Raw genomic sequence first — 112212 nt, 5'->3', positions numbered from 1 at the left:
GGCGGCGCTGATGGCGGCTACCAGGCTGTCACCCTTGACCACGGCGCGGGCCTCCATCGGCAAGCTTGGGCAGCGGTTGCCGTCGATGAAGACCAGCTCGGGCGCGATGGAGAGCCCCGCCACGGCGCGCTGCATCGCCAGCATGGTGGCGTGCAGGATGTTGAGCTCGTCGATCTCCGCCGGGCTGGCACGGCCGACGGACCAGGCCAGCGCCTTCTCCTTGATCTCGTCAAACAGGGCGAGTCGCTTCTTCTCGGAGAGCTTCTTGGAGTCGTTCAGCCCGATGATGGGATTGGCCGGGTCAAGAATCACCGCGGCGGTGACCACGTCACCCACCAGCGGGCCACGGCCCACTTCGTCCACACCGGCAACCAGCCTGTCGTCAGGAATATCGATCATCATCTTGTAGCCTTGAATCAAAACAGGCCCCGCAGGGCCTGGCGTCACGTTGGCGCAGCCCCTGCGGCCGCCCGGAAGTTATCTGCCGAGCAGCTCGGCCACCGCTTCGGCCGCCTGCTGATCCGCGTTGCAGCGGATGAGCTGATGGAGCTCGGTGAAGGTGTTCACCAGCGCGCTGTTGTCGTGCTCGAAGAACTTGCTCACCTCGACCACCAGATTCTCCGGGGTGCACTCGTGCTGGATGAGCTCGGGTACCAGCATGCGACCAGCCAGCAGGTTGGGCAGGGAGACGAATTCGGTCTTCACCAGCCGCTGGGCCAGCCAGTAGCTGAACGGCTTGAGCTTGTAGCCCACCACCATCGGCTTTTTCACCAGCATGGCTTCAAGCGCCGCGGTACCGGAGGCCAGCATCACCACGTCGGCGGCGATCATCGCCTCACGGCCCTGCCCTTCCAGCAGCACCATGTCGAGATCCGGTGCCAGCTCGGCCTTGATGGCCAGGAACTGCTCGCGCCGCTTCTGGTTGACCAGTGGCACGATGAAACCGAGATCCGGATAGCGCACCGTCAGGTGCTTGCAGGCCTCGAGAAACAGGGGGGACATGAAGCCCACCTCGGCACTGCGGCTGCCCGGCAGCACCGCCAGCCAGCGCCGGTTGGCGTCGATGCCGAGGGTTCTGCGTACCGCGGCCTGATCCGGCACCAGCGGAATGTCGTCCGCCATGGTGTGGCCGACGAAACGGCAAGGGGCATCGAAGCGGTCGTAGAAGGCTTTCTCGAACGGCAGGAAGGCAAGCACCATGTCGGTGGCGGCCTTGATCTTGTGAATGCGGTTCTGGCGCCAGGCCCACACCGAGGGGCTGACGTAGTGAACCGTCTTGATACCGGCGCGGCGCAGTTTGAGCTCCACCCCGATATTGAAATCCGGTGCATCCACCCCGATGAAGATGTCGGGCGGATTGGCGATGAAGTGACGCAGCAGTTCGCGGCGGACCTTGAGAATGCGCGGCAGACGGCCCAGCACTTCGGTGATCCCCATGACGGAAAGCTCTTCCATCTCGAACAGCGCCTTCACGCCGAGGGCCTGCATGCGCGGCCCGGCGATCCCTTCGAACTGAGCGTCCGGGTAGCGGGCCTGCAGCTCGCGCACCAGGCCGGCAGCCAGAATGTCGCCGGAAACTTCTCCGGCGACGATACCGATGCGAACGGGATCAGGCACGGATGATCCCGCGCTCGTTGTCTTTGAGGAAATCCACGTAGAGCTGGATGGCCGGCTCGGCTTGCGCCATCTCAGTCAGCACCGGCAACACCTCTTCGATGGTCTTGCCGGAGCGGAAGATCTCCTTGTAGGCGCGCTTGACGGCGGAGATGGCCTCAGGCGTATAACCACGGCGACGCAGCCCCTCGGAGTTGACCCCGAACGGTTTGGCGTAGTTGCCAGCGGCCATCACGTAGGGCGGCACATCCTTGTTGAGGGCGGCGCAGCCACCGACGAAGGCGTGGGAGCCAACGCGGCCGAACTGGTGGATCGCGGAGAGACCGCCGAAGATCACGAAATCGCCGATCACCACGTGGCCCGCCAGGGTCGCGTTGTTGGCGAAGATGCAGTTGTCACCGATGATGCAGTCGTGGGCCACGTGGACGTTGACCATGAACAGGTTGCCGCTGCCAATCTTGGTCAGGGACTGATCCTGGATGGTGCCACGGTGCACGGTGCAGTTCTCGCGAAAGACGTTGTTGTCGCCGATCTCGAGGAAGGTGCGCTCGCCGGCGTACTTCTTGTCCTGGCAATCCTCACCGATGGAGGTGTGCTGGAAGATCTTGTTGCCGCGACCAATCTTGGTCGGGCCCTTGATCACCACATGGGAGCTGACCCAGGTGTTGTCGCCGATTTCCACCTCGGCACCGATGACAGAAAAGGGGCCGATTTCAACCCCTTTACCGATGACGGCAGACTCATGGACGACGGCAGTATCGTGAATGATGGCAGTCTGGTCGATCACGTGTGTTAAACCTCGCGTTTGGCGCACATCAGCTCGGCGGTACAGACAACTTCACCGTTGACCGTGGCCACACCGGTGAACTTGGCGATACCGCGACGCTCTTTCAGGAATTCCACGTCAAGCACCAGCTGATCGCCGGGGCCCACCGGACGCTTGAAACGAGCGTTGTCGATTGAGGCAAAGTAATAGAGTTCGTTGGGAGACGGCTTGCCCACCATGGTAAACGCCAGGATACCGGTGGCCTGTGCCATGGCTTCCAGGATCAGCACGCCGGGGAACACCGGCTTGGCCGGGAAGTGGCCCTGAAAGATCGGCTCGTTGAACGAGACGTTCTTGATGGCACGCAAAGTCTTGCGCTCATCGCTGATCTCGTAGTTTTCCACCTTGTCCACCATCAGGAACGGATAACGGTGGGGCAGCAGATCCATTATTTCCTGGATACCCAGGCTCTTCTTTTCAGTAGTCAAAACAGTACCCTATACCAATCGTGATTATTCTTGGTCCAGCTTCTTCTCAAGCTTGCTCAACCGCTTGTGCATCTCTTCGATACGCATCACCCGGGCGGCGGTCTTGCGCCACTCTTTATTGGTTTGCAGGGGGATGCCGGAAGAGTAGACACCGGGCTCGGTAATGGGTCGCATCACCATGGCCATGCCGGTAACGGTGGCCTGGTCGCAGATCTCCATATGCCCGTTAAAGACGGAGGCGCCGCCAATGATACAGTATTTGCCGACCTTGAGACTACCTGCCATCACGGTGGAGCCCGCCACGGCGGTGCCGTAGCCGATCTCGACGTTGTGGGCGATCTGGCACTGGTTGTCGATGATGACGTTGTCAGCGATGCGGGTATCTTCCAGCGCGCCGCGGTCGATGGTGGTGCAGGCACCGATCTCGACCCGGTTGCCGATGGTCACGCCGCCGAGCTGGGGGATCTTGATCCACTCGCCGCGCTCGTTGGCATAACCGAACCCATCGGCGCCGATCACTGTGCCGGATTGAACCAGACAGTCGGTGCCCATGGTGATGTTGTGATACAGGGTGACGTTGGCCCACAACCGGGAGCGAGCTCCCAGTCGGGTATTCTTGCCAACGAAACAGCCCGGACCGATGCGCACATCATCCCCCAGCACCACGCCGGATTCGATCACCGCATTGGCCCCGATGGCCACTCTCTCGCCCAGTTGCACGTCCGCCGCGATGACGGCACTCGGATGGATATCCGTGGCCGGCTGCGGGGTGGTGTCCAGCAGTTGGGCAACCCGGGCAAAGCCCACATAGGGGTCTTTGAGCACCAGGGCATTGGTGGGACAAAATGGCAGATCCGCTTCTGTGATGAGCACGGCGGTCGCCTTGCTCTGCTCCAGATAATGCCGGTACTTTTTATTGGACAGGAAGGTGATATCCCCCTCCCCGGCCTTTTCCAGTGTCGCTACCTTGCGGATTTCCAGGGTTCCGTCGCCATGGACCTGGGCCCCCAGTTGCTGGGCCAGCTGTGCGAGAGTGAATGCCATCAATTAGTTGCTCTTGCTTACCTGAGAAATAACCTGGGCAGAGATGTCCAGCTTGCTGGCGGCGTACGGGGCGGCGTTGCGCTCCAGCACCAGATCGTAACCATTGCTCTTGGCGATGGAATCGATGGCAGCCTGCACCTTGGTCAGGATCTTGTTGCGCTCTTCGGACTGACGGCGACCGTTGTCCTGTTCAAACGCCTGACGCTTCTGGTTGAACTCCATCTGCAGCTTGGCCAGCTTCTCCTGGTTCTGCTTCTTCTGCTCGGCGCTCATGAAGGCTTCGTCCTTCTTGAACTTCTCGACCAGTTTCTGACCGTCGGATTCCAGCTTCTGCAGCTCACGCATGCGCGGCTCGAATTCGCCTTTCAGCTTCTTGGAGACTGCTTCACGCTGGGGCAGCTTTTGGAATACTTCGCCCATGTCGACCACGGCGATCTTGGTCTCGGCCAAGGCGGAGCCCATGCCGGCAGCCATCAGTGCAAAACTCAAACCAGCTACTTTCAACGCTTTATTCACACTTACTCCTTGTTCCCTCATGTGAGGGCTACCTGATTTACCTGATTATGCAAGTGGTACCCGGACCGACTTGTTACCTGGTGAGGCACGCAAGCTGCGCGTCCCATCATTGAATACCCCCACCGCTGGGTGGGGGCAGGGTCCGTCCTTAGAAGGTACGGCCGATGTTGAATGAGAAGAACTCGGTCCGGTCGCCCTCGTACTGCTTGAGCGGACGGGCAATCGCGAACACCAGCGGGCCCATCGGGGAGAGCCACTGCAGCGACAGACCGGCCGAGGCGCGGTAGTTGGTCGGATCCGAATAGTCGGCCAGATAGTTGCAGCCGCTGAAGCAACGGTTGCGGTACTGGTCATAGTCGAAGGTGGTATCCCAAACGGAGCCGGCATCGATGAAGAAGCTGGTCCGCAGTTGCGGCTGATAGGTCTCGGACGCAAACGGCGTCGGCACTATCATCTCGAGGGAGGCGACCGCCAGGGCGTTGCCGCCCACCGAGCTGTCGGTGCCCTGGATGACGTCGTTGCCGCTCAGGTTGTAGTAGTAGAGCGCCTTCGGACCCACGGTATTGCTCTTGAAGCCACGCAGGGTGTCGAAACCACCGGCGAAGTAGTTCTCGAAGAACGGCAATACGTGGTCATAGCTGCCGTTGCTGCCGTAGCCGTTGCCGTAGGAGGCACGCGCCTTGGCCATCAGCACCCACTTGTGATCCGCATCGAACGGGAAGTAGTGCGCGTCTTCGGCGTTGAGCTTGAAGTACTGCAGATCCATGCCCGGCACGGTCACCTTGGCGTTGACCCGCTGACGGTCACCGGCAGTGGGGAACTGGCCCTTGTTGAGGGTGGAACGGGTCCAGCCGGCGGTGACGTCGACGGTGTTGAACACCATGCGGTTGTCGCCATCCTTGTTCTCGCTGTACACCTTCCAGAACTCATCCACCTGCAGATAGGGGTTGGGCTGGGACAGTTTGTTGTTTTCGACCCCGAGGCTGAAGTCGAGACGGTTGTTCTCGTTGACCGGGAAACCACTGGAGAGGCGGAAGCCGATGGTGGTGTTCTCGTAGTCCACGATGTTGGCGTCGGCCGCACTGAACTGGTTGTAGTAGAGACGACCACCCAGGCTGACCCCGTCCACGGTGAAGTAGGGATCGTTGTAGCTGAGGTCGACGCTCTTGGAGTACTTGTTGGTACTGGCGGAGATGCCGATCTTCTTGCCGGTCCCCATGAAGTTGTCCTGCTGCAGGCCCGCCTGCAGACTCAGGCCAGATTCGGTACCGTAGCCCACACCGGCGTTGATGGAACCGGCCGGCTGCTCCTTGACCTTGAAGTCCAGATCGACCTGATCATCGCTGCCTGGCACCCGCTTGGTGTCCACTTCGGCGGTTTCGAAGAAGCCGAGGCGGTTGAGACGGGTCTTGGACTGCTCGACGCTGTCGGAAGAGAGCCAGGTGCCCTCCATCTGACGCATCTCGCGGCGCAGCACTTCGTCCTTGGTGGTGACGTTGCCGGTGAAGTTGATGTTGCGCACATAGACGCGGGGGCCCGGCTCGATGTTGACGATGAGCTCCACTTCCTTGGTCTGGTCGTTGACCTGCGGGAAGGTGACCACTTTCGGGTAGGCGTAGCCGTAGCGACCGAGGAACTTGGAGAGCACCTCTTCGGTGTGGGTCACCTGGCTGGCGGAGTAGATGCTGCCGGTCTCGATGGGGATGAGCCCCTTCATCTCGCCGCCGCGATCGATCAGATCGCCCTTGAGCTGGATACCGGACACCTTGTACTGATCCCCTTCCTTGACGTTGAGGGTGACATAGACCCCCTTCTTGTCCGGGGTCATGGAGACCTGGGTCGACTCCTGGGTAAAGCGGATGTAGCCGCGGTCCATGTAGTAGGAGCGCAGGGTTTCGATGTCGCCGGCCAGCTTCTGCTTCTGATAGCGCTGGTCACCGGTGAAGTTCCACCAGGGCACGTCATCCTTGAGGGAGAGCTGGGCTAGCAGCTTCTCTTCCGGGAACACGTTGTTGCCGACGATGTTGATCTGCTGGATCTTGGCTGCTTCCCCTTCCACGAAGGTGAACTTGAGGTCGACCCGGTTGCGCGGCAGCGGGGTGACGATGGCCTTGACCTTGGCGGAGTATTTGCCCACGCCGTAGTAGAAATCTTCCAGCCCCTTCTCGAGGGAGCTCAGCACGGTGCGATCCAGCGGATCACCCACCCGGATGCCGGAGGACTCCAGGCTCTGGGTCAGCTGCTCTTCCTTGATATCCTTGTTGCCGGAGAACTCGATGCTGGAGATGGTCGGCCGCTCTTTGACCGCCACTTGCAGCACCTGGCCGTCGCGGTAGACCTTGACGTCCTCGAAGTTGCCGGAGGCATAGAGCTTCTTGATGGCGTTGGCCAGCGTCACGGAATCGACGGAATCGCCCACCCGGATCGGCAGGTTCAGCAGGGCAGCCCCCAGGGTCACCCGCTGCAGACCTTCAACCTGAATATCTTGCACCACAAAAGAGGCAGGGGCCGCCTGGGCCAGGAAACTGGCACCCAGCAGGCAACTCAACACCAATGCTTTTTTAACAGCCATTTTGTTCTTATGTGTCCTTGTTGATGCTCTGGCCTCAGAGGCGAGCGAAATCATTAAACAGCGCAATACCCATCAGTAACATCAGAATGGCGGCGCCAATCCGGAAACCCACTTCCTGAATTTTTTCTGATACCGGCTTGCCGGTGACCGCCTCGATGAGGAAGTAGACCAGATGGCCACCGTCCAGCACCGGCAGGGGGAACAGGTTGATGATCCCCAGGTTGACGCTGATCAGCGCCAGAAAGCCGAGAAAGTAGACCAGACCGTAGTCGGCACTGCTGCCCGCGCCCTTGGCAATGGAGATGGGGCCGCTCAGGTTGTCCAGCGAGACGATGCCACCGATCAGCTTGCCAATCATGTCGAAGGTCAGGGTGGTCAGGCTCCAGGTCTTCTGGGCGCCCTGCCACAGGGCTTGCAAAGGCCCATACTGTAACAGAATCCGATACTCATCCGGTAATGGAACCAGTTGCGGCGACAGGCCGACGAAACCGACCAGCTGGCCCCGCACCTTCTTGGCATCCGGCGTCAGGGTCAGGGTCAGCTCGCTGCCCGCCCGCTCGACGGTCACCTCAAGCGGCTGCTGGGGCGACTGCTGCACCTGGTGGACAAACTGGGCCCACTCGGTGATCTCCTGCTCCCCTACCCGCTTGATGCGATCGCCCGCCTGAACGCCGGCCTTCTCGCTGGCGCTCGCGGCCACCACCGCATCGACCACCGGCAGCACCTTGCCACCGAGCGGCACTATGCCCAGGCTGCCGATGGGAGACTCCTTGTCGGGGTCAAACTTCCAGCCGGCCAGCTGCAGGGTCTTGTCCACCGCGTAGCTGGTGTTGGCCGCCTTGAGCTTGAGCTGGACCGAGTCATCGCCAAGGTGGCTGATGAGGGCATAGGTCACGCTCTCCCAGTCACCGGTCTCCTCGCCGCCGACGCCGACGATCTCCATGCCGGGTTCCACCCCGGCCGCCGCCACGATGGAGGCGGGACGCACCTCGCCCACCACGGGTTTGACGGCGGGCACGCCGATCATGAACATCAGCCAGAGGGCGAACAGGGCAAACACGAAGTTGGCCATGGGGCCGGCAGCGACGATGGCCATCCGCGCCCAGACGCTCTTGTGATTGAAAGCGTACTGCTCGTCACCGGGTTTGAGCTCGTCCACCCGGCCGTCCAGCATCTTGACGTAACCACCGAGGGGGATCAGGGCCAGCACATACTCGGTGCCATCCTTGCCCAGCCGACGCCAGATGGCCTTGCCGAAACCGATGGAGAAACGTTCGACCTTGACACCGCAGCGACGGGCCACCCAGAAGTGGCCGAATTCATGTACCGCAACCAGCAGCCCGAGGGCGACGATAAAGGCACCGATGTTCCACAACACACCGCCCATCAGCCCATCACCTCGCTTTCATGCATGGTCCTGTCTCCGACAATCAGGGTGAAGGCAGCACAATGCCACGAAACAGCTCTCATCAGCTAAGCTCCTCAATCAAATTGTGAGCACGGGCACGGGCCGCCCCATCCAGCGCAATCAAATCGTCCAGCGAACCGGCCGTCGTACCGCCCAGGGCGAGCATGGTGGCCTCATTGACTCTGGCAATATCCATAAAACCGATCCGCTCTGCAAGGAAAGCCGCCACGGCCTCCTCGTTGGCGGCATTGAGGGCCGTGGTCGCGGCCTGCCCCTGCTGACAGGCATGCATGGCAAGCTGCAGGCAGGGATAGCGCTCATAGTCGGGACGGATAAAGCTGAACTCTCCGACACTGAAGAAATCCAAAGGTTCCACACCGGACTCGATTCGAGCCGGATAGGCCAGCGCGTGGGCGATGGGGGTGCACATGTCCGGATTGCCGAGCTGGGCCAGCACGGAGCCGTCCTTGTACTGCACCATGGAGTGAATCACCGACTGGGGATGGATCACCACCTGGATCTGCTCGGGCGCCGCGTTGAACAGCCAGCGCGCCTCGATGTACTCCAGCCCCTTGTTGATCATGGTGGAGGAGTCGACCGAGATCTTGGCCCCCATGGACCAGTTGGGATGGGCGATGGCCTGAGCCGGGGTGACGCGGGCCAGCTCAGCGATGTCGGTATAACGGAACGGGCCACCGGAGCCGGTCAGCAGGATCTTGCTGATGCCCGCTCCCGCCAGGTCACAAAAGCCCGGCTGGCGCTGAATGGCCTCGGGCAGGCACTGGAAAATGGCGTTGTGTTCGCTGTCGATGGGCAGCAGCTCGGCCCCGTGCTCGCGCACCGCCTCCATGAAGAAGGCGCCGGACATCACCAGGGCTTCCTTGTTGGCCAGCAGGATGCGCTTGCCGGCACGCACCGCCGCCATGGTGGGCGCAAGCCCGGCGGCGCCGACGATGGCGGCCATCACGCTGTGGGCATCGGGGTGAGCGGCTACTTCGCACAGGGCGGCCGGGCCAGCCATGACGCGAGTCGCGCTGCCGTGGGTCTTGAGTTGAGCGGCCAGTTCGCTGGCGGCGGCCTCGTCCACCATGACGGCGAAGCGGGGAGAGAATTCGAGGCAATCGCGCAGCATGGCCTCCACGCTGCGGGCCGCGGTCAGCGCCAGCACCTGCCAGCGCCCCGGATTGTGCCGCAGTACCTTGAGCGTACTCTGACCGATGGAGCCGGAGGCCCCCAGAATCACCAGGTTATGCATCAAAACTCCCGCTGTATGACGAATGGATGGCGCCCGCCGCAGGCAGACTCATCAGACTGAGCATCAAAACTCCTGGCTGAGCAGCAGATAGCTGAGCAGGAATACCGGCAGCGCGGCGGTCAGGCTGTCGATCCGGTCGAGGATGCCACCGTGGCCGGGCAACAGGGTGCCTGAATCCTTGATGCCGGCTTCGCGCTTGAACATGCTCTCGGTGAGATCGCCCAGCACCGATGCCAGCACCGCCAGCAAGGAGCAGAACAGCACGATGGCCATCTTGGCGGGCACGAAGCCCATGAACCAGGTTACCCCGACCGCCAGCAGGCTGGCGGTAAACAGGCCACCACACATGCCTTCGATGGTTTTGCCGGGGCTCACGGCCGGCGCCAGCTTGTGTTTGCCGAACGCCTTGCCGAAAAAATACGCGCCAGAATCTGCCGCCCAGACCAGTCCCATCACGAACAGCAGGATCCAGGCCCCCATCATGGGGTCGTGATAGAAGTTGTAACCACGGATGGCCACCAGGGACCAGAAGAAGGGGACCAGGGTCACCAGGCCGAACAGGGACTTGAGCCAGATGGACTCCTTCCACAGCTTGGCGCTCTGGGGGTAGCGCAACACCAGCAGCAACCCCAGCAGCCACCAGCTGACGGCGGTCCAGAGCACGCCCATCACCAGCGGATGCAGATGAGGAGTCCACAGCTGCTCCACCGGCAGCCAGAACAGGCTGGCCCCGAGCAGCAGGCAGTACACCAGCGGCAGCCACTGCTGCGGCTTGGCAGAGACGAAGCCGCTCCACTCGCGGCTGGCCAACAGAAATACCAGGGATGCCAACAGGGCAAAGAATTTCAACGGCAGAAAAAACAGCGCCCCCAACACCAGGGGAACCAGTAGCAATGCGGTAATAATTCGTTGTTTTAGCAAAAGAAGCCTCTCTCTTGGGAGGGGGGTTAGCCGGTCTGTTGCTCGGCAATCAATTCCCGAATCTGTTCACCCGTGCAGCCGAAACGACGCTCACGGGCCACGAAGGAGGCAACGGCCTCGCTGAACTCGGCCTCGTTGAAATCAGGCCACAGCACCGGGGTAAAATAGAGCTCGGCATAGGCGAGCTGCCATAACACAAAATTGCTGATGCGATGATCGCCCCCGGTGCGGATCAGCAGATCCACCGGCGGCAGGTCGGCCATGCATACCTCGCGGCCAAGCATGGCTTCATCTATCTGGTCGGCAGCCAGTTCCCCGCTCGCCACGGCACGGGCCAGCTTGCGGGCCGCCTGGGCGATGTCCCACTGACCACCATAATTGGCGGCGATATTGAGGGTCAGCCCCTGATTGTTGGCGGTCAGCGCCTCCGCCTTGGCAATCTTGGCCTGCAGACGCTCGCTGAAACGGGCGGTATCGCCGATCACCTTGAGCCGGATGCCGTTGCTGTGCAGCTTCTGCACCTCACGGCCCAGCACCGTCATGAACAGCTCCATCAAGGCGCTGACCTCCCCTTCCGGGCGACGCCAGTTCTCGCTGGAAAACGCAAACAGGGTCAGCGCGTCTATCTTGGCCCGCGCAGCAAAGGTTACCGCCTCGCGAACAGACTTCACGCCTGCCTTGTGGCCATAGACCCGCATCTTGCCACGGTTCTGGGCCCAACGTCCGTTGCCGTCCATGATGATGGCGACGTGACGAGGCAAGGACGAATTGGCGCAATCACCTACGGCTGCCAAAAGCGACATTCATTTCTCCCACAAAGACAAAAGCGCCGTGCAGGGGCACTACACGGCGCTCGTAATATACCTGTCAGAGGCTTAGATTTCCATTAGCTCCTTTTCCTTCAGGGCCAGTGCTTCGTCTACCAGCTTGATGAAGGAATCGGTCAGCTTCTGGATCTCTTCCTGAGCACGACGGTCGTCGTCTTCGGAGATCTCTTTGTCTTTGAGCAGCGCTTTCAGGTCGGCGTTGGCATCGCGACGGATGTTGCGCACGGCAACCCGGGCACCTTCCGCTTCGGCACGCACGATCTTGGTCAGGTCGCGGCGACGCTCTTCGGTCAGCGGCGGCAGCGGCACGCGCAGGGTCTGCCCGTTGCTGGACGGGTTGAGGCCCAGATCGGAGGTCAGGATGGCCTTTTCCACCGCCTGGATCATGGAGCGGTCAAAGATGGAGATGGAGAGGGTGCGGGCATCTTCAGCCACCACGTTGGCCAACTGTTTCAGAGGAGTGGCCGCACCGTAATACTCCACCTGGATACCGTCGAGCAGGCTCGGGTGAGCACGGCCGGTACGGATCTTGGACATCTGGGTCTTGAGCGACTCTACGCTCTTGGCCATGCGGTCCTTGGCGTCGTTTTTAATCTCGTTGATCACAGTGGTTTTCCTTTTGGCGAACGAGCCGTCAACCGGCCCGTATCTATCTTATTGGCTGGCGTCATGGACAAACGAGCCGAAGCTCACGCTTGTCTCACTTGCTGACGTGATGGATCAGGGTACCTTCCGGCTCGCCCATGATCACCCGACGCAGCGCACCCGGCTTGTTCATGTTGAACACCCGGATCGGCAGATCGTGGTCGCGGGCCAGAGTAAAAGCAGCAAGATCCATTACTTTGAGTTCTTTTTCAAGAACTTCATCATAACTCAGTTCATGGCACAGCACGGCATCCGGGTTCTTGACCGGATCGTCGGTGAACACGCCATCGACCTTGGTGGCCTTGAGCACGACGTCAGCTTCGATCTCGATCCCGCGCAGACAGGCCGCAGAATCGGTAGTGAAGAAGGGGTTGCCGGTACCGGCGGAGAAGATCACCACCTTGCCGGCGCGCAGCTGGCTGATGGCTTCGGCCCAGACATAGGAGTCACAGATGCCTTGCAGGGAGATGGCAGACATCAGACGGGCATTCACATAAGCACGATGCAGGGCATCACGCATGGCCAGACCGTTCATCACGGTAGCCAGCATACCCATGTGGTCGCCCACCACGCGGTTCATGCCCGCCTTGGCAAGACCGGCACCACGGAACAGGTTGCCGCCACCGATGACCAGACCGACCTGAACACCCAGCTCAACCAGTTCTTTGATCTCTTGGGCCATCCGATCCAGCACCGCCGGATCAATGCCAAAACCCTCGGATCCTTGCAGGGCTTCACCACTCAACTTCAGAAGAACACGTCTGTATGCAGGCTTGGGATTGGTACTCATGTCACTGATTCCTGGTCATATAAAGACCGCGACATAAGTCGCGGTCTGGGGAAACGGAAAAACCGGTTCGATTAGGCCTTTTGAGCGGCCGCGATTTGGGCTGCAACTTCCGCAGCGAAATCGGTCTCTTGCTTCTCGATGCCTTCGCCCACTTCGAAACGGGTGAAGGAAACAACGTCAGCGCCTTCTTTCTTCAGCAGCTCGGCAACGGTCATGGAAGGATCTTTCACGAACGGTTGACCAGTCAGGGAAACCTCACCGGTGAACTTCTTCATGCGGCCTTCAACCATTTTCTCGGCGATCTCTTTCGGCTTGCCAGAGTTGATGGCGATGTCGATCTGGATTTCGCGCTCTTTGGCAACGACTTCGGCAGATACATCTTCCGGCTTGACGAATTGCGGGCTGTTGGCAGCAACGTGCATGGCCAGATCTTTGGCCAGCTCGTCGGAACCACCGGCCAGCTTGGTGATAACACCGATGCGGGAGCCGTGAACGTAGGTGCCCAGGTTGTCACCTTCAACCAGCATCACGCGACGCAGGTTCATGTTCTCACCGATCTTGGCGATCAGGTTGGTGATGGTCAGCTCAACGGACTCGCCGTTACCGAAGTCGGCGGCTTTCAGCGCGTCAACGTCAGCGATCTTCTGGGTAGCGGCGATTTCAACGATTTTCTGACCCATGGCCAGGAAGCCGGCATCCTTGGAAACGAAGTCAGTCTCGCAGTTCAGCTCGATCATGACGGCAACGTTGCCTTCGGTACGGGCGAAGATCACACCTTCAGCGGCGATACGGCCAGCTTTCTTGGCGGCTTTGGCCTGACCGGATTTGCGCATGTTTTCGATAGCCAGTTCGATATCACCGTTGGCTTCTTCCAGTGCTTTTTTGCAATCCATCATGCCAGCGGCGGTGCGCTCGCGCAGTTCTTTTACCAGGGCGGCAGAAATGTTTGCCATGTCCAGTATCCTCGGTCTTGAATTGACAAGAAACAGGGGCCACAAGGGCCCCTGCTAACCAATTACATCAGCTTGGTTAATAAGGGCTTTGCAGTCCTTATCAATTACTCAGCTTCAACGAAGCCATCTTGTTCGGCTTGAACAACGATGTCCTGAGCGCGAGCTTCCAGTACGGTGTCAGCAGCAGCATTCAGGTACAGCTGAACGGCACGGATAGCGTCGTCGTTACCCGGGATGACATAGTCAACGCCGTCCGGGTTGGAGTTGGTATCAACGATGGAAACTACCGGGATACCCAGGTTGTTGGCTTCTTTGATAGCGATGTGCTCGTGGTCGGCATCGACAACGAACAGAACGTCAGGCAGGCCGCCCATGTTCTTGATACCACCCAGGCTCTTCTCCAGCTTTTCCATTTCGCGAGTACGCATCAGCGCCTCTTTCTTGGTCAGCTTGTCGAAGGTACCGTCTTGGCTCTGGGTTTCCAGATCTTTCAGGCGCTTGATGGACTGACGAACGGTTTTCCAGTTGGTCAGCATGCCGCCCAGCCAGCGGTGGTTAACATAGAACTGGTCGCAACGCTCAGCGGCTTCTTTTACGGCTTCAGACGCGGCACGCTTGGTACCTACGAACAGTACCTTGCCCTTCTTGGCAGCTACGGAGCTGATGAAGTTCATGGCATCGTCAAACATCGGAACGGTTTTTTCCAGGTTGATGATGTGAACCTTGCTGCGGGCACCGAAGATGTAGGATTTCATTTTCGGGTTCCAGTAACGAGTCTGGTGACCGAAGTGAACGCCGGCTTGCAGCATGTCGCGCATAGAAACTTTAGCCATTTTATACCTCTATTGGGGTTAGGCCTCCACACATCCCATATAACCGACCCGTTAAGGCACCCCGGCATATGTGTCGATGTGTGTGTGTTGTTTAAGTAAGGGTGATGGCATGAGGACACAAGTTCCCCATTCCGGCGCGCTTTATACCATAACTTTGGTCAGGACACCACCAGCCGAACCGCTAAAAATGGATCCCTGGGTAGCATGCTGCAGTGCTGATTTGACGCTGTGATGACAATCACACTGGAAGTAAACGGGGGTTGGGGATAAAATTTTGGCCTGATTGCAAACGCATCTATTTTTCATTACCTGATTGCCGGACATCGATAGATGCGCGATCAGGTCCCAAGAGAGATCCCATGTCCATTAAAATCAAGACACCGGAAGAGATTGAAAAGATGCGCGTTGCCGGCCAACTGGCCGCCGATGTGCTGGTCATGATCGCCCCCCACGTCAAGGCGGGCGTCACCACCGACGAACTGAACACCCTCTGCCACGACTACATCGTCGACGTGCAGCAGGCCATCCCTGCGCCGCTCAACTACCATGGCTTCCCCAAGTCCATCTGCACCTCGGTGAACGATGTGATCTGCCACGGCATCCCGAACCACAAGAAACTGCGGGAAGGGGACATCATCAACCTGGACATCACCGTCATCAAGGATGGCTACCACGGCGATACCTCGGCCATGTTCATCGTGGGTGAGACCACTCCGCTGCGCCGTCAGCTGTGCAAGGTCGCCCAGGAGAGCCTCTACGCCGCCATCAAGCAGGTGCGTCCGGGCATGTGCATCACCGAGATCGGCGCCGTGATCCAGCCCATCGTCGAGAAGGCCGGTTTCTCCGTGGTGCGCGACTATTGTGGCCACGGCATCGGGGCCGAGTTCCATGAAGAGCCGCAGATCCTGCACTATCGCAACGGCGGCAAGCAGGAGCTCAAGCCGGGCATGTGCTTCACCATCGAGCCCATGGTCAACAGCAAGAAGTACCACTGCAAGGTCAATCCGAAGGATGGCTGGACCGTGACCACCAAGGATGGCGGCGACTCCGCCCAGTGGGAACACACCCTGCTGGTGACCGAGGATGGCTGCGAGGTGCTGACCCTGCGCCCGGATGACACTATCGACCGTCTCATCAAACACGGTTAACATCAAACCCCGGCCTCCCGCCGGGGTTTTGTTTTTATCAGCCGCGACCCCGTGCGAAAACAGCGCACATGCGTGCGACAGTAGAGTATGAGACGCCATGGATGCCAGCCTGCTTTCCCCCCACCTGTTACCCGACGCTCAGCTCACCCGCGAGAACTGCAAGGAGTACCTGAGCCGTTTTCTCGGCTGGCTGCACGCCCGCTTCGATGCCGGTGACAACATCATCGAACTGGTGGCCACCCGCTCCGAATACATGGACGAGTTGCTGACCCGGTTGTGGCAAAAGTTCGGCTTCGACAAGACGGAGCTCACCCTGATCGCGGTGGGCGGCTATGGCCGCGGCGAACTGCACCCCCACTCCGACATCGACCTGCTGATCCTCTACGAAGGGGACGAGCTGGACGAGGTGCTGGGGCTGCGCATCGGCGAATTCATCACCCTGCTGTGGGATCTCAAGCTGGAGGTGGGCCAGGCGGTGCGCAACGTGGCCGAGTGCCTCGAGCAGGGACGCGGCGATATCACGGTCGCCACCAACCTCATCGAGGCGCGCTACATCACCGGCCGCGAGGCGGGCTTCCAGCAGCTCAAGGAAGCCACCGGCCCCCAGCACTTCTGGCCGAGCGAGCAGTTCTTCAAGGCCAAGCGCGAAGAGCAGGCCCTGCGCCACCAGCAGTTTCTCGGCACCGCCTACAAGCTGGAGCCGGATCTCAAGAGCAATCCCGGCGGCCTGCGCGACATCCAGACCCTCGCCTGGGTGGCTCGCCGCCACTTCGGCGCCACCACCCTGTTCGAGATGACCAGCCACGGCTTCCTCAACCGGGCCGAGTATCGCGAGCTGCTCGATTGCCAGAATTTTCTGTGGAAGGTGCGTTTCGCCCTGCACATGGCCATCAACAAGGGCGACAACCGGCTGCTGTTCGACCGCCAGCGTACCGTGGCCCAGATGCTGGGCTTCGAGGGGGAAGGCAACGCCCCGGTCGAGCAGATGATGAAGCGCTTCTACCAGACGGTGCGGCGGGTCTCCGAGCTCAATGAGATGCTGCTGCAGCTGTTTGACGAGGCGATCCTTGGCAACACCGCCATGGACGTGCGCCGCCTCTCCGACGAGTTCCAGCTGCGCGGTCGCCTCATCGATGCGGTGGATTCCGAGCTGTTCGGCCGCGAGCCCACCGCCATCCTGCGCCTCTTCTACCAGATAGCCCAGCATCCGGAGATTGCCGGCATCCACTCCGCCACCCTGCGCCAGCTGCGCGAGGCGCGCCGCAAGCTCAACTGCTGGCTGCAGGATCTACCGGAATGCCGCCGCCTGTTCATGGCGCTGCTGCGCCACCCCAACGGCATCGGCCAGCCGCTCACCCTGATGCACAAGTACGGCATCCTGGCCGCCTACCTGCCCCAGTGGAACCTCATCGTCGGCCAGATGCAGTTCGACATGTTCCACGCCTACACGGTGGATGAACACACCCACCGGCTGCTCAAGAACATTCACCAGTTTCCCAACCCGGCCAGCCGCCAGACTCACCCGCTCTGCCACGAGGTGTTCACCCGGCTGCGCAAGCCGGAGCTGCTCAGCATCGCCGCCCTGTTCCACGACATCGCCAAGGGGCGGCGTGGCGATCACTCAGAGCTCGGCGCCGTCGATGCGCTGGAGTTCTGCCAGCTGCACGGTCTGGATCGCTACGAGAGCCGGCTGGTCGCCTGGCTGGTACGTCATCACCTGCTGATGTCAGTCACCGCCCAGCGCCGCGACATCTATGACCCCGAGGTGGTCACCGACTTTGCCCAGAAGGTGCGCGACGAGCAGCACCTCGACCTGCTTTATTGCCTGACCGTGGCCGATATCTGCGCCACCAACGACACCCTCTGGAACGACTGGAAAGGCACCCTGCTGCGCGAGCTCTACTTCGCCACCCAGAAGGCGCTGCGCCAGGGGCTGGAAAATCCGCCCGACATGCGTCTCAAGATCCGCGAAAACCAGCGCCAGGCCAAGCAGATCCTGGCCCAGCGCGACGTGCCGGAGGAGGCCATCAACCAGCTCTGGAGCGACTTCAAGGCCGACTACTTCCTGCGCCATACGCCGGAGCAGATCGCCTGGCACTGCCGCAAGATCATCGAACACGGCGACAACCCGGCGCCGCTGGTGATCATCGGCAAGCACCCGACCCGCGGCGGCAGCGAGGTGTTCATCTATTGTCGCGACACCCCGAATCTGTTCGCCACCGTGGCCTCGGCGCTGGATCAGAAAAACCTCAACATCCACGACGCCCAGATCATGAATTCGCGCAGCGACTACGTGCTCGATACCTTCGTGGTGCTCGAGCCCAACGGCGAGCCCATCAGCCCCAACCGCACCGCCACCATCAAGAAGGCGCTGGAGAAGGCGCTGCAGGAGCCGGGCAAGCTGGTGCTGCGCAGCAAGCCCCTGTCACGGCGCCACCGCCAGTTCAGCGTGCCGACCCGGGTGGTCTTTCTGCCCCACAAGGGGGAGACCCGCCACACCCTGCTGGAGCTGACCGCGCTCGATACCCCGGGGCTGCTGGCCCGCATCGGCGCCGTGTTCCAGCAGTGCGGCCTGTCGCTCCATGCCGCCAAGATCACCACCATCGGCGAGCGGGTGGAGGACTTTTTCAGCCTCACCACCCTGGCCGGCGAGCCGTTGACCCAGGCCGAGCAGCAGGCGCTGGAGGAGCGGCTGGTCAACCAGCTCAACCCGCAAGAGTCGGCCGATGATGAGGGCAGGCCGGGCCTGTGAAGGCCTCACAAGACGCCGAGTCTGCCCCTGATTTATCAAACAGAACAAAAGGTTGGACCACGCCAGCACAATAAATCAGCGTTCCCCTGAAGAAATCGGCCCGAGCCCTTAAAAACAATTGGAAAAGTGTGATACAACAAATGGAATTTTTTAAAGGAAACCTGTCATGACCGAGTTGCAACAGATCATCGAAGCGGCCTTCGAGCGCCGTGATTCCATCACTCCCGGCTCCGTCGATGCCGCCACCAAGGCCGCCATCCTGCAAGCCATCGACCTGCTGGACTCCGGCAAGGCTCGCGTCGCCGAGAAGATTGCCGGCGAGTGGGTGGTACACCAGTGGTTGAAGAAGGCGGTACTGCTCTACTTCCGCATCAATGACAACGGCATCATCAAGGGTGACGACGCCCAGTACTACGACAAGGTTCCCCTCAAGTTCTCCGATTACAGCGCCGAGCAGTTCAAGGCAGCCGGTGTGCGCGTGGTGCCGCCGGCCACCGCCCGCAAAGGCTCCTTCATCGCCCCCAATACCGTGCTGATGCCCTCCTACGTCAACATCGGCGCCTTCGTCGATGAAGGCACCATGGTCGACACCTGGGCCACCGTCGGCTCCTGCGCCCAGATCGGCAAGAACGTGCACCTCTCCGGCGGCGTCGGCATCGGCGGCGTACTGGAGCCGCTGCAGGCCAACCCGACCATCATCGAAGACAACTGCTTCATCGGTGCCCGTTCCGAAGTGGTGGAAGGGGTGATCGTGGAAGAGGGCTCCGTCATCTCCATGGGCGTCTTCATCGGCCAGTCCACCCGGATCTATGACCGTGAAACCGGCGAAATCCACTACGGCCGCGTCCCGGCCGGCTCGGTGGTCGTCTCCGGCTCCCTGCCCTCCAAGTGCGGCAAGTACAGCCTGTACGCCGCCGTCATCGTCAAGAAGGTAGATGCCAAGACCCGTGCCAAGGTCGGCATCAACGCCCTGTTGCGCTCCATCGACGAGTAAGCGGTTTACGGTGATTTAAAAGGGCGCCTGATGGCGCCCTTTTGATTTTGGCGCCCCTGTCACAGGCAAGCCACACCGACTCGGTTAAGATAGATTGGTCAGGATCGTTTCAAACCGAGGAAGCCCGATGTACGAGAATCTGAAGAGCCTGGGGATCCAGGAACCCACCTCAGTGGACAGCTATACCCTGCGCCAGGAAGCCAATCACGACATCCTCAAGATCTACTTCAAGAAACAGAAGGGCGAGTTTTTCGCCAAGAGCGTCAAGTTCAAATATCCGCGCCAGCGCAAGACCATGCTGGTCGATTCGGGCACCCACGAGTACAAGGATGTCACCGAGATCAACGCCAATCTCAAGTACGTGGTGGATGAGCTCGACAACCTGACCCAGGGCGTGCACGTGCAGGCCGACCCGGACATCAAGCAGAAGATCTTGCGCGATCTGCGCCACCTGGAAAAAGTGGTGCAGAACAAGATCAGCGAAATCGAGCGGGATCTGGAAAAGCTCTAAACCGGTCTGATACTACAAAGGCGCCCATGGGCGCCTTTTCTTTGAGCTGAAGACCGATGGCAACATTGATACCGCGCCGGTCGAAACATGCACCACCGCATCCGGCTGCCCTATGACGCCCAGCAAAAAGGGAGGCTTGCGCCTCCCTTTTCAACAACTCTGGTATTCAGGCAACAGGATTAGTTGCTCTTCATCCAGATGTCCATGTCGGTTTTCAGGTTGTCGGACTTGGTACCGAAGATGGCTTGTACGCCGGAACCTGCCACAACCACACCGGCAGCGCCCAGTTTCTTCAGACCAGCCTGGTCAACCTTGGCCACGTCTTTCACACCGACCCGCAGACGGGTGATGCAGGCGTCCAGCGAAGCGATGTTATCTTTGCCACCGAAGGCAGAGACCAGTGCGGCAGACATCTCGTCCTTGCTCTGACCAACGCTCTCTTCGGCTGCTTCGTCTTCACGACCCGGGGTTTTCAGATTCATGGCACGGATGACCACGGTGAAGACCACGTAGTAGATGACGGCATAGACCAGACCCAGACCCACTAGCAGCAGCATGTGATCGGCACGCGGGGATTGCACCACGAAGTCGATGAAGCCGTTGGAGAAGGTGTGACCGTGTACCACGCCCAGAGAGTTGGTCAGCACGTAGGCCAGACCAGCCAGCACGGCGTGGATGGCGTACAGTACCGGGGCGATGAACAGGAAGGAGAATTCGATCGGCTCGGTGATACCGGTCAGGAAAGAGGTCAGGGCGGCAGAGGCCATGATACCTACGATCTTGGCGCGGTTTTCCGGCTTGGCGGAGTGCGCGATGGCAAACGCGGCGGCAGGCAGACCGAACATCTTGAACAGGTAGCCACCGGCCAGCTGACCGAAGCCGTTGCCGGCAGCGCGGGAAGCATCGTCAGCAGTCAGGAAGCAGGTCATGATGCCGTGTACGGTTTCACCGGCAGCGTTGACACAGGTACCAGCCTGATAGAAGAAAGGTACGTTCCAGATGTGGTGCAGACCGAACGGGATCAGGGAGCGCTCAACCACGCCGTAGATACCGAAGGCCAGTACCGGGTTCTGGTTGGCAGCCCAGTCGGAGAAGGCACCGATGGCAGCGCCCACCGGCGGCCAAATGACGGACAGGATCACGCCCAGGCCGATGGAGACGAAACCGGTGATGATGGGCACGGCACGTTTGCCGGCGAAGAAGCCCAGATACTCGGGCAACTGGATCTTGTAGAAGCGGTTGAACGCCCATGCGGCCACGCCACCGGCGAGGATACCGCCCAGGACGCCGGTTTCGATGGTCTCAACGCCCATCACGGGCGCCATGACCTTCAGGGTAGCGACCATGATGCCGTAGCCGACGATGGCTGACAGACCGGATACGCCGTCGTTATTGGTAAAGCCGAGGGCCACACCCACTGCGAACAGCAGGGCCATCTGACCAAATACGGAACCACCGGCCTGCTCCATCAATTGGGAGACAATTTCCGGCAACCAGCTGAAGTGGGCAGCCCCCACCCCCAGCAGAATACCTGCAACGGGCAAGACCGATACTGGCAGCATCAGCGCCTTACCGACCTTTTGCAGATTAGAGAAAGCATTTTTTAACATGTGTGCGCTCCTGAATGGAATGTCTTACCGTAGACGCTTCAGTCCAATTTATAGACGATCATCAACATCATCTCTCATCGGCATGAATTCGACGCGGGTTTGTTTATTTTGACCAGCTGAATATAACCCAGCAGATCGCAAATATCTTCCATCAGGGGTAAGCGAATAAAAAATTTGGAGGGGAGATCACAAGATAATTTCGGCGGGAATTTTCGGCTAATTACAGATATATTTCGGCATCTTCATGCTAAGCCATAAATATGAAAAGTGCTGTTTCGCATTGTATTTTAGCCAATCAAATTAATACCCAACGAAACGCATTGTAACTTAATGTAACCATTTGCTGTTTTTTCTATTTTAGTCTACCGATTAAAAAGGCCTCCAACAAGGGAGGCCTCAAATAAATATTATATTTTAAAGACCGGGCAATATTCAGCCCTTTTGGGAGCGCTTCACCGCATCAATAAAGATCGATTTAGCCTTGGTCGAACCGGCCCGCTCCGCCTCGCTGACCAGTTGCATCGCCTTGTCGATATCACCGGCTTTCACCGCTTTTTCGATCTGGGATTGATAGAAGGCCTCGGTTTCGCTCAGCATGGCGGGCGCAGGCTTGGCAGGCGCGGCTACCGCAGCGGTCGCCACAGTGCCTGCCGCAACGGCCGTCGCCGCCGGTGCAGCCTTGCTCATTGCTACCTTGTCGGCATATTCCGGCTTGAAGACCGCTTCCAGTCCCTGCCCTTTTGCCATGTCGGCCACCTTGATCTGTACCAGACCCCATGGGGAGTGCGGGATCACGGGGTCTTTGATATCCGGTTCAACCGTCCCGTTGGCTCTGGCAAACGCCTTGGAGGGGTGCAGTATGGTGGTGCTGCCTGCCAGCTTGTCGGCCGGGGCATAGACAATCATATAGGTCTCGGCCGCCGGATTGCCCGGCATGCTGCGGTCGACGAACAACTTGCCCTCAATCCTGTCGTTATCGAGCAGATGGGCCGGCTGATAGCTGAATACCGATTCACCCAGCACGCGCGTCACCTTGAACTGGGCATCCAGCATGATGACCTGTGGGATCAGCACCGTCTTGCTCACCTGGGATGCGATGCTGATGGCCAGATTGCCGGTATTGGCCGGCAGGCGATAAGCGGCGAAATAGCTCATCCCCTCGTCAAACTGAAAACTGGGTTGCTTGCTGTCGAGGGCCAGCAGAGTGTCGCCCTCCGGCAACGCCACATAATTGAAATCACTGAAAGCGGTGCAGCAGCTGGTCGCCTGCGAGAGCGCCTGCTTGGCCTGATCGGCATTACTCAGGATGGATGCATGATCCTGCACGGGGACCAACATGCTACCGGAGCAACCGGCCAACAGCGCAGTAACCACGGCTGCGATAGACATCTTTACCAGTTTCATTCTTCTTATCTCCATAACCCGGTTGCCGTTACCCGGCGAAACAAAACTGCCCCCATACGGGGGCAGTGACTAACTTAACTTAAACAGCTGCTTACCACCAAGCTTCCGCTTGAACACCAACTTGGTAGGTGTCTTTGGAGGTACCGCTTTCGAAGACTTTCTTGTCTTCGTCGTTGGCCAGGTAGGAGGCGAACACACGGATTTCAGGACGGGCCCAGAAACTGGAGCCGGCAGACCAGGCTTGAGCCAGGGTCAGCTTGTAACCGGAATCATCTTCGGTAGTACCGTTGGTGGACTTGTTCTTGTCCTTGAAGTAACCGCCTTCGAAGATGGTCTTGTTAAAGTCATCCCACTTGTACATCGGGCGAACAACGGCAGACATGGTTTCAAACTTGTCGTTGCCATCCCACATCTCGTTGCCTACACCGTAGACCAGTTGGTGACCCATCTCGAAGTTGTTGCCCATCGGGACAACACCCCAGTTGATGATACGGAAACCGTCAGCACCGTCTTTGGCTTCGGCACCGTACCAGGAACCGTCACCGTAGAAGGCCATGGTCTTGGAGTAACCTTCAGTACCGTACTGCAGAACGGTCTTGTTGAAGCCACCCAGGATGCCTTGGGTCAGTTCGGCAGTCAGCATGACGCCGTCTTTCATGTTGTTGTTTTTCAGCGGTTTCTGCGCTTCGGTCTCATTGACCAGAGCATACATGGCGCCGACTTCCAGAGAGGCTTCGCTCCACAGCGGGATACCGGCATAACGCAGGTCCAGCGTGTTGACGTTCAGATCTTCGTTCTTCACATAGTTCGGAGCTGCGCTGGTACCGGTGTTGGTGTACTCACCGAATACGTCTTTTGCGCTGCGGTCATTGCGAATCCAGGCGAAGGAGATCTTGCCAGGACCGGCCTGGATCCCTTCGATACCGGCACCGGCACCGGAGATGTTCCAGTAGTAGAAGTCAGAGATGTGGATGTCGTGACGTTGGTAGTAACGCTTACCAGCCCACAGGGTAGCTTCCGGCGCGAAGCCCAGCAGGCCCTTGGCTTGCACGTTGAACTGGCGCAGCGCGAAATCGGAGTCGCCGCTGCACTGTTTGGCATCAAAGTTACAAACGGTACCGGTACCTTCCCAGTCGTTTGAACCGTTGGAAGCCATGGCAAACATGGAGTCAACGTAGAAAGTCTTGCCGTCCTTGTTGAATACTTCCTGACCCAGCTGAACTTCGCCGTAGGTATCATTTTCGTTACCCAGACGACCAACCTTGTTCACGTTGTATTTCACCATGTCGCCGTCACCGGAAACGCCGACACCTGAACGGAAGTAGCCGTGGAAATCAACGGCGAAGGCGGCTTGGGAAGCCAGGGCTGCGGTTACTGCTGCAGCGATCGGGAGCCACTTTGCTTTCATTTTCATTTTCCTTATTCCCGCTGAGAGGAGTGTGATCCTGAATATCCAAGTTCTTATCACCATAAAAACGTTTAGGTGATAACCGAGGCCGATTATAGGTAGCCAATTTCGGGACAAACATGAGCTGATTCACAAAATGGCGACAAATCGCCCAGCATTGGCCGTGGAGGGTTTTGTACGATGATAATCAACCGAACCATGCAATAACTCACCATCAACATGGGAGTAAAAGCGAAAAGATCCATCGTGAAACCGCTACCAACCATTAATTCGCTTCGATGAATAAGTTATAAATATTCAAATTGATGACAAAAACATGACTGAAATCGCTTTCAATGGGGAACTTTTAAATTTGAGGCATGTCGGCTGCCCCCGAAATAAATCGCTGAGCAAAGCGGGGATGACGTGGAAAATAACCGGATAAATATCGGGCAAATATGGTCAGTTGAGACTGCTGATTATCGCAAAATAAACATCCCCGCCAGACGGGCTGAGCGGGGATGAATAAAGGATAAAAACGGACGATCGCTACAGTTTATTTAGCCAGCCATTGAGCCAGGCCAGCGCTGCCTTTTCCGGCTCATCGTCGACGGTGGCATCTATCTCCAGCCGGGGCAGCAGAGGACTGGCACCGAGCTCCTGCAACAGCGCATCGAGATGACGGCCGGCACCGCAGAAATGCTCGTAGCTGCTGTCCCCCATGGCGATCAGTGCATAACGCCACCCTTTCATGTAGGGGGCCCGGTCAGCCAGGGCGGTGGCCAGTGGCTGCAGATTGGGCGGAATATCACCCTGCCCCGTGGTAGCAGTGATGACCAGCAAGAATCGACTCGCATCCAGATCTGCCAGCTCGGCTTCCTCGAACACCTGGCAGCCGTGCCCCGCCTGCTCCAGCTGTGCCGCCAGCGTCTCGGCCACCAGCATGGCCGCGCCATATACGGTACCCACCACTATGTCTATCTGCGCCATCACGGACCCCTTTGACCAACATGGATGCCCAGCATGCCACAGCAACAGCTTGGGCAACACCCCGCGCTCGTCAGGCTCAGTAGTCGCTCTCGCTAGCAGGCCAGCCCAGCTCGGCAAACAGCTGCAGTACTTCCTGTCCCAGCGGCGCCTGGATCCGCATCGGCACCTTCAACACCGGGTGCTCAAAGCTGAGGGTGCGAGCCACCAGCAGCAGGCGATCGCAACCATAATGCTCGCGAAAGAAGCGGTTATGGCGGCCATCGCCGTGGGTAGTGTCACCGACGATGGGGTGAAACAAATGATCCATATGGCGGCGCAGCTGATGCTTGCGACCGGTTTTGGGGAACAGCCGAACCAGGCTGTAGCGGCTGGTGGGGTGTTTCTTGGAGACCGCATGGGGCAGCTCGACCTGATGCAGGCGACGAAACGCGGTCACCGCCTCCTGGGCCGGACGATCCGGGTCGCTCATGGCATCGGCGATCTTGTCCAATTGCTCTTTGAGCGGATAGTCGATGAGCCCCTGCTCGGGGGCCCAGCCACGCACTAGCGCCAGATACTCCTTGTGCACCTGACGGGCGGCAAAGGCTTCGGTCAGGGTGCGGGCCACGGCGGGATCGAGGGCAAACAGCAGCACCCCCGAGGTAGGCCGGTCGAGCCGGTGTACCGGGTAGACATGGCGACCGCCGATAAGATCCCGGGTCATCTGCATGGCGAAACGGGTCTCGGCCTTGTCGAGCCAGCTGCGGTGCACCAGCAGGCCGGAGGGCTTGTTGACCGCCACCAGCCAGTCATCCTGATAAAGCAGGGTCAGCTGCAAGGCGTTCTCTTCCTGTGCCTGCTCACGCATCATTGCTCAACCACTTTGCCGGAGAGCAGCAGATCGAAGCGGGCGATCAGGCGCAGCAGGGCTTCGACCTCGGCCAGCTCTTCCTTGTAGACTTCGCTGGCCATGGGATAGAGGGAGACGCTGCTGGGCAGCGGCGCCTGCAGCAGCACCAGCTGCTCCATGCGCGGGATCAGCACGAACTGCAGCCACTGATCGAAGCTCAGGGTATCGACGCAAAATGGCAGCTCGCTGGCCAGGGCCTCTTCACCCGGATGGGCCGCTTGCCAGCGTTCCAGACGTTGCAGCTCGGCGGTCAGTTCACCCAACAGGCCGGCTACCAGCAGATATTGATTCATTGCGTTCTCTTCCTCATCACCACACACCGTCCGCCGCCAATTCTGTGTCGCTGGCGGCAGGCCGAACTTTGCAAAAAAGGGCGTTACTATACACCCTCCCCCTATCCTCTGCCATGCCCCTTGCGGCCGGCAACACGGGCGAAGAACCATGGCGGCATCTGCCCCTGCGTACCGGGCCAGATGCCGGGCGGTGCGCCCCCACTGGCTATCTTGTGCAACCTCCTTATAATCGGCCCGCATCACCCTTAGCCGGATCACCTCATGTCCACCATCAATACGCTGACCGAATTCTTGACCCAGGCCGACACCCAGTTTCAACTGTTCGACATGGGCCGCCAGGTGCGACCACTGGCGAGCGACACCTTCGAGCGCATCGAGCAGCAGCAGGAGCCCTACCCCTGGCCTCTGCAGCAGCACGCCTGGCTCGGCGTCCACTTCTTCCAGCCGGCCGAATCCCGTCACTACCTGTGGTTTCTCAAGTTTGCCCTCGACGAGCGCGGTCTGCTCATCGCCAGCGGCCCCAAACACTTCATGGATCAGGTGGTGGAAACCCTGGGCTACAAGCTGACCGGCGAGCTCGACGAAGAGAAGGCCCAGCGTCTGGCGGAGAACCCCTACACCTTCCGCCCGGCCGAGGCCAAGATGGCCAGCCTGCACGCCAAACTGGCCCGTCAGCTGGAGCAGGCCCCCTCGACCTACTTCGAGGGGCTCTGCCACTATCTGGCTGCCCCAACGCCAGAGGGATGGCAGACCCTTGGCGTACAGGGCTTTGCCGATCTCGCTGAGCGGCTGCAAGATGAACGCAATCTGGCGCTGGTGTGCAAGGCGCTGCCAAAACTGCCGCAAGAGCCGCTCTACGCGCTTTGCCAGAGCCTGGAAAACGCCCCGTTGTCGCCGGCCGTACAGGGCGCCCTGTTCGAGCGCATCGGCAAGGAGCAGGAGTGTGCCGAACCGAATGCCGAGACCCTGGCCTACCTGTGTCGGGCACTGGCCTCCTGCAACGGCAGCAGCATGCGCACCAACAAACTGCTGACCCTGCTGCAAACCCAGCCGAGCCCGGCCCTGCTGCTGGCCATCGCCGGCCGGCTCTGGCCCGATCTGAAGAATGCCGACCTGCTCAGCCTGTTCCTGGAACAGCTGGCCCTGCAGCCGACCCAGTTCTTCAATCAGGTATTTGCCGAGCTGGTGACCCTGCCGGCCCTGCGCAATGATATGCTGGCCAGGCTGCGCGACCCCGAGCGCAGCGACGCCCTGGGCCAGGCCATCGGTCGTCTGTTCGCCTCGGCCTGATGATGTCGGCGACCCGCCACCATGGCGGGTCGCCTGTCGCCACGGATCACACCCCGGAAGGAGCCCGCGATGGGTGAAATGTTCGCAATCTTGCTGCTTATCCTCGGTGCCGGTGCCTTCTGGCATCAGCGGCGTCAGGCCGAGCTCGCCTGGCAATACATGCGCCGCTACTGCCAGCATCACGACCTGCAACTGCTGTCGCTGGCCCGCAGCCACCGTGCGCTGGCCCACCAGCCGCTGCGGCTGCTCACCTATTACGAGTTTGAATTCTCCAGCGATGGCGAGAGCCACTATCTGGGGCAACTGCGCATGCAGGGGCTGCAGGTGGTCGGTGTCGAGCTGCCACCCCACCGGGTGCCCACCCTGTAAATCTGCCGCCACGGGGCGGGCCTATAATGTTCAGGAATGCCTCTTGGGAGAGATGAGATGGAATTCCTGACCCACGATCTGGCCGCCCTGTTTGCCCAGCTGGGGCTGGCCAACGACGAGCTGAGCCTGCACCGCTTCATTCACGAGCACCGCTTGGACAACCAGACCCTGCTGCCGGAAGCCCCCTTCTGGAACCGCGCCCAGGCCGACTTTCTGCGCGATGCCCTGTGGAACGATGCGGACTGGTCGGAAGCCATCGACGAACTGGACGTGCTGCTGCGCCGGCCCGGCTGACCCTTGCCCCGCTGTTCAGCGCCCCGCGCTTTGGTTAAGCTCTCTGCCCGTCCAGCCCGAACCACTTTTCATCCTGCGCAGGAGTCCCATGTCAGCCCAAGAGATCATCCGCATCGCCAATGAACTGGCCGCCAAGGGGATCACCCCCTCCACCGCCATGGTCAAGGCCCGCCTCAGCCAGCCCGTCCCCATGGCCGAGCTGCTCAAAGTGCTGAGCCAGTGGAAGCAGCAACCCGCCAGTGCCCCGGAAGCCGGAAGCACAGCGCAGATGGCCCCCTCGCCCGCCGCAGAGCCCACCCTGCTGCAGCTTGCCGAACGGCTCGAGCGGCTCGAACAGAAGGTGGATCGGCTGACCGAGCTGCTGCTCCAGCAGGGGAAGCAGTAAGCCATGTACATCCTCGAACTCTGCTTTGAGTGCTACCGTGACACCTCGCTGGGCGAGGCCGAGCGGGCCATCGTCAACTACCTCGACATGCTGCGCTATCAGGGCCAGATCCTCGGCCGGGAGTTTCCCACCAGCATGCACGAGGGCTATTTCGTCAGCCGGGTGGTCTGCCCGGAGCAGGACAGCCTGCACCCCGACAACCAGAGCGAGCAGGTCAAGCTGGCGGAGCAGCAGCTCAATCAGGCCGGGCTGCTCGCCCCCAAACTCCAGTTGCAGGGGGCGGATCTGCTCTCCGACAGCACCGACCCTTGCGGCCATGATGGCGAGCGCCCCAGCTGGATGCTGCTCTACACCAGCTTCCTGCACACCTGCTCGCCGCTGCGCTGCGGTGACCACTTCGCCCCCATCCCGCTCTATCGGCTGCCGGCCGTCGCCAACGGCGACCACAAGCAGATCATCAAGTGGCAGGAGGATTGGGAGGCGTGCGATCAGCTGCAGATGAACGGCTCCATCGCCGAGCATGCGGCGCTGCATGAAATCGGTGAAGTGGGCAGCCGGCTCCAGCGCCGTGGCAGCGATCTTGGCAAGCGGCTGGAAGCCCTGACCGGCATCCCCACCTACTACTACCTCTACCGGGTGGGCGGCCGGAGTGCGGCCGAGGAGAAAGCCCGTCCCTGTCCGAGCTGCGGCGGCGAGTGGGCGCTGGCCGAACCCTTGCACGAGATCTTCGACTTCAAGTGCGATCCCTGCCGGCTGGTCGCCAACCTCTCCTGGGATTTCAAGGACTGAGCCCGACGGTGAACCAATGAAAAACGCCTTGCCGGTCGGCAAGGCGTTTTTCATTGCAACTGACGCCCTTTATTGCGGCAGGGTCTCCAACCGCTCGAGGAACGCCGGCAGTGAGGGTGCCAGCACCAACCGGCGACCCGAATCGAGCCACTCCAGCCACACCTGCCCGCTCTCGTTGTCGAGCGACACCAGCGTCATCTCGTTGCGGGTGGTGGCGATGAACAAAGAGGGTGAGCGCTTCAACTTGCGCAGCATCAGCAGATGGCCGATGAGGTTCTCCTTGAGCAAGTCGAGATCCGCCTCGTTCCAGGGCAGCACAAACTCAAGACGCAACCCCTTGTAGAGGCAAGGCACAGGGCGGCTGAACCAGCCACCAAACAGGGCCTGCGCGGCCGGATGCAGGGTCAGCTCAAGCGCCTCGTTCATAGCCGTGAAATCGGCAGGCTCGGCGCGCCGATGCGGGCGCCAGGCCACCCGCCCCTCCTTGGGCTCATCCAGCTCGCAGGGGGAGCGCCAGTCTGCCTCCCACTCGCACAGGGGCAGCCCTCGCCTCGCCTCGCCATCGCGCTGCCAGCGCAAAAAAAAGTGTTCCAGGGCAGACAAGACTTGATCCGACATCGAAATTCCCCACAATTGCTGCCAAAGTTCGCTATTGCACCATCAAAGCCATGAGCAGACAAGGTGCAGCGCGGATCGCCAGCCGGCGCTCCCCGCCTTGCCGTCCCCATCGGGCGCATGTTCTGCCATCGCCCATTCAACGTTCGAGTCAGCACACATGAGCAAACAAGAGAGATACGCCGGAGCCAGCGCCCTGCAGGGGCTGAGCCTGGGTCAACAGTCGGCCTACATCAGCCAGTACACCCCGGCCCTGCTGCAGCCAGTGCCCCGCAGCCTGAACCGCGACGACCTCGGCCTTGGCGGCGAGCTGCCGTTTCAGGGTTGCGATGTCTGGACCCTGTACGAGCTCTCCTGGCTCAATGCCAAGGGCAAGCCCATGGTCGCCGTCGGCGAGGTCTCGGTCCCCGCCACCAGCGCGAACCTCATCGAATCCAAGTCGTTCAAGCTCTACCTCAACTCCTTCAACCAGACCCGCTGTGACTCGCTGGAAGCGGTGCAGGCCATGCTGGTCAAGGACTTGAGCGCCTGTGCCGGTAGCGACGTGAGCGTCACCCTGTTCCCGCTGGCCCAGGCTCCGCACCACATTGCCGCCCTGCCGGGCGAGTGCATCGACGAGCAGGACATCGCCGTGGACTGTTACGAGTTCGATGCCGATCTGCTGCAAGGCGCGGCCGGCAGCCAGGAGGTGGAGGAGACCCTGCACAGCCACCTGCTCAAGTCCAACTGCCTGGTGACCAGCCAGCCGGACTGGGGATCCGTGGTGATCCACTATCGCGGCCCGCAGCTGGACCGGGAAAAACTGCTGCGCTACCTCATCTCGTTTCGCCAGCACAACGAGTTCCACGAGCAGTGCATCGAGCGGATCTTCACCGATCTCAAGCACTTCTGCCGCCCGAGCCAGCTGACGGTCTACGCCCGCTACACCCGCCGCGGCGGCCTGGACATCAACCCGTTTCGCAGCGACTGGGAAGTGGTGCCGGCCAACCTGCGCCTGATCCGGCAATAATCCGTCACCCCGCCGGGCCTGCAACGCTGCCACGGTCCGGATCGCGGGGTCGGCGCGCAATCTGTCAGTAAACTCTGGACGCACGGGGGCGGGCTTGGATAACATGCCCTCACTCCCGTGCTGCCCTTAATCCAATGAATCAACTGTTTTTTCTGGCAATGATGATGTCCTCCCTGTCGGCTCCTGATCTGGATCTGGCCAAGGAGCAGTTGTCCATCGATCTGCAACAGGCCCAGACCCTGGTGCTGACCGATCCCGCCAGATGCGTGCAGATCACCTCAGCCTTCCTCACCCGCACGGCCAATAATCCCAAGCAAATCATCAGCAATCGCCAGGAGTACGGCTATCGGGAGCCGCTGCTGAGCTATGGTACCGCCGCCCAGGCCACCGGTGCCCACCTGCTCAAGGGGGAGTGCCTGCTGCAGCTCGACCAGTTCCAGGCGGCACAGAAGTCCCTCGATCAGGGCATCGCCATGGCGGCCAAGGAGCAGCAACTGGAGCTGCAGGCCCACGGCCTCTATCTGAAGATCCGCAGCCAGAACCTGCAGGAGCGCTCCCACGGCGCCAGCGGCGGCCTGCTCGGCCAACTGGAGACCCTGCTCAGCACCCCCAGCCTGAAAGAGAGCCAGCTGCAGGTGTACAGCCGGCTGCTGCGCACCAATGCCAGCATAGAGGCGCACCAGTTCGACGAGGCCAAGCGCCAGCTGGCCGAAGCCCGCCGCTGGGCGGATCAGACCAAGAATCCGCTGGCCAGCGCCTGGGTCAGCGCGGTGAGCGGCGACCTCTACCACGCCCTCAAGCAGCCCCAGCTCTCGCTGGGCGACTACATCGACGCCCAGCAGCAGGCCAGAGGGTTGCAGGATCCGCTGTTCCTCGGCCTGCTGTCGAACCAGATAGTGAACCTCTATCAGGAGGAGCAGGAGCCGCAGAAGGCGCTGCAATACGCCAACGAGGCAGCCAACTACTTCCATGCCCTCGGCAATCCCTCCCTGCTGAGCGACGCCCTCATCGTGCTGGCCCGCCTCAACCGGGAACAGGGCGAGATGAACATGGCGCTGGTCTACTTCTTCAATGCCCTGGATCTGCTGGACGAGGGCAACAACCGCACCCGCATCGCCCATCTCAAGTACGAGATAGGCAAAACCTATCTGGAAACCGGCAACCTGACCCTGGCCCGCAACTACCTCACCGCGGCCCGCCAGTCCCACGAGCTGGGGGACGACAAGGAGCCGCTGATCGACACCCTGCTGCTGCTGGGTGAGCTGCACCTCAAGCAGAAGGAGGCGGGCATCGCCATCCTGCAACTGGAAAACGCGCTGGCACTGGCCAACCAGATCGGCGACGCTCAGCGCCAGTTCGAGATCTTCCGCCTGCTCTCGGCGGCCTACGAGCAGAAGGGCTATCTGCAGCAGGCGCTGGACAGCTACAAGAATTTCCACCAGCGCAGCGAGCAGGTCCGCCAGCAGCAGGTCGATCTGGAGCAGGAGGCGATCCGCGACAACTACGCCCAGGTGGAGCGGGAGCAGCAGATCAAGGAGCTGCAGCAGCAGCTGAGCACCAGCAAGCATCAGCAGGATCGCTACCTCTGGTCGAGCGTGGTGACCGGTCTGTTGCTGACCCTGTTCATCTATCTGTTCTTCACCCTCTGGCTCAAGCTGCGGGTCGCCCGTCTGCAGGGCAAACAGCTGGGCGAGGCGCTGCTGCTCGAGCCACGCACCGGGCTGGCCAACTGGCAGCGACTGATGAGCCGCTGGCCGCGGGAGATGGCCAAGCGCCAGCAAAAATCCGAGCGCTGGTATTTAAGCGAGCTGCCCACCAGCGAGTTCGACGACAAGTTGCATTACCTGCTGTTTCGGGTGCCCTTCCTGGTCAACAGCCTGGAACAACACGGTTATCAGGTGAGCCGCGAGATAGAGCAGGCCTTCGGCGCCTACGTCAACGGCCTCACCCCGCAGGATGGCCGCATCTACGACCTGCGTGAAGGCCACCTGCTCTATGTGGTGCCCCAGCGCCATGTGGAAGACCTGCACCGACTGGCCCGCGAACTGCTTGCGGCACTGGCCGAATTCCCCTGCCAGCACCCGCTCGATCGCCACATCAGCCTCGGCATCGTCAGCCACCCCTTCCTGCCCAAGGCGGCCACCGCCCTCGATCATCACGGCCTGTTTGACCTCTGTTATCTGGCGCTGGCAGGAGCCATTCAGCTCAGCGAAAAACACCAGCAAAGCGTCTGGCTGGAGCTGGCCGCCATCGATTGCCAGCAGGCCGCATTTTTTAATGGGGATGTGTGGCAATGCTGCTTGATGGCAATTGACAAGGGACTGGTAAAAGTAAATTCTTCTCATGAAAAGCAATGGGTTAATTGGCTTCGACTTTCACGGACGAAAGCGCCGGTTGATCAATGACAAATAGATAATCAACTGGGTCTGGAACTGGGTTCGACCGCTGTTGCTATCCAACACAACAACGATAATGACAACAGGGCGACCTGAATAATGAATGATATCGCTGCCGTAGCCGGACAATTGGCCAGACTCAGGGAATCCCTTCAGCAAAAGCAGCTGGAGCTGGACGGCGTCGTCTCTTTCTCCGACACCGAACGCGCCCGCAGCATCCAGTTCATCGCCAAGCTGATGCAGGCCTGTCGCGGCCACGATCGCGAGCTGGACAACAAGCTCGCCAAGCTCAAGCAGAAACTCGATGGCAACCCGCCGCTCTCATCCCTCGATGCCGACCTCGCCGTCATCGAGAAGCTGCTGCAGCAGCACGGCAACGCGCTGGAAGAGTCCATCTCCCTGACCAAGTCCGCCATCGAGCTCGGCAGCAAACAGCTCAAGGCCCTCAAGGGCTTTCCGGAAGATACCCGCAAATCCCTCAAGGAGTTTCTGGCAAGCCCGGATGGCTATGGCATCGGCGATCACCAGAAGAAGGTGATCCGGCTGCTGGAGTTCTACCAGCAGGCCATCAAGATCCAGCTGCTGCCCACCCAGCCCCTGCTGGCCCAGAGCACGCCCGCCGGCAACCAGGCCGAAACGGTCACCGACCTTGCCGCGCCGGAGCCGGGTGCCCCCTTTGACGTCAAGGTGCACGCCCACATCGCCGACGAGCTGCAGCGGCTCATCACCGAACTCGACTTTGCCGGCGCCGTCGGCGAGAGCCTGGCGGACATTCGCCGCCAACTGCTCAATGGCATCACCCCTCCCCTGCTGGCGGAGATCTGCCTGCAGGTGATCGAGCTCATCATCGAGGGTACCCGCGAGGAGCGCAAAGCCTCCCAGGCGTTCCTCAGCACCCTCAACGAGAGCCTCTCGGCGGTCCACTTCAGCTTTACCGAATCCCTCGACGAGGGGCGCGCCCTGCAAAGCGCCACCCTGGATACCCGCAAGGCCATCGACAGGGAGCTCAAGGCCATCGACCATACCCTGGCCAGCCATGACACCATTGATGACCTCAAGGGGGCCATCTCCGGCCACATGGGGGCCATCAACCTGCTGCTGCAGGACAGAGAGGCCATGGCCGCCCGCGAGCGCCACCTGCTGACCCGCCTCTCCACCATGGAGGCCAAGCTGCGGCTGATGAAGGAGGAGACCGCCGAATACAAGAAGCGGCTCACCATCCAGAAACACAAGCTGTTCCTCGACAGCCTGACCCAGGTGCACAACCGGGCGGCCCTCGACGAGCGGCTCGAGCTCGAATACAAACGCTGGCTGCGTTACAACACGCCGCTGTGCCTGGCCATCATCGACATAGACCACTTCAAGCACATCAACGACAACTACGGCCACATGGCCGGCGACAAGGCGTTGAAGGTGGTTGCCAAGGCGCTGCAGGGGGCCCTGCGCGACACCGACTTCATCGCCCGCTTCGGCGGCGAGGAGTTCGTGGTGCTGCTGCCGAACATCAACCCTGACAAGTTCCAGAAGCCGCTGGAGACCTTGCGCCAGACCATCAAGAGCATTCCGTTCCGTTTTCGCGATGCCAGGGTCGAGATCACCATCTCCATCGGTGCCACCCTGTTTAGGGAAGGAGATCACACCACGGATGCGTTCGAGCGGGCCGACAAGGCACTCTACAGCTCCAAGAACTCGGGTCGGGATCAGGTCAATCTGGCCTGATAGGCGACTAAAAAAGCAGCAAACGCACTTTCCCCCTATTCCCCTGCCCCACCGCTTACATCTACTATCAAATTCAAGGGATGCCACAGGGCATCCCGTTTTCTCCCCAGGGAAAAGCACAACGATAACAAGCGAGTGAAAGGGGAACCTATGATTACGCACATCAATCCAGTCGGCAGCATGGACTTGCTGTCCCAGCTCGAGGTGGACCGCCTCAAGCAAACCGCTTCCAGCGATATCTATCAACTGTTTCGCAACTGCTCGCTGGCGGTACTCAACTCCGGCAGCCATACCGACAGCTCCAAAGAGATACTGGAGCGCTTCAAATCCTTCGATATTCATGTGATCCGGCGCGAGCGCGGGGTCAAGCTCGAGCTGTTCAACGCCCCCGAGCACGCCTTCGTCGATGGCGAGATCATCCGCGGCATTCAGGAGCACCTGTTCTCCGTCCTGCGCGACATCCTCTATGTGTCGACCCAGCTGGAGTCCAACCGGCTGGTCAACCTGACCAGCTCCACCCACATCTCCAACGTGGTGTTCGCCATCCTGCGCAACGCCAAGGCGATCCTGCCGGGCGCCGACCCCAATCTGGTGGTCTGCTGGGGCGGTCACTCCATCAACGAGATCGAGTACCAGTACACCCGCGCGGTAGGCAGCGAGCTGGGCCTGCGTGAGCTCAACATCTGCACCGGCTGTGGTCCGGGTGCCATGGAGGGTCCGATGAAGGGGGCCGCCGTCGGCCACGCCAAGCAGCGGGTGCGCAACGGCCGCTACATCGGCCTCACCGAGCCTTCCATCATCGCCGCCGAGCCGCCCAACCCCATCGTCAACGAGCTGGTGATCCTGCCGGACATCGAGAAGCGGCTGGAAGCCTTCGTGCGCCTCGGCCACGGCATCATCATCTTCCCGGGCGGGGTTGGTACCGCCGAAGAGCTGCTCTACCTGCTCGGCATCATGATGCACCCGGCCAACGAGCGGCAGCCCATGCCGATCATCCTGACCGGCCCGAAGGAGAGCGCCGACTACTTCCGCGCCATCGACGACTTCGTCAAGGCGACCCTGGGCGAACCAGCCACCAGCCTCTACCGGATCATCGTCGGCGATGCCCCGGAAGTGGCCCGGGTCATGAAAGAGGCGATGCCGAAGATCCGCGAATACCGCAAATCGGTCGGCGATGCCTACTCCTTCAACTGGTCGCTCAAGATCGAGCCGGAGTTCCAGCTGCCGTTCGAGCCGGATCACGCCAACATGGCCAGCCTGGATCTGCACCGCAACCAGCCGCCCCAGTTGCTGGCCGCCAACCTGCGCCGAGCCTTCTCCGGCATCGTCGCCGGCAACGTCAAGGAAGGGGGCATCCGCGCCATCGAGAAGAAGGGCCCCTTCAAGCTGCACGGCGACAAGGAGCTGATGCACCTGATGGACAAGCTGCTGGAGAGCTTCGTCAAGCAGCAACGCATGAAGCTGCCGGGCAGCCAGTATGTGCCCTGCTACGAAATCGTGCGCTGACGGGCAGCACAGCTGAATCGAGGGGCGCATGGCGCCCCTTTTTTGTCGCAGGGGATGCCCGCCGCCATCAATCCCCCATCGAGCCCGCTGGTTTGTTACAATGGGGCGTCCCGACTGCCAAGAGTGCCCCATGTCAAACCCAAGACCACACCTGCTCATCATCGATGCCCTCAATCTCATTCGCCGGCTGCACGCGGTACAGGCCCAGCAGGCGCTGACCCCGGCCCAGGCGTTGATCGCCACCCGTGCCAACCTCATCAACACCTGCCGCAAGCTGCTGGCCGCCAGCGAGCCGACCCACGTCATCGCGGTGTTCGACGGCGAGGTGCACAGCTGGCGCAAGGAAGTCTACTCGGCCTACAAGGAGGGGCGAACCCCCATGCCGACCGAGCTGCGTGAGGGCTTGAACGAGCTGCAGGATGCCTTCTGGGAGTGCGGCGTGGACGCCCTGCTCTCCCAGACCGACGAGGCGGATGATCTCATCGCCACCCTGGCCAGCGGTATTGCCCAGCACGGTGCCAGAGCCACCATCATCTCCACCGATAAGGGGTTCTGCCAGCTCATCTGCCCGCAGATCCAGATCCGCGACTACTTCAACAAGCGCTGGCTGGATGCCGCCTTCGTCGAGCAGCAGTACGGGGTGGCGCCAGCACAACTGGTGGATTTCTGGGCCCTCACCGGCATCGGCGGCTCCAACATCAAGGGGGTGCCCGGCATCGGCCCCAAGACCGCCACCCAGCTGCTGCAGCAATACGGCGATCTGGCTAGCCTGCTGGCGGCCTGCCAGCAGGAAGACGCCGCCAAGGCGCTGCTCAAGCTGCGCCAGCACCAGAATGAGGCCCTACTGGCCCAACGGCTGGTGCGGCTGCAGCGGGACATTCCGCTCGGCTTCAACCTGCGGGAGATCCGCTATCCACCGGCTCCCGAAGCCTGACAAAGCGAAACCGCCAAGCATGACCGGACTCACTCTCGCTGTTGACAAAAACAGATAGAATGTAAAGAAACATGGAGGGTTAGGTGTAGAAATGGTATAAAACCGCCGAATCCTCCCCCTCTGTTCCCTAGAAGTGGATACGTCTCATGTCAAAAAGAAAAATTACCGTCATCCCGGGCGACGGCATCGGCCCCAGCATCATCGAATCCGCCATCCAGATCCTGACCCACACCGGTTGTGACTTCGAATACGAATACGCAGACGCCGGCCTGGTGGCGCTGGAGAAGCACGGCGAGCTGCTGCCCCAGGCGACGCTGGATCTCATCGAGAAGAACAAGGTCAGCCTGAAGGGCCCGCTCACCACTCCGGTCGGCGGTGGCTTCACCTCCATCAACGTCTCCCTGCGCAAGAAATTCAACCTCTACGCCAACGTCCGCCCGGTGCTCTCCTTCAAGGGGACCCGCAGCCGTTACGACAACATCGACATCATCACGGTACGCGAGAACACCGAAGGCATGTACTCGGGTGCCGGTCAGAAGCGCAGCGACGACAACAAGAGCGCCGAGGCGATGAGCATCATCACCCGCGAAGGGGCGGAACGCATCGTCAAGTTCGCCTTCGAGCTGGCGCGCCAGGAAGGGCGCAAGAAAGTCACCATCATCCACAAGGCCAACATCCTCAAGTCCACCTCCGGCCTGTTCCTGGAAGTGGCCCGTGAAGTGGCCAGCCGCTACCCGGACATCCAGAACGAAGAGATGATCGTCGATGCCGCCTGCATGAACCTGGTGATGTACCCGGAGCGCTTCGATGTCATGGTCACCACCAACCTGTTCGGCGACATTCTGTCAGATCTGTGCGCCGGTCTGGTGGGGGGCTTAGGGATGGCGCCTGGCGCCAACATCGGCGATGGCGCCGCCATCTTTGAAGCGGTGCACGGCTCGGCGCCGGATATCGCCGGCAAGAACATCGCCAACCCGACTTCGGTGATCCTCGCCTCCATCCAGATGCTGGAGTATCTGGGCATGCAGGACAAGGCCGAACGGATCCGCGAAGCGGTACGCGCCACCATCGAATCCGGCGACCGGGTGACCCGGGATCTGGGGGGCACCGCCTCCACCAGCGAGTTCACCCAATCCATCATCGACCGTTTGTAATTACACTCAAGATATTGATTTTTAAAGGGAGCTTCGGCTCCCTTTGTTTTATCTCGCGGTGCTCTCCCCCCTTTGTCGATTGGCTACTATGTTCAATAGATAAGGGATAAGGAGATCCATTATGCGCGCTATCGTTACCCTGCTGCTCATCAGCAGCAACGCCATGGCAGTAGACAGACCGGTCGAGAATGCCTGGCCGCAATTGCCCCCCTCTTCCCAGCAGGCCAGCCAGGTCTGGCGCTCCAACGTGGACACCAACGACCTGCTCAAGGCACCCAAACCGCTCTCCTTCGGGATGGATGTCGTGACCGACAGCGATGGCAACAGTCAGGTCACTCCCTACCAGAAACTGAACCTGACCGCCGAGAAGAGCGTGAGCCTCTCCTTCGAGCAGCACAAACCCAGGATCAAGTTCAAGACCGCCGGTATGAACACCTCCATCAAGCTGCGCGGCAACGGGGTGAAGCTGGAGTTCAGCCCGACCGATCGCACCATCCCGCTCGACATCGAACTCAAGCTCACCGACGGCGAATCCTCGCTGCGCTTCGATTACCGTTTCTGATGACGCAGAAATGACAAGGCCGACAACCCGTGGGTTGTCGGCCTTGTGGTCAGTGGCTCATCGCCAGCAATTACTCCTTGGCGGAGAGCTTGGACACCCAGTACTTGTTGTAGACGTGCACCGTGATCTCTTCGCGATCGTGATAGAGTTGCTTGGCCTGGATCACGAAGGCGTTGTCGATCTCCTTGAGCAGCTCGCGCAGCACCTCGATGTTGTGCACCGCCTCGGCGTAGCGCTTCTTCATCGGCAGCTTGAGGTTGAACATCGCCTCCTGGCAATCGCTCTCCCGGAACCAGTCGGCGATCATGTGGGTGACCCGCGCCGGCTTGTCCACCATGTCGCACACCAGCCAATAGGTGTTCTTCTTGCTCGGCCGCCACACGAAACCATCATCGCGGATGTGCTTGACCTGACCGGTATCCATCAGGGACTGGGCCATCATGCCGTTGTCCACCGCCGTCACCATCATGCCGCGTCGTACCAGCTGATAGGTCCAGCCACCCGGGCAGGCGCCCAGATCGACGGCCTTCATGCCGGAGGTGAGGCGCAGGTCCCACTCTTCCCGCGGCACGAACACGTAGAAGGCCTCTTCCAGCTTGAGGCTAGAGCGGCTCGGGGCATCGGCCGGGCAGCGCAGACGCGGGATGCCCATGTGGAATTCGGAGTTGTTGAAGGAGTAGGAGTAACCCAGCAACACGTGGTCATTGGCCAGGAAGAAGGCGTGGAACACCGGCCGGTGCGGGGTCTCCTTCTTGGTCAGCAACTCGTTGCCGCGCAGCGCCTGGCGCAGCGGCACGGTGAACTTGCGGCAGAAGGCCGACAGCTCTTTTGCCTCGTTGGTATCGGCGGTTTCCACCCGCAGATCGCCGCAGATGGCGTAACCCTGGGTCGCCTCCAGGATGGGGGTGATGCGATCCGACAGATCCAGATCCTTCAGCTCATGGGTCACTACCAGCATCTGGCGAATGAAGATCAGCTCTCTGAACGGCAACTTGCGCGCCAGCAGATCGGCCTGCTCCTCGTCATACAGCTCGAATATCACGTAACCGCTGTCGTCCTTGACCCGGGCGAAACCGTAGCACTGCATGTTACTGGCACGCTCGGTGATCTCTGCCGCCGCCTCTTTCTCAAAACCGGGGCGGCAATAAAGCAGCAGATTATTCATTTTTTCCTCCAAGACGACAGCCAGCCCATATCAGAGCCGCCCATCCCAACATAAAACAGAGGCCACCGGCCGGGGTAATCAGCCCCAGCCCCTTGCTGCCGAGCAGCACCATGGCATAAATACTGCCGGAGAATCCCAGGATCCCCAGCACGAAGGCGGTGCCGGCAAAGGTGATGACCTTGCTGCGCACACCGCACCACCCCAGCACCAGCAGGGCCAGGGCGTGGAAAAACTGATACTGCACGGCGGTATTGAACGCCGCCAGACGCGAAGGCTCGATCCCGCTGGCCGCCAGACCATGGGCACCGTAGGCCCCCAGCAGGGTTGCCGTCAGACCGAACACACCCGCCAGCACCAGCCAATGTCGATGGAATTGCATCCCTTGCCTCCTCGTCGTTTCGCTTTCCATCCTCACGTCTGCGTCGGGATGGTCGCGATGAAGTTCTTGATCTGCCCGGCCGCCTGCCGCAGGTTCTCCTGCTCGCTCACCCCGCTGCTCTTGCGCGGTTTGAAGCCATGATCACCATCGGTCAGCCAATGGACCGATACGGCGGGTGAGAAGGGAAAATCAGCCAGTTCGGCACGGGTGCCGAAAGTATCGCGCTCCCCCTGCAACAGCAGGGTCGGCGTCTTGATCTGCTTGAGCACGTCACCCCGCCAGCGGTCGGGGTTGGCCGGGGGGTGGAAAGGATACCCGAGAATGAGCAATCCTGCAGCATTCATCTCGTCCTCGCCATCCTGATAGAGTTCGGCCGCCATCCGCCCGCCCATCGACTTGCCGGCCAGAAACAGCCGGGGATGAGCAAACTCCTTCGCCATCTGGCGCCAGTGCGCCAGCAGCACGGGTTGCCTGTCCGGTGGTCTGCGTTTGCCATCCAGCGCGCGCTTGCTCATGTAGGGGAAGTTGAAGCGCACCACCTCGATGTCCGGCCCGGCCAGCAGGCGTGACAGCTCGGCCAGAAAGGCGTGCTCCATGCCCGCGCCGGCGCCGTGGGCCAGCAAAATGCGGACGGGGGCATCGACAGCCCCCTCCCGGATCACCTCATGCATCGGCCAGCCGTGCCCGGCGACGGGCCTCCTCCTGCTCCACCAGCTCCAGCATCCAGTCGCGGAAAGCGACTATTTTGCCCTGATCGGACTGCTGCTCCTGGCACACCAGATAGAAGGCGTTCTTGCTCACCAGCACCTGCTCGAACGGGCAGATGAGGCGGCCGGCCTCTATTTCGGGCTGGGCCAGCACGCTGTGGCCAAGGGCCACCCCCTGGCCGTGAATGGCCGCCTGGATCACCATGGTGGAGTGGCTGAAGATGGGTCCCTGATTGACGTTGGGCGCATCGATGTCGAGCTGGCGAAACCACGCCTTCCAGTCGCGGCGCGAGGTGTCGTGCAGCAGGGTGTGGCGGGTCAGATCGTCCGGGGTACGCAGCGGCTTGGGGCCGGTCAGCAGCAACGGTGAACAGACCGGGATCAGATACTCGGTGTGCAGCTTGTCGGCGCGCAGCCCAGGCCAGTTGCCACGACCGTAATAGATGGCTACGTCCACATCGTCGGTGAGCGAACCCTCGTCCATGTCCACCGCCTTGATCCGCACATCGATGTCGGGGTGGCGCTCGCTGAACTTCACCAGCCGCGGCACCAACCACTGGATGGCGAAACTCGGCTGCAAAGAGACGGTGAGCGCCCCCTTGGCGCTGCGCGCCAGCAGCTTGTCGGTCGCCTCCGAGATGGAGGTGAAGATGTCCTTGATGTCGAGGAAGTAGCCCTGCCCCTCCTCGGTCAACAGCAGGGAGCGGTTCTTGCGGCGAAACAGCTTGATGCCGAGGTACTCTTCCAGCGCCTTGATCTGGTGACTGATGGCAGCCTGGGTCACGAAAAGCTCTTCCGCAGCCCGGGTGAAGCTTAAATGACGAGCCGCGGCTTCGAATGCTTTCAGTGCATTGAGCGGGGGTAAACGACGAGACATGAGACCAGCCGACGATGAGTTTTTCTAATGGGCCGCATTATAATTTGTCGGTTGCGGGTCGACCAGTGAATAAACATAATTCGCTTCGCAATCCGTTGTCATATGGCTCGCTTTTTCTCTTCCATGTTGGTTTACATGTGATTTTTGTGAGTCACTGGACTGCGATTGTGGTGTTGTGTTTCTTCCTCTGCGGGAAGAGGGGTTTAAATCGGACCGATTTAACCCAGTCTGTCATCTGAATGTGTTTGGCGCCTCCGGTTGGATGGCGCCTTTTTTCTTATCCCTATACCTTGAACTGCCCCACCAGTTGCTGCTGCTTGTCGGCCAGTGCCGACAACTCGCGACCGTTTTCGGCGGAGCTGGCCGCCTCGGCGCGGATGGTGTGGCTCACATCGCGAATGTTGCTGACGTTGCGATTGATCTCGTCCGCCACCCCGCTCTGCTCCTGCGCCGCCCTGGCAATCTGCTCGTTCATCTGATGGATGGTCGCCACCGCGTGGATGATCTGCTCCAGCACGCTGACCGACAGGTCCACCTTGGTGAGCGTCAGATCCGCCTGGCTGTGGCCGGTCATGATCGCCTTCACCACGGCCTCGGTACCGGACTGCAGCTGGCCGATGAGGGTCTGAATTTCGACGATGGCGTTCTGGGTGCGACCCGCCAGATTGCGCACCTCGTCCGCCACCACCGCAAAGCCACGGCCCTGCTCACCGGCCCGCGCCGCCTCGATGGCGGCGTTGAGCGCCAGCAGGTTGGTCTGCTCGGCAATCCCCTGGATCACCACCAGGATGTCGTTGATGTTCTCGCTGTTGGCCGACAGGTGCTCTACCACCGGCTTGGCGTCGCTGATCACCGCCATCAGCTTGCGCATCGCCTCCTGGGTATCCGCCACCACGTACTTGCCCTCCTGCGCCGCCGTATCCGCCTGGTTGGCCGCGGCCACCGCCGAGTTGGCATTGCCCGCTACCTGCAGGGCGGTGGCGCTCAGCTCCTCGAACGCGGTCGCCACCAGATCCACCTCCTGATACTGGGCCTGCATGCCGGCACTGGTGCGCTCGGCAACACTGGCGGCCTGTTCGGCGCTGGCACGAGTCCCGGCTACGGTATCGATCACCTGGCTGATGGTGCTCTGCAATTTGTTCAAGAAGCTGTTGAACCACTTGGCCAGCTCGCCAATTTCGTCGTCACGACGCAGCTCGATGCGCTGGGTGAGGTCCCCCTCGCCGCTGGCAATGTCCTTGAGGCGGGCGACCACGGCGCGGATGGGGGCCACTATCTGGTGGGCCATCAGCCAGATGCAGATCAGGGCGACCGCCGAGATGAGGCCGCCGATGAGCAGCTGGGTCATCACGCTGCGGCTGGCCTGACCGGAGAGGTCGTCCTGCAGCTGGAGGGCCGACGCCAACACCACGCTGCGCGGCAGTTCGATGTAGATGCCCCATTTCTGCTCGGTGCCCCGCATCTTGACCGGCACGAAGGTCTGCAACAGGGTGCCGTCAGGACTCCAGCGGCTGCTGACCTGTCCCTGACCCAGCCAGCCCTGCAGCTCGCCGGCCAGCGCTTGGTATTGCTGGCCGAGCGGGCTGCCCAGAGTGACATCAAAGCCGTCCACGCCGGCGACACGGCCCTGGCTGCTGACCAGCAGCACCTTGCCCTGTCCCTCGTAGAGCTCCTGATCCATCTCCTTGACCAGGCTTTGCAGCGCGGTCAGCGAGATATCGACGCCGACCATGCCGAGCAGCTTCTCTTGCTCCAGCAGGGGCACGGTGACCGAGGTCATCAGCACCTTCTGCGAGCCCACATCATCAAGGTAGGGTTCCAGCAGGCAGAGCGCCTTGCTGCGGATGCTGCAGCGATACCACTCGTTCTCCACCCCGCCGGCCGCCGTCGGGCTCTCGTCCGCCAGCACGGATTCGTTTTGCACCTCGGGTTCGATCTTGCCGTCGACCCGCGCCCAGTAGGTGGAGAAGCGGCCCTGATCGTTGGAGCCCAGCGCGCTGGAGCCATGATAATTGCTGTCTTCACCGTCGAGCTGATCCGGCTCGAACACCGCATAGACGCCGAGCAGGTTGTCAGAGGAGGCGGCCGCGTCGTGCAACTGCTGATTGACGGCGGTACGCAGCGTTTCGGAGGAGCCGAAGTTGTCGGCCGCATTCTTGCGCTGGAACAGGATCCCCTGCCCCAGCAGAGTGGCCCGGAAGTAGGCCTCGTCCAGATAGCTGGTCACCTTGGCCGCCTGCTCCGAACCCATCGCCTTCATCCAGTTTTCGGCCGCACTCTGGGCTTCCGCCGTGGTGGAAGTCAGCACCTGATCCTGCATGTTGGCAGCACTGAAGAGAGAAGAGGCCACCAAGGCTCCGGCACTGGCCAACAAACAACAACCGGCGATCAGGGTGATCCGCCCCTGAACAGAAAGAGAACTCATGCCACCATTTCCTAGCTTTTTACAGATGTGATCAGTGTATCGGTTTTAGAAACAAAAACTTAACCTTATCACGCTAAATCCAGGGCAAGTTGGTTCACTTCGCCGGCCGCGGGCAGGCCGACCACCAATCCCAGTAGCCGAATGGGTTTGCCCTGCGCCCGCAGCAAGCCTTCGTGCAGCAGATCGTGAAACCGCTCCGGCTGGTAACCGCCGCGCCGGTAGACAGTGGTCTGCTGAAAATCGGCGAACTTGAGCTTGATCCCCTGCCCCATCAGCTGCTCCTTGCCGTGGCTGACCGAGAAGCGCTGCTCCAGCTCGGGGATAAGCTGGCGGAGCACCTGCCAGCAGGCGGCCTCATCCAGCACGTCGCTGGCGAGCGTCGTTTCCACCCCGATGGTCTTGCGCACCCGCTGGGCCTGCACCGGCTGCTCGTCGTGGCCCCAGATCCGCCCGGCCAGCATCTCCCCGAGCTTGCCGAAACGGGCGATCAGCTCCTCGTTGCCGAGCTGGCGGGCATCTTCGCAGGAGTAAAGGCCGAGCGACTCCAGCCGATCCGCGGTCTTGCGGCCGATGCCAGGCAACTTGCCAAGCGGCAGCTGGCGCACGAACTCATCCACCTCCTGCGGGCGGATCACGAACAGGCCGTCCGGCTTGCGCTGCTCGGAGGCGAGCTTGGCCAGAAACTTGTTCGGCGCCACCCCGGCCGAGGCGGTCAACCCCAGCTCGGCCTTGATCGCGGCGCGGATCTCGCGGGCCATCAGGGTGGCACTGCCACCACAGCAGGGGCTCATCGTCACGTCGAGATAGGCCTCATCGAGGGAGAGCGGCTCCACCTGCTCGGTGTAGCGCAGAAAGATGACCCGCAACTGGCGGGAGACCTCCTTGTAGACCGCCATCCGGCCGGGGATGAGCACCAGCGGCGGGCAGAGCTTGCGTGCCAGAGCGCTCGGCATGGCGGAGCGCACCCCGAAGCGGCGCGCCACATAGTTGCAGGTCGAGATGACGCCGCGCCTGTCAGCCGAGCCGCCGATGGCCAGCGGCACCTCGCGCAGGGCCGGGTTGTCCCGCATCTCTACCGCGGCATAGAAGCAGTCCATGTCGATGTGAATGATCTTGCGCATACCACTGTACGAATAAACAGGTAACCTGCCTATGCTAACCCAGTGCTGCCAATTCTGCCATCGGCATGAAATGAGGGTCGGATATAGCCTCTTAAGGCACCATTGGTTAGCGCATCACGCAAGGAGGGTGAGATGAAGATAGGTTGGCTGGGATTGGGGCTCTGCCTGCTGGCACAGCCGGGCAGCAGCAAGGACAACCCGACCGCCGAATGCAGCTGGCTGTATGACCGCATCGCGGCGCTGGAGCAGGCCATCAAACAGGGCGACGAGCTGGGCACCCGGGAGGAGCTGGCACGCTGGCGGGCCGAGTTCAAGAAGAAAGCCTGCCAGCAATACGACTACTGAGTCTTTTGCAAAAAAAAACGGGCTGACCATCAGATCAGCCCGTCGGTTATCCGGCACGGGGTCGAATGCGACTCGGTGCCCTGTCCGCTCAGATGATCCGGTTCTCCGCCAGCATCTTGCGACGGGCCTCTTCCTTGGCCATCTTCTTCTTGCGGTTGTCACAGGGTTCCGGGCAATCACACTCTTTTTCGATACCTATGCTGCCGAGCCCGCCGCAGGAGCCGGAGATGGTCTTCTTCTGGAAGATGTAACCGATGGCCATGGCCACCACTACCGCCAGAAATACCCCGAAGGTGATCAAAAAAATCTGCATGTTACCGCCCCTTATTTTCTAACCAGATACTGTTTGAAGGCATCGGAGTAGGACTCCTCGAAGCCATCATCCGTCTTGGTGATCACGAAGATAGCCAAGCCCCGCTCCTTGGCATAGGCCAGGCTCTTCTCGGGGCCGAGCACCATGAACACGGTCGCCAGCCCGTCTGCGGTCATGCAGGAGGGGTGAATGACGGTCACCGACACCATCCGATGCTGGATCGGCTTGCCGGTCATGGGATCAATGGTGTGGGAGAAGCGCTTGCCGTCCAGCTCGTAATAGTTGCGGTACTCGCCCGAGGTAGCCACCCCGTTGTCACCGGCCACGATCACTTCCTGCACCGAACCGGCGTTGGCGGTCGGCTTCTCGATGGCGACGCGCCAGGGGCGCCCCTTGCCGTTGACGCCGTTGATCCGCAGCTCGCCGCCGATCTCCACCAGATAGTTGCGCGAGCCCATGGACTCCAGATACTCGGCCACCTTGTCGACCCCAAAGCCCTTGGCGATGGCGGAGAGATCCACGTAGAGATCCGGGATGTCCTTTTGCAGAGTATCGGCATCGGCCGAGGTGATCACGTGCAGATTGCCGAGCCCGGTCTTCTGGCGAGTCTGGGTGATCAGCTCGTCGGAAGGCATCTTGGTCGGTCTGGCATCAGGCCCGAAGCCCCACAGATTGACCAAGGGGCCGACGGTGACGTCCAGCGCCCCGCGGCTCTCACGGCCAATGTGAATGGCCTCGGTCACCACCCGCGCGGTGTCGCGGGAGACCACCACCGGCGTCGAGCCGCGATGCTGGTTGAAGCGCGACAGCTCGGAATCCGGGCGGTAGGTCGACATCTGATCGTTGACCCGCTCCAGCAGCACATCGACTTCGGCCTGGAACTTGGCGGGATCCGTGATGACGCTGTCCGCCACCTTGATTGAGTAATAGGTACCCATGGTGCTGCCGGTGATATGGATCTCCGGCTTCGATTGGACCGTTTGTTCCTGACCGCACCCAGTCAAGAAAAAGGCTAGCCCGAAGGCTAGCCAGGTCTTTACAACACTGTGCATTGATTAACCACCAAAGTCATCCAGCAGGATGTTTTCGTCTTCAACACCGAGGTTCTTCAGCATGTTGATGACGGCAGCGTTCATGACGGGAGGCCCGCACATGTAGAACTCGCAATCTTCCGGCGCCTCGTGGTTCTTGAGATAGTTCTCGAACAACACGTTGTGGATGAAGCCGGTGTAGCCGTCCCAGTTGTCTTCCGGTTGCGGATCGGACAGGGCGACGTGCCACTGGAAGTTGTCGTTCTCGGCCTGCAGCATGTCGAAGTCTTCGACATAGAACATCTCGCGCTTGGAACGGGCACCGTACCAGAAGCTCATCTTGCGCTTGGTCTTCAGACGGCGCAGCTGATCGAAGATGTGGGAACGCATCGGTGCCATACCGGCACCACCACCGATGAACACCATCTCGGCATCGGTGTCCTTGGCGAAGAACTCGCCGAACGGACCTGAGATGGTCACCTTGTCGCCAGCCTTCAGGCTGAAGATGTAGGAGGACATCTGGCCGGGAGGGGCAGTCCAGTTGCTCGGCGGCGGGGTCGCGATCCGCACGTTCAGCATGATGATGCCGAACTCTTCCGGATAGTTGGCCATGGAGTAGGCACGGATGATCGGCTCGTTTACCTTGGACTCCAGCTCGAAGATCTTGAAGCGATCCCAGTCACCGCGATACTCCTCGGGAATATCGAAGTTCTTGTACTGCACGTGGTGAGCCGGCGCTTCGATCTGGATATAACCACCGGCGCGGAACGGTACGCTCTCGCCATCCGGGATCTGCAGCTTGAGCTCCTTGATGAAGGTGGCCTTGTTGTCATTGGAGATGACGGTACAGTCCCACTTCTTCACCCCGAAGATCTCTTCCGGCAGTTCGATGTCCATGTCGGAACGAACGGTGACCTGACAGGCCAGACGCTCACCGTGACGGGCTTCGCCCTTGCTGATGTGATCCAGCTCGGTCGGCAGGATATCGCCGCCGCCGGATTTCACCCGTACCTTGCACTGACCACAGGAGCCGCCGCCGCCGCAGGCGGAGGAGACGAAGATACCGCTGCCGGCCAGCACGCCGAGCAGCTTGCCACCCGCCGGGCTGGTGACAGCCTTGGCCGGGTCGCCGTTGATGCTGATTGTCACGTCACCGGCGGTCACCAGCTTGGACTTGGCGAACAGAATGACTGCCACCAAGGCCAGCAGGATCACGGTGAACATGACCACACCCAGAATAATTTCCATCTATATTTCCTTTCCGATTACAGGGAAATACCAGAGAAGGACATGAAGCCCAGCGCCATCAGACCCGCGGTGATGAAGGTGATGCCGAGGCCACGCAGGCCTTCCGGAACATCGGAATACTTCATCTTCTCGCGGATCCCCGCCATCGCGACGATGGCAAGCATCCAGCCGGCACCCGAACCCACGCCATAGACCACGGACTCAACGAAGTTGTAGTCACGCTGCACCATGAAGGAGACGCCACCAAAGATGGCGCAGTTCACGGTGATGAGCGGCAGGAAGATACCGAGCGCGTTGTAGAGAGCCGGGAAGTACTTGTCCAGCGCCATCTCCAGGATCTGCACCAGTGCCGCGATCACCCCGATAAAGGTGATGAAGCTCAGGAAGCTCAGATCCAGGCCGGAAACCAGGGCACCGTCCTTGAGGACGTAGTTGTAGATCAGGTTGTTGGCCGGGACGGCCACGGTCTGAACCACGATAACGGCGATCCCCAGGCCCATGGCGGTCTTGACCTTCTTGGACACCGCCAGGAAGGTACACATCCCCAGGAAGAAGGAGAGCGCCAGGTTCTCGATGAAGATCGAGCGAATCAACAGACTGATATAGTGTTCCATACCTTAATCCTTCGCCTCCACCTGCTTGGGATCCTTGGTGCGCACGCCCCAGATGATCAGACCAATGATGAAGAACGCACTCGGCGGCAGCAGCAGCAGGCCGTTGGGCACATACCAGCCGCCATTGTTCACCAGCGGCAGCAGTTCGATGCCAAACCAGGTACCGGAGCCCAGGATCTCGCGCACGGTGGCCACGGTCAGCAGCACGGCGCCATAACCCAGACCGTTGCCGATACCGTCCAGGAAGGAGGGCAGCGGAGCACTCTTCATGGCATAGGCTTCGGCACGACCCATCACGATACAGTTGGTGATGATGAGGCCGACGAACACCGACAGCTGCTTGGAGATGTCGTAGGCATACGCCTTGAGCACCTGGTCAACCACGATAACCAGCGAGGCAATCACCGCCATCTGGGCGATGATCCGCACGCTGTTCGGGATCTGGTTGCGGATCAGGGAGATGAACAGGTTGGAGAAGGCGGTGACCGCGGTAACGGCCAGCGTCATCACGAACGCCGTCTTCATCTGGCTGGTAACGGCCAGCGCGGAACAGACCCCCAGCACCTGCAGTGCGATGGGGTTGTTGCCGAGCACAGGCGTCAACAGCAACTTTTTCATTTCGCTCTTGTCAGCCATTGTTGATTTCTCCTGCACGAACCTTGGCCAGGAAAGGACCGAAGCCCTTGGGACCCATCCAGAAGTCGAAGGTATGCTGTACGCCGTTACCGGTCAGGGTCGCGCCGGACAGGCCATCGATCTCATGCTCGGAACCAGCCGGAGCATGACCCTTGATCACCCGCAGTGCCGGCATGCCATCCTGATCGAACAGCTTCTTGCCGACGAACAGCTCGCGCCAGGCCGGATTTTCGATCTCGCCGCCCAGACCCGGGGTTTCACCGTGGTCATAGTAGGTGATGCCCTTGATGGTCTGGCCATCGGCCGCGACCGCCACGAAGGCGTACATGGTGGACCACAGACCCTGGCCGTAGATCGGCAGGATGATGTTGTCGACCTTGCCCTCGGCATCTTTCGCGAAGAACACCGGGATCAGTTTGGAGATTTGACGCAGGCCGGCCTTGTCGTCGGCCGGGGCCAGACGAATGCTCTTGGCCGGGTCTTTTGCCGCCAGCTTGGTATCGAAGTTGTCGGCATCGCCGTCAACGAACTCACCGGTAGTCAAATCGACCAGACGCGCTTCAATCTTGTCACCATACAGCTGGGCCAGATCGCGCTTGGCCACGCTGCTGATGTCGACACCGGCGACGGACAGAATGTTGCTTTGCTTGTCCAGCGCCCGGTTTTCCAGCTGGGCCGGACGCAGTCCCACGGCTGCCACGGAGACCACGATGGAGCAGACCAGGCACAGACCGGTCACTATGGTGAGGGTGCCGACAGTAGAGTCTTTATTAAACGCCACGAGCGATCCTCCGCTTGATGTTCGCCTGCGCCACGAAATGGTCAAACAAGGGGGCAAACAGGTTGGCAAACAGAATGGCCAGCATCATGCCTTCCGGGAAGGCGGGGTTCACCACCCGGATCAGCACCACCATCACCCCGATCAGGGCGCCATACCACCACTTGCCCTTGTTGGTGAAGGCAGCGGAGACCGGATCGGTCGCCATGAAGGCCATACCAAAGGCGAAGCCGCCCAGCACCAGATGCCAGTGCCACGGCATGTTGAACATGGGGTTGGTATCGGAACCAATGACGTTGAACAGCAGGGAGGTCGCTACCATGCCGATCATCACACCGGCGATGATGCGCCAGGAGGCGATCCGCATGTAGACGATCATGGCCGCACCGATGAGGATCATCAGGGTGGAGACTTCACCGATGGAACCGGGCAGGTTGCCAAGGAAGGCGTCCATCCAGCTGATGGTCTGGCCGGTGGCACCGTTGATCAGCGCCATCTGGCCGCCCTGGGCCCACTGGCTCAGCGCGGTGGCACCCGAGTAGCCGTCGACGGCAACCCAGACAGCATCACCGGAGATCTGGCCCGGATAGGCGAAGAACAGGAAGGCACGACCCGCCAGCGCCGGGTTCAGGAAGTTCTTGCCGGTACCACCGAACACTTCCTTGGCCAGCACCACACCGAAGGTGATACCCAGGGCAGCTTGCCACAGGGGCAGCTCGGGCGGCACGATCAGCGCGAACAGGATGGAGGTCACGAAGAAACCTTCGTTGATCTCGTGCTTGCGCACCATGGCGAACAGCACTTCCCAGAAACCACCGACCAGGAACACGGTCAGGTAGATGGGCAGGAAGTGGGCAGCACCGATCAGCATCTTGCTGCCGATGCCGGCGACGGCCGGATCCAGCGAAGCACCCAGCAGGGTGGCGATGGTGTATTGCCAGGTGTCGGCACCGGCAGCCGTGCCCAGATGGGCGATGGCGGCGATGGATTGGTTGCCGACGTTGTACATGCCCCAGAACATGGCCGGGAACACGGCCAGCCACACCATGATCATCATGCGCTTCAGATCGATCGCATCACGGACGTGGGCGGCATTGCGGGTCACGGAACCCGGGGTATAAAACAGGGTGTACGCCGCTTCGAACAGGGCATAGTACTTGGCGTACTTGCCACCCGGCTCGAAGTGATGTTCCATATTTTCAAGAAGTTGCTTGAAACTCATCGCTTAACCTTCCAGTTCGATCTTGGTCAGGCACTCACGCAAGACTGGGCCGTACTCGGTCTTGCCGGGGCAGACGAAGGTACAAAGCGCCAAATCTTCCTCATCCAGCTCCAGACAGCCGAGTGCTTGTGCATTGTCGGTGTCGCCGGAGACCAGATCCCGCAGCAGCAGGGTCGGCAGGATGTCGAGCGGCATCACGCGCTCATAGTTGCCGATAGGCACCATGGAGCGATCACTACCGTTGGTGGTGGTAGTGAAGTTGATGAGTTTGCCCTTCATCAGGTGAGAGAGGGTGGTACGGGTGATGGAGAACTTGCTGGCGCTGGGATTGACCCAACCCAGGAACTCTTTCTCGCGACCTTCACCCAGTACGCTGACCTGATTGTGGTAGCGACCCAGGTAGTCATGTACCCCTTCGGCCTTGGCACCGCTCAGCAGGGAACCGGAGATGATGCGATTCTCGTCCGCACGCAGCTCGTTGTTGGTCAGCTGGCTGATGCAGGCACCCATGCGGGTACGCATCAGACGCGGTTTGACCACGTTCGGGCCGGCCAGCGCGATCACCTTGTCGGTAAAGATCTGACCGGTGGTGAACAGCTTGCCGTAGGCGATCACATCCTGATAGTTGATGTGCCACTGCACCTTCTTGGCACCGACCGGGTCCAGGAAGTGGATGTGGGTACCGGGCAGACCGGCAGGGTGCGGGCCGACGAACACCTCTTCCTTGACTTGCGCCAGGGAAGCGTGCGGCAGGCTCGCCTCGCCCTTGCAGACGTAGACGGTGCCATCGGTCAGACGAGTCAGCACGGCCAGACCGTCGAGGAAAGCCTGAGCCTGTTCCTTGATGATCAGCTCCGCACTGGCAGCCAGCGGGTTGGTGTCCATGGCGGTGACGAAGATGGCGCGAGGGGTGGAACCCACGGCCGGCACCTTGCTGAACGGGCGGGTACGCAACGCGGTCCATTGGCCGGACGCGACCAGGATCTCCTGCACCTTGCTGCGCTCGAGCTTGGCCAGCTCGGCAGAAGCAAAGTGCTCGAAGGTCACCTGCTCGTCGGACCCATCGATATCGATGACAACGGATTGCAGAATGCGCTTGGCACCCCGGTTGATCTCTGAAACCACACCGGTGGCGGGGGCCGTGAATTTAACGCCGGGATTCTTCTTATCTTCGAAGAGCTCCTGACCTTTAATGACGCGATCACCTACTTTGACAAACATAGTAGGACGCATCCCCACGAACTCTTCGCCGAGTGTAGCAACACGGGTGATGGCCGGGCCATCGTAGATTACTTGCTCCGGAGCACCCAGCACGGGGATGTCCAGTCCTCTTTTAATTGTAATCATACTCACTTGCACTACCGTTAAGGGAAGACAGGTTGGTTAGCGCCGAGAAATACATCACGACGAGTTGTTGAATGAGCCCGTTGATGTTGCGGGATGATGTCGAAGAAATAAACAAATCAGCAACATACAGGGTCATTCAAAAGCGCCTGAGTTTACCACTTATGGCGAGTTGCCTGCCATGCAAAATGGGGAAAATCCCCGCTCTATCACAAAATCATCGAAATTTAATCACGCAGCTTTTTTTCACGAAACCTCAGGCGCGGCTTCGAGTTAGCCATTATTACCTAAAAATGGGTAATGGTTTTTATGTTCAAAAAAGGATTAGAAATCTTGATGTCAGGGCGGGAGGTTGGCGTCCCGTTCCACAGCCCGGAACGCCACCGGAAAACGTTTATGAATTGTTAACTAGTCGCAGATTGAGTAATCAATTCGTCAATAGCCTTAGGAGAGGCCGTTTTTGCTGACGCAGCTGGGGGTGGTCGGTGCCTGCTCCCGCTGTTGCCACTCCTGCTCGGTATAGGTATGCAGCGCCAATGCATGAATGGCTCCCGCCAACTCTTCGGCCAGCACTCCGTTGACCTGACGATGACGCCCCAGCAGCCGCTGCCCCTCGAACGCCTGGCTCACCACCACCACCTTGAAGTGGCTCTCGGATCCCGGCGCCACCCGGTGCATGTAGCTTTCGTTGATCACTTCCAGATGGCTGGGGGACAAGGCGGCGGCCAGCTTGGCCTCGATCTGTTGTTGCATGGTCACGAGCAAAACTCCCAAAGTGGATGTCCGGCCATTGTAGCCAGGGTTGGCCGGATGACGAAATCGTCCAGAACGGGAAAATGGCACGCTTTTCCCCCGCTGCCGTGGCGGCCGGGGCTGGTGAAATTCTCCGCCCCCGCTAGAATAGCGCCACTTTGCGCCCCGTCGGCGCCCGTTACATGAATCAGCTGGACACTTCGCCTATGCAAACCCTTCTCGACACGGCCCATTGTCGCCTGACCCTGTATCGCTATCCACGCCAGCTCCAGGATCCGTTGCAGGCCTGGGACGCCGCAGACGAGTACCTGATCAACACCCTGGCCGAGGAGCCCCTCGAGCGCGACGGCCCGGTCATCATCATGAACGACGGCTTCGGCGCGCTGGCCGCCTACCTGCACGGCCATGCTCCCGTCAGCGTGACCGACTCCCATATCAGCGAGCGGGCCACCCTGGCCAACCTCGTGGAAAACGGCCTGGATCCCCATGCCATCCGCCTGCAGGATGCACTGGCCTCCCTGCCCGATGCCCCCGCACTGGTGGTGATCAAGGTCTCCAAGTATCAGGCGCTGCTGGAGCAGCAACTGCTGGCCCTGCGCCAGGTGGCCACCCCCGCTACCCGCGTCATCGCCGCCGGCAAGGCCAAGGACATCCACAGCTCCACTCTGGCGCTGTTTGAAAAATACCTGGGGCCGACCCGCACCTCGCTGGCCTGGAAGAAGGCCCGCCTCATCCACTGCACACCGGCCGCTACGCCTGCCGAACGGCCCGCGCTGGCCAATCCCTTTCCCACGATCTGGCCGCTGGAGGGCACCGACATGCTCATCCACAACCACGCCAACGTGTTTTCACGCACCAGTCTGGACATCGGCGCCCGCTTCATGCTGGACAACCTGCCGATCCACAGCGCCCGCAAGGTGATCGATCTGGGTTGCGGCAACGGCGTGCTGGGGCTCTCCCTGCTGGCACGAGACGCCGAGGTGGAGGTGACCTTCATCGACGAGTCCCACATGGCGGTCGCCTCGGCCTGGCTCAACGTCGAACACAATCTGCCGGCTGCCCTGCCCCGCGCCCACTTCCTGGTCAACAACTGCCTCGACGGCGTGGCGGTCGGCTCGGTGGACCGGATCCTCTGCAACCCGCCGTTCCACCAGTTGCAGGCGATCACCGACCATATCGCCTGGCAGATGTTCAGCGATGCCCATCGGGTGTTGCCCAAGGGCGGCGAACTCTGGATAGTAGGCAACCGTCACCTGGATTATCACAACAAGCTCAAGCGCCTGTTTGCCAACGCACAAGTCGTTGCGTCGAACAGTAAATTCGTTATTTTGAAAGCCATCAAACGCTAAACAGAAAGCTAAAGGAAACCCATGATGAAAAAGTCACTCTTGCTGCTGGCCGCCCTGATGCTGGGTGGTTGTGCGACTCACTGGCCGGAGACTGCCCTGCTCAACCCGCAGGTGATCCCCTCCAATCAGCAGTACTACTCCGGCAACCGCATCACCCTGGAAGGGGTGGACAAGCGTGAAGCCGCCTACGTCTTCTCCATCAAGAAGAAAGAGAAGGCAGCCGTACTGGTCAACAGCGAACAGCCGCTCAACAACCTGCTGGCCGAAAAGCTGGCGGAAGGGCTGCGCAGCCAGGGGCTGGAAGTGGGCAACAGCGGTACCACCAACCTGACCCTGGCCATATCCAGCGCTGCGGTCACGGTGGAAGAGAAGACCTTCACCTATGTCACCAAGTCCCGCGTCAGCCTGCAGGTGATCGCCGATTTCCAGGGCAGCAAGCTGACCAAGCAGTTCAACATGTCCTCCAGCAAGGAAGGCCCGGGTGAGCCGAGCATGGCCGAGCTGGAGTCCATCCTGAACCAGCAGCTGGGCAGCCTGCTGCAGCAGATCATGGCGGACAACGCCCTGCGCGGTTATCTCAAGGGTCAGCCGAGCTGAGCGAGGAGCGGATAGATGAAAAAACTCTGGTTACTGGCCATGCTGATCGCCCCGCTGGCGTTCGCCGGCCCCAAGGTCAGGATGGAGACCAACCACGGCAATATCGTGGTGGAGCTGGCGTCCAAACAGGCGCCGCAGACGGTGAAGAACTTCCTGCGCTACGTGGCAGATGGCAGCTATGACGGCAGCATCTTCCACCGGGTGATCCAGGACTTCGTGGTGCAGGGGGGCGGCTACAACCAGCAGTTCCAGCAACTGCCGACCTTCGATCCCGTGGTCAACGAGTCCAAGGGCGGCCTGCCCAACAAGCGCGGCAGCATCGCCATGGCCCGCACCCAGGCAGTCGACAGTGCCACTCGCCAGTTCTACTTCAACCTGGTCGACAACAACAACCTCAACGCCAATGCCGGCGCCGGTTATACCGTGTTTGGCCAGGTGGTGCAGGGCATGGAGGTGCTGGACAAGCTGGCCCAGGTGCAGACCGGTTACAGCCCGATCCTGCGTGCCAACGACGTTCCCACCAGCCCCATCATCCTGAAGAAAGTGGTGCTGCTGGCAGACAAATAACGCGGAGCGGATCACATTCCGCCACCCCGCGCGCTGGGTCGCCGGCGCCCCTTTCTATACTCTGGCCTTGCCCCGCTGTTCGGGACTAGGCCCACAAGAGGAGAAGGAGGTTCCGGTGACCTGCAATGATTACATCGCCCAGCATGCCATCCCGCTGGCCCAGACGGTTCGTCACTTTCTGGCACGAGAGATCCCCTATCAACAGCTGGAAGATCTGAGCTGGCAGCTGCTGTCCCACTGGCAGGATCTGCCCCAGGTTCCCACCGACAAGACCCCGGCCTCCGAGCAGGAGGGGGTATTCTGGCACCTGCTACACAGCCTGCACCAATGGGATGAACAGCAGATCATCGCCGACGTCTGGCTGCGCCTGCAGCTGATGGAGTGCGCCAATTACCTGACCACGGACGGGCCGCTGCCGCGCCACTGCATCGGCCTGCGCCCCTGAATCGCGCAACGTCACCCCCGGCTTGCCTTGGCTATCCCTCTCGAACCTGACAAAATGGCGCAATTTTCCCAGAGGAGTCAGGTATTTGAACACTGTCCGTACACCGAGCTGGCGAGACTCGCTCGCCGTCTACCTTGAGACTCGGGTTCTCATCCTGTTTGCCATGGGATTCTCTTCCGGCCTGCCGCTGCTGCTGGTGTTCGGCACCCTGTCGTTCTGGCTGCGCGAAGCGGATGTCAGCCTGACCGACATCGGCTACATGAGCTGGGTGGCGCTGGCCTACGGCTTCAAGTGGCTGTGGTCACCGCTGGTGGATCGGCTGCCGCTCCCGCTGCTTTCTCGCTGGCTGGGCCGGCGCCGCAGCTGGATGCTGCTCTCCCAGTTGCTGATAGCCGCCTCGCTGGTGGGCATGGCCTTCTGCGATCCCAAGACCCAGCTCGCCCAGCTGGCCCTGTTCGCCCTGCTGGTGGCATTTGCCTCCGCCACCCAGGACATCGTCATCGACGCCTATCGCATCGAGTCGGCCCCCGAGCGGCTGCAGGCGGCCATGGCGGCCTCCTACATGACCGGTTACCGGCTGGCGATGATCATGGCCGGCGCCGGTGCACTGGCGCTGGCCGCCTGGCTCGGCAGCAACAGCGGCTATGACTACAACGGCTGGCGACTCACCTATCTGCTGATGGCGGGATTGATGTCCCTCGGCGTCATCACCACCCTCTGCTGTCATGAACCGGTGATCGACCTTGCCAGCCAGAATGAGCAGCAGGCGGCCCACAAGGACTTGTTGCTCGCTCGTGGCTGGCCCGCCTCGCTGGCCGGGCTCGGCGCCTGGAGCCACGAAGCCATCTGGTGCCCGTTTGCCGACTTCTTCCGCCGTTACGGCGGCTCGGCCCTGCTGATCCTCGGGCTCATCGCCTGTTATCGCATTTCGGACGTGGTGATGGGGGTGATGTCCAACAGCTTCTACGTGGACATGCAGTTCAGCAAGACCGAGGTGGCCACCATCACCAAGGTGTACGGGGTCATCATGACCCTGGTGGGGGCCGCTCTGGGCGGTGTGCTGGTGATGCGCTTTGGCACCCTGCGCATTCTGTTCCTCGGCGCCCTGCTCACCGCCAGCACCAATCTGTTGTTCGCCCTGCTCAACGAGGTGGGCCACAACCTGGAGCTGCTGACCCTGATCATCTCGCTGGACAACCTCAGTGCCGGCATTGCCACGGCCGCCTTCGTGACCTATCTGTCGAGCCTGACCAATGTGGCCTTCTCCGCCACCCAGTACGCCCTGTTCAGCTCGGTGATGCTGCTGCTGCCCAAGCTGCTGGCGGGTTTTTCCGGCCGTTTCGTCGAGCAGTTCGGCTACAGCAGCTTCTTCATCAGCACCAGCCTGCTCGGTATTCCGGTGCTGATCCTGATCGTGCTGGTTGCCAAACGAGGAAGATCCTTGCTATCGCAATCGGATAAATAGCAAGCGTTTGCGTAAAATTGGGGGTGATTAGATTCACACTTCCGAATAAAGTTCCCCGGTGCTGGTTTCTCCGATGAATTTATTTGGCTAGAATCCCTTCCGCTCCTTGTGGGCAGGCTACGGAAAACCTCAACTAACGCACAAGAGACCAATAAAATGGCCAAATTTACCAAGACTCTGATCGCTGCCGGTCTGCTGGCTGCCGCCGCTACCCCGGCCTTCGCTGCTGACTACAGCGGTGACATCCACAAGAATGACTACAAGTGGATGCAGTTCAACGTCATGCACACCATCGACCAACGTCCTTTCACCACCGGTGCTGAAGATTACAACGACACCTACTTCGAAATGGAATTCGGTGGTCGCTCCGGCCTGTTTGACCTGTACGGTTACGTCGACGTCTTCGATATCTTCGACTCCCGTCACAGCGACAAGCACAAGGGTCAGAACCTGTTCATGAAGTTTGCGCCGCGTATGTCTCTGGATGCGCTGACTGGTAAAGATCTCTCCTTTGGTCCGGTGCAAGAGGTCTACATCGCCTCCCTGAACAACATCGGCGACAACCAGATGGAGAACATGATCGGTCTGGGTGCTGATGTACAAGTGCCTTGGTTCGGCAAAGTGGGCATGAACCTGTATGCTCGTCACGCTACCGAAAACCAGTTCTTCACCGAAGAAGAGGGTGAGTGGAACGGTTACTGGTTCGCCATGAACTGGTTCAAGCCTTTCTACACCTTCAGCAACGGCAGCTTCGTCTCCTACCAGGGCTACCTGGATTACGCCTTCGATCTGGACACCCACAACCGTGCTGACCGTACCAGCGACAACCTGGCTACCTTCCACGGTATCTACTGGCACTCCGATCGCTACGCCGTCGGTTACGGCCTGAAGTACTTCATGGATGCCTACGGCACCAAAGATGGCTCCACTGCCTACGACGGTACCCCGTGGAAGAGCTCTGGCTTCAGCCACTACTTCTCCGTTACCTACAAGTTCTAATCGAACGGGTATCAGGGATACAAAAAACCGGAGCAGCTGCTCCGGTTTTTTTATGGCTTGCTGCCGGCAACAGGGGAGAGCCGCGCCCTCCCCCGGCCATCATCAGTCGCGGAAATTCTGGAACTGCATCGGCTGACCCAGCTCGGCGCCGCGCACCAGGGCCATGGTCTCCTGCAGGTCGTCACGCTTCTTGCCGGTGACGCGCACTTCGTCACCCTGAATGGCGGCCTGTACCTTGATCTTGGAATCCTTGATCAGCTTCACCAGCTTCTTGGCGATCTCTTTGTCGATGCCCTGCTTGAACTTCACGGTCAGGTGGAAGCGCTTGCCGGAGTGAATGCTGTCACCCACGTCCATGGAGCTGTTCTCGATGTTGCGCTTGAGCAGGGCAGCGCGCAGGATCTCGACCATCTGCTTGAGCTGGAAATCGGCATCGGCCTCCAGCTTGACCTCTTCCTTGTTCAATTCGAAGCTGGCTTCAACACCACGAAAATCGAAACGGGTCGCCAGTTCACGATTGGCGTTGTCGACGGCGTTCAACACCTCGTTCATTTTGACTTCAGAGACAATATCGAATGACGGCATAGTGGGCTCCTCATGTTGCGCTATAAGGGGGCAAATCTACCAGAATTACGGCAAATTTGCTGATTTCGATGGGGCTGCTCTGCTAGAATCCCCTGCGCACAGGAATGGCGAGACCCGTTAGAACCTGTTCAAGATCTGCCGCGAGAGGTCGTCCGCAAGGTAAGGCGCTGCGCAGGAGCCGGCACGTATATGAATATGTGAGCTACCGGTTCCCTATAAGCAAGCTTCATACAAGCCTTGATCACGACCTCGCAGCAAGATGATGAACTCGTTTCTGGTGTCCGCCAGGCGACATCTTCACTTATCCCCGGCAGGCGGTTGACTGGAATGCAGCCCCTACCTTGATTGAGTCTCTCCATGCCAAGCGGATCACGCGATTACAACCTGACACAAAGTCGACACACCTCCTCCCCCCAATGGACACTGCTGGGCTGCGGCGCCCTGGGCGGCGTCTTCGCCTCCCTGTTGACTCAAAGCGGCCAGGCCACTCGCGTCTTGCTGCGCGAGCGCCACCGCTCCACCCTGCATCCAGGCATCGACTTCACCTCGCTGGAGGGCCACACCCAGCTCATCAACATCGAACGCGGTTTCATCAGCCAGCCCGGCCAGATCAAACGGCTGCTGGTGATGACCAAAGCCGGCCAGGTCATCGAGGCGCTGACGCCGCTGGTGGGCCAGCTGGCGACCGACGTGCCCATCGTGCTGCTGCACAACGGCATGGGGATCGCCGAGCAGGTAGTCACCCTGTTCCCGCACAATCCGATCATCGCCGGCGTCACCAGCCATGGCGCCATGCAGAGCGGCCACTTCGTGTTCCGCCACACCGGCAAGGGCGAAACCTGGCTCGGTCCGGTCAACGAGGCGGCCAAGGCCCATACCGCTCTGGCGGACGATCTGGCTGCCGCCCTCGGTCAGGCCGGTTGGGATGAGCAGATCCAGGCTCGCCAGTGGCAGAAGCTGGCGGTCAACTGCGCCATCAATCCGCTCACCGCGCTCTACAAGCTCAAGAATGGCGAGCTGGCCGGTCCGCGTTTTGCCGATGCCCTGCAGCAAATCTGCGTGGAAGTGGCGGACGTGATGCAGGCCGAAGGCCAGCCCACCGGCAGCGACGAACTGCTGCGCCGGGTCATGACGGTGGTGGAGCTCACCGCCGACAATTACTCTTCCATGTATCAGGACATGGAGCAGGGGCGCGAAACCGAGATCGAGGCCATCACCGGCTTCCTGCTGGCCCGGGCTGCCTGCCACGGCATCGCGGTGCCGGTCAATCAGGGTCTCTATCAGGCCATCAAAGAGAAGCAGTGAGCCCGGCGGGCTCGCCAACGCAAGGAGCAAAGGATGAGCGTACTGGTACTGGTGGCCCCCGGGTCGGAAGAGATCGAGACGGTCGCCATCGTCGATACCCTGGTGCGCGGGGCCATCGAGGTGGTGCTCGCCTCCTGCTGCCCCGCCGGGCAGCGCCAGATCCGCGCCTCCCGCGGCGTGCAGCTGGTGGCGGATTGCCACCTCGACGAGCTGGCTGACCAGGAGTTCGAGGCCATCGTCGTGCCGGGCGGCCTGCCCGGCAGCGAGGTTATCCGCGATACGCCGCGCGCCATCGCCCTGCTCAAGGCGCAGGCGGCAGCGCAGCGCTGGCGGGCAGCCATCTGCGCCGCCCCCGCCGTGGTGCTGCAACACCATGCTCTGCTGGGGGATGCCAGTGCCACCTGCCATCCCGGTTTTCAGGACCGCCTGCCCGCGGCGCAGCTCAGTATGGCGCGGGTGGTAACCGATCAGGCCCATCGCCTGATCACCAGCCAGGGACCGGGCACCGCCATCGAGTTCGCCCTCGAGCTGGTGCGGGTGCTGCGCGGTGACGAGGCTGCTCGTGCGGTGGCCGACCCCATGGTGTTGCCCCCCTCTCTCATGCCCTGAGTGACTCTTCCTTTCGCAATGACAGAGCGCCCCTTGCCGATTGGCAAGGGGCGCTCTGCGTTGGGCGGGCCGCTTCGCAGCCTCCCTCAGATCCGGCTCAACTGAGCATTTCGGGTCTGAGCTGCTCCATCAGCAGGTGGTTGTCGCTGTAATCCACCGGGATGGCCACCACCGCCGGCCCGCTCACCGCCATGGCGGCGCGCAGGGTCGCTCGCAGATCCTCGGCGCAGGTGACGGCAAACCCGGCTGCCCCGAACGACTCGGCATAGGCCTTGAAGTTGATGGGGCCGAAACTCACCCCGGAGCTGCGACAGTACTTTTTCTCCTCCTGCATCGCCACCATGTTGTAGCCGTTATCGACCCAGATGATGTGCACTATGTTGGACTTGAGCCGCACCGCGGTCTCCAGCTCCATGCTCGACTGCATGAAGCTGCCATCGCCGGACACCGAGATGATCTTCTCCCCCGGGCGCACCATGGCGGCCCCGATGGCCCAGGGTAGCGCCACCCCCATGGTCTGCTGGCCGTTGGAGATGAGCACCTGGCGGGCCCGGAAGCTGTAGAGATAGCGGGCAATCCAGATGTGGAAGCTGCCCATGTCCACGCACAGGGTCATGTCCTGCCCGATGATGTCCTGCAGCTCCTTGACGATGCGCAGCGGATGAATGGGGGTGCCCCCCAGCCGGCCGGCATGTTCGGCGAGCTGATGGCGCTGGGCACGGATCTCGCCGAGCAGCGCGGTAATGGCCGGATCCCGCGCCAGCGGCTGGTGCAGCATCCGGGTCAGCCGCGCCAGGTTGGCGCTGATGGAGCCCACCAGCTCCACCGCCGGGCAGTAGCTGCTGTCGATCTCCGCCGGCAGCGCATCAATGTGCAGCAGCTGGCGCTCGCCGGTACCGTTCCACAGCACGGGGTCGTATTCGATGGGGCTGTAGCCGATGCAGACCACCAGATCCGCATCCTGCAGCAGCTTGTCCCCCGGCTGGTTGTTGAACAGCCCCACCCGCCCGGCAAAGTCGTCGAAATGGTGGGTATCCACCACCCCGGCCGCCTGATAGGTCCCCGTCACCGGCAACCGGCTCTTGTCGAGGAAGGCGCGCACCGCGAGGGAGTTTTCCGGCCGGCTGGCCAGCAGACCGAGCAGCACCACCGGCTTGCGGGCCTGCGCCAGCAAGCTCAGCGCCCGATCGATGCCGCGCTCGTCGGCCGCCCCCGGCTCGGGGATGGCGCTCGGCACCAGGATGGCGCCATCGGCCGGCTCGTTGATGATGTCCATCGGCAGGCTGACGAAGGCCGCCCCGGGCCGCCCCAGCTCGGCGCTGCGAAAGGCGTTGGCCATCACCTCGGAGAGGGCGGAGCCGGTGCCCACCTGGGCGCTGAACTTGGTGACCGGCCGGCACAGGCTGACGGTATCCAGGCTCTGGTGGGTCAGCTTGAGGCCGTCGGCCCGCCGCACCGCACCGCCCAGCGCCACCATGGCATCCCCTTCCGAGGTGGCGGTGGCAAGACCGGTGATGAGGTTGGCGCAGCCCGGCCCCGAGGTCACCAGCGCCACCCCGGCCTTGCCGGTGAGCCGGCCGACGGCGGCGGCCATGAAGGCGGCATTCGCCTCGTGACGCACCACTATGGTTTCGATGGGAGAGTCCTCCAGCGCATCGAATACCCTGTCGATCTTGGCCCCGGGAATGCCAAATACCTGCTTGACCCCTTGCTCCTCCAGATGGCGTACCACCAGTTCGGCCCCACAGGCCCAGTGTTGATTTTCCATGATGTCACTCCTTGTTAAGCGAAGGGTTCAGCCTTCGGCGGCGCGGATGGCGCGGTCCAGATCGGCGGGATTGAGATCGGCCTGCTGAAAGGCCGGATTGCGGGGCAGCTCGATGTTGAGGTGTTGCACCACCGCCAGCTGCAGCTGGCCGTGGCCCATGGCGTAGTCGAGGATATGGCCGCCACCCCGGCGATCCTCGGTGATGAAGTGCTCGTGATAACCGGCCACATTGATCCCCTGCACGAAGGGCGGGCAACGAAAGCCGACCAGGGTGCCACGCCGCTGGCTGAACGAGAACAGCGGCTGGGCCTCGATGGCCTCCAGCATGGGCTTGTAGGGGGGATGCTGGCAGGGAACGGTGCGCACCTGCGCCTGCTCGAACAGGCCGTCGAGCCGAAAGGCGACGAAGACGTTGTCGGTGCCCACCAACCGATCCACCCACTGGTGGATCTCCTCGCGGCTCAGGGGATGATCGAAGCGGCGCTGCAGACAGGGGCGAAAGTGGGTCATCACCGCAAACGGGGTCTTCTGCTCGGCGCGGGCCGGACGGGCCGAGCCGTCAGCCTTGAGCTGGTGGATCTGGCGCTCGAAGGCAATCAGCTCACCGTCGAGCCGGTTGAAGGTCCCGAGGCCAAAGTCACCGTGGCGCAGCAGATCGGCCATGGTGGTCTCCCCCTCGTAAACCCCCGCCAGCAGGGCACTCATCAGGGAGCTCTGGTAGACCTCGCCGCCCCCCTGGCGAGCCTGCCAGCGAGCAAACTGCTGGCTGATTTCGATGGCGCAGTCACATGACGAATTGGTTTCCATTTGGATTTCACCTCCAATCCTGTTAGGTTGGCAAATCAGGATTCAATAGTGACCAAGATCACAGTTTGATACCAATATCCAAACCCATCAGCTTCGAGACGTACCAGATATGGAATTCCGTTACCTGCGCTACCTGGTGGCCGTGGCAGACAAACAGAGCTTTACCCGCGCCGCCGAGGCGTTGGGCATGGCCCAGCCGCCGCTCAGCCAGCAGATCCGCAAATTCGAACAGGAGGTGGGCACGCCGCTGTTTCACCGGCTGACCCGCAGCGTGGAGCTGACCGAGGCGGGGCTGAGTCTCTATCAGGATGCCAAGGGGATACTGGCGCAGACCGAGCAGGCCATGCAGAAGGCCAGGCGCATCGCTCGCGGCCAGCTGGGTTCACTGCGCCTCGGCTTTGCCGGCTCCACCGTGCTGCACCCGAGCGTGTTGCAACTCATCCACGACTTTCGTCAAGCCTGGCCGGAGGTCAGCCTGCACCCCATCGAGAACAGTATGCCCAACCTGGTGCGCGATCTGGTGAGCGAGGAGCTGGATGCCGCCATCCTGCGCCTGCCCTGCAGCAGCAGCTCGGCGCTGGCTCACCACCTGATCGACGAGGAGGAGATGCTGATCGCCCTCCCACCACACCATCCGCTGGCCGGCAGTGGCGCCATCCCCATCGAGGCGCTGGCGCAGGATCCCTTCATCCTGTTCCCCCGCGAGCTCGGGCCCGGGCTGCACGACGCCATCACCCAGCGCTGCCAGCGGGCCGGTTTCAGCCCCCGCCTCGGCAGCCAGAGCCCGCAAGTGATCTCCACCGTCGGCATGGTACAGGCCGGTTTCGGGGTCGCCATCATCCCGCGCTCGGTCAGCGAGCTGCACCCCCACGGCGTCAGCTATCACCCCATCGCCACCGAGCCGCTCACCACCCGCATCAGCCTCGCCACCCGCCGCCATCCCCGTCAAAAAAGCCTGCAACATCTGATTGGGCTGATCCCCGGCCATCATTGAAAGACAAACAAAAACCCCCATCGGCATAAGCTGATGGGGGTTTTGGCACCGTATTATTTCGCGAACAAATATTGGCCTGCTGAGTAATTCAACTCACCTTTATCGCCGGTTTAGATGAAACAGAATCGTTATTCAGCCACAGGATTCACATCGGTGGCGGGCTGGGCAGCACGATAGGCATCCATGATGGGAGCCCAACCCATTCCGTTAGGAACTGGGTTGGGCTTGAATAGCTCACCATATTTTTTGCCAAAATCATCCATACCATATTGGCGCACTATCGATACTTTCTGATCATACCAATCATCGGTTACCTCTTCGGCTATGCCGCGAACAAGCAGTAGGTCAGGGCTGAGCTGCAATCCTCCTCCGGTTAATATGACCTCGAAATAACCACCAGGAGCCAATCCAAAATAGAGGCGATTTCGTCTATCATAACGCCCTTCAACCAAATACACCTGACGCATTTTTTGCTCTAGATCGGTAGGTAAATCCACTTTGATGCGGTAGCGCTTGCGATCATGGAACGAAACCAACTCAATCACAGCTTTATCGGGGATGGGAACACCGTCGGTAGGCAGGCCTCCGCCGCCTGCCCAATAGTAACGTTTCGCCTTGATTCGATCGGCAAGTAGACCTCCAGCCCCGCCTCCAGCCAAGCGGTCGGCATAAACCAGTTTCCCTCCAAGATAGAACTCGGTCTTGGTGTTCTTAGTAAGATCTATATTACTGCCTGTACCATAACGCCAAGAAAAAGACTTAATCTGTGTATCCGCAGCACAAGCCAACAGAGGACAAAGCAGACCAAGAACTAACATCAATCGCTTTAACATCATGACCCCTTGTTCCCTATCAGTTTGCGCCTCTCTTTACTGATACTCGTTTCGTATTTATTGGTATTGGCCGGATTGGCGATGCCCTTGTTACTGGCACTGTGGTGCAGATAGTCACGACGCAAAGCGCGGTAAACATCGGGCGATAATCGATGAGCCAAGTTTTTGGCAACCTTCTGTTCGATGGCGGATAGGGCCCAAAGTTTATCCAGCGCCTTCAAGTCAGCCTCTGGCCGTTTAATAGAGAGCGGCTCAAGCTGCAATGATCTATCATCTGGCATCCACGCTTTAAACGGCACCCCCACAGCCCGGCCTGCCTCAACCATCATATGTAACGGAATACGGGAGTATTCCCCCTCAACTACCCTGCTCATCAGTACTTCTACATAGACCGACTTTTTTCCGGGGCCTGTGCCATTTTTCCCCTCGGGACGCCGGAAGGAATAAGGTTTCAGGCTGATCGCCCCCAGCGGCGGCACGGCACCACGAGGCAGGTTGGGGTTGATAAGAGTGACCCAGCCCAACGTTCGTTTCTCCTCGGCATACGCCTTGGCTTTTTGATAGGCAATGCTCCCGGTATCTGATGTTGAAACAGTTTCCACACTCATAAAACGTTCCAACTCAATACACTCAATCAGAGCTGGATCGCTGTTGGGATTACTCAAGCTCCAGCGGCTATAGTAACCGCCACCTATATCAGAGTGAGCCCCCGGTAGCGCCAGCTCAGTAAAGTGAGCAGGAGTACTCGTGCCTGCAGCATCTTCTGTAATACGTGATAGCGGGAAGTATTTGCGCACTTCATCCAGCGCGGTGAGATGTACCACCCGTTCTGCACAATCTGCTTTTAGCTGAACATTGACATCAGGATTGTAAGAAGAAACTACGGTATCGAACAGGCCCACAAAGGTGAAGCAAACATCATCGCGGCTAGCCCAATCAAAACCCGCCTTAAGGCGAATATCCGGGCTATTCGCCATAGCTTGCGCCAATGGATGATCGGATTTTTGGTCGATAGTATTAACGAAATGGCGAGCAGCAGCAGCGCCCCGACTAAAGCCAAACACATCGAATACGATTCGATGGATGCAGTCGATACTTGGTAAAACATCACGAAGATCATCGTGGATACCCATCAGAATTGTATCTGTACAAGCTAGCGTCACTTTGCCAATAATGGATGTGTTTTCCCCACCAAAATCGAGATCAAATCCCTGGGTCAAGGTGTCATCCGAACGATATTCAGGGCCATTTTCTCCTGCGATTGGGTCGCGAGTCCCAATACCACTGATATAGCTGTGAGCCACCAACGGGCCTGCTGCAATGTCATATTGCTCAAACAACTTGCCCACATTGGTCACATCATTGGCGGAGCTACCTTCAACCGGGCTTTGCCCCATCTGGCAACCCTGTAGCTCTTTCTCCCGCTGCGCCGGATCTGAGCAGGTTTCCAGAAGCCACTGCTCTACTTTTTGCAACCCCGCCTGGGCGTTGTGGGTGTTGTTGCCGGTACCATCAAAGAACACTCCGATGCGCAAGATATTGATCTGATAACCTTTAACTTCAATCACATAGGAATGCTTAGTGAAAAAGCGGGGAGGCTGAGCCTGTCCTGCCTGATGTCCTTTCGGTAGTGGCTGCTCTGGTTCAGTGAGGCAGAGATCGCCGGTGGTCACCTTGATATGCTCTCGTTTGACGTCGCAGTGTCCGAATAGCTTGTCTGTATAGGCGGGTACTAGTGTGCTCTCATCCTCCTTGAGGACCTCACGGGACTGCGCCGCCTTGAGCCAGGCTGGCGTCTCGATTTTTACTGTCACCGGGCCAACTGCAAACCCTCGCACCAGGGTGGGTCCATCCTTCAGGGTGATCGTCTCTGACTTGCCTGTTTCGTCAGTCAAAGTGGCCTTTAGCCCCTTGAACGAACGGTTGTGCTCATCGCGAATGTCTACCTCTATCCAGTTATCATAACGTTCGCAAGGGATACAATGGGGATCTGCCGCCATCAGGATACTCCTGTCAATTCGTGATGTTTGTTCAGCCAGTTGGCTACCTGAACCAGCTCATCGTCGGTCAGCATCAAAGGCCCCTGTATATCTTCAAGAGGCAAATTGGCCTGCAAGGTCAAGACGCCAGCCACCACACCATCGCGCACATCTTCTTGCTGCCCATCCAAATTGGCCTGTTTGAGAGTGGGTAAAATGGCCCCGGCCGGGTCAGGATGGCGCTCCATCATAGCCGTCATGGTCTGCCATAACCGCCGCCGCAAGATGTAGGCATGACGGTTTTCGTCGTAGAGCCCAGCCAGATGATGAGGCCGGATATGAAACCAGGGGGTTTGCAATGCGGGTTGGAACCGGGCATGAGGCGTGCGAAAGAAGGCCTTGCCATGGATCCAGAGCCCGGAACAGGGCCCCAGCACAGTATCGCGTTCATCAGGGGTCATGGCACTGAGCATGGGCAAGAAAATGCGTGGGTCAGAGAAACGAAACCAGACAGCTTCTCCCTCGCGTATCGCTTCTATCAGGCTCTGCCAATGGCGGCGGATCAGCTCCACTGATTGGTCGCTGATCAGGTAGAAGCCGCTCAGGGTGGGATTGGCCATCATGAACTCAGCGGAAGGCGCTGGCAGCAACCAGGGCCCCAACGCAGACTGCTCATCGAAAGCGGTACCGGCAAAAAGTGGATTGGCATTCTCTCCATCATAGGTATAGAAATCTGCCACTGCTGACGCCGCTAGCGCTCCATCGATGACGGCATATATTTCACCCGCTTGCTTGCCAGCGAGCCAATCAGATAACGTCATAGTACGGAAACCTCAATCAGTCGCTTGATCCTGCTGCGGTTATCCGATGCATTGTCAGAAGTTGGAATCGTATTGAGCAAGGAGTCAAAATATCCGCTCATGGAGGAAACCACTCGATCGACCCTTAGTCTGGTCTGGGTCGGAAACAGCATTTCTGCTTCCCCCTTGAAGTGCGCTGCGTCTCCCAGCAGACGACCACCATGACCGGCAGGCAGGCGGATCTTCAACAAGGTATCGTTGACCCAGGCCTTGTCCGGTGAGGTACTCATGAATCCTGACTCAACAACGATATTGCCCACCCCTGTGAACTGATCTTTCAGGGCTGTAAGCTCCGGCTTGTCCAGCGCCAGGCCCCGGTAGACGAAAGACAAATCAGGTGAAGCCGGCAATTTCGCCAGACCAGCCTCCACATCGGCAACATAGGCCTTCATTGCCTGGTCAAACTCACTCGCAGATGTCGGCTCATCATTCAAATAGCTGCGACTAAGCAGGGTATCGATGGCCTCTTGCTGCTTGTAAGGACGATCACGCAAATAGTTATTGAGCAATGTGTACCCCTGCGCCGAATAGTATCTAAGTGCTTCATCCGCTTTGGATATCTCTACCGTCGCCCACTTCTTTGCCGGCTTTTTGCCTTCCCCTATGGCCGCAACGGGTGGCGGCGGCGGTGGCATCATTGGACCTCCGGCAAGCTGGGGTGGGGCGGGCGGTGGAGCTGGTGGGCCCCCGGCAGGCGGAGGGGGTACAGGTGGTGGAGCGGCTGGACAAGGCTTGGCCAGCGGTGCCATGGACTCCATGCTCTTGTGAATGGCCGGGGCTGGCAATGTTGCTGGTGGTGGTGTTGGCACCTCGACATTGCCTGGCTGGATGGGGGCCTTACCACCCCAACCAGAGCCAGAACCCGGGCTGCCGCCGGAATTCATCTTGATGGAGCCACCGCTTAGGGTGACGCCACCGGCGTCGAGCTTCACAAAGCTGCCACCCACCTTGAGCGTCAACTCGGCGCCGGCCTCCATCACGATCTTCATGCCCGCCTTGTGGTGAACCTCGCTTCCCGCCTCCACCAGCAGGGACTGCCCCAACTTCTGGTGCAGGCTGGCATCCACCGTCAGCGAGTAGTCGGCTTTTATCTGGTCGCGCTTCTCACCCTCCACCGTCAGGTGGTCGTTGGCCTTGATGCGGGTCACCCGATCAAAGTCGATATCCCGATGCTCGTCGTGCTTGATATGCCAGGCGGCATCGTTCTCGATGAGTACGTCCAGGTCTTTCTGACCGTGGATATAAATCTCTTCCTGCCCCGCCTGGTCTTCGAAGCGCAACTCGTTGAAGCCCTCACCCTGATGGGTCTCGGTGCGCAGCACGGTGCGGGTCTTGTTGGCCGGCAGCTCGTATGGCGGCCGGTTGGTGGCGTGATAGGTGCGACCGGTGACGATGGGCTGGTCGGGGTCCCCTTCCAGAAAGCTCACGATGACCTCGTGGCCGATGCGCGGGATGGCCATCATGCCGTATTGGCCGCCGGCCCACCCTTGGGAGACTCTCACCCAGCAGGAGCTCTGGTCGTTGGAGCTGCCATATCTGTCCCACGGGAATTGCAGCTTCACCCGGCCATGTTCGTCGCAGTAAATCTCCTCACCGTCGGGGCCCACCACCATGGCGATTTGCGGGCCATCCACCATCGGCTTGTGAGGAGCTTCTGGGCTGCCAATGCGTGCCCGCCAGATGGTGCTGGCTTTCACCACCCCGAATTCGTTGTGATAGACGGTGGGGCCGCTGCCCCCCTCCTCTTCCAACGCCTGTGGCTGCAAGCCGGTGTGCTGGATATGCACAATTTGCCAGTCGGTGTTGAGGCTGCCGTTGGGATGTTCAGTCAGCGAGAAGCTCTGCCCTGGCAGCAAGGCGGCGCAGTTGGACTTAGCCTGGCCCACCACTGCGTCATTGCGCAGCGCATCCAGCCGATGTTGGGCAAACGCCTTACCGCTGCCATCCTGCTTGTAACGGCCCGGGAAATCGAAGTGCTGGTAGGTGTCGCGCTGGTGCGCAAGCTCCACCCCCACTTTCTTGTGGGAGAGGCCATAAGCGGGGGTCTTGAAGCTGTAGTCTTTGAGCTCCACATCGCTTGGGCGCACCACCTCCCGGTAGTGGAACTGCCGGACATAGGGACCTTGTTCCAGCGAGCGGTTGCCGAGATTGAAGAAGAGCTCGGGGCCGGCGGTCAGGGCGGCTGCGTCGTCAGCAAACACGATGCGGTGTTTGCCCGCTTCAAACTCGTGGAAATAGAACATCCCCTCTTCGGCGGCGAGGCGGTTCACGAAATCGAGGTCGGTTTCCCGGTACTGAACGCAGTACTCCCGCTTGGCATGCTCGTTTTTCAGGGCAAACGCATAGTCGGTGATGCCGTGCTCTTGCAGCAAGATTGAGAGGATTTCGTCGGGCTTTTGTGCCTGGAAGATGCGGGCGTTCTGGCGCAAAGAGAGCCGCCACAGGGCCGGCTGCACCATGAGCTGATAGCGGGTGCGGCGAAAGCCGCTGTCACCCTGCGCGAAGTCACTCACCACCCCGCAGACCCGGCGCTGCAGCTCGCCGTTGTACCACACCAGCAGCTCGCACGGCTGGTCCAGCACGGCGCCAAAGTCGATGTCGGGCTGGGCACTCGCCAGCTCCAGGCGCAGGTTGAACGGCCGGTTGAGCGCTTCATCCAGCGCAAACTCGGCCACAACGAAGGTGCTCTCGGGCAGAGCCCCCACCTTGACGGTAAATTGTAATCCTGTGCTGTCTGCCATGAAGCGCTCCTTAACCTGCCTGTCCGCTGCCTAAGCCAGTCACCCCGCCAATCGCGGTGTCGGTCACGGTGATGAATTGACCGCTACACCACAAAGTTCGCTGGCGACCAGAGCTGCTGCGCGGACGGAGGGGATTGTCGGATTTATCGTAAGGGGCCAGCAGCTCGTCCTGCCGGGACACCCATTTGCCACCGAGGAACACATCCGGGCTGGCGGCAATCACGGGAGATGGGAAAAGCCCATCATGATCGATGAGCACGTCACCGGACGATGCAATGGTGGAACACATGGCGACTGGCCTCTGTTGTGCTTTGCCATAAGGTCGCCTCGCAGCCATATGGCAAAACACAAAAGCTCCGACCTCATCCAGCTGAACAGGTCGGAGAAAGCTTGCACGGGCCTGACGACAGCTGACACTGCCATCGTCAGGCCATAGGGTGCACTACAAGGAATAACGGCAATAAGAGATCGAGCGTTAGGCCTCGATCGGAGCGCGCCAGTCATCTGCACCGGAAGTACCGGCAACGGTGTGCTCCCAGTTGATCTTGCGGTAGGCCAGAGAGACCTGGATCAGCTGGGTGAAGTCAGACTTCGCCGGATCCTGGCAGTGCGGCATCTGGCAGTCGATGTCGACGATGGTGGCATCGGTCAGCACGGTAGAGAAGAAGTGCTCCTGCTTGCCCTCGACGGAGGTGCGGTACCACTTCAGGGTCACTTTCGGCAACATTTCGCCGGAGGCCAGAGAGTTGTACATCAGCGGCACGGCTTTGTTCAGCGCAACGGTGAACTTGAACGGCTTGTGGACACGTTGACCAGCAGGCTGACCAGATTGCGGGTCAGTCGGCACGGTCACGACGTGCTGGAACTCTTGCACCAGCATCTCGTCTTCGTGACCCTGCACAAAAATATTGCCGACGGAATCGGAAGTGAAGGCACCGGCAGTGATATTGCCCTGGGTTTTACCTTCGATGCTGATATAACATGGAGTTGGCATGTGTATGCTCCTGATTGGTTGAACGGTAATGACACTCGACCAGACCAGTTAGCAGCGACCATGCCACTCTTTTTTATAGTTATTTTTCAAAGACTTAATAAACAGGCAAGCCGTCCTGCCGGATGCATGGCGCAAAAAGTTGCAACCAGCAGACTATTGCACCATTAGTTCTTGCACTCGTAGTGGAACATCTCGCTACCTACGCAACAAATTGCTTGTAACAAACATAATCACTGCTTTTCATCCACATTGGCAACCAACGCCATCTCCACGTTCAACCTGACCATCCCCTGCTTCAATGCCCATGAAATGGCCTGGCTCTTGGTGCTGGCCCCCAGCTTGCTGACCACATTGTTCAGATGAAACGTCACGGTACGGGGAGTGATCCCCAGGATCTGGGCAATATCGCTCACCTGCTTGCCTTCCGCCGCCCAGCGACACACCTCCAGCTCCCGCAAACTCAGCGCATCGTGCGGTGACAGACCGGCCAGACAGACCCGGGCCACCGCCTCGAAAATATGCATGGAGAGCCAGCTGATAAAGGGCACAGCAGAGAGCCATTGCTGTTGGGTGCGAGGCGTACTGGTAATAAAGGAGAGCAGGCCGACATGACCGTTGGCACCGTGCCAGGGCAGGGTGATGCCGTCGCAAATGCCATACTCGCTGGCCAGTTGCATCATCTCCCGGCCCTGCTCATCACAACGCGCCTCATCGTTCACCACATCGGCCCACAGAATGGGGGTGCTCCTGGTCATGGCACACTTGACGATGGGGTCGATGGCAAAGAAGCCGCTGCTGGTGTAGGTATCCACCCAGGCCTGCGGACAGCCGTTGAAGATGATGACGTCCGGACGCTGGATGGTACTGGGGAAGATCAGGGCCAGGCGAAAATAGTCGAATCCCATGCGACAGCTCAGCTCGCGCAGCAGGGTCACTATGGTGCGCTCGTCAGCGGCCGTCTCGAACTGGCCGATGAGATCCAGCGCGTGCAGGGTATTCATCTCTGGGGTATGAGGATTGTGCACAAGGTTGGCTAGCCAAACATGGAAACATGCTGAATGTTAACAAGCGTCAACAGATGACACACTCCGGCATATAGGAAAATCAGAACTCTCCCACACTTTATGCTATCGAACCGTAATTTTTGTAATGAAATGCTACAGAAAACCTCAACCGTTCCACCAGCAACCAGTCGTGACCCCTACGGATGTTAAGCATTGCAACATTTGTCATGGCTCTCCCCCTCACCGGTGGCCAACAACCCTCAGCTCCTTCCTGCATCACGCAACAGAAGGTCTCCAAGTCGTGGCTGAGGAGCCAGCAAGACGAGATAGCCACCGACCTGCACGAAGATCAGGGCCGACGGAGATGCTCAATGCACTTGGTTGTCCGGTGATGGGCTGACTATGAACACTGAGCAAAACAGGCGGGAAAACAGCAAGCTTTAGCCAAGCGTCGGAATATACGTGGATAAAGATGGCTTGTCCGACCACAGGCAGAATGAAAGCGAGGATTTGAATAGCAAAAAGGCCATCCTTTCGGATGGCCTTTTTGGCTGAATAAATGGCGGAGGAGGTGGGATTTGAACCCACGGATGGTCGCCCATCGCCGGTTTTCAAGACCGGTGCATTCAGCCGCTCTGCCACCCCTCCGCGACAGTGCGGCGAATATTACCCATGGCGATCGCCCTTGTAAATCCCCTCGCCGCTCGTTTGCCGATTTATTGGGCTAAATGACGTACAAAGCCGCCAATTTGAGCATAACCAGCGCTTTTTCAACCAGATAACTTGACTTGAAAACAGACTCACCCACTATAGTCAGCATCACGAAATCCCCAGCAAGATGGACTTATGAAAATCAAACATGCCCTGCTTTGCGCCCTGACGGGTGCCACCCTGCTTGCGGCGCCGGTTCAGGCGAGCGAACTGACCAAGAGCGACGTGGAACAGATAGTGCGCGACTATCTGGTCAAGAACCCGGAGATCCTGGTCGAGATGTCCAACGCCCTGCGCGCCAAGCAGGAGAGCCAGCAGGCCGAGAGCGACAAGACCTTGATCAAGGCACACGCCAAGCAGCTTTATAGCAACCAGGATCCGGAGAGCGGCAATCCCAAGGGCAGCCTGACCGTGGTCGAATTCTTCGACTACAACTGCGGCTACTGCAAACGCGCTCACCCGCTGATCAAGCAGCTGCTGGCAGAAGACAAGGACATTCGCTACATCTACAAGCAGTTCCCGATCCTGAGCGAGACCTCCTACTTTGCCGCCCGTGCCGCTCTGGCGGTACAGCTGGGTCAGCCCGACAAGTACCAGGCCTTCCACGAGAAGCTGTACGCCCATCAGGGACCGCTGGCCGACGAGGCACAGGTGAAGCAGCTGGCAGAAGCAGCCGGTGTAAACTGGAGCAAGGTTGACGCCAAGATCAAGGATGGCAGCATCGATCAGAATCTCGGCACCAACCGGGCACTGGCCGAAGCCATGAGCATCTCGGGCACACCGGCCTTCATCATCGGCGATCAGATCCTGCGTGGCGCCCCCCGTGATCTGGCCAGCCTGAAAGGCTTCATCAAGGATGTGCGCGCCGGCAAGAGCATTCAGTAATCCCGCTCCGGCACATAAAAAAACGCCCCGGCATGCCGGGGCGTTTTTTATTCAGGCTTCACATCCTCAGGCTTGGTAGCCGTTCGGATTCTGGCTTTGCCAGCGCCAGGTATCCACCATCATCCGCTCCAGACCGCGCTCGGCCTGCCAGCCCAGCTCGGCACGGGCCTTGTGCGGCTCGGCCCAGCACTCGGCGATGTCGCCGGGGCGACGGGGCTTGATCTGGTAGGGAATGGTGCGACCGCTGGCCGCTTCAAATGCCTTGATCATCTCCAGCACCGAATAGCCCTGCCCGGTCCCCAGGTTGTAGGTAAAGACGCCGGTATCCGACGCGATGCGCGCCAGCGCTTTGAGGTGACCGATGGCGAGATCCACCACGTGGATGTAATCGCGCACCCCGGTACCATCCGGCGTCGGGTAGTCGTTGCCAAACACCCCCAGCTCCTTGAGCTTGCCCACGCCGACCTGACTGATATAGGGCAGCAGGTTATTGGGAATGCCGTTGGGATCTTCGCCAATCAGGCCGCTCTCGTGGGCACCGACCGGGTTGAAGTAGCGCAGCAGCACTATGGCCCAGCGCGGATCGGATTTGGCGAGATCGCGCAGGATCTCTTCGACCATCAGCTTGGAGCGGCCATAAGGGTTGGTGGCGCTGGTGGGGAAATCTTCCCGCAGCGGTACCGAGGCCGGATCGCCGTAAACGGTGGCCGAGGAGCTGAATACCAGCCGGAACACGCCGGCCCTGGCCATCTCCTCACACAGCACCAGGGTGCCGGTGATGTTGTTTTGGTAGTAGGTGAGCGGGATCTGGCTCGACTCACCGACTGCCTTGAGCCCAGCGAAATGGATCACCGACTCGATCTGGTGGGCGGCAAACAGCTGTTGCAGGCAGGCCCGGTCCAGCACATCCCCTTCGACGAAGATGACCGGCTTGCCGGTGATCCGCTCGACCCGTTTGAGCGATTCGGGGGAGGAGTTGGAGAGGTTGTCCAGCACCACGACCTGCTGCCCGACGTTCAAGAGTTCAACCAGGGTATGGGAGCCGATATAGCCGGCGCCCCCTGTGACCAGAATTGTCATTATGTATCCCGTGTTCGACTGAAACTGGGGGCAGAGTCTACCCGCCCAGCCTTCTCAGGAAAAGAGCGGGATGCCAATGACGCCCTCAATAGTCGACGCTGACATCCCCGCTGGCGGTGCAGGAACAGGCCAGTGCCACCCCGCGCTCGAGATCCTGTGCGCTCAGGGTCATCACGCTCTGGCGCTCGATTTTGCCCTCCGTGGTACAGCGACAGGCCCCACACACCCCGGCGCGGCAGGCCGCCATCATGGTCTCCCCCGCTCCCTCCAGCGCCGCCAGCAGGGTTTGACCCGGCAGGATCTTCACCTTCTTGCCGCTCTTTTTGAGGGTCAGCCAGAAGTGGTCGCTGCCGGCCGCAACTGGCGCCGTACTCGATGTTCCAGCAGGCAGGCCGAACGACTCCTGGTGCAACTGCGCTGCCGGCAGTCCCAGCTCCGCCAGCATGGTGCAGACGGCGGTCATGTAGGGGGCAGGCCCGCACAGATAGACGTGGCGTGCGAGCAAATCTGGCGCCAATTCCCTCAGCATCTCCGGTGTGAGCCGGCCAACCCAGGGATAAGCCGTTGGCGCCTCATCCCCTACTTTCTCCAGCACTAACGCGTGGCGCACGCCGGAATGAGCAGCGGCCAGCGCAGCCAAATCGTCTGCGAAGATCACATCCTCCGGCGAGCGGGCACTGTGAATGAAGCGGATGTCGGCGTCCGGCCGTTTGGCCAGCTCGTCACGCAGCATGGCCCACATGGGGGTGATGCCGGAACCGGCGCTCAAGAGCAGCGGCCGCTCGCAGGGCAAGGCCGTCAGGTTGAAGTCGCCGAAGGGGCCATCCACCCGGATCTCGTCCCCCACTTGCAGGGTTTGATGCAGATGGTGGGAGACCAGTCCGACATCCTTGATGGTGACCTGCCAGCAGGCATCCTGCGGGCTGGAAGAGAGGGTATAGGCACGGCATTGGGGCTTGCCGTCAATCTCGGTGTGCAGCGTCACGCACTGGCCAGCCAGCACGGCAGGCAGGCTGCCCGTCTGCGGCACGAACTGCCAGCTCGCCACGTCGTGGGTATCCGCCCGGCGGCCGATGCACCTGAGGGTGAGAGAGGTGGAGGTCATCGCAAGGCTCCTCTTGCTGAAAAATGTTGGAAAGTGGTCGTTAAAAAAAGGCGAGCCATCAGGCTCGCCAAAGGCTTACAACATGCTGAGCGTGTAAGGCGGATGTGGCGCCGCTCAGGCCGCCAGGATCTCGGCGAGATCGGCTTCGGCCGTGGTGGTTCCTTTCAGACCGAACTGCTCCTCCAGCACCTTGAGCAGAGCCGGGGTGAGGAAGGCCGGAGCAGTCGGGCCGGTACGGATGTCCTTCACACCCAGCGCCAGCAGGGTGAGCAGGATGACGATGGCTTTTTGCTCGAACCAGGAGAGCACCAGGGTCAGCGGCAGATCGTTGACGCCGCACTCGAATGCTTCGGAGAGCGCCAGCGCCAGCTGGATGGCGGAGTAGGCATCGTTGCACTGACCCACATCCAGCAGGCGCGGAATGCCGCCGATGTCGCCGAAATCGAGCTTGTTGAACTTGTACTTGCCGCAACCCAGGGTCAGCAGCAGGCTGTCCTGCGGGATCGCCTTGGCAAACTCGGTGTAGTAGGCGCGCTCGGCACGGTCACCATCACAGCCACCGACCAGGAAGAAGTGGCTGATTTCGCCGGCCTTGACCTTGTCGATCACCGCCGGGGCGGCCTGCATCAGGGCGTTGCGGGCAAAGCCGATGGTGATGAAGTGCTCCAGCTCAACGTGCTTGAAGCCTTCCAGCGCTTGCGCCTTGGCGATCACGGCGGAGAAATCTTCCCCTTCCAGGTGGGTCACGCCCGGCCAGCCGACGATGGAGCGGGTGAAGATGCGATCCGAGTAGTTGCCCACATTCGGGTCGATGATGCAGTTGGAGGTCATCACCACGGCGCCCGGGAAGTTGGCAAACTCCTTCTGCTGGTTCTGCCAGGCGGAGCCGTAGTTGCCCACCAGGTGCGGATACTGCTTGAAGAAGGGGTAGGCCAGCGCCGGCAGCATCTCGCCATGGGTGTAGACATTGATGCCGGTGCCCTTGGTCTGCTCCAGGATGAGCTTGAGATCCACCATGTCGTGACCGGAGACCAGGATGCACTTGCCCGGAACCGGAGTGACGCGAACCTGGGTCGGCTCGGGGTGGCCGAAGGCGGTGGTTTCACCGAGGTCCAGCATCTCCATGATCTTGAAGTTCAGCAGGCCAATGTCCATGGCGCACTTGAACAGCGGATCCAGATCGCTCGGATCCGTACCGAGCCAGCTCATGATGCGATGGAATTCGGCGGCTACCCCGGCATCCTGCTGATCCAGCACCCGGGCGTGCTCCATGTAGGCAGCGGCGCCCTTGAGGCCGTAGAGGCAGAGCAGGCGCAGCCCCATGATGTCTTCGTTGACTTCGTTCTTGCCGCGGTTGACCGCGGTCTGCGGCGCCTGGGCCAGCTGGGCTAGCAGATCGGCACCCGGCTCGAAACGGGCGGCAGCGGGCAGTGTGTCGGCCTGCACCGCCAGCGGTGCCAGCTTGGCAGCCAGCTGCTGACGATAGGTCAGCGCCTGGTTGACATACGCCACGATGCGGGCGGAGTCGAAGTTGACGTTGGTGAGGGTGGCGAAGAAGGCCTTGGGCACGAAAGCGTCGATCTCGCTGTCGACGATGCCGTGCTCGCGGGCGGCCAGCGCCCAGGCGCTGAGCCCCTGCAGGGTATAGATCAGCACATCCTGCAGATCAGAAGTTTCAGCCGTCTTGCCGCACATACCTTGTGCATAGGCGCAGCCGTTGCCTGCTGGGGTACGAATTGTTTGTTCACATTGCACACAAAACATCATGCCTCTCCTAATTGGACATTTCAGTTGTTTGTTTTGTGGCGATTCTATTCCTACGGCTCAGAACTTAATAGGCATTCAATTTGCCAATTCAATTTTCATTGATGCAGATCAAAAACAAAAAAGCCGCCCAAACGGGGCGGCAAGCGGGTGGATAAAAGGAGAGACAACTCAGGTTTGCAACAGAACACGATAACGGAACGAGCTGGGCTGGCGTCTGGTCAGGCAGGTCCAGCCCTTCGCTTCATCAAGCAGGCATGCTTCGCAGCGTCCGGCTTGGTTGACTATCAGGCTAAATAAGCGCGCAGCATCCAGACCAGTTTCTCCTGCTGCTGCACGTAGTCGGAGAGAATGGACGCAGTCCCTTCATCACCGGCATCGGCGGCCTGCCCCAGGATGCGGCGCTGGGCTACCAGCAGTTCGCGGAAACTCTCCAGCAGGGATTCGACGCAGGCACGACCGTCGTGCAGCCCCTTCTGCTCGGGAATGGCGGAAACTTTCAGGTAGTCGCTGAAGCTGTGCAGCGGCACGCCATCCAGGGTCAGGATGCGCTCAGCCAGCGCATCGACCTTCAGCAGCAGGTCGTTGTAAATCTCTTCGAACTTCAGGTGCAGCTCGAAAAACTGGTTGCCGCGGATGTTCCAGTGGAAGCCGCGAACGTTCATGTAAAGGATCTGGTAGCTGGCCAGCAACTTGTTCAGCTCGGCGGCCAGTGCTTGTGATTGAACGGTATCAAGACCAATCGGACTCTTCATGTTTCACCTCCAGATTTGACGACCTGGTCATCTTAGAACTCATCAGACTCAAAAGGTAATAGTTAAGATCTAACTGATTGATAGAGTGCGGCTATCATCCCTGCTGTCGGCCGGGCTAGGCGGCTCATTCAGGCTGCCGCTCGATGTAGAGGAGCACCTCCCCCAGCTGGATGCCGAACTTGCTGATGGCAGCCCGGTTGAGCAGGCGATTTTCATCCAGCAGATACATCCAGTCATCGAAACTCACCCGCACCACGCTGCCGTCAGGCAGCGCCAGATCGAGCTGATAGCGCCAGTTGAGGGCAAAGCCTGCCGTCTTGCCTACCGCCTCCCCCACCACGTCGGCCGCCGTGCCGCGCCAGTGACCATCCGCCCCCTTGCTCAAAAACCAGGTGCGGGTCTGCTGGCGCCCGTCATCAAAATAGAACTGCTCGAACAGCTCTCCTTTGTCCCCCTGCCAGTGCCCGCGCATCTCCACCCGAAAACGGCTGGTCACCTCGCCGCTGCGATCGGTCACCAGACCGTGCGCCGTCAGCTTGCCATTGAAGAAGCGGGCGAGCTCCCATTCAGGGCCCTGGCCGCGATAATCCTCCAGACTGCTGCCGCAACCAGCCAACAGCAGCAGCGGCAACAACAGCAGGTAGCGCCAAGTGCGGATGTATTTCATGAATTCCTTTTGCATCAGCGCTCTCCTCGCAGGCGGCGAGTAAGCGCCGGATCGCGGCTCCCTTGTGCCAGCCAGATGGCAAGAAAGGCCGCCGAAAATTGCGGATCGGCAAGGGTGCCGAGCGGCTTGTCCCGCCACCAGAAATGGCCCGCGCCGCCCCTGTCGACATAGAAGGTAAGCCGGTCACCCGCCTGGACATCGGGCCAGAGCGCGGCGAGCTGGCCAAGCTAGCCCTGACGCTGCTGCTCGCTGCCCAGCCCCAGTCGCTGCCATTCGGCGGCGGTGGCGCTCAGCAGATCTTCCCGTTCGATGGCTCTGGCGTAGGTGAGGCTGAGTGCCTGAGGATAGTGACCCGGCCGATAGCGGCCGTTCTCGCTGTAGAGGGTGGCGTCATAGAGCTTGAACCAGAGCCAGCTCATCTCGCCGCGCCCAACCGGTTGCAACTGCTGCCAGGGAGTAACCAGAGCTTGCCCGGTCTGGGCGAAAGGGGTCAGCGGTAGGCTCAAGCCTGCCAGCAGCAGGCTAATTCCACCCCATGTGCCAATGGGCGGGATCTTCGAGTTCATGCCAGTCCATCTCCTGTTCCAGCAGCGTGTTGATATCCTGCATCACCACCTGCTGCAGCTGCCCCTGCGCGTCGCGCTGACAGGCCACCACCAGATAGAAACGCTCGGTCAGCTCGTGCCGGCTCTCTTTGGTCCATTTGGAAAACAACAAGGTGTCGGTCGAAAAGGTGTTCATCTCGCTTCACCCTCCAGCTTGACCGTTACCCACAGGAGTACGGGTAACCACCACATCCAGATCACCGCCAGCAGTGCCGCACTGATCCCGATGCCCCAAGGTAAGTGTACTGCCCCCATGGCGGCTCCCGCCACATAGGAGGAGGCTCCCCCAACCATGCCGAACAGCCCCTGCTGCCAGCGCGGCAAGGGCCGCAGCCAGCGCAGACCGTGGGAGAGGGTCAGGGCAAAACCGCACCAGAGCAGCACCAGCCAGAGCGGAAAACCGGTGTTGAAATAAAACAGCCCGAGTTGCCAGAGCAAGGCATCGAGCAGGCTGCCGGCAAGAGCGACCGGGATGAGCCGCCAGTCGTGCCAGCGGCGGGGGGAGAAAAGAAAATGAAGCAGCAGCAGTGCCAGCAGCGGGCCCGGCTGCTGCCACTTCACCGCCAGCAACCAGTAGAGGTTGAACCCCAGCAGATGGGCCCACTGCCACATGATCAGCGACCGCCGACGGGCAGATCCCCACTCCAGCCGAGTGGGCCCGGTTTGGCCGCTTCCAGCTGCACCAGGCTGATGGTGCGCTCCCAGAAGCCCCCTTCACAGTAGGCGAAATAGAAGTGCCACAAGCGGATGAAATCCTGGCTGTAGCCGAGGGCTGGCAGCTCGGGCGCCAGCGCCAGGAAGCGCTCGCACCAATCAGCCAGCGTGCGGGCATAGTGGTGGCCGTGATCGTGCAGCCGCACCAGCTGCATGTCGGTCTCCCGCGCCAGCAACCCCGCCATCTGGGAGACGCTCGGCAGGCAGCCACCCGGGAAGATGTAGCGCTGGATGAAATCCACCCCTCGCAGGTACTGGGCATGGCGTTGATCGGCAATGGTAATGGCCTGAATGAGCAGGCGACCACCGGGTTTGAGCAGCCGTGACAGCTGGCGGAAATAGTCGGGCAGGAAGGCGTGGCCCACCGCTTCGATCATCTCGATGGAGACCAGCTTGTCGTAAGTGCCCTCCAGCTTGCGGTAATCCTCCAGCAGCAAGGTGATGCGATCCCCCAGCCCCTCTCGCGCAATCCACTCCTTGGCGTAGTCGTGCTGGGCCCGGGAGATGGTGGTGGTGGTCACCCGGCAGCCGTAGTGACGAGCCGCATAGACGGCGAGGCCGCCTCAGCCGGTGCCGATCTCCAGCAGATGATCGTCAGGCCCCAGTTCCAGCCGTTCGCAGATGGTGCGCAGCTTGGCCTGCTGCCCCTCTTCGAGAGTGGCACCGGCGCTCGGATAGATGGCGCTCGAGTACTGCATATGGCTGTCGAGAAAACCCTGATAGAGGGTGTTGCCGAGATCGTAGTGGGCGGCGATGTTGGAGCGCGAGCCGGTCAGGGTATTGCGATTGAGCCAGTGACGCACCTTGTTGAACGGGAAGCTGAGCCAGCCGAGGCGCCGCTCAAGGGAATCGAGCAGCGGCAGGTTGCGGGCCAGCAGCCGCACCAGAGCCACCGGATCCGGGCTGGTCCAGAGCCCCTCCACCCAGGTCTCCCCGGCGGCGATGCTGCCCCCCAGCAGCAGGCGGTGGTAGAAGGCCGGATCCTGCACCACCAGCTCGACGTGCAGGTCGGTGCCCGCCACGCCAAAGCTGTGGCGCTCACCGCCATCCCGCAGCAGCAGCTGGCCATGTTCGAGGCGACCCAGCAGATTGAGCAGCAGTTGCCTGGCCCCCTTGTCGATGAAAGAGGCAGAGAGGGTTGATTGCACAAGTTCCATTAGCGGCTCTCCGGATGGGTAAAGATGGGTGTTCGTTTGATAAAAAGACGCAGGGCCTGCCAGTAGATCCCGAGCAGCACCTTCATGGTCATCCAGGGCCAGCGGGCCAGCAGGGCCAGCAGCCCCTTGCGCGACAGCGGCGCCCGGCGCAGTGCCAGGGTGGCGTCAAACAGCTTGGCCTCCCCGGATACGGGATGACTCTCGATGTGGATCAGTGTCTCCTGCGTGGGCGGACGAATGCGCCAGTGGTAGCGCATCGCCAGCCCCATAAAGGGAGAGACGTGAAAATCCTTGTCGTGGGGGGCCAGCGCCGCCAGATCCAGCAGGTAGTAGTGGCGCTCGTTCCAGGGGGTATTCGACACCTCCGCCAGCAGATAGCGCGCCTCGCCCTGCCGGTAGCAGAAGTAGAAGTTGACCGGGCTGAAGTAGAAACCCAGACAGCGCACGTTGCCGAGCAGCAGCACCCGCCCCTCGGGCTCGGCATCGCCACCCAGTTCGCTCACCTTCTGCCACACCGCCTGCTTGAGCGGCCCCTCGCTGCCGCGCAGGTAGTCGTCACGGTGAAACGAGAGCAGCCCTGCCCGCTCTACCCCGAACCAGCGCCCCTTGCCGAGCGTGGCCAACTCGTCGAGATCCAGCCCCAGCATGAAGAGGTTGTAGGAGAAGGCGTGGGCGCGCGGTGCGAAGCGGCGGTGGCGCACCGACCCCTGCCAGATGGCGCTAAGGGTGCCGGTCATGGCCTCGGCACTCGCCTCCTGCCCGCTCAGGACTGCACCCTTCATAGCTCGGCCCCGAACCGTCTGGCCACGTCCAGGGCGCTGCGCACCCCGTCTTCGTGAAAACCGTTGTACCAGTAGGCGCCGCAGAAGTGGATGTGCTGCTGGCCGCAGATCTCGGCGCGCCGTTGCTGGGCGGCGATGGAAGCCTGATTGAATACCGGATGGTGGTAGACGAAGCGGCGCAGCACCTTGCTCTCATCCACCTTGCCCTTTGGATTGAGGCTGACGCAGAAGGGCTGCGGAGAGCTAACCCCCTGCAGTATGTTCATGTTGTAGCTCACCAGCGGCCGCGCCCCGTCATCCTCGCCCAGCTGATAGTTCCAGCTCGCCCACGCCTTGCGGCGCACCGGCAGGCAGCGCACATCGGTGTGCAGCCATACGTCGTTGGCCTGATAGGGCATGGCGCCCAGAATGGCCTGCTCCCGCTCGCCCGGATCCGCCAGCAATGCCAGCGCCTGATCGCTGTGACAGGCGAGGATCACCTCGTCAAACCGCTCCTCGCCGTAGCTGCTCTGGATCAGCACCCCGTCCGCCTGGCGCCGGATCCCCTGCACCGGACAGGCCAGACGAATGTGAGCCTGCCAGCCGGCCGTCAGCGGGCCGATATATTCCCGCGAGCCGCCGGGGATCACGTACCACTGGGGCCGGTTGGCCACCTCGAGCAAACCGTGGTTGGCAAAAAAGCGCAGGAAGAAGCCCAGCGGAAAGGCGCGCATATCGGCCAGCGTCGACGACCAGATGGCAGCCCCCATGGGCAGGATGTAGTGGCGGGCGAAGTAGTCGCTGAACTCCCCCACCTGCAGAAAATCCCCCAGGGTCAGCTCGGGGCCGCCCCCCTGATGCTGCCCATCCGCCAGCCAGGCCCGCGCCTCCCGATTGAAGCGCAGGATCTCGGCGACGAAACCGTAGAAACGGGGACTCAGCAGGTTGCTGCGCTGGGCAAACAGGGTATCCAGGTTGTGGCCGTTGTACTCCAGCCCCTGCGGGCTTTTCACCGAGAAGCTCATCTCGGCCGGCTGCCGCGCCACCCCGATCCGCTCGAGCAGCCTCAGGAAGTTGGGGTAGGTGCGGTCGTTGAAGACGATGAAGCCGGTGTCGATGGCATAGCTGCGCCCCGCCTGCTGGACGTCGACGGTAGCGGTGTGGCCGCCCAGGGTCGGCGCCGCCTCGAACAGGGTGATGTCGTGCAGCTTGTGGAGCAGAAAACCGGCGGTCAGACCTGAAATACCGGAGCCGACGATGGCGATCCTTTTCTTCATGAAGGGCGTCCTTTCGAAACGAGTGTGCGGCCAAGACGCAGCCAGAGCCCCGTCGGCAGCGCGCCAAGCAGGCGCAGCAGCCAGATGAAACGGCGGGGAAAGTGGATCTGGTGACGACCGGCAGTGAGCCCCGCCATGATGGCGCGGGAAGCCTCTTCCACCGTCACCAGACAGGGCATGGGAAAATCATTTTTGGCGGTGAGCGGGGTCTGCACAAAGCCGGGGCGGATCAGGGTCACCCCGATCCCTTTGCCGGCCAAATCGAGGCGCAGGGTATCCGCCAGATAATCGAGGGCCGCCTTGGAGGCGCCATAGGCTTCGGCCCTGGGCAGCGGCAACCAGCTCACCGACGAGCTGACGATGGCAAGGCGTCCGCCCGCCCCGAGCAGCGGCAAAAAGGCGGCCAGGGCATGACCGGTGGCGATGAGGTTGGTCTCGATGACCCTAGCAAACAGGGCACCGTCAAACCCCTCGGCTACATCCATGTACTCGCAGTGGCCGGCATTGAGGATCACCAGATCGACCCGTGGCAAGCCGGCGGCCGCCTCGCTCACGGCGCTGGCATCGCGCCCGTCGAACTGCAGTGGCGTGATGCCGTGACGCCCCAGCGCCAGCAGCCGCTCGCCATCGCGCCCGCAACCCCACACCTGCCAGCCGGCGCGCCGATAATCGAGCGCCAGCTGAAAGCCGATGCCCGAGGTGGCACCGGTGATCAGCACACGGCCGCTGCTCATGCGCCCAGCCTCCCCTTGATGGTACGCACCAGGGGGCCTATCAGCGGCAACTGCTCGTAGAGCATGGCGCCCAGATCGAAGTAGTCGCGATGCAAGCACACCTTGCCCGCCTCGTCGAACTCGAGGCGGGTGGCCCCCTCCACCGTCACCGGCGCACCGCCGCGCAATCTGGGATGGGAGAAGGTCATGGTCCAGCCGAGCCAGGCCTGGCGCCCCTGCAGCAGCTTGCTGGTGATGACGAAGCGGCAGTAGGCCAGGCGCTGATAGAGGACGGCAAAATAGTCGGTGAGCGCCGCCAGCCCCTCGATGCGGTGAGCAGGATCGGTAAAGACCACCTCGTTTGCGTAGACCTCGGGCAAACGGTGCAGCTCGTCTCTGCTTAGCTGCTGATAGAGGGCCACAAAGCGGGCCAGCGACTCATCCATGCTATTTCTCCAGGGCGCGAAACATCTCGATGGCTCTCACCCGGGCAACGGCGTGGTCCACCATGGGGGCCGGATAATCGTGTCGCCCCTTGAGCCGCAACCAGTCGTGGGGTTGATGCAGATAGGCGGCAGGCAGATCAGCCAGTTCAGAGACCCAGGTACGAATGAACTCCCCTTGCGGATCAAATCGTTGCCCTTGGGTGGTGGGGTTGAACACCCGGAAATAGGGCGCCGCATCGGCGCCGGTCCCCGCCGCCCACTGCCAGCCGCCGTTGTTGGCCGCCAGATCCCCGTCGATCAGCCGGCTCATGAAGTAATCCTCCCCGAGCCGCCAGTGGATGTGCAGATCCTTGGTGAGGAAGCTCGCCACTATCATCCGCAACCGGTTGTGCATCCAGCCGGTGGCATTGAGGCAGCGCATCGCCGCATCGACGATGGGGTAGCCGGTACATCCCTCACACCAGGCGGCGAAGGCATCCGGATCCCAGCTCCACGGCAGGGCCGTCGTCTCCGGCTTGAAGGGCCGATTCATGGAAAGGGTCGGGATCAACAGCAGCAGGTGGCGATAAAACTCGCGCCAGATCAGCTCATTGAGCCAGACAAAGCCGGGCTGGGCCTTGGACTGGGGCCGATAGCCAAGGCGCTGCTGAAGCGCCGCCACGCACTGGCGCGGGCTGATGATGCCGGCCGCCAGATAGGGGGAGAGCACCGAGGTGCCCGCGATGGCAGGGAAATCCCGGGTCTCGCCATAGTCGAGCACCGCCTGCTCCAGAAAGTCATTCAGACGGCGGCTGGCCTCGGCCTCCCCCACCGGCCAGCGGGGGTCTGCCGTCAGCTCGCCAAGGGCGGCATCGACGAAGTGCCGCTCGGCCAGCGGCTGCCACGGCAGCGGCTCACCACGAGCAGTGGGCGCGCGATGAATGACGAAACCATCCTCATCGAGCGCTTTGAGCCAGGCGCGGCTGAAGGGCGTGAAAACCTTGAACATCTCGCCAGAGCCGGTCAGCACCCGCCCAGGCGGCAGCACGCAGCAGCCGTTGAGCCAATGACAACCCACCGCCTGCTCCGCCAGCGCGGCGGTGACGGCCTGGTCCCGACGCAGCTCATCGATCTCGATGGCTTGATTGGCGTAGAGCTGGGTTACGCCCAGCTCGCGGCAGAGGTCTGTCAGCGCCGTCGGCACTTCGCTAAAAGCCTCTACCCGCAGCAGATGAAGCGGGATGCCGAGCGCCGCCAACTCGCGGCCCAGCACATCGACCTGCGCCAGCAAAAAGCGCTGACGGACGGGGGCCAGCTTGTGCTGCCGCCACTGGGTCGGGGAGAGGATAAAGAGCGCGGCGACCGGCTCATCACCGGCGCAGGCATGCCGCAGCGCCGGGTTGTCGGCAAGGCGCAGATCGCTGCGAAACCAGACCAGCTTCATGATTTTTTCCTCCCGCGCCCGCCGGCGCCAGCCGCCGCAGGCCCGCCCGCCATCGCCTCGGCAAGGCTCGCCTGCCAGCCGTGGGCTTGCAGCCACTCGCCATCGTAGAGGCGCCCCAGTTCACCAAACAGGCGGGTACCGGCCGGCCAGTCGGCAGCCAGCTCCTGCTTGCCAAGGCCGGCCCCCAGCAGCACTAGCCAGGGGGTAACTGCACGCCCCTCCAGCAGGCTGGCATGGCGCGGCTCCACCGCCCCCAGCAGCTGCACCTCATGGCCCTGACCGATCAGCTCGTAGGCGGCCCAGACCAGATCGAGCGGGCCCACCTGTCCCCAGCTCGCCAAGGTGACCGGCATACCCTTCTCCTGCTCGATCAGGTGGCGGGCAAAGCGGGTGTGCAGCCAACCGAGCCACACCTGTTGCAGCAGCTCGCCATCGGGGCGCTCGCGCCACAGCCCGAGCAGCCGCTCCACCAGCGGCTGCAGCACCCGGCTGCGCACCAGTTCGAACGGGTAACTCGCCAGCAGGTCGTTCAGCTCGGCCTCGGCCTTGCGCTGGTTGAAGGCGAGCAGCGCCTGACTGAACTGCTCCAGGGTCTGCTGCCAGTGATCGCTCACCGGCTGAGCCTGGGGTTCGCTCAAGAGCCCCTTCACCTGTCCGATGCTCACTCCCCGCTCCAGCCAGCTCAGGATCTCGCCAATCTGGCGAATGTCCTGCTCGCTGTAGAGGCGGTGGCCCTTCTCGGTGCGGGCCGGCTGCACCAGCCCGTAGCGACGCTGCCAGGCGCGCAGGGTCACGGCGTTGACGCCGGTGAGGCGGGAGACCTCGCGAATGGGGTAGATCCCCTCCTCCGGCGAAGGAGAAGCAGAGTGCGGTAAATCAGACATAACGGCATCCAGCAAAGGTTGAGGGAGAGGCCCCGGCCATCCGCCGGGGCCTGCACAGAGTATTCAGAGCCCGTAGCGCAACTTGAGCGTATCGGGATGGGGATTGAGATATACCTGCTCGGCGAGATAGGGGTTGGGGTATTCGCGCAGGTAGTGGCGGATCAGGGTGAGCGGCACCAGCAGCGGAAATACGCCGGTACGGTATTTGTCGATGGTGTCGCACAGTTCCTGCTTCTGGGCCGGAGTCAGCACCCGCTTGAAGTAGCCCTGCAGGTGCATCAGCACATTGGTGTGGCTGCGCCGGTTGGCCCGCAGGGTCAGCGCCGCCATCAACCCCTTGATGTAGCTGTCGGCCACCTGCTGCAGGTCGGCCTTGGCCAGGTTGCCGAGCAGCTTGCCAAGCGCCCGGTAATGGGTGGTGGCGTGGGAGAGCACCAGATACTTGTAGCGGGAGTGGAAGCGGATCAGCGCAGAGGCGGTAATCCCGCGCGCACAGAGCTGCTGCCAGTCGTGGTAGGCAAAGACCCGCAGCACGAAGTTTTCCCGCAGGATGGGATCGCACAGGCGGCCATCTTCCTCCACCGGCAGCAGGGGATTGGCCTCCATCAGCGCCTTGGCAAAGAGGCCCACTCCCTCCTTGGCACTCCCCTCGTTGTTGGCGCCATAGATCCGCACCCGCTCCATGCCACAGCTGGGGGATTTGGCGCAGAGGATGTAGCCGGAGATGAAGTCGAGCTGGCGCGCCTTCTGCTCGCTGAAGGCGATGAGCTGGTCGGTGACATCGAAGCTGCCGTTGCTCGCCTCGGCGCGGATCTCGCCGTGGCGCTTCACCAGCCGGATGGCGGCGCGGGGCGCCCCCAGGCCAATGGCCATCTCGGGACAGACGGGGTGATAGTCAAAGTGGGCACCGAGATCCCGCTCGCAGAAGCTGGAACGCTTGTGGCCCCCGTCGAACCGTACCTCCTGCCCCAGCAGGCAGGCGCTGATACCAACCTTTATCTTGTACATACCATCACTCCTTGTATAAGTCTGAATCAGTTATAGCAGTTATACAAAAAATTGTAAGTTGTATAACTATTGCGGACTGATACGGCACAAGGGTGAAGGGTGGATCAACCGGAAATGAAAAAACCCATGACCGAAGTCATGGGTAAAAATGAAGACACTACAGGAAGGATGATTAGAAGCTGTACTTCACACCCAGGCTGGTGATGGAGCCCTGTTGCAGGTCCCACTTGCGGTAGGTGTAGTCGGCGGTGAGGGCCAGGTTCTGGCTCACCTTGTAGGCGGCGCCCACTTTGAAATCGTGCATGTCGTCGGTCATGTTGGCGTAGCGGTAGCCGGTGGAGAGCTCGACCGCGCCGATGTCGTAGCGCAGGCCGGCCTCACCGTACATGCTGCCGCTGTTCTTGCGGGTGATCACGTCCCAGCCGCTGTCTTTGACGTTGGCAGCCACCTGACGCTCCATGGTGTAACCCATCAGGCCCGCTTCCCCATACAGGTTCAGACCTGTGCTGAGCGGGGTGTAGACACCCAGACCCAGGCTGGAGATGCCCATGCTGTCGTTGCCATCGTTGCGGGAGGTGTACTCGCTGCCCAGACGACCGTAGAAGTTGGAACCGAAGCTCTTGGAGAGGTCCAGATTCAGACCGCCGAAGTCGCGGTTGTTGCTATCCTTGCCGCCGATGTAATCGGACTTGGTGTGCGCCCAGGTCAGGCCGCCTTTGGCGTAGCTGAAGGCATCCTCAGCCAGAGCGGAAGTTGAAGCGAAACCGGCCAGAACCAGAACTGAAAGTGCAACTTTTTTCATTTTGATGACTCCATCGTTGAGCTAGTTGAGACCTAGCTGGAATGGGGTCATTGTGCAGAGGGCGGGGAGAAATGCCGAGCGGCAAGCTGTTGCCAAACCATGTCAGATGTAAGCAACTGTTGCAGGTGGTTACCGGGTTAACAATCAAGACAGGCTCCACGAAGGAGCCTGTTGCATGAGGGATCAGCGGAACTCCACTTCCTCAATCTCGACCCGCACCAGGGGCTTGCCGGTAAGGCCGGCCGGGCGCGGCACCTCCAGCACCATGGAGGGGCGCTGCTGCCCCTTGCGCAGATAGGACTCCGGCAGACGGTTCTCGCCGACCCAGAAGCGGGCCTCCTGCTTGACCAGCTGGGCCCCCTGCTCGCTGAACAGGGTCACGCTGCCACGCACCCGTACCACGTTGCGGGTGCCAGTGTTGCTCACCATGAATTGCAGTTGCAGAGGATCCGAGCCCTCCACCTTGGCCAGCTTGACGCCGATCCCGTCCTTGACGGCCTGGGCCAGCAGATCGGGATTGCTCATCGCCTGCTCGGTCAGCACCGGCACGGCCACCGTGCCCTGCACCGCGCTGCCGTCGGCGGCGGGTTTGAGCAGCAGGTATTCCCAGGTGAAGTCATCGTTGAGCTGCACCTGACGGCCATCCGGCAGGGTCACCTGGGTGAGCGGAGCGGCCTGCACCAGCAGGGGTGAGAGGCAGAGGGCAACCAGCAGACGGGACAAGGGTTTCATAGGGTGATGACTCGGCGTCGATGGAAAAGGGCGTCAGTATAAAGAGTCCGCTCCGGCTTGCCTATGACCGCACTCACGTTCCTGTCCTCGGTTGCCTAGACCACCAGCTCCTGCCGCTCCTCTTCCGCCGCCATGTCCAGCGTCACCAGATCGAAGGCCGTGCTCTTGAGGGCGGTGAGGATATCCGGCTGCAGATCGAAGGCCTGGGCCCGCAGCCGGTCCGGCACCCGCACCCGGGCCAGGGTGGTGGCCCGATCGGCGAGGGTATGAAAGAACACCTGGGCCTCCTCCAGCCCCATGTCGGCCAGCATCTGCTCCGCCATGTCCACCATTCGCAGATGACGGCGCTCCACCAGCTCGGGGTCGGAGAAACGGTAACTCAGGCAGCCGTGGGCACTCTTGCCCCAGCGCCCAAGCTGGCGCTTGTTGAAGCCGTAGCGAAAGTCCCTGTGGGTCATGCCCTGCTTGGCAAACAGCCAGAGGGTATTGGTCGGCAGGCTGCCGAAACGGCGCAGATACTCCTGCAGCTCCTCCACCGGCGCCGGCAGCAGCATGGGCAGATGGCTCCAGTCGGTTTCCAGCGCGGTGAGGTGGCAAATGTAGCGCACCGGGTCGATCACCTCGTTGAGGTGGCGCAGGTGATCGCAGAAGATCATCTCATCGGTCTTGATCACCCGCTGCTCGATGCCGTAACGCTGGCAGTAGCGCTTGGCGCGCGCCACCTCCTTGCGACTGCGGGTCGGGCTGTCCAGGGTGATGGCCCGGATCCGGATACCGCTGGCGCGGCACAGATCCATGCTGTAGCAGGATTCCAGTCGACCGGAAAAGGAGACCGCCAGTTCGCCGTAGCCAGCCAGGGTCTCGATAAGTGACTGTTCCCTGGTCTGAAAGGTCTGATCGTATCCCCGATTCAGCACAACGATATTGGCATCCATAACGACGGCACCGGATGATGAATTGGGCGCCATTGTGCTGCAACAATCCTGAATAAACCCTTAAAGGGCAGGGATAAATCAGAATTTAATGATAATTTCATGCCAATTAGTTTCATTTTCATCCAGCTGAGCATCATAAATCCGAAGTTTCGCCTGATGAACCTGATGCATGCGCAGAAATCCCTCCGCCTGTTCGAGGGAGGCAAAGGTCAGCCGGCCCCCTCCGCTGTCGGTGAGACACTGCATCTCGCCGTCGGCCTCGACACAGAGCTGATACCCGCTGCCATCCAGACAGGCGATCAGCAGCCCCGCGTCCGGATAGTGACTGAGCCAATTGCGAAACCGGCCATGCTCCATACCCTCTCCCTCGACATCCTGCCATTCAGACGGGCAGGTAACCCTGCGCCACCAGTTGCTGGCGACAACTGTATGCATCGGTAAACACCAGGCCGCCGATCCCCAATGCCTGTGCGGCAGTCACGTTGGCCGGGCTGTCATCGATGAACAGGCACTGCTCGGCCTGCAAGTCGAACGATACCAGCAGATAGCGGTAGATATCCGGCTCCGGCTTCATCATCCGTACCCTTGCCGACACCACCTTGCCACTGAAGAAACGCCAGAAGGGCTGATGCTGCTCCAGCCAGTCGATGCTGGCATGCCCCATGTTGGAGAGTGCGTAGAGGGTATGACCCGCCCCATGCAGGCTCTCTATCAGGCTCAGCATAGCGGGATCCGGCACCAGCGAGGCGGGCACCGCCTGCAAAATCGCCAGGTTTTCGGCGGCGCTCAGCCCGGTGCGATGCTCGGCCTGACGGGCCATGGTGTGCAGTGAGAGGGTGCCGCGGTCCACCTCCAGCCAGTCCGGGTGGTTGAACAGCCGCTCCGCCAGCTGCTCAGCTCCGTGCTCCCCGCGCACCGAGCGCACGATACCGACCGGATCCCAGCTCACCACCACCCGTCCCAGGTCGAAAATAATCGCCATCTTCACCTCCAGCTATCTGCATCATTACGACAGCAAGCGGGTCCGTTTTACCCGGTTTTTCCCCCGCAGGCTCACGCCCCTACCCTGCCCCGTTCTCCTCCCCCGGGCAAGTTTTACTTGCATCGCACGGTCAAATCCCTTAATGGTTATGGCGTTACCTCAAGGACACACTCATGCACGCACCATTCTTTTTTGCTTTCTCGTTTATCCGGCCCTCATGAGGGAAGGCCCGTCGTCACGTGAAGCACTCGCGTAAACAGAAAGCAAAGACGAATCGAGCCTCCCCTAGCGGAGGTTTTTTTTTGCAGCCACCACAATCGATTACTTGGATAGGGAACCATCATGGCAACGCTCGACGAGATCAGACAAGACATCACCCAGTTGGATCAGGAGCTGCTCGCCCTGCTGGCCAAACGCAAGACCCTCAGCATCGAGGTCGCCCGCGCCAAGCAGGCCAACCCGCGCCCGATCCGCGATCCCCAGCGCGAGCAGGATCTGCTGGTCGCCCTGATCCAGAAAGGGCGTGTGCTGGGGCTGGACGCCCAGTACATCACCCGCATCTACCACACCATCATCGAAGATTCCGTGCTCTCCCAGCAGGCCTATCTGCAGAGCCTGCTCAACCCGGAGCAGCAGGAGCCGATGACCAGCGTCGCCTACCTGGGACCACGCGGTTCCTACTCCAGTCTCGCCGCCCGCAAGTACCTGGCCCGCTACAAGGATCAGGTGATCGAGGTGAACTGCCAGAATTTCCGCGAGGTGCTGGATGCGGTAGAGTCGGGCCGTGCCGCCTTCGGCGTGCTGCCCATCGAGAACACCAGCTCGGGCTCCATCAACGAGGTGTACGACGTGATGCAGCACACCAGCCTCTCCATCGTCGGTGAGCTGACCTACCCCATCGAGCACTGCATCCTCACCGCCGTGCCGACCGAGCTGGGCCGTATCAAGACCTTCTATGCCCACCCGCAGGTATTCCAGCAGTGCTCCCATTACCTCAGCAAGCTGGAAGGAGCGCGCCACGAGATCTGCGACTCCTCCTCCAGCGCCATGATGAAGGTGAAGGAACTAGCGAGCCCGGAGGCGGCAGCCATCGGCAGCGCCGCCGGCGGCGAGCTGTACGGACTGGACGTGCTGGCCGAGCAGCTGGCCAACCAGAAGGAGAACTACAGCCGCTTCATCGTGGTGGCGCGCAAGCCCATCGACGTGGCACCGCAGATCCCGGCCAAGACCACCCTCATCATGTCCACCTCCCAGAAACCGGGCTCGCTGGTGGAGGCGCTGCTGGTGCTGCGCAGCAACGAGATCAACATGACCAAGCTCGAGTCCCGTCCGGTGCAGGGCAACCCGTGGGAGGAGATGTTCTACCTGGATGTCTCCGCCAACCTGCAGACCCCGGCCATGCAGGCCGCATTGATGGAGCTGACCAAGATCACCCGCTACATCAAGGTGCTGGGCTGCTATCCGAGCGAAGATGTCAAACCGACCGCCGTGCCGCCGGTACTGCTGGGCAACTAGCCAACGCGGATCAGCCAGGCTGGGCGGCCGACACCGCCAATGAAAAAGGCGACCATCCGGGGTCGCCTTTTTGTCGTCCATTCGCCGCGGGCACGCCGTCAGAACTGGCCCGCCATCAGCTGGTTGATGTTGTAGAGGGCGCGGGTATCGAGCTCCATCTCGGTGGCATAGGTGTTGCCACGGGGATAAGAGGCCACCACCCTGGCACCACGCACCATGCCGGCTACCGACACGTCCAGCGAATTGGAGGTCTGGGTCAAGTCCTTGTAGCTGCTCTGGCCGCGCACCTGCTGGCCGTTGAGCTGTTCCGCCAGCTCGCGATAGGCATCCATCTTGGAGGCGCGGATGGCCTGCAGCATCTTCTCGGACTGGGACGGGCCGGGCTGGATGTCGATCACCGCGTAACCGACCGCCTTGAGCACCGGGAAGTCATCCGGCTTGTTGTTGCCGCCGCCATAGTTGACCACCCGATTGCCGCCGCTGCACGCCGTCAGCAGCAGGGCCAGCAGGCATCCGAACAGGATTTTCATTGCATCTACTCCTTGTCAGGGCGTCAGATTGACCAGATGGCCGCCGGGACGCGCCTGGCTGTCACGCATCAGGTAACCGCGGTTGATCGAGGCCCGGCCAAACGAATTGTTGGCACCGAACAGGTATTGTTGCGGGATCAGGCTCTGGGCCGTGGTCTCCACCATCTTGGTACGCAGGTCGATGATGCGGGCATTGACCAGGATCCCCTGCTTGTTGCGGCTGAAGGTGCCGGTCAGGATGCGGGAGATGGGCAGCCGGGGGGAGAGATCACGATAGTTGCGGCTCATCACGAAGTCCCCCTGCGGGGTGACCTTGATGCTGCCGGTCAGCTTGAAATCCACCACCACTTCCCCGCGCCGGTTCAGCTCGTAAATAAAGCTCTCCTCGATCTGCTGCCCCATCCAGTTGGTGTCCTGCAGGGTATCGAGATCGACGAAAGAAGAGACCGCGATGGGTTCGGTCAGGGTGGAGAGCGACTTGCGCTCCATCAGCTGATCGGTCATGCGCGCCACCAACCAGTTGAGTTCCATCCCCTGCGCCGCCTGACGAGGATCACCCTGCTCCCGGTTGATGGGGTCGGAGCCGCAGCCGGCCAATGCCAGGGCGAGCGCCAACGCCGTGATGAGTTTGTTCATGGATACCTTTCCTGTATCTGCACCTGATTTGTTATCGGTTCGACCGGCCAAAGCTTGAGCCGGGAATGAGGCATGGATCTTGCTAAATACTCGCGTGTGCTGTGTAACCGGCACGGTTCTGTGATCTGTATCGGCCGGCGACCTCGCTTCGACAGAGGTGAATCGCGCCGACCCGCATATTCAAGGTGCTTGTCATGAAATTACCGCTGCTGTTAACCCTGCTGCTGGCCAGTCTGTCGGCCCGGGCCGAGATCATCGAGGCGCAGGGCAGTGCCGCCATCCTGGGCGGAGACGAGGTCTACGCCCGCGAGCAGGCGACCCGCGATGCCCTGCGGCAGGCTCTGCTGGCCAGTGGCGCCGCCGTCTCCAGCATCCAGCGCCTGGAAAACGGCAGCCTGCGCTCCGAGCAGATCCAGATCCGTTCCGGCGGCGATATTCGCCAGTATCGGCTCAAGCGGGAAGAGGTGCGCAACGGCCGCATGTACATCACGCTGCAGGCCGACATCCAGGCCGAGCGCCAGATCTGCCAGACCCAGCACTACGCCAAGGATTTGACGCTGGTGCGGCTGCGGCTGCGCTACCCCGAGCAGGCGAGCTACGGCGCCCTCGACGACATGCCCGCCAACCTGTCACGCCGCATGTTCGAGGCCCTGGCCAACGCACCGCAAGGGGTGGCCGTGCGCCAGTGGCTGGACGAGAACCTGCGCATCGACCCGCTCCACCTGCAACAGGGGGATCGCAGCGCCCTCGAGGAGATCAAGGCCCTCAGCCTGCGCACCGACAGCCAGTATCTGGTGCTCGGCAGCATCGACGATCTCTCCCTCGAGCCGCAAGGCAACCAGCTGACCAGCTGGTATGAAGACCCCATCCGCAACTTTCGCATGCAGCTCTATCTGTTCGACGGCATCAACGGCAGCCTGCTCGGCCGCAAGGAGTACCAGGGCCGGGCCAACTGGACCTTCGCCAAGCGGGATCAGGTGGGCAGCAGCAGCGGCCAGTTCTGGCAGTCGAGCTACGGCCAGGAGGTCAACTACCAGTTGCAGGAAGCGGTGCAGGATCTGGTGGCCCAGCTCAGCTGCGCCCCGGTCACCGCCCGGGTGGTCGGCCAGAACGAGCGCGGCCCCCACATCAATCTGGGCCGCCGCAACGGCGTCCGGCTCGGGGATCAGTTCCGCATCCAGCACGATGCCGATTTCATCGACCCCTACGGCAAGTCGCGCATGATGCGCAACCCCGCCGACGGCCTGTTCGAAGTGGTGCAGGTATTCGAGGATGGCGCCATCATCAGCAGTCAGAACAAATATTCGCCGTTTAACATCCAGATCGGGGATCTGGCAGTATTGGAATAAGAATCAAGGGTTTAAAAGGGAGCGGCTTCTTGTATAATGCCCGCCACAATGCTCCCGTAGCTCAGTAGGATAGAGCGGTCCCCTCCTAAGGGATGTTTATTGCTTAAAAATCTATCTAAATAGGCTGTTATAAGATTTTTTAAATATTAGGAATTATAAATATTTCCTTTAAAAACATAGCTTTATAGTTCAAAAAGCATTCATAAACAACCAGGCCGCTTGTTTTGTGAGCGGTGCAATCGATGCCTATTTTGCGCTATTTAAGAGCTATTCACGCCATTCAACTCTACTTTTGCGCTATTTTGCCGCTATAATGTCTCAATAGAACATTTTTCGGTGGTACCTAATGGCTCCCAAAAATCCGGCTACATCCATACGCAAAGAAGAGTTCGATCTTAAGACGCTGCTCCAGGGTCACCCTGCGGCCATAATTAAAGGGAAATTCTCATTCACCTTTAAAGACCAGTACATAGATAGTCTTCCATTTATTAATGATAAAAATAAATGCGTTGAATTAACGCACTATAGTTCTGACGATGAGAAATATAATGAAAAGAACAAACCAAGATTAAAACTAAGAATCGGAAACAGTGTTAAGACATTCTATATTGTTTACGATAAAAATCGGAGGCAGAAAATTGGCAATTGGATGACTCGCACTAAAAGTGGACATTATCCAAAAGGTTTTTTTAGCGTTACACAGGCTAAGGAAGAGTTTAAGAGATTAGTTAGTGATGCTGAAAAGATTAATCCAGAAAAGTGGAAATATCAGTCTTTTACATTGAGAACTTATCTTTTAGAGCATTATAAAAACGACCGTGAAAACAAATCAAACAAGAGGAATTCATTAATCCCTGTTACCGACAAAACAATAAGGGAAATCTCATCTGCCTTTGAACCATGGTTAGACCTCAAGCTATCTGAATTTAATGAAGATCACCCAGTAATATTCAAAAAGTATTGGCAGAACAAAGAAACGCCAATAACATCAGAAACAATGAGGAAATACTATTCCTTATTAAACAGCTTGTTTAATATGTGCGTTACGTGCACCTATTTACCAAAGAATAAAATTGATAGGCATATTTTTCTGTTCCCAAGAAACCCTAAGAGGCCTGTCACAACATATACTGACCCCACAAATGAAGTCGTGGAATTTATTTTTGATGAAGACACTCCAGGTGGTGGGGATTCCAAGATCATAGTTGCAACCATGTTCCTATGCGGGGCAAGAAACTCTGAAATATATAGAAACACAAGCAACAATTTTAATATTAATGATAGATCCATACGTATTCCTGAGCACATTAGTAAAAACAAGGCTGCACGCATTGTTGCTATTGAGTCAGACTCATACTGGAATTACGTAGCGAAATACAAAACTCTAAAAAGCTTGAGTGATCGAGAGGGTGAGTTGATGTTTCCTTGTTGCCGCGAAGCAAAGGCCCCCCATGTAACTTCGAGCCTTTATCAGAAAACTTGGCAGGCAGTTAAAAAAGAGTTTAATTTTCCTAAGATAGGCCGATTATATGATGCCAGACATACTTTTGCCAAAAAAGCACTAGAAAGTGGAGTACCTATTCAAGATTTATCTAAGATCACTGGACACAGCCTCGAAACGCTGATGAATTACTATATTGACAACAATATCAGCCAAGCTACAAGAGAAAAATTAAGGAGTGCAACCAATTCTAATGCAGCTATAAAGGTGCAACAGGAAACGAATTTCCCTCCATCTGTTAATAGCCTATATGAAAGCTATGTTAGGAGATGTATAAAGAAGAATATAAAATATGAACTCTCTACGTTCGTACAAGAAATGAAAGATTTGGGTGACCAAAACCAACTAAATGCAGAGCAAATTTTTTGGCTTAAAGAAATGCTGTAGCTTGAATATAACGCTATTGCTTTTTTGAAATGGATTTGCTGAATGAGGCCATATTTCTAGGTATAGGCCATGAACATGATTCAGTTCGTTCATTCGCTAATGGAGGGGGCGGGTGCCCTCCATATCAGCAACATCAACAATTATAACCAGTGAGGTAACTGTCAGAAAATCTGAACATGGAGTACGATGATGAGAACAAATCATTGTCAATACGGGAACAGTAAAATATGTCACTTTCAGTTTATCAACCCAGTACGCAGGCTAGTTCAGCACCCACCCTTATGACGACTCTCAACATCCCTCAAGATCCACTGAGTGCACATCTCTGGATCATAGCTGGCGTAGCGCCAAGCATCATTCATCAAATTTCCGGACTAGTGATGACTGATGTTGGTGTGATATGCCGCCTTGTGGGCATTAGCCGAGGCACATTGTCACGTAAGGTCAGGAATAAGACCACCCTATCAGTATCACAGGGTGAAAGGGTATACGGCGTTGTACAGGCACTCGACGCTGTTCTCTTCCTCCACAGAAACAATACCGTCAGAGCAATGTCATGGTTACACCGCCCAGCCTGGGGCTTAGGTGGTAAACGGCCAGCAGAGGTGCTGTCGACAGCTTTAGGGGCTCAGGCAGTAATAGTACTTGTAGGACGAATCCAACATGGGGTGTGCACCTAAATAGCTGTTCCGAATAGTAGATCACCGGAGGAAGGGAACTCAGTCCAGTTTGTGCGATCTGATTAGTCGCTAAACAAAACAAGCCACACCCAAAGGACTGAGTTGATGCCTATCCTACCACCTCTGCCACGACCACAACGGCGCCGCATTCACAAAATCATCCATGCCACCCGTGATAAAGGACATGCTCGTCGCTTGATGGCCATCTTGCTGTTACATGAAGGACGCACGATCACCGATGTTCATCACCTTACCGGCGCTGCGCGCTCGACCATCGGTCGTTGGCTTCGGTGGTATCGAGATGAAGGCATAGATGCGCTAGAAGCCTTACCGGCTGGCCGTGCCCCAGTCTTACCTATCGCCAAGATTGTCACCTTACTGGTGCTGCTCATGCAGTTTTCTCCGCAAGATTTTGGTTATCAGCGCAGCCGTTGGTGTACTGAACTATTGGCTATAAAAATCAATCGGTTAACAGGGCTCAATGTGGCAGCCTCCACGCTCCGCCGATGGTTACCTCGTATGGGCATTGTCTGGCGCAGGCCCGTGCCGACCTTGCGGATAAAAGACCCAGCCTATCAGGAAAAAATGGCGAATATCGACGCCGCGCTGGCCCGCTGTGATGCCGATAATCCGGTGTTTTATGAGGATGAAGTCGATATAGACCTCAATCCCAAATTAGGAGCCGACTGGATGTTCAGAGCGCAGCAAAAGCGGGTTGTCACACCGGGGCAGAATGCCAAGCATTATCTGGCAGGCGTTCTCCACGCAGGCAACGGAAGGGTGCTTTACGTCAGCGGGATCAAGAAAAACTCATCGCTGTTTATTGCCATGCTGGAAAAGCTGCGCCACCACTACCGACGAGCCAAAACCATCACGTTGATCCTCGATAACTACATCATTCACAAAAGCAAACAGACCGAGCGATGGTTGAAGAAGAATCCCAAGTTCTGCCTGGTGTTCCAGCCAGTTTACAGCCCTTGGGTTAATCACATAGAACGGCTATGGCACAAGTTACATGAAACCATCACGCGCAATCATCAATGCAGAGGGATGGCAAACCTGCTGGCCCGAGTGAAACACTTCATGGATACCGTGTCTCCTTTCCCGGGGAATGGCTATGGCACAGCGAAGGTGTAGCACTATTGGGATCAGTTATTTAGCATAGATCCAGGGCGAGATCGTGAACATTTTGTTAAAAATTAAAAATAGTTTTTTGCCTACAAAACAAATACTTATAGGCCTGTGATATGCAGTTAACTTTATAGTCAGGATCGCCTTCACACTTTTTAATCGTCACTGCACGTCATTTCAGCTCAAAAAATGCGCATGAAATCCAAAAAATGATAATTTCCATGATTTCCATAGTTAACAATTTGCTCACATCCTCACCCTGAAATTTGACCTGGTGATCCGGCTGTGATCTCATGCTCCTTTTCAGGAGTGCTCTCATGTCTATTGATGCCGTTTTCGCTCAGTTCTTCGACAATATTCACGACCCTCGCCAGCATGCCAAGATTTATTATCCCTTCTACGATGTCCTGTTTCTCACCGTCTGTGCCGTGATCGGCGGGGCTGAGGGCTGGGAAGATATTGAGGATTTCGGCGAGGTTCATCTTCCCTGGTTTCAATCCAAGGGACTGTTTAAAAACGGCATTCCTGTCCATGACACCATTGCCAGGATCATCTCCGGCATCAAACCAGAGCCGTTTCAGGCCGCCTTTGTGCGGTGGACTCAAGCCATTAACCAGCACACCGATGGCGCCCTGGTCGCTATCGATGGCAAAACCCTGCGCAGTTCCTATGACCGTGAGGATCGAACGTCGACCATTCACATGGTCAGTGCCTATGCCGCCGCCAATAAGCTGGTGCTCGGACAGATAAAAACCGACGCCAAGTCCAATGAAATTACCGCTATTCCCGAGTTGCTGGCGCTGCTCGACATCAAAGGCTGCCTGGTATCCATCGATGCGATGGGGTGCCAGACCGAGATCGCCGAGACCATCCTTCAGCAAGGTGGCGATTACTTATTGGCCGTCAAAGGCAACCAACCCAAGTTGTTCGAGGCGGTTCGACAGGCCCTCGCCCCGCTGGCGGCCACCCCGTTATGCGCAGAGACGATGACGCTTGAGAAGGCTCATGGCCGCATCGATGGTCGTGAGTACCATGTCATGGCGGCGGGCGAGTTGGCCGCCCAGTTTCCTCATTGGAAACAGTTGCACAGCATTGGCGTGGCCATCTCCTATCGCGTTGAAAATATGCAAAAAATTACCATAGAGCAGCGTTATTTCATCAGTTCCAAAGCGTTGGTGCAGGATGAGTTTGCGCGAGCGGTGCGTGGGCACTGGGCCATCGAAAATAGCCTGCACTGGGTGCTGGACGTCACGATGGGCGTGGATGATTGCCCGATTTATCGCGGTGATGCCGCAGAGATTTTGGCGTGCATCCGGCACATGGGGCTGAACATGCTCAGGGCCGAGACTTCACGCAAGGCGAGCGTAAGACGGAAGCAAAAAATCGCAGGAATGAGCAGTGAATATCTGGAAACGGTACTCAATGCGGGTCTCAAAAAACTGGGTGAAATTTAACAAAATGTTCACGCTCTCACCCTGACATAGCCCCTACGTAAACTGTCTAATAAGTCACATTATACGAACTATTGAGCATGTTATATCTATTTTACATGCTGTAAATTCAGTTCCATTAGTAAATAGATAAAAACCAAGGAGGCTTTATGAAAAATAAATAATGTGATCGTTGCCGGAGGGTGTTTTTGGAGTCTCGAAGACCTCCTTAGAAATCAGGACGGCGTGACGTCAACGAAGGTGTGTAGTGGCACTGAAATGGCGACTGCGCAAGACGTGAAGATGAGCTGTCTGATAGCAACGGATTATCAAGCAGAACCTTCTTAAATACAATTTATTCCACGCCAATACAGCGTGCTGTCTTTCAAATCACTAGGAGAAATTTATGTCACGTTTGAACACCCCTACCACAATCGACGCCGCGCCTACTGCTACCCATACCTCACTCAAGGCTGTGGAAAAACAACTGGGCCGCGTTCCTAACATGTTCCGCGTCGTTGCCAACAGCCCTGCTGCGCTGACTGGCTACCTGCAATTGAGCGCAGCATCAGCACAGGGCGGCTTGGGTACAGCGACTCTTGAGCGTATTGCCCTAGCCGTCGCTGAGATCAACGGCTGCGATTATTGCCTTGCTGGCCATTCCTTCCTAGGCCGTAAGGTGGCCAAGCTTGATGATGCTGAACTCACTGCCAACCGCAGCGGTGCATCAAATGACCCTAAGGCCGACGCAGCCGTGCGTTTTGCTGCCGCCGTAGTCCGCCAGCGCGGGCAAGTCAGCAATGACCAGGTCCAAGCGGTGCTGAACGCTGGCTACAGTGATGCACATGTAGTGGATATTCTGTTGGCTGTTGCCCTGAACACTTTCACTAACTACGTTAACGAAGTGACACAGACCGAGGTCGACTTCCCGGCCGTTCAACCACTAGGCATTGATGTCTAATCCATTGGTGCTCAACTACAGCAATTACCTAAGTTAGGTTCGACTCGAGTAAACATATAGTTTTTCTCAAGAGTCATATCATTTTAGTGGGCTACATAGAGTGAGTCCACATGGCTAAAAATAATTGGAGATATAAGATGACTATTCCCGAAATTGAAAATGGTGTCCAGACTACCAATATCCTTAGTAATAATCTCGGTGCAAAAGTCACTAAGTTTGGTATAGGTGGCATCTACGTTGCCATGACGATAATATATTTGTGGTTTGGTGGTATGAAATTCACTAGCTACGAAGCAAACGGTATACATGGTTTTGTTAGTAATAGCCCTCTGCTTTCATGGATGTATAGTTTCCTCAGCATTCAAGGATTCTCAAATTTTCTGGGTGTGCTTGAAATTTCAGTTGGCCTGTTAATCGCTGCACGAGTTTTCTCCCCTAAGCTCGCAATCTTGGGCGGTGTACTTTCAACCGGACTCTTTTTTACGACATTGTCGTTCATGCTGACTACACCCGGTGTTTTTGAGGCATCTCTTGGGTTTCCTGCGATCTCTGTGGTTCCTGGCCAGTTTTTGCTAAAAGATTTAGGCTTGTTTGTCGTGTCTATATTTATCGTAGGCACATCACTTACAGCACTGGAGCACAAAAACAAATAAGCCGCATCCGAAACAACTATAAGTTAGAGGGCCTTAAATTCTGCGGTATAGGTCTTGCAGTTCTTTTTAGCTGTCATAGGCACCTCGTTATGTGATTTTACTCACTTAGCGCGGTGTACAGAACTACTGGATCAGATCATTTTTTCGGGTTAACGGCCTAAGTGAAATAAATTCTGTAAACAGAAGGTCTCTTATAATCTGAAAGGCACATGGCTTTACTCTATAAGAGGACATTTATGAATACCTATCAAAAATCTATGAATGCGATTTCTGCTCTGACTAAGGAGCAGTATCGGGTGACGCAAGAAAATGGTACAGAGCGTCCAGGGACTGGTGAATTGCTAAAGAACACCAAGCCCGGCATTTACGTGGATATCGTGTCAGGTGAGCCTTTATTTGCGTCTTCTGCCAAGTATGAATCAGGGTGTGGTTGGCCGAGCTTTACCAAAGCGATAGACTCTGTCAACGTAATTGAAATCACTGATAGGTCGCACGGCATGACCCGCACAGAAGTGCGCTCAACTCATGGCGACAGTCACTTAGGCCATGTATTTTCAGACGGTCCCAAAGACCAGGGTGGCCTACGTTATTGTATTAACTCAGCGTCATTACGTTTTATTCCTAGGGAAGAAATGGCAAGTAAAGGTTACGCAGAGTATTTAGACCAAGTAGAGGACATTTAATTATGGCAATTGAACGCGCAGTATTAGCCGGTGGCTGCTTTTGGGGCATGCAGGATCTTATCCGCAAACGTCCCGGTATCACTTCAACCCGAGTAGGTTATACCGGTGGTGAAGTGGCTAATGCTACCTACCGCAATCATGGTAACCATGCTGAAGGCATTGAAATAATGTTCGATAATGAAATCACCAGCTATCGACAAATTTTAGAGTTTTTCTTTCAGATTCATGACCCTAGTACAGTAAATAGACAAGGTAATGACAAGGGCACATCTTATCGCTCAGCCATTTATTATACCTCTGAGGCACAGCATGCTGAGGCAGTAAAAACCATTGCTGACGTGGATGCTTCGGGATTATGGCCTGGAAAAGTAGTGACTGAAGTCGAACCTGCAAGTGATTTTTGGGAAGCGGAGGCTATGCATCAGGACTATTTGGAACTCCGACCAAATGGCTATACCTGCCACTTCCCCAGACCAGACTGGAAGTTGCCCTCATCTCAATGAGTTTGCAGCAGCCCACACAGACTTGCAATTTGCATACGACAACCACCCTTAATACAATCGGCTTAGGCGGTGGTTGTCACTGGTGCACCGAAGGCGTATTTTCATCACTTATTGGCATTGCTACTGTCAATCAAGGTTGGATCGCCTCAATTGGTGACAACGCTCAGTTCAGCGAAGCCATTGAAGTGGTTTTTGATCCGACTGTTATTTCTTTATCAACCTTGATCGAAATCCATTTACATACTCACGCGAGCACATCAAACCACTCAATGCGTGGTAAATATCGTTCAGCGATATACGCTTATGATGAGGTTCAGTATAACCAGGCTGTAAACATATTAGATGCCTGTAGAGCTGATTTTGAGCAGCCAGTCATTACTCAGGTTTATTTTTTTAAGGATTTTAAAGCGAATAAAACTGAGCTTATCGACTACTTTTATACAGCACCCAACAGACCATTTTGTCAAAGGTACATTCATCCAAAACTCACCTTCTTATTAGCACGTTTCAGCCACTATGTTGATACGCATAAATTGACAGAGTCAGGTGTAGAGTTAACATCGATATAGGCTGTGCGGTAATCCCCCCGAAAAACCAGGGTGCTCATAAGTAGAATTTTCCCGTACCTTGAACGCAGGAGGTTCTACATGAAAACATCACGCTTTAGCGATACCCAGATCATCGCCATCCTCAAACAAGCTGAGGCTGGAGCTCCCGTCCCGGAGCTCTGCCGCGAGCATGGCATCAGCACGACCACCTTCTACAAGTGGCGTTCCAAATTCGGGGGGATGGATGCCTCCCTCATGGCTCGACTCAAGGAGCTGGAGGACGAAAACCGCCGCCTCAAGAAGATGTACGCCGAGGAGCGCCTCAAGGCAGAGATCATCACCGAGGCCATGGCAAAAAAGTGGTAACGCCATCTGCCCGCCGGGAGATGGCGACCAAAGCCGTGACTCACTACGCCATATCCATCCGTCTGGCTTGCCGGATCTTCAAGGTCAGTGAAAGCTGCTATCGCTATCAGCCCGTGCTGGTCGATGAAAACCAGGAAATTGCCGATTGGCTGCTACGTATCACGGCCAGCCAGCGCAACTGGGGCTTCGGGTTATGCTTTTTGTACCTGCGCAACGTCCAAGGCTTTGGCTGGAATCACAAACGGGTATACCGGATCTATCGGGCGCTGGAGCTCAATCTGCGGATAAAACCCAGGAAACGGTTGGTTCGGGCTAAGCCAGAGCCGTTGGCGGTTCCCGACCAGCCTAATCAGTGCTGGTCGATGGACTTTATGCATGACCAGCTCAGCGATGGCCGCTCGGTGCGGCTGTTTAATGTGATCGATGACTTCAATCGTGAAGCGCTGTGCATCGAGGTGGATTTCTCCTTACCCGCCTCACGAGTCAAACGGGCGCTGGAGCAGGTGATCACGTGGCGAGGTAAGCCCGCCATTATCCGATGTGACAATGGCCCGGAATACATCAGCGAAGAGCTCAAGCGATGGGCGAAACAGGAGGGGATAACCCTGGGCTATATCCAGCCAGGAAATCCGCAGCAGAATGCCTACATCGAACGGTTTAACCGCACGGTGCGCTACGACTGGCTGGGCCATTACCTGTTTGAGTCACTGAATGAACTACAGGAGTTTGCCACGAACTGGCTGTGGGTTTATAACCATGAGCGGCCCAATATGGCGCTGGGTGGCTACACGCCGAAACAGCGTCTGGCACAGGCCGCATGACCTCTACTTTTGAATGCCCCTAAAAATGGGGGGATTACCGTGCTACTCTGCAAGTTCGAGCGTCATGATTACCAACTCTAGTAGTGGCATCGATCACACGAAAACTAAAACGATGTCACCGCAAACGAATGGGATCTGCGAGCAGTTTGATAAGGCGATCCTGAACGAGTTTTATCAGGTGGCTTTTCGCAACAAGTTAATCAAACGCTGGAGACGCGGCAAAATGATCAGGATGAGTGGCTGTCTTACAACAATGAACGAACTCATCAGGGCAAAATGTGCAACGGCAGAACGTCAGTTGAAACTGATCTGATCCAGTAGTTCTGTACACCGCGCTAAGTGAGTAAAATCACATAACGATACAACAACGTTACCCTACATAATCCCAAACTAATTTATCGTTGGAAACGCGAGTTATCCGTGAAGATGATAGAGCTTCTACGCGAGATCCTTTCCAACTGAGTCTGTTCGATGCTCTGTTATACCAATATCTTTGGAAACGCCCTTCGATGGTAGCTTGTTGCTTCTATCAACATTCATACACTTTTGTGAAAAAAATTTCCTGTGTATTTATCGGTATAGCATAAAGTCCATAATCAAATTAAAACGCTACCTAGTACAAAATTGCCTATTATTTAACCTTGACACTACCAATATGCACTGATCTGATATATATTGATTTAATGTATATTTTGCAGGCGATTTTTATGAAAAGTGCACTACTGCGGATCATCACCAACCAGAGCGCGTTTCCTTCATTGACGGAAATATCCTTGACGGGTCATAGCAACATCTCAGGGACAAACGGAGCAGGAAAAACCTCATCTCTTGTTCTGGTTCCTGTTTTTTATGGGATTGACCCTCAGTATATGGTCAGAGAAAAGCCTAAAACCTTTCTGGATTTCTATCTTTCTAAAGCACGTAGTTTTGTCATTTTTGAATATCAACGACAAGATCAGATCTCCTGTGTCGTGCTTTACAGACATAACAACACGTTGCATTACAGGTTTGTCAAAGGGGACGCCGATTCCACTTTATTTACAGAACAGAGCAAAATGAAGCTGAATAATGCGGAAAATATTGATTGCTGGCTCTCGGAAGACATCGCTCAGATAACAGAAGTGTCCCGGCAGATCAAAACCATCAAGGATTACTGCGCAATTATCCAGCACAACTTGTCGCACCTATCCCCGATTAAAGCTCGACAGTCAGGACTCAAGGATATTGCTGATAAATTCTCTCTGTGCCGTCCAGGGAAATCAATGAGGCACATTGAACGCTTAACGTCCGTCATGCACAAAAAAACAAAATTGATGGAAGGGTTAAAAGACATGGTTGCAGATTGCTTTATTGACAGTCAGCTAAGGAAGGTGCGAATAAGTCATATGGCACGAGAGCATTTACTGGTAACCCATTGATATTAAATGACTAAAATTTTCATTTTTTGTTCGTGGGATACTTGTTCGCACTTTCCCTAAATAACTGATCCCAATAGTGCTACACCTTCGCTGTGCCATAGCCATTCCCCGGGAAAGGAGACACGGTATCCATGAAGTGTTTCACTCGGGCCAGCAGGTTTGCCATCCCTCTGCATTGATGATTGCGCGTGATGGTTTCATGTAACTTGTGCCATAGCCGTTCTATGTGATTAACCCAAGGGCTGTAAACTGGCTGGAACACCAGGCAGAACTTGGGATTCTTCTTCAACCATCGCTCGGTCTGTTTGCTTTTGTGAATGATGTAGTTATCGAGGATCAACGTGATGGTTTTGGCTCGTCGGTAGTGGTGGCGCAGCTTTTCCAGCATGGCAATAAACAGCGATGAGTTTTTCTTGATCCCGCTGACGTAAAGTACCCTTCCGTTGCCTGCGTGGAGAACGCCTGCCAGATAATGCTTGGCATTCTGCCCCGGTGTGACAACCCGCTTTTGCTGCGCTCTGAACATCCAGTCGGCTCCTAATTTGGGATTGAGGTCTATATCGACTTCATCCTCATAAAACACCGGATTATCGGCATCACAGCGGGCCAGCGCGGCGTCGATATTCGCCATTTTTTCCTGATAGGCTGGGTCTTTTATCCGCAAGGTCGGCACGGGCCTGCGCCAGACAATGCCCATACGAGGTAACCATCGGCGGAGCGTGGAGGCTGCCACATTGAGCCCTGTTAACCGATTGATTTTTATAGCCAATAGTTCAGTACACCAACGGCTGCGCTGATAACCAAAATCTTGCGGAGAAAACTGCATGAGCAGCACCAGTAAGGTGACAATCTTGGCGATAGGTAAGACTGGGGCACGGCCAGCCGGTAAGGCTTCTAGCGCATCTATGCCTTCATCTCGATACCACCGAAGCCAACGACCGATGGTCGAGCGCGCAGCGCCGGTAAGGTGATGAACATCGGTGATCGTGCGTCCTTCATGTAACAGCAAGATGGCCATCAAGCGACGAGCATGTCCTTTATCACGGGTGGCATGGATGATTTTGTGAATGCGGCGCCGTTGTGGTCGTGGCAGAGGTGGTAGGATAGGCATCAACTCAGTCCTTTGGGTGTGGCTTGTTTTGTTTAGCGACTAATCAGATCGCACAAACTGGACTGAGTTCCCTTCCTCCGGTGATCTACTATTCGGAACAGCTATTTAGAGTTAAATCAACGATTTAATTCATTTTTCTATGCAGGATCTTTGAAAAATGCAGTAGAAAAACGGAGAAGTACATGACCTTTAGTTTAGCTCAAACAGCTAGTGCAGAAACCACACTAAAAGCACCTGCTGAAGCAGATCAGAACCTGCGGGATATCACTGAACTGGCGTGTTATATCTGTGATGCACCAGTGGCTATGGTGACGCGAACCGATGACACAAAGCTGAATCTAATTGCAAAAGTTGGTATTTCGCGTACCTCTGTATTAATTAAAGAGTCCTTTTGCGTGTATGCAATGGAAACACCTGATGCGGTAATGGTGGTCCCTGACGCTACTTTAGATCACAGATTCAGTACCAATGCTATGGTGATTTCAGGACCTGGCTACCGATTTTATGCTGGCTCGCCGCTGATTGATCCCGAAGGTGCAGTGATTGGTACTATTTGTGTCTATGATCATGTTCCTAAGCAGCTGAACCAGCGGCAGATAAGCTCTTTGCAGGCTCTGTCCAGACAAGTGATCGCCATACTGGAGCTGAAAAAAGTCGGCGAACAATTACATAATACCAGCATGACGGATGCACTGACAGGGGTGAACAACAGAAGAGCTTTTGACCTCAAGTTTGAAGCTGAATTTGCTCGCTGGCAAAGAACAGGACAATCTTTTGTACTGGCATTGATTGATATTGATCACTTTAAGAGTTTTAACGACAGCTATGGTCATGCCGCAGGAGATGAGGCACTGAGTCAAGTCGCGGCTCTGTTTCAGCGCCATAGCAGGAACTATGACTTTTTCGCCCGTTATGGTGGTGAAGAGTTTGTGCTGATCCTGCCAGGCACAGACACAGCGTCCGCAAATAAAACACTGGAAAAGTTAAGGCTGGTAGTGGCTAACCATGAGTGGTTATTACGACAATTAACGGTCAGCATAGGTTTGGCCAGCGCTGATTTATTTGACGACAAAAAGCAGTTGCTCGAAGTCGCCGATCAGATGTTATACAAAGCTAAAACCCAAGGCCGCAATCAAACCAGTGTGTTCGCCACACTGTAAGAGATCTGTTCATGCTGCGCTGATCTCAAGACCTCATAAAAACTGAGGTCTTGCTTCGGTCGATAAGCTGGTCTGATATTGGCATTATTTATTCCTTTCAAATACATGGGTAATGCGACTTACACAGATTTTTTATGCTCTCTTGGACTCCATGTGAAGGAGATCGTCACATTCTTTACATATAGAAAATAGAGTTCTTTAGCCAGCTGCAATTTCAGATTAACCGATTCGGTAAGCTTTCTGCATTTCCGGAGACAACTTTTTTAGCCAGCTTGAGAGACTGAAGCCTTTTCTATCGGTACTATTTAATTTAGTAAAATACAGATGTTCATCCCAGCGAGGACCGAAATCTACTTCTGCAAGACTTACAAGCTGTTTGTTTCTGCGAAGACGATGCTTTTGATGGTAATCTTCGGCGGGCCAAAAATAACCATTTTGTTCTCCGGCCTCAATCACCTCGGGAGATTTCTCCTTTCCAATCGCTTGAATCAGTTCTTCAGCTACTTGTTTTTGCTCCAGATCAAAAACAAAAAGTATCTGGCGATACTGGCCCTGCTTTCTACCATGAACAGACCATGATTCAAAACTTCCAAGAAGTTCCCTGTAGCTGATTTGGTCTTTATCGTAGATCACTCTGACGACTTCGGCGTGTCCGTTGATGTTGCGGTAACTCGGATCCAGAGTTGATGCTCCAGCGTAGCCAACACGTGTTTGCACTACTCCCTGCGTCCCTCCAAAATTAGAATCCGGTCCCCAAAAGCAACCCATGCCGAAAACCGTTTGACTAAGCTTCCCGATTTTCAATGCTTCTTCGATTGCTTCAGGGGTTGCAAATTCATAGCTTTCAACACCGTCTTCTTTATTCATTTTTAGATCCGACATATTTTTCACCTAACTTTCAAAAATTGAAGCCACTCCCATTCCTCACGCCG

The 112212-nt window shown here is 58.9% G+C and carries 112 protein-coding genes, 1 tRNA gene, 4 pseudogenes and 1 other annotated feature (1 of these 118 cut by a window edge); of the genes and pseudogenes, 43 read left to right on the top strand and 74 right to left on the bottom strand.

Features of this window, described 5'->3' with window-relative positions; genetic code table 11:
• From rnhB to rpsB, 15 genes are all read right to left on the bottom strand, one after another.
• On the bottom strand, nt 1-402 hold the 5' portion of the coding sequence (gene rnhB, locus E5E97_RS10465) for a ribonuclease HII (protein WP_026080161.1). The gene continues 189 nt to the left of window position 1, outside the view; the window shows 402 of its 591 coding nt (coding positions 1-402); its start codon is at nt 400-402; its stop codon lies beyond the left edge, outside the window.
• A gap of 75 nt (nt 403-477) precedes the next feature.
• Nucleotides 478-1617 carry a lipid-A-disaccharide synthase gene (gene lpxB / locus E5E97_RS10460; protein WP_011705104.1) on the bottom strand — a complete coding sequence of 380 codons (1140 nt, stop codon included), beginning with the start codon at nt 1615-1617 and terminating at the stop codon, nt 478-480.
• On the bottom strand, nt 1610-2401 hold the full coding sequence (lpxA, locus tag E5E97_RS10455) for an acyl-ACP--UDP-N-acetylglucosamine O-acyltransferase (protein WP_118881726.1): 792 nt from the start codon (nt 2399-2401) through the stop codon (nt 1610-1612). Before lpxA ends, lpxB begins: the two co-directional genes overlap by 8 nt.
• A gap of 5 nt (nt 2402-2406) precedes the next feature.
• Nucleotides 2407-2868 carry a 3-hydroxyacyl-ACP dehydratase FabZ gene (gene fabZ, locus E5E97_RS10450; protein WP_010634777.1) on the bottom strand — a complete coding sequence of 154 codons (462 nt, stop codon included), beginning with the start codon at nt 2866-2868 and terminating at the stop codon, nt 2407-2409.
• Between the two features lie 24 nt (nt 2869-2892).
• Nucleotides 2893-3912 (bottom strand): UDP-3-O-(3-hydroxymyristoyl)glucosamine N-acyltransferase, encoded by a 1020-nt coding sequence (gene lpxD / locus E5E97_RS10445; protein ID WP_011705102.1) that lies wholly within the window; start codon nt 3910-3912, stop codon nt 2893-2895.
• 3 nt (nt 3913-3915) lie between these two features.
• A complete protein-coding gene (locus tag E5E97_RS10440; RefSeq protein ID WP_011705101.1) occupies nt 3916-4428 on the bottom strand; it encodes an OmpH family outer membrane protein in 513 nt (170 codons plus the stop codon).
• Between the two features lie 148 nt (nt 4429-4576).
• The gene (gene bamA / locus E5E97_RS10435) at nt 4577-7000 is read right to left on the bottom strand and encodes an outer membrane protein assembly factor BamA (protein ID WP_011705100.1); all 2424 of its coding nucleotides are present in this window, start codon (nt 6998-7000) and stop codon (nt 4577-4579) included.
• A gap of 34 nt (nt 7001-7034) precedes the next feature.
• Entirely contained in the window at nt 7035-8387 is a 1353-nt protein-coding gene (gene rseP, locus E5E97_RS10430) for a sigma E protease regulator RseP (protein WP_016349871.1), read from the bottom strand.
• Nucleotides 8388-8469: 82 nt separating this feature from the next.
• Complete coding sequence (gene ispC, locus E5E97_RS10425; protein WP_118881727.1) at nt 8470-9663, bottom strand: 1-deoxy-D-xylulose-5-phosphate reductoisomerase; 1194 nt, start codon at nt 9661-9663, stop codon at nt 8470-8472.
• Nucleotides 9664-9726: 63 nt separating this feature from the next.
• A complete protein-coding gene (locus tag E5E97_RS10420) occupies nt 9727-10584 on the bottom strand; it encodes a phosphatidate cytidylyltransferase (RefSeq protein ID WP_005303453.1) in 858 nt (285 codons plus the stop codon).
• Between the two features lie 26 nt (nt 10585-10610).
• A complete protein-coding gene (gene uppS, locus E5E97_RS10415; protein ID WP_017408605.1) occupies nt 10611-11387 on the bottom strand; it encodes a polyprenyl diphosphate synthase in 777 nt (258 codons plus the stop codon).
• 72 nt (nt 11388-11459) lie between these two features.
• Nucleotides 11460-12017: a ribosome recycling factor gene (gene frr / locus E5E97_RS10410; protein WP_011705096.1), complete on the bottom strand. Its 558-nt coding sequence runs from the start codon at nt 12015-12017 to the stop codon at nt 11460-11462.
• Between the two features lie 94 nt (nt 12018-12111).
• On the bottom strand, nt 12112-12846 hold the full coding sequence (pyrH, locus tag E5E97_RS10405; protein ID WP_011705095.1) for a UMP kinase: 735 nt from the start codon (nt 12844-12846) through the stop codon (nt 12112-12114).
• A 71-nt stretch (nt 12847-12917) separates the two neighbouring features.
• A complete protein-coding gene (tsf, locus tag E5E97_RS10400) occupies nt 12918-13799 on the bottom strand; it encodes a translation elongation factor Ts (protein ID WP_016349867.1) in 882 nt (293 codons plus the stop codon).
• 104 nt (nt 13800-13903) lie between these two features.
• Entirely contained in the window at nt 13904-14632 is a 729-nt protein-coding gene (gene rpsB, locus E5E97_RS10395) for a 30S ribosomal protein S2 (RefSeq protein WP_005303470.1), read from the bottom strand.
• Between the two features lie 359 nt (nt 14633-14991).
• Here rpsB and map point away from each other — a divergent pair, with 359 nt between their 5' ends.
• From map to E5E97_RS10375, 4 genes are all read left to right on the top strand, one after another.
• Nucleotides 14992-15780 (top strand): type I methionyl aminopeptidase, encoded by a 789-nt coding sequence (map, locus tag E5E97_RS10390; protein WP_011705093.1) that lies wholly within the window; start codon nt 14992-14994, stop codon nt 15778-15780.
• A 97-nt stretch (nt 15781-15877) separates the two neighbouring features.
• The gene (gene glnD / locus E5E97_RS10385) at nt 15878-18532 is read left to right on the top strand and encodes a bifunctional uridylyltransferase/uridylyl-removing protein GlnD (RefSeq protein ID WP_118881728.1); all 2655 of its coding nucleotides are present in this window, start codon (nt 15878-15880) and stop codon (nt 18530-18532) included.
• 166 nt (nt 18533-18698) lie between these two features.
• Nucleotides 18699-19526, top strand: a complete 828-nt coding sequence (dapD, locus tag E5E97_RS10380) for a 2,3,4,5-tetrahydropyridine-2,6-dicarboxylate N-succinyltransferase (RefSeq protein ID WP_005303473.1) — start codon at nt 18699-18701, stop codon at nt 19524-19526.
• Between the two features lie 127 nt (nt 19527-19653).
• Nucleotides 19654-20037, top strand: a complete 384-nt coding sequence (locus E5E97_RS10375) for a DUF3461 family protein (protein ID WP_011705091.1) — start codon at nt 19654-19656, stop codon at nt 20035-20037.
• Nucleotides 20038-20216: 179 nt separating this feature from the next.
• On the opposite strand, the gene ptsG is transcribed toward E5E97_RS10375, so the two are convergent.
• From ptsG to E5E97_RS10345, 6 genes are all read right to left on the bottom strand, one after another.
• A complete protein-coding gene (ptsG, locus tag E5E97_RS10370; RefSeq protein ID WP_011705090.1) occupies nt 20217-21647 on the bottom strand; it encodes a PTS glucose transporter subunit IIBC in 1431 nt (476 codons plus the stop codon).
• 432 nt (nt 21648-22079) lie between these two features.
• The gene (locus E5E97_RS10365) at nt 22080-23051 is read right to left on the bottom strand and encodes a MalM family protein (RefSeq protein WP_164927569.1); all 972 of its coding nucleotides are present in this window, start codon (nt 23049-23051) and stop codon (nt 22080-22082) included.
• Nucleotides 23052-23142: 91 nt separating this feature from the next.
• Nucleotides 23143-24459 carry a maltoporin gene (locus E5E97_RS10360; RefSeq protein WP_041217213.1) on the bottom strand — a complete coding sequence of 439 codons (1317 nt, stop codon included), beginning with the start codon at nt 24457-24459 and terminating at the stop codon, nt 23143-23145.
• 528 nt (nt 24460-24987) lie between these two features.
• On the bottom strand, nt 24988-25428 hold the full coding sequence (locus E5E97_RS10355) for a flavodoxin (protein ID WP_011705087.1): 441 nt from the start codon (nt 25426-25428) through the stop codon (nt 24988-24990).
• A gap of 76 nt (nt 25429-25504) precedes the next feature.
• Entirely contained in the window at nt 25505-26278 is a 774-nt protein-coding gene (gene truC, locus E5E97_RS10350; RefSeq protein ID WP_029303719.1) for a tRNA pseudouridine(65) synthase TruC, read from the bottom strand.
• Nucleotides 26275-26610 carry a YqcC family protein gene (locus E5E97_RS10345; RefSeq protein WP_011705085.1) on the bottom strand — a complete coding sequence of 112 codons (336 nt, stop codon included), beginning with the start codon at nt 26608-26610 and terminating at the stop codon, nt 26275-26277. The genes truC and E5E97_RS10345 overlap by 4 nt, the downstream gene beginning before the upstream one ends.
• Before the next feature lie 261 nt (nt 26611-26871).
• On the opposite strand from E5E97_RS10345, the gene E5E97_RS10340 reads away from it, so the two are divergent.
• The 5 genes from E5E97_RS10340 (at nt 26872) to E5E97_RS10320 (ending at nt 29737) form a co-directional block, all read left to right on the top strand.
• Nucleotides 26872-27900 (top strand): DUF3549 family protein, encoded by a 1029-nt coding sequence (locus E5E97_RS10340; RefSeq protein ID WP_171280241.1) that lies wholly within the window; start codon nt 26872-26874, stop codon nt 27898-27900.
• 69 nt (nt 27901-27969) lie between these two features.
• On the top strand, nt 27970-28269 hold the full coding sequence (locus E5E97_RS10335; RefSeq protein WP_011705083.1) for a DUF3301 domain-containing protein: 300 nt from the start codon (nt 27970-27972) through the stop codon (nt 28267-28269).
• A 57-nt stretch (nt 28270-28326) separates the two neighbouring features.
• A complete protein-coding gene (locus E5E97_RS10330) occupies nt 28327-28563 on the top strand; it encodes a DUF2789 domain-containing protein (protein ID WP_045790439.1) in 237 nt (78 codons plus the stop codon).
• An 88-nt stretch (nt 28564-28651) separates the two neighbouring features.
• The gene (locus E5E97_RS10325; RefSeq protein ID WP_042067584.1) at nt 28652-28948 is read left to right on the top strand and encodes a hypothetical protein; all 297 of its coding nucleotides are present in this window, start codon (nt 28652-28654) and stop codon (nt 28946-28948) included.
• Nucleotides 28949-28951: 3 nt separating this feature from the next.
• Entirely contained in the window at nt 28952-29737 is a 786-nt protein-coding gene (locus tag E5E97_RS10320; protein WP_041217208.1) for a Zn-ribbon-containing protein, read from the top strand.
• Nucleotides 29738-29806: 69 nt separating this feature from the next.
• Here E5E97_RS10320 and syd read toward each other — a convergent pair whose 3' ends face one another.
• Nucleotides 29807-30355, bottom strand: a complete 549-nt coding sequence (gene syd / locus E5E97_RS10315; RefSeq protein ID WP_011705080.1) for a SecY-interacting protein — start codon at nt 30353-30355, stop codon at nt 29807-29809.
• A gap of 157 nt (nt 30356-30512) precedes the next feature.
• On the opposite strand from syd, the gene queF reads away from it, so the two are divergent.
• The 7 genes from queF (at nt 30513) to E5E97_RS10280 (ending at nt 39632) form a co-directional block, all read left to right on the top strand.
• Complete coding sequence (queF, locus tag E5E97_RS10310) at nt 30513-31361, top strand: NADPH-dependent 7-cyano-7-deazaguanine reductase QueF (protein ID WP_073349209.1); 849 nt, start codon at nt 30513-30515, stop codon at nt 31359-31361.
• A 134-nt stretch (nt 31362-31495) separates the two neighbouring features.
• Nucleotides 31496-33766: a hypothetical protein gene (locus E5E97_RS10305; RefSeq protein ID WP_171280240.1), complete on the top strand. Its 2271-nt coding sequence runs from the start codon at nt 31496-31498 to the stop codon at nt 33764-33766.
• 90 nt (nt 33767-33856) lie between these two features.
• Entirely contained in the window at nt 33857-35476 is a 1620-nt protein-coding gene (locus E5E97_RS10300; RefSeq protein WP_043162988.1) for a diguanylate cyclase, read from the top strand.
• Nucleotides 35477-35626: 150 nt separating this feature from the next.
• Nucleotides 35627-36982, top strand: coding sequence for a nucleotide 5'-monophosphate nucleosidase PpnN (gene ppnN / locus E5E97_RS10295; protein WP_011705076.1), 1356 nt, complete (start codon nt 35627-35629; stop codon nt 36980-36982).
• Nucleotides 36983-37112: 130 nt separating this feature from the next.
• A complete protein-coding gene (gene xni / locus E5E97_RS10290; protein ID WP_171280239.1) occupies nt 37113-37916 on the top strand; it encodes a flap endonuclease Xni in 804 nt (267 codons plus the stop codon).
• Nucleotides 37917-38062: 146 nt separating this feature from the next.
• The gene (locus E5E97_RS10285; protein ID WP_171280238.1) at nt 38063-39070 is read left to right on the top strand and encodes an isocitrate dehydrogenase; all 1008 of its coding nucleotides are present in this window, start codon (nt 38063-38065) and stop codon (nt 39068-39070) included.
• Between the two features lie 121 nt (nt 39071-39191).
• Nucleotides 39192-39632, top strand: a complete 441-nt coding sequence (locus tag E5E97_RS10280; RefSeq protein WP_011705073.1) for a hypothetical protein — start codon at nt 39192-39194, stop codon at nt 39630-39632.
• Nucleotides 39633-39702: 70 nt separating this feature from the next.
• Here E5E97_RS10280 and rlmM read toward each other — a convergent pair whose 3' ends face one another.
• The 6 genes from rlmM to dinB all read right to left on the bottom strand — a co-directional run bounded on the left by rlmM (nt 39703) and on the right by dinB (nt 46306).
• Entirely contained in the window at nt 39703-40797 is a 1095-nt protein-coding gene (gene rlmM / locus E5E97_RS10275) for a 23S rRNA (cytidine(2498)-2'-O)-methyltransferase RlmM (RefSeq protein ID WP_016349849.1), read from the bottom strand.
• A complete protein-coding gene (locus E5E97_RS10270; RefSeq protein ID WP_011705071.1) occupies nt 40790-41176 on the bottom strand; it encodes a DUF423 domain-containing protein in 387 nt (128 codons plus the stop codon). The genes rlmM and E5E97_RS10270 overlap by 8 nt, the downstream gene beginning before the upstream one ends.
• Before the next feature lie 32 nt (nt 41177-41208).
• Nucleotides 41209-41847 carry an alpha/beta fold hydrolase gene (locus E5E97_RS10265; protein WP_118881732.1) on the bottom strand — a complete coding sequence of 213 codons (639 nt, stop codon included), beginning with the start codon at nt 41845-41847 and terminating at the stop codon, nt 41209-41211.
• Nucleotides 41840-42760, bottom strand: coding sequence for a transcriptional regulator GcvA (locus E5E97_RS10260; RefSeq protein ID WP_005303519.1), 921 nt, complete (start codon nt 42758-42760; stop codon nt 41840-41842). Before E5E97_RS10260 ends, E5E97_RS10265 begins: the two co-directional genes overlap by 8 nt.
• Before the next feature lie 283 nt (nt 42761-43043).
• A complete protein-coding gene (locus E5E97_RS10255; RefSeq protein WP_118881733.1) occupies nt 43044-45185 on the bottom strand; it encodes a methyl-accepting chemotaxis protein in 2142 nt (713 codons plus the stop codon).
• 68 nt (nt 45186-45253) lie between these two features.
• A complete protein-coding gene (dinB, locus tag E5E97_RS10250) occupies nt 45254-46306 on the bottom strand; it encodes a DNA polymerase IV (RefSeq protein WP_118881734.1) in 1053 nt (350 codons plus the stop codon).
• Between the two features lie 132 nt (nt 46307-46438).
• On the opposite strand from dinB, the gene E5E97_RS10245 reads away from it, so the two are divergent.
• On the top strand, nt 46439-46651 hold the full coding sequence (locus E5E97_RS10245) for a hypothetical protein (RefSeq protein ID WP_029301604.1): 213 nt from the start codon (nt 46439-46441) through the stop codon (nt 46649-46651).
• Between the two features lie 88 nt (nt 46652-46739).
• Here the strand turns inward: E5E97_RS10245 and nqrM are convergent, their stop codons facing one another.
• The 9 genes from nqrM to E5E97_RS10200 form a co-directional block, all read right to left on the bottom strand.
• The gene (gene nqrM / locus E5E97_RS10240) at nt 46740-46964 is read right to left on the bottom strand and encodes a (Na+)-NQR maturation NqrM (RefSeq protein WP_011705066.1); all 225 of its coding nucleotides are present in this window, start codon (nt 46962-46964) and stop codon (nt 46740-46742) included.
• 11 nt (nt 46965-46975) lie between these two features.
• Entirely contained in the window at nt 46976-48016 is a 1041-nt protein-coding gene (locus E5E97_RS10235) for an FAD:protein FMN transferase (RefSeq protein ID WP_118881735.1), read from the bottom strand.
• Between the two features lie 3 nt (nt 48017-48019).
• A complete protein-coding gene (gene nqrF / locus E5E97_RS10230; RefSeq protein ID WP_011705064.1) occupies nt 48020-49243 on the bottom strand; it encodes an NADH:ubiquinone reductase (Na(+)-transporting) subunit F in 1224 nt (407 codons plus the stop codon).
• 17 nt (nt 49244-49260) lie between these two features.
• Nucleotides 49261-49857 (bottom strand): NADH:ubiquinone reductase (Na(+)-transporting) subunit E, encoded by a 597-nt coding sequence (gene nqrE, locus E5E97_RS10225; protein ID WP_005303538.1) that lies wholly within the window; start codon nt 49855-49857, stop codon nt 49261-49263.
• Nucleotides 49858-49860: 3 nt separating this feature from the next.
• On the bottom strand, nt 49861-50493 hold the full coding sequence (locus tag E5E97_RS10220) for an NADH:ubiquinone reductase (Na(+)-transporting) subunit D (RefSeq protein ID WP_005303545.1): 633 nt from the start codon (nt 50491-50493) through the stop codon (nt 49861-49863).
• On the bottom strand, nt 50486-51274 hold the full coding sequence (locus E5E97_RS10215) for a Na(+)-translocating NADH-quinone reductase subunit C (protein WP_011705063.1): 789 nt from the start codon (nt 51272-51274) through the stop codon (nt 50486-50488). Before E5E97_RS10215 ends, E5E97_RS10220 begins: the two co-directional genes overlap by 8 nt.
• A complete protein-coding gene (locus E5E97_RS10210) occupies nt 51264-52493 on the bottom strand; it encodes an NADH:ubiquinone reductase (Na(+)-transporting) subunit B (RefSeq protein ID WP_011705062.1) in 1230 nt (409 codons plus the stop codon). The genes E5E97_RS10215 and E5E97_RS10210 overlap by 11 nt, the downstream gene beginning before the upstream one ends.
• Nucleotides 52494-52496: 3 nt before the next feature.
• Complete coding sequence (locus E5E97_RS10205; protein WP_118881736.1) at nt 52497-53840, bottom strand: Na(+)-translocating NADH-quinone reductase subunit A; 1344 nt, start codon at nt 53838-53840, stop codon at nt 52497-52499.
• A 441-nt stretch (nt 53841-54281) separates the two neighbouring features.
• Nucleotides 54282-54590 (bottom strand): BolA family transcriptional regulator, encoded by a 309-nt coding sequence (locus tag E5E97_RS10200; protein WP_011705060.1) that lies wholly within the window; start codon nt 54588-54590, stop codon nt 54282-54284.
• A 206-nt stretch (nt 54591-54796) separates the two neighbouring features.
• On the opposite strand from E5E97_RS10200, the gene E5E97_RS10195 reads away from it, so the two are divergent.
• From E5E97_RS10195 to E5E97_RS10170, 6 genes are all read left to right on the top strand, one after another.
• Nucleotides 54797-55939 carry a methyltransferase gene (locus tag E5E97_RS10195; protein ID WP_171280237.1) on the top strand — a complete coding sequence of 381 codons (1143 nt, stop codon included), beginning with the start codon at nt 54797-54799 and terminating at the stop codon, nt 55937-55939.
• Nucleotides 55940-55963: 24 nt separating this feature from the next.
• Nucleotides 55964-56536: a YajG family lipoprotein gene (locus E5E97_RS10190; RefSeq protein ID WP_011705058.1), complete on the top strand. Its 573-nt coding sequence runs from the start codon at nt 55964-55966 to the stop codon at nt 56534-56536.
• A gap of 15 nt (nt 56537-56551) precedes the next feature.
• Entirely contained in the window at nt 56552-57103 is a 552-nt protein-coding gene (locus E5E97_RS10185) for a peptidylprolyl isomerase (RefSeq protein ID WP_005303575.1), read from the top strand.
• A gap of 115 nt (nt 57104-57218) precedes the next feature.
• A complete protein-coding gene (locus E5E97_RS10180) occupies nt 57219-57548 on the top strand; it encodes a hypothetical protein (RefSeq protein ID WP_041217194.1) in 330 nt (109 codons plus the stop codon).
• 85 nt (nt 57549-57633) lie between these two features.
• A complete protein-coding gene (locus tag E5E97_RS10175) occupies nt 57634-59013 on the top strand; it encodes an MFS transporter (protein WP_171280236.1) in 1380 nt (459 codons plus the stop codon).
• A 156-nt stretch (nt 59014-59169) separates the two neighbouring features.
• A complete protein-coding gene (locus tag E5E97_RS10170) occupies nt 59170-60012 on the top strand; it encodes an outer membrane protein OmpK (RefSeq protein WP_011705056.1) in 843 nt (280 codons plus the stop codon).
• A 102-nt stretch (nt 60013-60114) separates the two neighbouring features.
• On the opposite strand, the gene E5E97_RS10165 is transcribed toward E5E97_RS10170, so the two are convergent.
• On the bottom strand, nt 60115-60597 hold the full coding sequence (locus E5E97_RS10165; protein WP_118881738.1) for a YajQ family cyclic di-GMP-binding protein: 483 nt from the start codon (nt 60595-60597) through the stop codon (nt 60115-60117).
• Nucleotides 60598-60954: 357 nt separating this feature from the next.
• Here E5E97_RS10165 and E5E97_RS10160 point away from each other — a divergent pair, with 357 nt between their 5' ends.
• The gene (locus tag E5E97_RS10160; RefSeq protein ID WP_118881739.1) at nt 60955-61902 is read left to right on the top strand and encodes a ketopantoate reductase family protein; all 948 of its coding nucleotides are present in this window, start codon (nt 60955-60957) and stop codon (nt 61900-61902) included.
• A gap of 33 nt (nt 61903-61935) precedes the next feature.
• Complete coding sequence (locus tag E5E97_RS10155; RefSeq protein ID WP_118881740.1) at nt 61936-62511, top strand: DJ-1 family glyoxalase III; 576 nt, start codon at nt 61936-61938, stop codon at nt 62509-62511.
• A 97-nt stretch (nt 62512-62608) separates the two neighbouring features.
• Here the strand turns inward: E5E97_RS10155 and alsS are convergent, their stop codons facing one another.
• Entirely contained in the window at nt 62609-64279 is a 1671-nt protein-coding gene (alsS, locus tag E5E97_RS10150) for an acetolactate synthase AlsS (protein ID WP_118881741.1), read from the bottom strand.
• Nucleotides 64280-64306: 27 nt separating this feature from the next.
• Nucleotides 64307-65086 carry an acetolactate decarboxylase gene (gene budA, locus E5E97_RS10145; RefSeq protein WP_019841137.1) on the bottom strand — a complete coding sequence of 260 codons (780 nt, stop codon included), beginning with the start codon at nt 65084-65086 and terminating at the stop codon, nt 64307-64309.
• A gap of 109 nt (nt 65087-65195) precedes the next feature.
• Here budA and E5E97_RS10140 point away from each other — a divergent pair, with 109 nt between their 5' ends.
• Nucleotides 65196-66080: a LysR family transcriptional regulator gene (locus E5E97_RS10140; RefSeq protein ID WP_011705050.1), complete on the top strand. Its 885-nt coding sequence runs from the start codon at nt 65196-65198 to the stop codon at nt 66078-66080.
• A gap of 128 nt (nt 66081-66208) precedes the next feature.
• Here the strand turns inward: E5E97_RS10140 and E5E97_RS10135 are convergent, their stop codons facing one another.
• The 9 genes and pseudogenes from E5E97_RS10135 to E5E97_RS10100 form a co-directional block, all read right to left on the bottom strand.
• Nucleotides 66209-66913, bottom strand: a complete 705-nt coding sequence (locus E5E97_RS10135) for a DUF2931 family protein (protein ID WP_171280235.1) — start codon at nt 66911-66913, stop codon at nt 66209-66211.
• Nucleotides 66913-68913: a DUF2235 domain-containing protein gene (locus E5E97_RS10130; RefSeq protein WP_118881742.1), complete on the bottom strand. Its 2001-nt coding sequence runs from the start codon at nt 68911-68913 to the stop codon at nt 66913-66915. The genes E5E97_RS10135 and E5E97_RS10130 overlap by 1 nt, the downstream gene beginning before the upstream one ends.
• Nucleotides 68913-69713, bottom strand: a complete 801-nt coding sequence (locus E5E97_RS10125) for a DUF4123 domain-containing protein (protein ID WP_118881743.1) — start codon at nt 69711-69713, stop codon at nt 68913-68915. Before E5E97_RS10125 ends, E5E97_RS10130 begins: the two co-directional genes overlap by 1 nt.
• Nucleotides 69710-70387, bottom strand: a complete 678-nt coding sequence (locus E5E97_RS23510) for an ADP-ribosyltransferase (protein ID WP_240332748.1) — start codon at nt 70385-70387, stop codon at nt 69710-69712. The genes E5E97_RS10125 and E5E97_RS23510 overlap by 4 nt, the downstream gene beginning before the upstream one ends.
• Before the next feature lie 201 nt (nt 70388-70588).
• A pseudogene (locus E5E97_RS10120) lies at nt 70589-72493 on the bottom strand (type VI secretion system tip protein VgrG); the annotation flags it as partial.
• Nucleotides 72494-72503: 10 nt separating this feature from the next.
• Nucleotides 72504-72782, bottom strand: a complete 279-nt coding sequence (locus E5E97_RS10115; RefSeq protein ID WP_118882309.1) for a hypothetical protein — start codon at nt 72780-72782, stop codon at nt 72504-72506.
• Between the two features lie 186 nt (nt 72783-72968).
• Complete coding sequence (gene hcp1, locus E5E97_RS10110; protein WP_011705044.1) at nt 72969-73487, bottom strand: type VI secretion system effector Hcp1; 519 nt, start codon at nt 73485-73487, stop codon at nt 72969-72971.
• Nucleotides 73488-73717: 230 nt separating this feature from the next.
• Entirely contained in the window at nt 73718-74488 is a 771-nt protein-coding gene (locus E5E97_RS10105) for a LuxR family transcriptional regulator (protein ID WP_162902008.1), read from the bottom strand.
• A 563-nt stretch (nt 74489-75051) separates the two neighbouring features.
• Nucleotides 75052-75139, bottom strand: a tRNA-Ser gene (locus E5E97_RS10100).
• 198 nt (nt 75140-75337) lie between these two features.
• Between E5E97_RS10100 and E5E97_RS10095 the strand changes: the two genes are divergently transcribed.
• The gene (locus E5E97_RS10095; protein ID WP_016349828.1) at nt 75338-76087 is read left to right on the top strand and encodes a DsbA family protein; all 750 of its coding nucleotides are present in this window, start codon (nt 75338-75340) and stop codon (nt 76085-76087) included.
• Between the two features lie 66 nt (nt 76088-76153).
• Here the strand turns inward: E5E97_RS10095 and galE are convergent, their stop codons facing one another.
• The 21 genes and pseudogenes from galE to E5E97_RS09990 all read right to left on the bottom strand — a co-directional run bounded on the left by galE (nt 76154) and on the right by E5E97_RS09990 (nt 93897).
• On the bottom strand, nt 76154-77167 hold the full coding sequence (galE, locus tag E5E97_RS10090; RefSeq protein ID WP_171280233.1) for a UDP-glucose 4-epimerase GalE: 1014 nt from the start codon (nt 77165-77167) through the stop codon (nt 76154-76156).
• An 85-nt stretch (nt 77168-77252) separates the two neighbouring features.
• Nucleotides 77253-78272: a hybrid-cluster NAD(P)-dependent oxidoreductase gene (locus E5E97_RS10085; RefSeq protein ID WP_171280232.1), complete on the bottom strand. Its 1020-nt coding sequence runs from the start codon at nt 78270-78272 to the stop codon at nt 77253-77255.
• A 114-nt stretch (nt 78273-78386) separates the two neighbouring features.
• Entirely contained in the window at nt 78387-80036 is a 1650-nt protein-coding gene (gene hcp / locus E5E97_RS10080) for a hydroxylamine reductase (protein ID WP_041217225.1), read from the bottom strand.
• Between the two features lie 287 nt (nt 80037-80323).
• Complete coding sequence (locus tag E5E97_RS10075) at nt 80324-80791, bottom strand: Dps family protein (RefSeq protein ID WP_011705037.1); 468 nt, start codon at nt 80789-80791, stop codon at nt 80324-80326.
• Between the two features lie 124 nt (nt 80792-80915).
• Entirely contained in the window at nt 80916-81473 is a 558-nt protein-coding gene (locus tag E5E97_RS10070; protein ID WP_171280231.1) for a DUF3833 domain-containing protein, read from the bottom strand.
• Nucleotides 81473-82024, bottom strand: a pseudogene (locus E5E97_RS10065) (chalcone isomerase family protein). Before E5E97_RS10065 ends, E5E97_RS10070 begins: the two are co-directional and overlap by 1 nt.
• Complete coding sequence (locus E5E97_RS10060) at nt 81981-82199, bottom strand: TIGR02450 family Trp-rich protein (RefSeq protein ID WP_011705034.1); 219 nt, start codon at nt 82197-82199, stop codon at nt 81981-81983. The pseudogene E5E97_RS10065 and the gene E5E97_RS10060 overlap by 44 nt, the downstream one beginning before the upstream one ends.
• Complete coding sequence (locus E5E97_RS10055; RefSeq protein WP_045529309.1) at nt 82196-82675, bottom strand: DUF2878 domain-containing protein; 480 nt, start codon at nt 82673-82675, stop codon at nt 82196-82198. Before E5E97_RS10055 ends, E5E97_RS10060 begins: the two co-directional genes overlap by 4 nt.
• A 2-nt stretch (nt 82676-82677) precedes the next feature.
• A pseudogene (locus tag E5E97_RS10050) lies at nt 82678-83934 on the bottom strand (class I SAM-dependent methyltransferase).
• Nucleotides 83934-84716 carry a DUF1365 domain-containing protein gene (locus E5E97_RS10045; RefSeq protein WP_130632874.1) on the bottom strand — a complete coding sequence of 261 codons (783 nt, stop codon included), beginning with the start codon at nt 84714-84716 and terminating at the stop codon, nt 83934-83936. Before E5E97_RS10045 ends, E5E97_RS10050 begins: the two are co-directional and overlap by 1 nt.
• Entirely contained in the window at nt 84713-85972 is a 1260-nt protein-coding gene (locus E5E97_RS10040) for an NAD(P)/FAD-dependent oxidoreductase (protein WP_171280230.1), read from the bottom strand. Before E5E97_RS10040 ends, E5E97_RS10045 begins: the two co-directional genes overlap by 4 nt.
• Entirely contained in the window at nt 85969-86706 is a 738-nt protein-coding gene (locus E5E97_RS10035; RefSeq protein WP_171280229.1) for an SDR family NAD(P)-dependent oxidoreductase, read from the bottom strand. Before E5E97_RS10035 ends, E5E97_RS10040 begins: the two co-directional genes overlap by 4 nt.
• On the bottom strand, nt 86703-87131 hold the full coding sequence (locus E5E97_RS10030; protein WP_171280228.1) for a nuclear transport factor 2 family protein: 429 nt from the start codon (nt 87129-87131) through the stop codon (nt 86703-86705). The genes E5E97_RS10035 and E5E97_RS10030 overlap by 4 nt, the downstream gene beginning before the upstream one ends.
• A 1-nt stretch (nt 87132) precedes the next feature.
• Nucleotides 87133-88554, bottom strand: a complete 1422-nt coding sequence (phrB, locus tag E5E97_RS10025; protein ID WP_171280227.1) for a deoxyribodipyrimidine photo-lyase — start codon at nt 88552-88554, stop codon at nt 87133-87135.
• Nucleotides 88551-89438 carry a MerR family transcriptional regulator gene (locus E5E97_RS10020; protein WP_171280226.1) on the bottom strand — a complete coding sequence of 296 codons (888 nt, stop codon included), beginning with the start codon at nt 89436-89438 and terminating at the stop codon, nt 88551-88553. The genes phrB and E5E97_RS10020 overlap by 4 nt, the downstream gene beginning before the upstream one ends.
• Nucleotides 89439-89501: 63 nt before the next feature.
• Nucleotides 89502-90446, bottom strand: coding sequence for a DUF523 and DUF1722 domain-containing protein (locus tag E5E97_RS10015; RefSeq protein WP_016349814.1), 945 nt, complete (start codon nt 90444-90446; stop codon nt 89502-89504).
• A gap of 172 nt (nt 90447-90618) precedes the next feature.
• A complete protein-coding gene (locus tag E5E97_RS10010; RefSeq protein ID WP_011705025.1) occupies nt 90619-91248 on the bottom strand; it encodes an outer membrane beta-barrel protein in 630 nt (209 codons plus the stop codon).
• A gap of 183 nt (nt 91249-91431) precedes the next feature.
• Nucleotides 91432-91980, bottom strand: coding sequence for a DUF3157 family protein (locus E5E97_RS10005; protein ID WP_042065180.1), 549 nt, complete (start codon nt 91978-91980; stop codon nt 91432-91434).
• Between the two features lie 95 nt (nt 91981-92075).
• A complete protein-coding gene (locus E5E97_RS10000; RefSeq protein WP_060388723.1) occupies nt 92076-92948 on the bottom strand; it encodes a hypothetical protein in 873 nt (290 codons plus the stop codon).
• Between the two features lie 45 nt (nt 92949-92993).
• On the bottom strand, nt 92994-93272 hold the full coding sequence (locus E5E97_RS09995) for a DUF6482 family protein (RefSeq protein ID WP_011705022.1): 279 nt from the start codon (nt 93270-93272) through the stop codon (nt 92994-92996).
• 25 nt (nt 93273-93297) lie between these two features.
• The gene (locus E5E97_RS09990; protein ID WP_118881760.1) at nt 93298-93897 is read right to left on the bottom strand and encodes an HAD family phosphatase; all 600 of its coding nucleotides are present in this window, start codon (nt 93895-93897) and stop codon (nt 93298-93300) included.
• Between the two features lie 169 nt (nt 93898-94066).
• Nucleotides 94067-94201: a sequence feature (Phe leader region), on the top strand.
• Nucleotides 94202-94239: 38 nt separating this feature from the next.
• Here E5E97_RS09990 and pheA point away from each other — a divergent pair.
• A complete protein-coding gene (pheA, locus tag E5E97_RS09985) occupies nt 94240-95412 on the top strand; it encodes a prephenate dehydratase (protein WP_011705019.1) in 1173 nt (390 codons plus the stop codon).
• A gap of 98 nt (nt 95413-95510) precedes the next feature.
• Here pheA and E5E97_RS09980 read toward each other — a convergent pair whose 3' ends face one another.
• Together E5E97_RS09980 and E5E97_RS09975 are read right to left on the bottom strand one after the other, a co-directional pair.
• A complete protein-coding gene (locus tag E5E97_RS09980) occupies nt 95511-95942 on the bottom strand; it encodes an LPP20 family lipoprotein (RefSeq protein ID WP_011705018.1) in 432 nt (143 codons plus the stop codon).
• 15 nt (nt 95943-95957) lie between these two features.
• Nucleotides 95958-96578, bottom strand: coding sequence for a FlgO family outer membrane protein (locus E5E97_RS09975; protein ID WP_039215697.1), 621 nt, complete (start codon nt 96576-96578; stop codon nt 95958-95960).
• 194 nt (nt 96579-96772) lie between these two features.
• Here E5E97_RS09975 and E5E97_RS09970 point away from each other — a divergent pair, with 194 nt between their 5' ends.
• The 14 genes and pseudogenes from E5E97_RS09970 to E5E97_RS09905 all read left to right on the top strand — a co-directional run bounded on the left by E5E97_RS09970 (nt 96773) and on the right by E5E97_RS09905 (nt 109009).
• On the top strand, nt 96773-97927 hold the full coding sequence (locus E5E97_RS09970) for a flagellar assembly protein FlgT (RefSeq protein ID WP_029303764.1): 1155 nt from the start codon (nt 96773-96775) through the stop codon (nt 97925-97927).
• 346 nt (nt 97928-98273) lie between these two features.
• On the top strand, nt 98274-99815 hold the full coding sequence (locus tag E5E97_RS09965; RefSeq protein ID WP_171280225.1) for a tyrosine-type recombinase/integrase: 1542 nt from the start codon (nt 98274-98276) through the stop codon (nt 99813-99815).
• 227 nt (nt 99816-100042) lie between these two features.
• Nucleotides 100043-100495 (top strand): antitoxin Xre/MbcA/ParS toxin-binding domain-containing protein, encoded by a 453-nt coding sequence (locus tag E5E97_RS09960; protein ID WP_171280224.1) that lies wholly within the window; start codon nt 100043-100045, stop codon nt 100493-100495.
• Nucleotides 100496-100600: 105 nt separating this feature from the next.
• Complete coding sequence (locus E5E97_RS09955) at nt 100601-101632, top strand: IS630-like element ISAhy2 family transposase (protein WP_001809438.1); 1032 nt, start codon at nt 100601-100603, stop codon at nt 101630-101632.
• Between the two features lie 311 nt (nt 101633-101943).
• Nucleotides 101944-103080 (top strand): ISAs1-like element ISAs12 family transposase, encoded by a 1137-nt coding sequence (locus E5E97_RS09950; protein WP_069785046.1) that lies wholly within the window; start codon nt 101944-101946, stop codon nt 103078-103080.
• A 162-nt stretch (nt 103081-103242) separates the two neighbouring features.
• On the top strand, nt 103243-103404 hold the full coding sequence (locus tag E5E97_RS23680) for a peptide-methionine (S)-S-oxide reductase (protein ID WP_223290059.1): 162 nt from the start codon (nt 103243-103245) through the stop codon (nt 103402-103404).
• Between the two features lie 58 nt (nt 103405-103462).
• Nucleotides 103463-104017 (top strand): carboxymuconolactone decarboxylase family protein, encoded by a 555-nt coding sequence (locus E5E97_RS09940; RefSeq protein ID WP_011711655.1) that lies wholly within the window; start codon nt 103463-103465, stop codon nt 104015-104017.
• A 137-nt stretch (nt 104018-104154) separates the two neighbouring features.
• Nucleotides 104155-104670: a YkgB family protein gene (locus E5E97_RS09935; RefSeq protein ID WP_011711654.1), complete on the top strand. Its 516-nt coding sequence runs from the start codon at nt 104155-104157 to the stop codon at nt 104668-104670.
• Between the two features lie 236 nt (nt 104671-104906).
• Nucleotides 104907-105353, top strand: coding sequence for a peptide-methionine (R)-S-oxide reductase MsrB (msrB, locus tag E5E97_RS09930; RefSeq protein WP_011711653.1), 447 nt, complete (start codon nt 104907-104909; stop codon nt 105351-105353).
• 2 nt (nt 105354-105355) lie between these two features.
• Nucleotides 105356-105856, top strand: coding sequence for a peptide-methionine (S)-S-oxide reductase MsrA (msrA, locus tag E5E97_RS09925; protein WP_011711652.1), 501 nt, complete (start codon nt 105356-105358; stop codon nt 105854-105856).
• A 29-nt stretch (nt 105857-105885) separates the two neighbouring features.
• Nucleotides 105886-106425: a peptide-methionine (S)-S-oxide reductase gene (locus E5E97_RS09920; RefSeq protein ID WP_041413416.1), complete on the top strand. Its 540-nt coding sequence runs from the start codon at nt 105886-105888 to the stop codon at nt 106423-106425.
• A 78-nt stretch (nt 106426-106503) separates the two neighbouring features.
• Nucleotides 106504-107591 (top strand): IS3-like element ISKpn10 family transposase gene (locus tag E5E97_RS09915; RefSeq protein WP_099368947.1). Its coding sequence is split into 2 segments (ribosomal slippage): nt 106504-106756 and nt 106756-107591, totalling 1089 coding nucleotides; the frame shifts between segments, so codons are not numbered across the junction.
• A gap of 51 nt (nt 107592-107642) precedes the next feature.
• Nucleotides 107643-107912 (top strand): annotated as a pseudogene (locus E5E97_RS09910) (IS481 family transposase); the annotation flags it as partial.
• A 386-nt stretch (nt 107913-108298) separates the two neighbouring features.
• Entirely contained in the window at nt 108299-109009 is a 711-nt protein-coding gene (locus tag E5E97_RS09905; protein WP_171280223.1) for an ATP-binding protein, read from the top strand.
• Nucleotides 109010-109088: 79 nt separating this feature from the next.
• Here the strand turns inward: E5E97_RS09905 and E5E97_RS09900 are convergent, their stop codons facing one another.
• Nucleotides 109089-110120, bottom strand: a complete 1032-nt coding sequence (locus E5E97_RS09900; protein WP_001809438.1) for an IS630-like element ISAhy2 family transposase — start codon at nt 110118-110120, stop codon at nt 109089-109091.
• Nucleotides 110121-110302: 182 nt separating this feature from the next.
• On the opposite strand from E5E97_RS09900, the gene E5E97_RS09895 reads away from it, so the two are divergent.
• Nucleotides 110303-111280, top strand: a complete 978-nt coding sequence (locus E5E97_RS09895) for a sensor domain-containing diguanylate cyclase (RefSeq protein ID WP_002119794.1) — start codon at nt 110303-110305, stop codon at nt 111278-111280.
• 219 nt (nt 111281-111499) lie between these two features.
• Here the strand turns inward: E5E97_RS09895 and E5E97_RS09890 are convergent, their stop codons facing one another.
• Nucleotides 111500-112147, bottom strand: a complete 648-nt coding sequence (locus tag E5E97_RS09890; protein ID WP_223846397.1) for a peptide-methionine (S)-S-oxide reductase — start codon at nt 112145-112147, stop codon at nt 111500-111502.
• Nucleotides 112148-112212 lie beyond the last annotated feature (65 nt).

The sequence above is a fragment of the Aeromonas sp. 2692-1 genome, assembly GCF_013085505.1.
GTDB lineage: Bacteria > Pseudomonadota > Gammaproteobacteria > Enterobacterales > Aeromonadaceae > Aeromonas > Aeromonas hydrophila.
This window is presented reverse-complemented; position numbering and strand designations above follow the sequence as displayed.

What these genes read in the sequence shown, in the direction of transcription:
- lpxD (WP_011705102.1), bottom strand. Translation starts at nt 3,912, where the DNA reads ATGGCATTCACTCTCGCACAGCTGGCCCAGCAACTGGGGGCCCAGGTC.
- bamA (WP_011705100.1), bottom strand. Translation starts at nt 7,000, where the DNA reads ATGGCTGTTAAAAAAGCATTGGTGTTGAGTTGCCTGCTGGGTGCCAGT.
- rseP (WP_016349871.1), bottom strand. Translation starts at nt 8,387, where the DNA reads ATGGGCGGTGTGTTGTGGAACATCGGTGCCTTTATCGTCGCCCTCGGG.
- ispC (WP_118881727.1), bottom strand. Translation starts at nt 9,663, where the DNA reads ATGCATAACCTGGTGATTCTGGGGGCCTCCGGCTCCATCGGTCAGAGT.
- uppS (WP_017408605.1), bottom strand. Translation starts at nt 11,387, where the DNA reads ATGTCGCTTTTGGCAGCCGTAGGTGATTGCGCCAATTCGTCCTTGCCT.
- pyrH (WP_011705095.1), bottom strand. Translation starts at nt 12,846, where the DNA reads ATGAGTACCAATCCCAAGCCTGCATACAGACGTGTTCTTCTGAAGTTG.
- tsf (WP_016349867.1), bottom strand. Translation starts at nt 13,799, where the DNA reads ATGGCAAACATTTCTGCCGCCCTGGTAAAAGAACTGCGCGAGCGCACC.
- rpsB (WP_005303470.1), bottom strand. Translation starts at nt 14,632, where the DNA reads ATGGCTAAAGTTTCTATGCGCGACATGCTGCAAGCCGGCGTTCACTTC.
- map (WP_011705093.1), top strand. Translation starts at nt 14,992, where the DNA reads ATGTCCATTAAAATCAAGACACCGGAAGAGATTGAAAAGATGCGCGTT.
- glnD (WP_118881728.1), top strand. Translation starts at nt 15,878, where the DNA reads ATGGATGCCAGCCTGCTTTCCCCCCACCTGTTACCCGACGCTCAGCTC.
- dapD (WP_005303473.1), top strand. Translation starts at nt 18,699, where the DNA reads ATGACCGAGTTGCAACAGATCATCGAAGCGGCCTTCGAGCGCCGTGAT.
- E5E97_RS10375 (WP_011705091.1), top strand. Translation starts at nt 19,654, where the DNA reads ATGTACGAGAATCTGAAGAGCCTGGGGATCCAGGAACCCACCTCAGTG.
- ptsG (WP_011705090.1), bottom strand. Translation starts at nt 21,647, where the DNA reads ATGTTAAAAAATGCTTTCTCTAATCTGCAAAAGGTCGGTAAGGCGCTG.
- E5E97_RS10365 (WP_164927569.1), bottom strand. Translation starts at nt 23,051, where the DNA reads ATGAAACTGGTAAAGATGTCTATCGCAGCCGTGGTTACTGCGCTGTTG.
- E5E97_RS10360 (WP_041217213.1), bottom strand. Translation starts at nt 24,459, where the DNA reads ATGAAAGCAAAGTGGCTCCCGATCGCTGCAGCAGTAACCGCAGCCCTG.
- E5E97_RS10355 (WP_011705087.1), bottom strand. Translation starts at nt 25,428, where the DNA reads ATGGCGCAGATAGACATAGTGGTGGGTACCGTATATGGCGCGGCCATG.
- truC (WP_029303719.1), bottom strand. Translation starts at nt 26,278, where the DNA reads ATGATGCGTGAGCAGGCACAGGAAGAGAACGCCTTGCAGCTGACCCTG.
- E5E97_RS10345 (WP_011705085.1), bottom strand. Translation starts at nt 26,610, where the DNA reads ATGAATCAATATCTGCTGGTAGCCGGCCTGTTGGGTGAACTGACCGCC.
- E5E97_RS10340 (WP_171280241.1), top strand. Translation starts at nt 26,872, where the DNA reads ATGTCCACCATCAATACGCTGACCGAATTCTTGACCCAGGCCGACACC.
- E5E97_RS10335 (WP_011705083.1), top strand. Translation starts at nt 27,970, where the DNA reads ATGGGTGAAATGTTCGCAATCTTGCTGCTTATCCTCGGTGCCGGTGCC.
- E5E97_RS10330 (WP_045790439.1), top strand. Translation starts at nt 28,327, where the DNA reads ATGGAATTCCTGACCCACGATCTGGCCGCCCTGTTTGCCCAGCTGGGG.
- E5E97_RS10325 (WP_042067584.1), top strand. Translation starts at nt 28,652, where the DNA reads ATGTCAGCCCAAGAGATCATCCGCATCGCCAATGAACTGGCCGCCAAG.
- E5E97_RS10320 (WP_041217208.1), top strand. Translation starts at nt 28,952, where the DNA reads ATGTACATCCTCGAACTCTGCTTTGAGTGCTACCGTGACACCTCGCTG.
- syd (WP_011705080.1), bottom strand. Translation starts at nt 30,355, where the DNA reads ATGTCGGATCAAGTCTTGTCTGCCCTGGAACACTTTTTTTTGCGCTGG.
- queF (WP_073349209.1), top strand. Translation starts at nt 30,513, where the DNA reads ATGAGCAAACAAGAGAGATACGCCGGAGCCAGCGCCCTGCAGGGGCTG.
- E5E97_RS10305 (WP_171280240.1), top strand. Translation starts at nt 31,496, where the DNA reads ATGAATCAACTGTTTTTTCTGGCAATGATGATGTCCTCCCTGTCGGCT.
- E5E97_RS10300 (WP_043162988.1), top strand. Translation starts at nt 33,857, where the DNA reads ATGAATGATATCGCTGCCGTAGCCGGACAATTGGCCAGACTCAGGGAA.
- ppnN (WP_011705076.1), top strand. Translation starts at nt 35,627, where the DNA reads ATGATTACGCACATCAATCCAGTCGGCAGCATGGACTTGCTGTCCCAG.
- xni (WP_171280239.1), top strand. Translation starts at nt 37,113, where the DNA reads ATGTCAAACCCAAGACCACACCTGCTCATCATCGATGCCCTCAATCTC.
- E5E97_RS10285 (WP_171280238.1), top strand. Translation starts at nt 38,063, where the DNA reads ATGTCAAAAAGAAAAATTACCGTCATCCCGGGCGACGGCATCGGCCCC.
- E5E97_RS10280 (WP_011705073.1), top strand. Translation starts at nt 39,192, where the DNA reads ATGCGCGCTATCGTTACCCTGCTGCTCATCAGCAGCAACGCCATGGCA.
- rlmM (WP_016349849.1), bottom strand. Translation starts at nt 40,797, where the DNA reads ATGAATAATCTGCTGCTTTATTGCCGCCCCGGTTTTGAGAAAGAGGCG.
- E5E97_RS10270 (WP_011705071.1), bottom strand. Translation starts at nt 41,176, where the DNA reads ATGCAATTCCATCGACATTGGCTGGTGCTGGCGGGTGTGTTCGGTCTG.
- E5E97_RS10265 (WP_118881732.1), bottom strand. Translation starts at nt 41,847, where the DNA reads ATGCATGAGGTGATCCGGGAGGGGGCTGTCGATGCCCCCGTCCGCATT.
- E5E97_RS10260 (WP_005303519.1), bottom strand. Translation starts at nt 42,760, where the DNA reads ATGTCTCGTCGTTTACCCCCGCTCAATGCACTGAAAGCATTCGAAGCC.
- E5E97_RS10255 (WP_118881733.1), bottom strand. Translation starts at nt 45,185, where the DNA reads ATGAGTTCTCTTTCTGTTCAGGGGCGGATCACCCTGATCGCCGGTTGT.
- dinB (WP_118881734.1), bottom strand. Translation starts at nt 46,306, where the DNA reads ATGCGCAAGATCATTCACATCGACATGGACTGCTTCTATGCCGCGGTA.
- E5E97_RS10245 (WP_029301604.1), top strand. Translation starts at nt 46,439, where the DNA reads ATGAAGATAGGTTGGCTGGGATTGGGGCTCTGCCTGCTGGCACAGCCG.
- nqrM (WP_011705066.1), bottom strand. Translation starts at nt 46,964, where the DNA reads ATGCAGATTTTTTTGATCACCTTCGGGGTATTTCTGGCGGTAGTGGTG.
- E5E97_RS10235 (WP_118881735.1), bottom strand. Translation starts at nt 48,016, where the DNA reads ATGCACAGTGTTGTAAAGACCTGGCTAGCCTTCGGGCTAGCCTTTTTC.
- nqrF (WP_011705064.1), bottom strand. Translation starts at nt 49,243, where the DNA reads ATGGAAATTATTCTGGGTGTGGTCATGTTCACCGTGATCCTGCTGGCC.
- nqrE (WP_005303538.1), bottom strand. Translation starts at nt 49,857, where the DNA reads ATGGAACACTATATCAGTCTGTTGATTCGCTCGATCTTCATCGAGAAC.
- E5E97_RS10220 (WP_005303545.1), bottom strand. Translation starts at nt 50,493, where the DNA reads ATGGCTGACAAGAGCGAAATGAAAAAGTTGCTGTTGACGCCTGTGCTC.
- E5E97_RS10210 (WP_011705062.1), bottom strand. Translation starts at nt 52,493, where the DNA reads ATGAGTTTCAAGCAACTTCTTGAAAATATGGAACATCACTTCGAGCCG.
- E5E97_RS10205 (WP_118881736.1), bottom strand. Translation starts at nt 53,840, where the DNA reads ATGATTACAATTAAAAGAGGACTGGACATCCCCGTGCTGGGTGCTCCG.
- E5E97_RS10200 (WP_011705060.1), bottom strand. Translation starts at nt 54,590, where the DNA reads ATGCAACAACAGATCGAGGCCAAGCTGGCCGCCGCCTTGTCCCCCAGC.
- E5E97_RS10195 (WP_171280237.1), top strand. Translation starts at nt 54,797, where the DNA reads ATGCAAACCCTTCTCGACACGGCCCATTGTCGCCTGACCCTGTATCGC.
- E5E97_RS10190 (WP_011705058.1), top strand. Translation starts at nt 55,964, where the DNA reads ATGAAAAAGTCACTCTTGCTGCTGGCCGCCCTGATGCTGGGTGGTTGT.
- E5E97_RS10185 (WP_005303575.1), top strand. Translation starts at nt 56,552, where the DNA reads ATGAAAAAACTCTGGTTACTGGCCATGCTGATCGCCCCGCTGGCGTTC.
- E5E97_RS10170 (WP_011705056.1), top strand. Translation starts at nt 59,170, where the DNA reads ATGGCCAAATTTACCAAGACTCTGATCGCTGCCGGTCTGCTGGCTGCC.
- E5E97_RS10165 (WP_118881738.1), bottom strand. Translation starts at nt 60,597, where the DNA reads ATGCCGTCATTCGATATTGTCTCTGAAGTCAAAATGAACGAGGTGTTG.
- E5E97_RS10160 (WP_118881739.1), top strand. Translation starts at nt 60,955, where the DNA reads ATGCCAAGCGGATCACGCGATTACAACCTGACACAAAGTCGACACACC.
- E5E97_RS10155 (WP_118881740.1), top strand. Translation starts at nt 61,936, where the DNA reads ATGAGCGTACTGGTACTGGTGGCCCCCGGGTCGGAAGAGATCGAGACG.
- alsS (WP_118881741.1), bottom strand. Translation starts at nt 64,279, where the DNA reads ATGGAAAATCAACACTGGGCCTGTGGGGCCGAACTGGTGGTACGCCAT.
- budA (WP_019841137.1), bottom strand. Translation starts at nt 65,086, where the DNA reads ATGGAAACCAATTCGTCATGTGACTGCGCCATCGAAATCAGCCAGCAG.
- E5E97_RS10140 (WP_011705050.1), top strand. Translation starts at nt 65,196, where the DNA reads ATGGAATTCCGTTACCTGCGCTACCTGGTGGCCGTGGCAGACAAACAG.
- E5E97_RS10135 (WP_171280235.1), bottom strand. Translation starts at nt 66,913, where the DNA reads ATGTTAAAGCGATTGATGTTAGTTCTTGGTCTGCTTTGTCCTCTGTTG.
- E5E97_RS10130 (WP_118881742.1), bottom strand. Translation starts at nt 68,913, where the DNA reads ATGGCGGCAGATCCCCATTGTATCCCTTGCGAACGTTATGATAACTGG.
- E5E97_RS10125 (WP_118881743.1), bottom strand. Translation starts at nt 69,713, where the DNA reads ATGACGTTATCTGATTGGCTCGCTGGCAAGCAAGCGGGTGAAATATAT.
- E5E97_RS23510 (WP_240332748.1), bottom strand. Translation starts at nt 70,387, where the DNA reads ATGCCACCGCCGCCGCCACCCGTTGCGGCCATAGGGGAAGGCAAAAAG.
- E5E97_RS10115 (WP_118882309.1), bottom strand. Translation starts at nt 72,782, where the DNA reads ATGTGTTCCACCATTGCATCGTCCGGTGACGTGCTCATCGATCATGAT.
- hcp1 (WP_011705044.1), bottom strand. Translation starts at nt 73,487, where the DNA reads ATGCCAACTCCATGTTATATCAGCATCGAAGGTAAAACCCAGGGCAAT.
- E5E97_RS10105 (WP_162902008.1), bottom strand. Translation starts at nt 74,488, where the DNA reads ATGAATACCCTGCACGCGCTGGATCTCATCGGCCAGTTCGAGACGGCC.
- E5E97_RS10095 (WP_016349828.1), top strand. Translation starts at nt 75,338, where the DNA reads ATGAAAATCAAACATGCCCTGCTTTGCGCCCTGACGGGTGCCACCCTG.
- galE (WP_171280233.1), bottom strand. Translation starts at nt 77,167, where the DNA reads ATGACAATTCTGGTCACAGGGGGCGCCGGCTATATCGGCTCCCATACC.
- E5E97_RS10085 (WP_171280232.1), bottom strand. Translation starts at nt 78,272, where the DNA reads ATGACCTCCACCTCTCTCACCCTCAGGTGCATCGGCCGCCGGGCGGAT.
- hcp (WP_041217225.1), bottom strand. Translation starts at nt 80,036, where the DNA reads ATGTTTTGTGTGCAATGTGAACAAACAATTCGTACCCCAGCAGGCAAC.
- E5E97_RS10075 (WP_011705037.1), bottom strand. Translation starts at nt 80,791, where the DNA reads ATGAAGAGTCCGATTGGTCTTGATACCGTTCAATCACAAGCACTGGCC.
- E5E97_RS10070 (WP_171280231.1), bottom strand. Translation starts at nt 81,473, where the DNA reads ATGCAAAAGGAATTCATGAAATACATCCGCACTTGGCGCTACCTGCTG.
- E5E97_RS10060 (WP_011705034.1), bottom strand. Translation starts at nt 82,199, where the DNA reads ATGAACACCTTTTCGACCGACACCTTGTTGTTTTCCAAATGGACCAAA.
- E5E97_RS10055 (WP_045529309.1), bottom strand. Translation starts at nt 82,675, where the DNA reads ATGTGGCAGTGGGCCCATCTGCTGGGGTTCAACCTCTACTGGTTGCTG.
- E5E97_RS10045 (WP_130632874.1), bottom strand. Translation starts at nt 84,716, where the DNA reads ATGAAGGGTGCAGTCCTGAGCGGGCAGGAGGCGAGTGCCGAGGCCATG.
- E5E97_RS10040 (WP_171280230.1), bottom strand. Translation starts at nt 85,972, where the DNA reads ATGAAGAAAAGGATCGCCATCGTCGGCTCCGGTATTTCAGGTCTGACC.
- E5E97_RS10035 (WP_171280229.1), bottom strand. Translation starts at nt 86,706, where the DNA reads ATGAGCAGCGGCCGTGTGCTGATCACCGGTGCCACCTCGGGCATCGGC.
- E5E97_RS10030 (WP_171280228.1), bottom strand. Translation starts at nt 87,131, where the DNA reads ATGGATGAGTCGCTGGCCCGCTTTGTGGCCCTCTATCAGCAGCTAAGC.
- phrB (WP_171280227.1), bottom strand. Translation starts at nt 88,554, where the DNA reads ATGAAGCTGGTCTGGTTTCGCAGCGATCTGCGCCTTGCCGACAACCCG.
- E5E97_RS10020 (WP_171280226.1), bottom strand. Translation starts at nt 89,438, where the DNA reads ATGTCTGATTTACCGCACTCTGCTTCTCCTTCGCCGGAGGAGGGGATC.
- E5E97_RS10015 (WP_016349814.1), bottom strand. Translation starts at nt 90,446, where the DNA reads ATGTACAAGATAAAGGTTGGTATCAGCGCCTGCCTGCTGGGGCAGGAG.
- E5E97_RS10010 (WP_011705025.1), bottom strand. Translation starts at nt 91,248, where the DNA reads ATGAAAAAAGTTGCACTTTCAGTTCTGGTTCTGGCCGGTTTCGCTTCA.
- E5E97_RS10005 (WP_042065180.1), bottom strand. Translation starts at nt 91,980, where the DNA reads ATGAAACCCTTGTCCCGTCTGCTGGTTGCCCTCTGCCTCTCACCCCTG.
- E5E97_RS10000 (WP_060388723.1), bottom strand. Translation starts at nt 92,948, where the DNA reads ATGGCGCCCAATTCATCATCCGGTGCCGTCGTTATGGATGCCAATATC.
- E5E97_RS09995 (WP_011705022.1), bottom strand. Translation starts at nt 93,272, where the DNA reads ATGGAGCATGGCCGGTTTCGCAATTGGCTCAGTCACTATCCGGACGCG.
- E5E97_RS09990 (WP_118881760.1), bottom strand. Translation starts at nt 93,897, where the DNA reads ATGGCGATTATTTTCGACCTGGGACGGGTGGTGGTGAGCTGGGATCCG.
- pheA (WP_011705019.1), top strand. Translation starts at nt 94,240, where the DNA reads ATGGCAACGCTCGACGAGATCAGACAAGACATCACCCAGTTGGATCAG.
- E5E97_RS09980 (WP_011705018.1), bottom strand. Translation starts at nt 95,942, where the DNA reads ATGAAAATCCTGTTCGGATGCCTGCTGGCCCTGCTGCTGACGGCGTGC.
- E5E97_RS09975 (WP_039215697.1), bottom strand. Translation starts at nt 96,578, where the DNA reads ATGAACAAACTCATCACGGCGTTGGCGCTCGCCCTGGCATTGGCCGGC.
- E5E97_RS09970 (WP_029303764.1), top strand. Translation starts at nt 96,773, where the DNA reads ATGAAATTACCGCTGCTGTTAACCCTGCTGCTGGCCAGTCTGTCGGCC.
- E5E97_RS09965 (WP_171280225.1), top strand. Translation starts at nt 98,274, where the DNA reads ATGGCTCCCAAAAATCCGGCTACATCCATACGCAAAGAAGAGTTCGAT.
- E5E97_RS09960 (WP_171280224.1), top strand. Translation starts at nt 100,043, where the DNA reads ATGTCACTTTCAGTTTATCAACCCAGTACGCAGGCTAGTTCAGCACCC.
- E5E97_RS09955 (WP_001809438.1), top strand. Translation starts at nt 100,601, where the DNA reads ATGCCTATCCTACCACCTCTGCCACGACCACAACGGCGCCGCATTCAC.
- E5E97_RS09950 (WP_069785046.1), top strand. Translation starts at nt 101,944, where the DNA reads ATGTCTATTGATGCCGTTTTCGCTCAGTTCTTCGACAATATTCACGAC.
- E5E97_RS09940 (WP_011711655.1), top strand. Translation starts at nt 103,463, where the DNA reads ATGTCACGTTTGAACACCCCTACCACAATCGACGCCGCGCCTACTGCT.
- E5E97_RS09935 (WP_011711654.1), top strand. Translation starts at nt 104,155, where the DNA reads ATGACTATTCCCGAAATTGAAAATGGTGTCCAGACTACCAATATCCTT.
- msrB (WP_011711653.1), top strand. Translation starts at nt 104,907, where the DNA reads ATGAATACCTATCAAAAATCTATGAATGCGATTTCTGCTCTGACTAAG.
- msrA (WP_011711652.1), top strand. Translation starts at nt 105,356, where the DNA reads ATGGCAATTGAACGCGCAGTATTAGCCGGTGGCTGCTTTTGGGGCATG.
- E5E97_RS09905 (WP_171280223.1), top strand. Translation starts at nt 108,299, where the DNA reads ATGAAAAGTGCACTACTGCGGATCATCACCAACCAGAGCGCGTTTCCT.
- E5E97_RS09900 (WP_001809438.1), bottom strand. Translation starts at nt 110,120, where the DNA reads ATGCCTATCCTACCACCTCTGCCACGACCACAACGGCGCCGCATTCAC.
- E5E97_RS09895 (WP_002119794.1), top strand. Translation starts at nt 110,303, where the DNA reads ATGACCTTTAGTTTAGCTCAAACAGCTAGTGCAGAAACCACACTAAAA.
- E5E97_RS09890 (WP_223846397.1), bottom strand. Translation starts at nt 112,147, where the DNA reads ATGAATAAAGAAGACGGTGTTGAAAGCTATGAATTTGCAACCCCTGAA.